Origin of the sequence: Bradyrhizobium sp. CSA207 (genome assembly GCF_029051685.1) — a bacterium.
Taxonomy (GTDB): domain Bacteria; phylum Pseudomonadota; class Alphaproteobacteria; order Rhizobiales; family Xanthobacteraceae; genus Bradyrhizobium.
The window spans coordinates 1-113937 of record NZ_JAACFT010000004.1 but is presented as its reverse complement, the minus strand read 5'-3'; the positions used below and the strand labels follow the sequence as shown (position 1 = coordinate 113937).

General features: G+C 63.6%; 109 protein-coding genes and 1 pseudogene (1 of these 110 only partly in view). 50 read left to right on the top strand and 60 right to left on the bottom strand.

Annotated features, from left to right (window positions below; genetic code table 11):
• Nucleotides 1–1848: the 5' portion of an acetate--CoA ligase family protein gene (locus GWG65_RS05490; protein WP_275194387.1), read on the bottom strand. 282 nt of this gene lie to the left of the window's left edge; only the first 1848 of its 2130 coding nucleotides appear in the window; it begins with the start codon at nucleotides 1846–1848; the stop codon falls past the left edge of the window.
• Nucleotides 1849–2197: 349 nt separating this feature from the next.
• Here GWG65_RS05490 and GWG65_RS05485 point away from each other — a divergent pair, with 349 nt between their 5' ends.
• The 4 genes from GWG65_RS05485 (at nucleotide 2198) to GWG65_RS05470 (ending at nucleotide 6936) form a co-directional block, all read left to right on the top strand.
• Nucleotides 2198–2893 (top strand): GntR family transcriptional regulator, encoded by a 696-nt coding sequence (locus GWG65_RS05485; protein ID WP_275194547.1) that lies wholly within the window; start codon nucleotides 2198–2200, stop codon nucleotides 2891–2893.
• Between the two features lie 76 nt (nucleotides 2894–2969).
• Complete coding sequence (gene oxc, locus GWG65_RS05480) at nucleotides 2970–4703, top strand: oxalyl-CoA decarboxylase (RefSeq protein ID WP_275194386.1); 1734 nt, start codon at nucleotides 2970–2972, stop codon at nucleotides 4701–4703.
• Between the two features lie 154 nt (nucleotides 4704–4857).
• The gene (frc, locus tag GWG65_RS05475) at nucleotides 4858–6135 is read left to right on the top strand and encodes a formyl-CoA transferase (protein WP_275194385.1); all 1278 of its coding nucleotides are present in this window, start codon (nucleotides 4858–4860) and stop codon (nucleotides 6133–6135) included.
• A gap of 618 nt (nucleotides 6136–6753) precedes the next feature.
• The gene (locus GWG65_RS05470; RefSeq protein ID WP_247391141.1) at nucleotides 6754–6936 is read left to right on the top strand and encodes a hypothetical protein; all 183 of its coding nucleotides are present in this window, start codon (nucleotides 6754–6756) and stop codon (nucleotides 6934–6936) included.
• 429 nt (nucleotides 6937–7365) lie between these two features.
• Here the strand turns inward: GWG65_RS05470 and GWG65_RS05465 are convergent, their stop codons facing one another.
• The 7 genes from GWG65_RS05465 to GWG65_RS05435 all read right to left on the bottom strand — a co-directional run bounded on the left by GWG65_RS05465 (nucleotide 7366) and on the right by GWG65_RS05435 (nucleotide 11455).
• Nucleotides 7366–7776, bottom strand: a complete 411-nt coding sequence (locus GWG65_RS05465; RefSeq protein WP_275194384.1) for a hypothetical protein — start codon at nucleotides 7774–7776, stop codon at nucleotides 7366–7368.
• 1198 nt (nucleotides 7777–8974) lie between these two features.
• Nucleotides 8975–9307, bottom strand: a complete 333-nt coding sequence (locus tag GWG65_RS05460; RefSeq protein WP_275194383.1) for a DUF6572 domain-containing protein — start codon at nucleotides 9305–9307, stop codon at nucleotides 8975–8977.
• Between the two features lie 53 nt (nucleotides 9308–9360).
• A complete protein-coding gene (locus GWG65_RS05455; RefSeq protein WP_275194382.1) occupies nucleotides 9361–10047 on the bottom strand; it encodes a transposase in 687 nt (228 codons plus the stop codon).
• A gap of 35 nt (nucleotides 10048–10082) precedes the next feature.
• On the bottom strand, nucleotides 10083–10487 hold the full coding sequence (locus GWG65_RS05450) for a transposase (protein ID WP_275194381.1): 405 nt from the start codon (nucleotides 10485–10487) through the stop codon (nucleotides 10083–10085).
• Nucleotides 10488–10628: 141 nt separating this feature from the next.
• Complete coding sequence (locus tag GWG65_RS05445) at nucleotides 10629–10853, bottom strand: hypothetical protein (RefSeq protein WP_275194380.1); 225 nt, start codon at nucleotides 10851–10853, stop codon at nucleotides 10629–10631.
• A gap of 55 nt (nucleotides 10854–10908) precedes the next feature.
• The gene (locus GWG65_RS05440) at nucleotides 10909–11151 is read right to left on the bottom strand and encodes a transcriptional regulator (protein ID WP_275194379.1); all 243 of its coding nucleotides are present in this window, start codon (nucleotides 11149–11151) and stop codon (nucleotides 10909–10911) included.
• A 94-nt stretch (nucleotides 11152–11245) separates the two neighbouring features.
• Nucleotides 11246–11455 carry a cold-shock protein gene (locus GWG65_RS05435; protein ID WP_247990441.1) on the bottom strand — a complete coding sequence of 70 codons (210 nt, stop codon included), beginning with the start codon at nucleotides 11453–11455 and terminating at the stop codon, nucleotides 11246–11248.
• Between the two features lie 499 nt (nucleotides 11456–11954).
• Between GWG65_RS05435 and GWG65_RS05430 the strand changes: the two genes are divergently transcribed.
• Nucleotides 11955–12644 carry a hypothetical protein gene (locus GWG65_RS05430; protein WP_275194378.1) on the top strand — a complete coding sequence of 230 codons (690 nt, stop codon included), beginning with the start codon at nucleotides 11955–11957 and terminating at the stop codon, nucleotides 12642–12644.
• Between the two features lie 159 nt (nucleotides 12645–12803).
• Nucleotides 12804–13247: an SRPBCC family protein gene (locus tag GWG65_RS05425; protein ID WP_275194377.1), complete on the top strand. Its 444-nt coding sequence runs from the start codon at nucleotides 12804–12806 to the stop codon at nucleotides 13245–13247.
• A gap of 31 nt (nucleotides 13248–13278) precedes the next feature.
• Here the strand turns inward: GWG65_RS05425 and GWG65_RS05420 are convergent, their stop codons facing one another.
• Nucleotides 13279–14610 (bottom strand): Hsp70 family protein, encoded by a 1332-nt coding sequence (locus GWG65_RS05420; protein WP_275194376.1) that lies wholly within the window; start codon nucleotides 14608–14610, stop codon nucleotides 13279–13281.
• Between the two features lie 369 nt (nucleotides 14611–14979).
• On the opposite strand from GWG65_RS05420, the gene GWG65_RS05415 reads away from it, so the two are divergent.
• The 12 genes from GWG65_RS05415 to GWG65_RS05360 all read left to right on the top strand — a co-directional run bounded on the left by GWG65_RS05415 (nucleotide 14980) and on the right by GWG65_RS05360 (nucleotide 28342).
• The gene (locus tag GWG65_RS05415) at nucleotides 14980–15117 is read left to right on the top strand and encodes a hypothetical protein (protein WP_275194375.1); all 138 of its coding nucleotides are present in this window, start codon (nucleotides 14980–14982) and stop codon (nucleotides 15115–15117) included.
• A gap of 249 nt (nucleotides 15118–15366) precedes the next feature.
• Nucleotides 15367–16653 (top strand): oxalate/formate MFS antiporter, encoded by a 1287-nt coding sequence (gene oxlT, locus GWG65_RS05410; protein WP_275194374.1) that lies wholly within the window; start codon nucleotides 15367–15369, stop codon nucleotides 16651–16653.
• Nucleotides 16654–16913: 260 nt separating this feature from the next.
• Nucleotides 16914–18236, top strand: coding sequence for an oxalate/formate MFS antiporter (gene oxlT, locus GWG65_RS05405; RefSeq protein WP_275194373.1), 1323 nt, complete (start codon nucleotides 16914–16916; stop codon nucleotides 18234–18236).
• Nucleotides 18237–18417: 181 nt separating this feature from the next.
• The gene (locus GWG65_RS05400) at nucleotides 18418–18846 is read left to right on the top strand and encodes a CBS domain-containing protein (RefSeq protein ID WP_247382830.1); all 429 of its coding nucleotides are present in this window, start codon (nucleotides 18418–18420) and stop codon (nucleotides 18844–18846) included.
• Between the two features lie 234 nt (nucleotides 18847–19080).
• The gene (locus GWG65_RS05395; protein ID WP_275194372.1) at nucleotides 19081–20100 is read left to right on the top strand and encodes a 2-dehydropantoate 2-reductase; all 1020 of its coding nucleotides are present in this window, start codon (nucleotides 19081–19083) and stop codon (nucleotides 20098–20100) included.
• The gene (locus GWG65_RS05390; RefSeq protein ID WP_275194371.1) at nucleotides 20097–20885 is read left to right on the top strand and encodes a fumarylacetoacetate hydrolase family protein; all 789 of its coding nucleotides are present in this window, start codon (nucleotides 20097–20099) and stop codon (nucleotides 20883–20885) included. Before GWG65_RS05395 ends, GWG65_RS05390 begins: the two co-directional genes overlap by 4 nt.
• A gap of 90 nt (nucleotides 20886–20975) precedes the next feature.
• Nucleotides 20976–21653 carry a hypothetical protein gene (locus GWG65_RS05385; protein ID WP_275194370.1) on the top strand — a complete coding sequence of 226 codons (678 nt, stop codon included), beginning with the start codon at nucleotides 20976–20978 and terminating at the stop codon, nucleotides 21651–21653.
• 173 nt (nucleotides 21654–21826) lie between these two features.
• On the top strand, nucleotides 21827–22024 hold the full coding sequence (locus GWG65_RS05380) for a hypothetical protein (protein ID WP_275194369.1): 198 nt from the start codon (nucleotides 21827–21829) through the stop codon (nucleotides 22022–22024).
• A 48-nt stretch (nucleotides 22025–22072) separates the two neighbouring features.
• Nucleotides 22073–22723: a hypothetical protein gene (locus GWG65_RS05375; protein ID WP_275194368.1), complete on the top strand. Its 651-nt coding sequence runs from the start codon at nucleotides 22073–22075 to the stop codon at nucleotides 22721–22723.
• A 500-nt stretch (nucleotides 22724–23223) separates the two neighbouring features.
• Nucleotides 23224–24192, top strand: coding sequence for a zinc-binding dehydrogenase (locus GWG65_RS05370; RefSeq protein WP_275194367.1), 969 nt, complete (start codon nucleotides 23224–23226; stop codon nucleotides 24190–24192).
• Between the two features lie 219 nt (nucleotides 24193–24411).
• Nucleotides 24412–25785 (top strand): cation-efflux pump, encoded by a 1374-nt coding sequence (locus GWG65_RS05365; RefSeq protein ID WP_275194366.1) that lies wholly within the window; start codon nucleotides 24412–24414, stop codon nucleotides 25783–25785.
• A 226-nt stretch (nucleotides 25786–26011) separates the two neighbouring features.
• Nucleotides 26012–28342: an ATP-binding protein gene (locus tag GWG65_RS05360; RefSeq protein ID WP_275194365.1), complete on the top strand. Its 2331-nt coding sequence runs from the start codon at nucleotides 26012–26014 to the stop codon at nucleotides 28340–28342.
• A gap of 7 nt (nucleotides 28343–28349) precedes the next feature.
• On the opposite strand, the gene GWG65_RS05355 is transcribed toward GWG65_RS05360, so the two are convergent.
• The gene (locus tag GWG65_RS05355) at nucleotides 28350–29243 is read right to left on the bottom strand and encodes a LysR family transcriptional regulator (protein ID WP_275194364.1); all 894 of its coding nucleotides are present in this window, start codon (nucleotides 29241–29243) and stop codon (nucleotides 28350–28352) included.
• 223 nt (nucleotides 29244–29466) lie between these two features.
• Here GWG65_RS05355 and GWG65_RS05350 point away from each other — a divergent pair, with 223 nt between their 5' ends.
• Genes GWG65_RS05350 through GWG65_RS05330 form a run of 5 tightly spaced genes read left to right on the top strand, consistent with a single transcriptional unit; the run spans nucleotide 29467 to nucleotide 35441 of the window.
• Nucleotides 29467–29955, top strand: coding sequence for a formate dehydrogenase subunit gamma (locus GWG65_RS05350; protein ID WP_275194363.1), 489 nt, complete (start codon nucleotides 29467–29469; stop codon nucleotides 29953–29955).
• On the top strand, nucleotides 29952–31508 hold the full coding sequence (locus tag GWG65_RS05345) for an NADH-quinone oxidoreductase subunit NuoF (protein WP_275194362.1): 1557 nt from the start codon (nucleotides 29952–29954) through the stop codon (nucleotides 31506–31508). Before GWG65_RS05350 ends, GWG65_RS05345 begins: the two co-directional genes overlap by 4 nt.
• A gap of 10 nt (nucleotides 31509–31518) precedes the next feature.
• Complete coding sequence (fdhF, locus tag GWG65_RS05340; protein WP_275194361.1) at nucleotides 31519–34392, top strand: formate dehydrogenase subunit alpha; 2874 nt, start codon at nucleotides 31519–31521, stop codon at nucleotides 34390–34392.
• 4 nt (nucleotides 34393–34396) lie between these two features.
• On the top strand, nucleotides 34397–35224 hold the full coding sequence (fdhD, locus tag GWG65_RS05335) for a formate dehydrogenase accessory sulfurtransferase FdhD (RefSeq protein ID WP_275194360.1): 828 nt from the start codon (nucleotides 34397–34399) through the stop codon (nucleotides 35222–35224).
• Nucleotides 35214–35441, top strand: a complete 228-nt coding sequence (locus GWG65_RS05330) for a formate dehydrogenase subunit delta (RefSeq protein WP_275194359.1) — start codon at nucleotides 35214–35216, stop codon at nucleotides 35439–35441. The genes fdhD and GWG65_RS05330 overlap by 11 nt, the downstream gene beginning before the upstream one ends.
• Here GWG65_RS05330 and GWG65_RS05325 read toward each other — a convergent pair.
• From GWG65_RS05325 to GWG65_RS05260, 14 genes are all read right to left on the bottom strand, one after another.
• Entirely contained in the window at nucleotides 35404–38385 is a 2982-nt protein-coding gene (locus tag GWG65_RS05325; RefSeq protein ID WP_275194358.1) for a bifunctional [glutamine synthetase] adenylyltransferase/[glutamine synthetase]-adenylyl-L-tyrosine phosphorylase, read from the bottom strand. The genes GWG65_RS05330 and GWG65_RS05325 overlap by 38 nt on opposite strands.
• Nucleotides 38382–39836 carry an ATP-binding protein gene (locus tag GWG65_RS05320; protein ID WP_275194357.1) on the bottom strand — a complete coding sequence of 485 codons (1455 nt, stop codon included), beginning with the start codon at nucleotides 39834–39836 and terminating at the stop codon, nucleotides 38382–38384. The genes GWG65_RS05325 and GWG65_RS05320 overlap by 4 nt, the downstream gene beginning before the upstream one ends.
• The gene (locus tag GWG65_RS05315) at nucleotides 39820–40500 is read right to left on the bottom strand and encodes a response regulator transcription factor (RefSeq protein WP_275194356.1); all 681 of its coding nucleotides are present in this window, start codon (nucleotides 40498–40500) and stop codon (nucleotides 39820–39822) included. The genes GWG65_RS05320 and GWG65_RS05315 overlap by 17 nt, the downstream gene beginning before the upstream one ends.
• Nucleotides 40501–40800: 300 nt before the next feature.
• Nucleotides 40801–42372, bottom strand: coding sequence for a Do family serine endopeptidase (locus GWG65_RS05310; protein WP_275194355.1), 1572 nt, complete (start codon nucleotides 42370–42372; stop codon nucleotides 40801–40803).
• A 221-nt stretch (nucleotides 42373–42593) separates the two neighbouring features.
• Nucleotides 42594–43937, bottom strand: a complete 1344-nt coding sequence (locus GWG65_RS05305; RefSeq protein ID WP_275194354.1) for a HAMP domain-containing methyl-accepting chemotaxis protein — start codon at nucleotides 43935–43937, stop codon at nucleotides 42594–42596.
• 104 nt (nucleotides 43938–44041) lie between these two features.
• Complete coding sequence (locus GWG65_RS05300) at nucleotides 44042–44524, bottom strand: cytochrome c-type biogenesis protein (RefSeq protein ID WP_275194353.1); 483 nt, start codon at nucleotides 44522–44524, stop codon at nucleotides 44042–44044.
• 4 nt (nucleotides 44525–44528) lie between these two features.
• Nucleotides 44529–46511: a heme lyase CcmF/NrfE family subunit gene (locus GWG65_RS05295; RefSeq protein ID WP_275194352.1), complete on the bottom strand. Its 1983-nt coding sequence runs from the start codon at nucleotides 46509–46511 to the stop codon at nucleotides 44529–44531.
• Nucleotides 46508–46999, bottom strand: coding sequence for a cytochrome c maturation protein CcmE (ccmE, locus tag GWG65_RS05290; protein WP_275194351.1), 492 nt, complete (start codon nucleotides 46997–46999; stop codon nucleotides 46508–46510). Before ccmE ends, GWG65_RS05295 begins: the two co-directional genes overlap by 4 nt.
• Before the next feature lie 37 nt (nucleotides 47000–47036).
• Nucleotides 47037–48212, bottom strand: coding sequence for a c-type cytochrome biogenesis protein CcmI (gene ccmI / locus GWG65_RS05285; RefSeq protein ID WP_275194350.1), 1176 nt, complete (start codon nucleotides 48210–48212; stop codon nucleotides 47037–47039).
• A 131-nt stretch (nucleotides 48213–48343) separates the two neighbouring features.
• On the bottom strand, nucleotides 48344–48613 hold the full coding sequence (locus GWG65_RS05280) for a hypothetical protein (RefSeq protein WP_275194546.1): 270 nt from the start codon (nucleotides 48611–48613) through the stop codon (nucleotides 48344–48346).
• 100 nt (nucleotides 48614–48713) lie between these two features.
• A complete protein-coding gene (locus GWG65_RS05275) occupies nucleotides 48714–50114 on the bottom strand; it encodes a hypothetical protein (RefSeq protein ID WP_275194349.1) in 1401 nt (466 codons plus the stop codon).
• A gap of 149 nt (nucleotides 50115–50263) precedes the next feature.
• On the bottom strand, nucleotides 50264–51640 hold the full coding sequence (locus GWG65_RS05270) for a sensor histidine kinase (protein WP_275194348.1): 1377 nt from the start codon (nucleotides 51638–51640) through the stop codon (nucleotides 50264–50266).
• A gap of 93 nt (nucleotides 51641–51733) precedes the next feature.
• Complete coding sequence (locus tag GWG65_RS05265) at nucleotides 51734–52408, bottom strand: response regulator transcription factor (RefSeq protein WP_275194347.1); 675 nt, start codon at nucleotides 52406–52408, stop codon at nucleotides 51734–51736.
• A gap of 275 nt (nucleotides 52409–52683) precedes the next feature.
• Nucleotides 52684–52839, bottom strand: a complete 156-nt coding sequence (locus tag GWG65_RS05260) for a hypothetical protein (protein ID WP_187435894.1) — start codon at nucleotides 52837–52839, stop codon at nucleotides 52684–52686.
• 248 nt (nucleotides 52840–53087) lie between these two features.
• Between GWG65_RS05260 and GWG65_RS05255 the strand changes: the two genes are divergently transcribed.
• The 4 genes from GWG65_RS05255 (at nucleotide 53088) to GWG65_RS05240 (ending at nucleotide 56263) form a co-directional block, all read left to right on the top strand.
• Entirely contained in the window at nucleotides 53088–54083 is a 996-nt protein-coding gene (locus GWG65_RS05255) for a Ku protein (protein WP_275194346.1), read from the top strand.
• A 58-nt stretch (nucleotides 54084–54141) separates the two neighbouring features.
• Nucleotides 54142–54378 carry a hypothetical protein gene (locus GWG65_RS05250; RefSeq protein ID WP_275194345.1) on the top strand — a complete coding sequence of 79 codons (237 nt, stop codon included), beginning with the start codon at nucleotides 54142–54144 and terminating at the stop codon, nucleotides 54376–54378.
• Between the two features lie 290 nt (nucleotides 54379–54668).
• Nucleotides 54669–54833, top strand: coding sequence for a Flp family type IVb pilin (locus tag GWG65_RS05245; RefSeq protein WP_275194344.1), 165 nt, complete (start codon nucleotides 54669–54671; stop codon nucleotides 54831–54833).
• A 449-nt stretch (nucleotides 54834–55282) separates the two neighbouring features.
• Nucleotides 55283–56263, top strand: coding sequence for an ABC transporter substrate-binding protein (locus GWG65_RS05240; protein ID WP_275194343.1), 981 nt, complete (start codon nucleotides 55283–55285; stop codon nucleotides 56261–56263).
• A 193-nt stretch (nucleotides 56264–56456) separates the two neighbouring features.
• Here the strand turns inward: GWG65_RS05240 and GWG65_RS05235 are convergent, their stop codons facing one another.
• Nucleotides 56457–56903 carry a cache domain-containing protein gene (locus GWG65_RS05235; RefSeq protein ID WP_275194342.1) on the bottom strand — a complete coding sequence of 149 codons (447 nt, stop codon included), beginning with the start codon at nucleotides 56901–56903 and terminating at the stop codon, nucleotides 56457–56459.
• A gap of 368 nt (nucleotides 56904–57271) precedes the next feature.
• Here GWG65_RS05235 and GWG65_RS05230 point away from each other — a divergent pair, with 368 nt between their 5' ends.
• The 6 genes from GWG65_RS05230 to GWG65_RS05205 all read left to right on the top strand — a co-directional run bounded on the left by GWG65_RS05230 (nucleotide 57272) and on the right by GWG65_RS05205 (nucleotide 64056).
• Nucleotides 57272–57772: an alpha/beta hydrolase gene (locus GWG65_RS05230; RefSeq protein WP_275194341.1), complete on the top strand. Its 501-nt coding sequence runs from the start codon at nucleotides 57272–57274 to the stop codon at nucleotides 57770–57772.
• 52 nt (nucleotides 57773–57824) lie between these two features.
• On the top strand, nucleotides 57825–58136 hold the full coding sequence (locus tag GWG65_RS05225) for a hypothetical protein (RefSeq protein WP_275194340.1): 312 nt from the start codon (nucleotides 57825–57827) through the stop codon (nucleotides 58134–58136).
• A 249-nt stretch (nucleotides 58137–58385) separates the two neighbouring features.
• Nucleotides 58386–58544, top strand: coding sequence for a hypothetical protein (locus GWG65_RS05220; RefSeq protein ID WP_275194339.1), 159 nt, complete (start codon nucleotides 58386–58388; stop codon nucleotides 58542–58544).
• A gap of 660 nt (nucleotides 58545–59204) precedes the next feature.
• Nucleotides 59205–59615 (top strand): hypothetical protein, encoded by a 411-nt coding sequence (locus GWG65_RS05215; protein ID WP_275194338.1) that lies wholly within the window; start codon nucleotides 59205–59207, stop codon nucleotides 59613–59615.
• 159 nt (nucleotides 59616–59774) lie between these two features.
• Nucleotides 59775–61430, top strand: a complete 1656-nt coding sequence (locus tag GWG65_RS05210; RefSeq protein WP_275194337.1) for a thiamine pyrophosphate-requiring protein — start codon at nucleotides 59775–59777, stop codon at nucleotides 61428–61430.
• Between the two features lie 109 nt (nucleotides 61431–61539).
• Nucleotides 61540–64056 (top strand): GAF domain-containing protein, encoded by a 2517-nt coding sequence (locus GWG65_RS05205; RefSeq protein ID WP_275194336.1) that lies wholly within the window; start codon nucleotides 61540–61542, stop codon nucleotides 64054–64056.
• 6 nt (nucleotides 64057–64062) lie between these two features.
• On the opposite strand, the gene GWG65_RS05200 is transcribed toward GWG65_RS05205, so the two are convergent.
• Entirely contained in the window at nucleotides 64063–65652 is a 1590-nt protein-coding gene (locus tag GWG65_RS05200; protein WP_275194335.1) for an MDR family MFS transporter, read from the bottom strand.
• Nucleotides 65653–65809: 157 nt separating this feature from the next.
• Entirely contained in the window at nucleotides 65810–66325 is a 516-nt protein-coding gene (locus GWG65_RS05195) for a YcgN family cysteine cluster protein (protein WP_275194334.1), read from the bottom strand.
• 293 nt (nucleotides 66326–66618) lie between these two features.
• Here GWG65_RS05195 and GWG65_RS05190 point away from each other — a divergent pair, with 293 nt between their 5' ends.
• From GWG65_RS05190 to GWG65_RS05180, 3 genes are read left to right on the top strand one after another with little or no spacing between them, the layout of a single operon-like run.
• Entirely contained in the window at nucleotides 66619–68907 is a 2289-nt protein-coding gene (locus GWG65_RS05190; RefSeq protein WP_275194333.1) for a PBP1A family penicillin-binding protein, read from the top strand.
• 9 nt (nucleotides 68908–68916) lie between these two features.
• Nucleotides 68917–69495 (top strand): DUF1214 domain-containing protein, encoded by a 579-nt coding sequence (locus GWG65_RS05185; RefSeq protein ID WP_275194332.1) that lies wholly within the window; start codon nucleotides 68917–68919, stop codon nucleotides 69493–69495.
• Nucleotides 69492–70076, top strand: coding sequence for a DUF1254 domain-containing protein (locus tag GWG65_RS05180; protein WP_275194331.1), 585 nt, complete (start codon nucleotides 69492–69494; stop codon nucleotides 70074–70076). The genes GWG65_RS05185 and GWG65_RS05180 overlap by 4 nt, the downstream gene beginning before the upstream one ends.
• Before the next feature lie 217 nt (nucleotides 70077–70293).
• On the opposite strand, the gene GWG65_RS05175 is transcribed toward GWG65_RS05180, so the two are convergent.
• The 5 genes from GWG65_RS05175 to GWG65_RS05155 all read right to left on the bottom strand — a co-directional run bounded on the left by GWG65_RS05175 (nucleotide 70294) and on the right by GWG65_RS05155 (nucleotide 75556).
• On the bottom strand, nucleotides 70294–72768 hold the full coding sequence (locus tag GWG65_RS05175) for a family 16 glycoside hydrolase (protein ID WP_275194330.1): 2475 nt from the start codon (nucleotides 72766–72768) through the stop codon (nucleotides 70294–70296).
• Between the two features lie 249 nt (nucleotides 72769–73017).
• Nucleotides 73018–73518 carry a heme-binding protein gene (locus GWG65_RS05170; RefSeq protein WP_275194545.1) on the bottom strand — a complete coding sequence of 167 codons (501 nt, stop codon included), beginning with the start codon at nucleotides 73516–73518 and terminating at the stop codon, nucleotides 73018–73020.
• A 29-nt stretch (nucleotides 73519–73547) separates the two neighbouring features.
• The gene (locus GWG65_RS05165) at nucleotides 73548–74141 is read right to left on the bottom strand and encodes a hypothetical protein (protein ID WP_275194329.1); all 594 of its coding nucleotides are present in this window, start codon (nucleotides 74139–74141) and stop codon (nucleotides 73548–73550) included.
• Between the two features lie 189 nt (nucleotides 74142–74330).
• On the bottom strand, nucleotides 74331–75272 hold the full coding sequence (locus GWG65_RS05160) for a DUF1259 domain-containing protein (RefSeq protein WP_275194328.1): 942 nt from the start codon (nucleotides 75270–75272) through the stop codon (nucleotides 74331–74333).
• Between the two features lie 50 nt (nucleotides 75273–75322).
• Nucleotides 75323–75556: a hypothetical protein gene (locus tag GWG65_RS05155; protein ID WP_275194327.1), complete on the bottom strand. Its 234-nt coding sequence runs from the start codon at nucleotides 75554–75556 to the stop codon at nucleotides 75323–75325.
• Between the two features lie 472 nt (nucleotides 75557–76028).
• On the opposite strand from GWG65_RS05155, the gene GWG65_RS05150 reads away from it, so the two are divergent.
• From GWG65_RS05150 to fetB, 3 genes are read left to right on the top strand one after another with little or no spacing between them, the layout of a single operon-like run.
• Entirely contained in the window at nucleotides 76029–77063 is a 1035-nt protein-coding gene (locus tag GWG65_RS05150) for a Cj0069 family protein (RefSeq protein WP_275194326.1), read from the top strand.
• Nucleotides 77064–77089: 26 nt separating this feature from the next.
• Nucleotides 77090–77686 carry an ATP-binding cassette domain-containing protein gene (locus tag GWG65_RS05145; RefSeq protein ID WP_275194544.1) on the top strand — a complete coding sequence of 199 codons (597 nt, stop codon included), beginning with the start codon at nucleotides 77090–77092 and terminating at the stop codon, nucleotides 77684–77686.
• Entirely contained in the window at nucleotides 77683–78489 is an 807-nt protein-coding gene (gene fetB, locus GWG65_RS05140) for an iron export ABC transporter permease subunit FetB (protein WP_275194325.1), read from the top strand. Before GWG65_RS05145 ends, fetB begins: the two co-directional genes overlap by 4 nt.
• 169 nt (nucleotides 78490–78658) lie before the next feature.
• Here fetB and GWG65_RS05135 read toward each other — a convergent pair whose 3' ends face one another.
• The 11 genes from GWG65_RS05135 to GWG65_RS05085 form a co-directional block, all read right to left on the bottom strand.
• Nucleotides 78659–79141 carry a DUF411 domain-containing protein gene (locus GWG65_RS05135; RefSeq protein ID WP_275194324.1) on the bottom strand — a complete coding sequence of 161 codons (483 nt, stop codon included), beginning with the start codon at nucleotides 79139–79141 and terminating at the stop codon, nucleotides 78659–78661.
• 91 nt (nucleotides 79142–79232) lie between these two features.
• A complete protein-coding gene (locus tag GWG65_RS05130) occupies nucleotides 79233–79844 on the bottom strand; it encodes a class I SAM-dependent methyltransferase (protein WP_275194323.1) in 612 nt (203 codons plus the stop codon).
• 11 nt (nucleotides 79845–79855) lie between these two features.
• Complete coding sequence (locus GWG65_RS05125; RefSeq protein ID WP_275194322.1) at nucleotides 79856–80566, bottom strand: c-type cytochrome; 711 nt, start codon at nucleotides 80564–80566, stop codon at nucleotides 79856–79858.
• Between the two features lie 130 nt (nucleotides 80567–80696).
• Nucleotides 80697–83888 (bottom strand): efflux RND transporter permease subunit, encoded by a 3192-nt coding sequence (locus GWG65_RS05120; protein ID WP_275194321.1) that lies wholly within the window; start codon nucleotides 83886–83888, stop codon nucleotides 80697–80699.
• On the bottom strand, nucleotides 83885–85309 hold the full coding sequence (locus tag GWG65_RS05115; protein WP_275194320.1) for an efflux RND transporter periplasmic adaptor subunit: 1425 nt from the start codon (nucleotides 85307–85309) through the stop codon (nucleotides 83885–83887). Before GWG65_RS05115 ends, GWG65_RS05120 begins: the two co-directional genes overlap by 4 nt.
• 82 nt (nucleotides 85310–85391) lie before the next feature.
• The gene (locus GWG65_RS05110) at nucleotides 85392–85784 is read right to left on the bottom strand and encodes a FixH family protein (RefSeq protein WP_275194319.1); all 393 of its coding nucleotides are present in this window, start codon (nucleotides 85782–85784) and stop codon (nucleotides 85392–85394) included.
• 99 nt (nucleotides 85785–85883) lie between these two features.
• On the bottom strand, nucleotides 85884–86252 hold the full coding sequence (locus GWG65_RS05105; protein WP_275194318.1) for a hypothetical protein: 369 nt from the start codon (nucleotides 86250–86252) through the stop codon (nucleotides 85884–85886).
• 126 nt (nucleotides 86253–86378) lie between these two features.
• Nucleotides 86379–87740 (bottom strand): NAD(P)-binding domain-containing protein, encoded by a 1362-nt coding sequence (locus tag GWG65_RS05100; protein ID WP_275194317.1) that lies wholly within the window; start codon nucleotides 87738–87740, stop codon nucleotides 86379–86381.
• Nucleotides 87741–87790: 50 nt separating this feature from the next.
• On the bottom strand, nucleotides 87791–88108 hold the full coding sequence (locus tag GWG65_RS05095) for a metalloregulator ArsR/SmtB family transcription factor (protein ID WP_275194316.1): 318 nt from the start codon (nucleotides 88106–88108) through the stop codon (nucleotides 87791–87793).
• Nucleotides 88109–88405: 297 nt separating this feature from the next.
• Entirely contained in the window at nucleotides 88406–88597 is a 192-nt protein-coding gene (locus GWG65_RS05090) for a hypothetical protein (protein ID WP_148740055.1), read from the bottom strand.
• A 166-nt stretch (nucleotides 88598–88763) separates the two neighbouring features.
• Complete coding sequence (locus GWG65_RS05085; protein WP_275194315.1) at nucleotides 88764–89231, bottom strand: hypothetical protein; 468 nt, start codon at nucleotides 89229–89231, stop codon at nucleotides 88764–88766.
• A gap of 310 nt (nucleotides 89232–89541) precedes the next feature.
• Between GWG65_RS05085 and GWG65_RS05080 the strand changes: the two genes are divergently transcribed.
• Entirely contained in the window at nucleotides 89542–89745 is a 204-nt protein-coding gene (locus GWG65_RS05080) for a hypothetical protein (RefSeq protein WP_275194314.1), read from the top strand.
• 562 nt (nucleotides 89746–90307) lie between these two features.
• Entirely contained in the window at nucleotides 90308–90550 is a 243-nt protein-coding gene (locus tag GWG65_RS05075) for a hypothetical protein (RefSeq protein ID WP_275194313.1), read from the top strand.
• Here GWG65_RS05075 and GWG65_RS05070 read toward each other — a convergent pair.
• Entirely contained in the window at nucleotides 90538–90750 is a 213-nt protein-coding gene (locus GWG65_RS05070) for a hypothetical protein (protein WP_275194312.1), read from the bottom strand. The genes GWG65_RS05075 and GWG65_RS05070 overlap by 13 nt on opposite strands.
• A 206-nt stretch (nucleotides 90751–90956) precedes the next feature.
• Nucleotides 90957–91409 (bottom strand): phasin family protein, encoded by a 453-nt coding sequence (locus tag GWG65_RS05065; RefSeq protein WP_275194311.1) that lies wholly within the window; start codon nucleotides 91407–91409, stop codon nucleotides 90957–90959.
• 720 nt (nucleotides 91410–92129) lie between these two features.
• On the opposite strand from GWG65_RS05065, the gene GWG65_RS05060 reads away from it, so the two are divergent.
• Complete coding sequence (locus tag GWG65_RS05060; RefSeq protein WP_275194310.1) at nucleotides 92130–92792, top strand: SOS response-associated peptidase; 663 nt, start codon at nucleotides 92130–92132, stop codon at nucleotides 92790–92792.
• Between the two features lie 129 nt (nucleotides 92793–92921).
• Here GWG65_RS05060 and GWG65_RS05055 read toward each other — a convergent pair.
• A pseudogene (locus tag GWG65_RS05055) lies at nucleotides 92922–93102 on the bottom strand (GDCCVxC domain-containing (seleno)protein); the annotation flags it as partial.
• Nucleotides 93103–93187: 85 nt separating this feature from the next.
• Here GWG65_RS05055 and GWG65_RS05050 point away from each other — a divergent pair.
• From GWG65_RS05050 to arsC, 3 genes are all read left to right on the top strand, one after another.
• Nucleotides 93188–93550 (top strand): metalloregulator ArsR/SmtB family transcription factor, encoded by a 363-nt coding sequence (locus tag GWG65_RS05050; protein WP_148739591.1) that lies wholly within the window; start codon nucleotides 93188–93190, stop codon nucleotides 93548–93550.
• A gap of 90 nt (nucleotides 93551–93640) precedes the next feature.
• The gene (locus GWG65_RS05045) at nucleotides 93641–94342 is read left to right on the top strand and encodes an MIP/aquaporin family protein (protein ID WP_275194309.1); all 702 of its coding nucleotides are present in this window, start codon (nucleotides 93641–93643) and stop codon (nucleotides 94340–94342) included.
• Nucleotides 94339–94740, top strand: a complete 402-nt coding sequence (gene arsC, locus GWG65_RS05040; protein ID WP_275194308.1) for an arsenate reductase (glutaredoxin) — start codon at nucleotides 94339–94341, stop codon at nucleotides 94738–94740. Before GWG65_RS05045 ends, arsC begins: the two co-directional genes overlap by 4 nt.
• Before the next feature lie 31 nt (nucleotides 94741–94771).
• Here arsC and GWG65_RS05035 read toward each other — a convergent pair whose 3' ends face one another.
• Complete coding sequence (locus GWG65_RS05035) at nucleotides 94772–95599, bottom strand: MBL fold metallo-hydrolase (protein ID WP_275194307.1); 828 nt, start codon at nucleotides 95597–95599, stop codon at nucleotides 94772–94774.
• Between the two features lie 91 nt (nucleotides 95600–95690).
• Between GWG65_RS05035 and GWG65_RS05030 the strand changes: the two genes are divergently transcribed.
• Entirely contained in the window at nucleotides 95691–96536 is an 846-nt protein-coding gene (locus GWG65_RS05030) for a LysR family transcriptional regulator (protein ID WP_275194306.1), read from the top strand.
• Between the two features lie 13 nt (nucleotides 96537–96549).
• Here GWG65_RS05030 and GWG65_RS05025 read toward each other — a convergent pair whose 3' ends face one another.
• From GWG65_RS05025 to GWG65_RS05000, 6 genes are all read right to left on the bottom strand, one after another.
• Entirely contained in the window at nucleotides 96550–97314 is a 765-nt protein-coding gene (locus GWG65_RS05025; RefSeq protein WP_275194305.1) for a hypothetical protein, read from the bottom strand.
• Nucleotides 97315–97316: 2 nt separating this feature from the next.
• On the bottom strand, nucleotides 97317–97514 hold the full coding sequence (locus GWG65_RS05020) for a hypothetical protein (protein ID WP_275194304.1): 198 nt from the start codon (nucleotides 97512–97514) through the stop codon (nucleotides 97317–97319).
• Nucleotides 97511–97954, bottom strand: a complete 444-nt coding sequence (locus GWG65_RS05015) for a hypothetical protein (RefSeq protein ID WP_275194303.1) — start codon at nucleotides 97952–97954, stop codon at nucleotides 97511–97513. The genes GWG65_RS05020 and GWG65_RS05015 overlap by 4 nt, the downstream gene beginning before the upstream one ends.
• 38 nt (nucleotides 97955–97992) lie before the next feature.
• Nucleotides 97993–101418 carry a CHAT domain-containing tetratricopeptide repeat protein gene (locus GWG65_RS05010; protein WP_275194302.1) on the bottom strand — a complete coding sequence of 1142 codons (3426 nt, stop codon included), beginning with the start codon at nucleotides 101416–101418 and terminating at the stop codon, nucleotides 97993–97995.
• 303 nt (nucleotides 101419–101721) lie between these two features.
• The gene (locus tag GWG65_RS05005; RefSeq protein WP_275194301.1) at nucleotides 101722–102483 is read right to left on the bottom strand and encodes a hypothetical protein; all 762 of its coding nucleotides are present in this window, start codon (nucleotides 102481–102483) and stop codon (nucleotides 101722–101724) included.
• A gap of 15 nt (nucleotides 102484–102498) precedes the next feature.
• A complete protein-coding gene (locus GWG65_RS05000) occupies nucleotides 102499–102687 on the bottom strand; it encodes a hypothetical protein (protein WP_275194300.1) in 189 nt (62 codons plus the stop codon).
• Nucleotides 102688–102940: 253 nt separating this feature from the next.
• On the opposite strand from GWG65_RS05000, the gene GWG65_RS04995 reads away from it, so the two are divergent.
• Nucleotides 102941–103921: a DUF2336 domain-containing protein gene (locus GWG65_RS04995; protein ID WP_275194299.1), complete on the top strand. Its 981-nt coding sequence runs from the start codon at nucleotides 102941–102943 to the stop codon at nucleotides 103919–103921.
• Nucleotides 103922–104085: 164 nt separating this feature from the next.
• On the opposite strand, the gene GWG65_RS04990 is transcribed toward GWG65_RS04995, so the two are convergent.
• The 4 genes from GWG65_RS04990 to GWG65_RS04970 all read right to left on the bottom strand — a co-directional run bounded on the left by GWG65_RS04990 (nucleotide 104086) and on the right by GWG65_RS04970 (nucleotide 107689).
• Entirely contained in the window at nucleotides 104086–104424 is a 339-nt protein-coding gene (locus GWG65_RS04990) for a DUF1491 family protein (protein WP_275194298.1), read from the bottom strand.
• A 27-nt stretch (nucleotides 104425–104451) separates the two neighbouring features.
• Entirely contained in the window at nucleotides 104452–104730 is a 279-nt protein-coding gene (locus tag GWG65_RS04985; RefSeq protein WP_275194297.1) for a BrnA antitoxin family protein, read from the bottom strand.
• A gap of 363 nt (nucleotides 104731–105093) precedes the next feature.
• Nucleotides 105094–105789, bottom strand: a complete 696-nt coding sequence (locus tag GWG65_RS04975) for a peptidoglycan-binding protein (RefSeq protein WP_275194296.1) — start codon at nucleotides 105787–105789, stop codon at nucleotides 105094–105096.
• Nucleotides 105782–107689, bottom strand: a complete 1908-nt coding sequence (locus GWG65_RS04970) for a PAS domain-containing sensor histidine kinase (protein WP_275194295.1) — start codon at nucleotides 107687–107689, stop codon at nucleotides 105782–105784. The genes GWG65_RS04975 and GWG65_RS04970 overlap by 8 nt, the downstream gene beginning before the upstream one ends.
• 407 nt (nucleotides 107690–108096) lie before the next feature.
• On the opposite strand from GWG65_RS04970, the gene GWG65_RS04965 reads away from it, so the two are divergent.
• Entirely contained in the window at nucleotides 108097–108531 is a 435-nt protein-coding gene (locus GWG65_RS04965) for a DUF5330 domain-containing protein (protein WP_275194294.1), read from the top strand.
• A gap of 164 nt (nucleotides 108532–108695) precedes the next feature.
• On the opposite strand, the gene GWG65_RS04960 is transcribed toward GWG65_RS04965, so the two are convergent.
• On the bottom strand, nucleotides 108696–109256 hold the full coding sequence (locus GWG65_RS04960) for an NYN domain-containing protein (protein WP_275194293.1): 561 nt from the start codon (nucleotides 109254–109256) through the stop codon (nucleotides 108696–108698).
• A 681-nt stretch (nucleotides 109257–109937) separates the two neighbouring features.
• Between GWG65_RS04960 and GWG65_RS04955 the strand changes: the two genes are divergently transcribed.
• On the top strand, nucleotides 109938–110366 hold the full coding sequence (locus GWG65_RS04955; protein ID WP_275194292.1) for a SufE family protein: 429 nt from the start codon (nucleotides 109938–109940) through the stop codon (nucleotides 110364–110366).
• 4 nt (nucleotides 110367–110370) lie between these two features.
• Here GWG65_RS04955 and GWG65_RS04950 read toward each other — a convergent pair whose 3' ends face one another.
• Both GWG65_RS04950 and GWG65_RS04945 read right to left on the bottom strand, forming a co-directional pair.
• Nucleotides 110371–110787 (bottom strand): MucR family transcriptional regulator, encoded by a 417-nt coding sequence (locus GWG65_RS04950; RefSeq protein WP_275194291.1) that lies wholly within the window; start codon nucleotides 110785–110787, stop codon nucleotides 110371–110373.
• A 159-nt stretch (nucleotides 110788–110946) separates the two neighbouring features.
• On the bottom strand, nucleotides 110947–111807 hold the full coding sequence (locus tag GWG65_RS04945) for a DUF308 domain-containing protein (protein WP_275194290.1): 861 nt from the start codon (nucleotides 111805–111807) through the stop codon (nucleotides 110947–110949).
• Nucleotides 111808–112119: 312 nt separating this feature from the next.
• On the opposite strand from GWG65_RS04945, the gene GWG65_RS04940 reads away from it, so the two are divergent.
• The gene (locus GWG65_RS04940; RefSeq protein WP_275194289.1) at nucleotides 112120–113769 is read left to right on the top strand and encodes a glycosyltransferase family 39 protein; all 1650 of its coding nucleotides are present in this window, start codon (nucleotides 112120–112122) and stop codon (nucleotides 113767–113769) included.
• Nucleotides 113770–113937 lie beyond the last annotated feature (168 nt).

Sequence of the window (113937 nt, the reverse complement as noted above, 5' to 3'; positions counted from 1 at the left end):
GCCGAGCTTCACGGTGTTGACGTAGGTGATCGGCGGCTCGCCGCCGGTGATATCCACAGGATTTCCGGCAGCTCCGAACGGCGGGATGAACTTGCGGAAGGCCGCATCGAGATCCGGCGGCATCGACATCAGCGACAGGCCGTTGTCGACGACGGAGTCCGACAGCAGCACGCCGGATCCGCCGGCGCCGGTGATGATCAGCACGTTCTCGCCCTTCGGCGTCGGCAGCACCGGCACACCGCGGGCGAACTCGAGCAGTTGCCGCAGCGAGCGAGCGCGGATCACGCCGGACTGCGCCAGGACATCCTCGTAGATCTTGTCGTTGCCGGCGAGCGCGCCGGTGTGCGACGAGGCCGCCTTCGCACCGGCCGAGGTGCGGCCGGCCTTGAGCACGATCACCGGCTTCTTCTTGGACACGCGCTTTGCGGCTTCGGCAAAGGCGCGGCCGTCCTTGAGGTCCTCGCAGTGCTGCGCGATCAGATTGGTGTTGGGATCCTGCTCGAAGAAGGCGAGCAGATCGTCCTCGTCGATATCGGACTTGTTGCCGAGGCCGACGATCGCGGAGACGCCCATCTTGGCCGAGCGCGAGAAGCCGATGATGGCCATGCCGATGCCGCCCGACTGCGACGACAGCGCCGCGTGGCCCTTGACGTCGTAAGCGGTGCAGAAGGTCGCGCAGAGATTGGCCGGCGTATAGTAGAAGCCGTAGATGTTCGGCCCCATCAGGCGGATGTCGTACTTCTTGCCGACTTCGACGATCTCGGCCTGGAGCTCCGGCGCGCCAGCTTCGGCAAAGCCCGACGGGATCAGCACCGCGCCCGGGATCTTCTTCTCGCCGCATTCGACCAGCGCAGCTGCGACGAACTTCGCAGGAATCGCGAACACCGCCGTATCGATCACGCCCGGCACGTCCTTGACGCTCTTATAGGCCTTGTAGCCGAGGATCTCGGCGGCCTTCGGATGGATCGGATAGATATCGCCCTTGTAGCCGCCGTTGATGAGATTCTTCATCACGGAGTTGCCGATCTTGCCGTCCTCGGCAGATGCGCCGACCACGGCGACCGCCTTCGGCTGCATGATGCGGTTCATGGCCGCGACGATCTCTTCGGTCGGGCGCGGCTTCGGCCGGGGCTTGTAGGCGAAGTCGACGACGATGCGCACGTCGGCGGCGGTGGCGTTCTTCGCCGTCGCGAAAACAGGGTTGAGGTCGAGCTCGACGATTTCGGGGAAATCCGTGACGAGTTGGGAGACCTTGACGATGATGTCGGCCAGCGCGGTGCGGTTGACCGGCTCGCTGCCGCGCACGCCCTTCAAAATCTCATGCGCCTGGATGCCGTCGAGCATCGAGAGCGCGTCTTCCTTGGTCGCGGGCGCCAGGCGGAAGGTGACGTCCTTCAGGACTTCGACCAGCACGCCGCCGAGCCCGAAGGCGACCAACTTGCCGAACGAGCCGTCGGTGATCGAACCGACGATCACCTCGGTGCCGCCGGCCAGCATCTGCTGCACCTGGATGCCCTCAATCTTGGCATCGGCCTTGTACTTCTTGGCGTTGGAGAGAATGGTCTCGTAGGCCTTCTCGGCATCCTGCACCGTCTTGACGCCGACGATGACGCCGCCAGCCTCGGTCTTGTGGAGAATGTCCGGCGAGACGATCTTCATGACGACGGGGAAGCCCATCGAGGAGGCGACCTTGCCGGCCTCGCCTGCCGACTTCACCACGCCCTCCTTCGGCACCGGAATGCCGTAGGCATCGCAGACCAGCTTGCCCTCAGGCGCCGTCAGGCTGGTGCGGTTGTCCGCCTTGACCTGGTCAAGGACCTTGCGGACGACGTCTTTGGAATTGGACATGTGGCTTCTCCCTTGACCTTCAGTTCTTGCTTTGCAAAGCGAGCGTGTTGCGGCTGCCCTGTCATGCTTGCCGTTTGCCGTGCTTTGTTCCGCGCAGCGGAACGGAGTGGCATAAAGCCCACATTACCCCGCCGGCTTGGATCAAAAATGGCTGGCGATGGCATTTGGTATGCCAGAAGCCAACTTGTCAAGCCGCCGCTCCACCTAGAACGCTGCAAAAAATAGGCAGCTTGACACGCTGGCATGTGGTATGCCAAAAACTTTCCAGTTAATATTCCTGTAAAAGACGACTCCCCACTGGAGGAGAATCGTCGTGTCACTGCGGAAACCAACCAAGGCGTTGCCGAACATGGCCGAGGCAGACATCGCAATCGTTCGTATTGCCCCGGAGAGCAGCTTCAAGAACAAGGCGTATGACGCCTTGAAGGAAGCCATCCTCAAGATGGACATCTACTCGACGCCCGAGCCGGTGATGCTCGACGAGCGCGCGCTGTCCGAGCGCCTCGGCGTCAGCCGCACTCCGATCCGCGAGGCGATCGCGATGCTCGAGCAGGACGGTTTCGTCAAGACTGTTCCGCGCCGCGGCATCATGGTGGTGCGCAGGACCAAGAGCGAGATCGTCGACATGATCCGCGCCTGGGCGGCGCTGGAGAGCATGGCGGCACGCCTGATCACCACCACGGCACGCAAGAAGGACATCACGGCACTGCGCGACTTCTTCAAGGACTTCGGCAAGGACCGCCTGCCCGAGGATCATGTCGAGGAATATTCGCGCGCCAACATCGCCTTTCACCAGGCGCTGATCTCGCTGTCGGAATCGCCCGTGCTGGTCGATCTCACCAACGACCTGCTGCTGCACGTGCGCGGCTACCGGCAACTGACGATCGGGCGAAAGGATCGCACCGCGACCTCCCTGCCCGAACATCTCGGCATGATCGAAGCGCTCGAAGCGCGCGACACCGAGCTTGCCGAGAAGCGCGCCCGCGACCACACCCTTGGCCTTGCGGCTTATGTCGAAGCGCATGGCCAGGAACTGTTCGGCTAACAATTTTCACCAGAAGGGCGAACCCATTCGCCCCCAAAAGCCTAAACGGCACCTTGAGACCAGGGAGACAAGGCCCATGCTGAATACCGCGACCAAGTCCGAAGCACCGGGCACCGAGCAGGAATTGACGGATGGCTTCCATCTCGTCATCGACGCGCTCAAGCTGAACGGCATCAACACGATCTATAATGTGCCGGGCATCCCGATCACGGATTTGGGCCGCATGGCGCAGGCGGCCGGTATTCGCGTGATCTCGTTCCGCCACGAGCAGAACGCCGGTTACGCGGCGGGCATCGCCGGCTATCTCACCAAGAAACCCGGCGTCTGCCTTACCGTCTCCGCACCCGGCTTCCTCAACGGTCTCACCGCGCTCGCGCATGCCACCACCAATTGCTACCCGATGATCCTGGTCTCGGGCTCCTCGGAACGCGAAATCGTCGACCTCCAGCAGGGCGACTATGAGGAGATGGACCAGCTCGCGATCGCCAAGCCGCTCTGCAAGGCGGCCTATCGCGTGCTGCACGCCCAGGATATCGGCATTGGTCTTGCCCGCGCCATCCGTGCCGCTGTCTCCGGTCGTCCCGGCGGGGTCTATCTCGACCTGCCGGCAAAGCTGTTCGGCCAGGTGATGAACGCCGAGGCCGGCCAGAAGTCGCTGGTCAAGGTGATCGATGCGGCGCCTGCGCAGATCCCCTCGCCCGCTTCGGTGAAGCGCGCGCTCGACGTGCTCAAAAGCGCGAAGCGTCCGCTCATCATCCTCGGCAAGGGCGCGGCCTACGCGCAGGCCGATGAAGAGATCAAGACTTTCGTCGAAAAGAGCGGCGTGCCGTTCCTGCCGATGAGCATGGCCAAGGGCCTCCTTGCCGACACGCATCCGCAATGCGCCGGCGCGGCCCGCTCGACGGTGCTGAAAGAGTCCGACGTCGTTCTGCTGATCGGCGCGCGGCTGAACTGGCTGCTCTCTCACGGCAAGGGCAAGAGCTGGGGCGAATCGCCCAAGAAGTTCATCCAGGTCGACATCGAGCCGAGGGAAATGGACTCCAACGTCGAGATCGTCGCGCCTGTCGTCGGCGACATCGGCTCGGTCGTCGCGGCCTTCAACCAGGCGATGGGCTCGAGCTGGACCGCGCCGCCGGCCGAATGGACCAAGGCGATCGTCTCCAAGCGCGAAGAGAACGTCGCCAAGATGGCGCCGAAGCTCATGAACAACAAGTCGCCGATGGACTATCACGGCGCGCTCGGCGTGCTGAAGAACGTCATCAAAGAACATCCCGAGGCGATCCTCGTCAACGAGGGCGCCAACACGCTCGACCTCGCCCGCGGCGTCATCGACATGTACAAGCCGCGCAAGCGTCTCGACGTCGGCACCTGGGGCGTGATGGGCATCGGCATGGGCCAGGCGATCGCGGCGGCGCTGGAGACCGGGCACCCCGTGCTCGCGGTGGAAGGCGATAGCGCCTTCGGCTTCTCCGGCATGGAGATCGAGACCATCTGCCGCTACAACTTGCCGATCTGCATCGTCATCTTCAACAATGACGGCATCTATCGCGGCACCGACGTCAACAGCGCCAACGCCGATCCGGCGACCACCGTGTTCGTCAAGGGCGCCCGCTACGACAAGATGATGGAAGCCTTCGGCGGCGTCGGCGTGAATGCCACCTCGCCCGACGAGCTCAAGCGCGCCGTCAACGAGGCGATGGCCTCGGGCAAGCCGACGCTCATCAACGCGGTGATCGATCCGGCCGCCGGCTCTGAGAGCGGCCGCATCGGCAACCTCAATCCGCAGAGCGTCTTGCAGAAGAAAAAGTAACCGACCGCCGGGTCATTCCCCGCGCAGGCGGGGAATCCAGTAATCGCCGAACCATCCTTGAGGTGAGCACTGAGGCCCAACTGAACCTTCAGCGAATACTGGATGCCCGCCTTCGCGGGCATGACAGAAACAGAAGAGTAACAGGAGCAACATGATGACCAAAGCGCTCACGGGCGTTCGCATTCTCGACTTCACCCACGTCCAGTCCGGACCGACCTGCACGCAGTTGCTCGCCTGGTTCGGCGCCGACGTGATCAAGGTGGAGCGGCCCGGTGTCGGCGACATCACCCGCGGGCAGCTGCAGGACATCCCGAACGTGGACAGCCTGTATTTCACCATGCTCAACCACAACAAGCGCTCGATCACCCTCGACACCAAGAATCCCAAGGGCAAGGAAGTCCTCACCGAGCTGATCAAGAAATGCGACGTGCTGGTGGAGAATTTCGGCCCCGGCGTGCTCGACCGCATGGGCTTCCCCTGGGAGAAGATCCAAGCGATCAACCCGAAGATGATCGTCGCCTCGATCAAGGGCTTTGGCCCCGGGCCGTACGAGGACTGCAAGGTCTATGAGAACGTCGCGCAGTGCACCGGCGGCGCCGCCTCCACCACCGGGTTCCGTGACGGCCTGCCGCTCGTCACCGGCGCGCAGATCGGCGATAGCGGCACTGGCCTGCATCTTGCGCTCGGCATCGTCACCGCGCTCTATCACCGCACCCATTCGGGCAAGGGCCAGCGCGTCACCGCCGCGATGCAGGACGGTGTCCTGAATCTGGCGCGCGTCAAGTTGCGCGACCAGCAGCGTCTCGCCCACGGTCCGCTCAGGGAATACAGCCAGTTCGGCGAAGGCATTCCGTTCGGCGACGCCGTGCCGCGCGCCGGCAACGATTCCGGCGGCGGCCAGCCCGGCCGCATCCTGAAGTGCAAGGGCTGGGAGACCGATCCGAACGCCTACATCTACTTCATCACCCAGGCCCCGGTCTGGGAGAAGATCTGCGACGTGATCGGCGAGCCGACCTGGAAGACCGATCCGAACTACGCCAAGCCGGCGGCGCGCCTGCCGCGCCTGAACGAGATCTTCGGCCGCATCGAACAGTGGACTATGACGAAGACGAAGTTCGAGGCGATGGAGATCCTCAACAAGGACGACATCCCCTGCGGCCCGATCCTGTCGATGAAGGAGATCGCCGAAGACCAGTCGCTGCGCGCCACTGGCACCGTGGTCGAGGTCGATCATCCTACTCGCGGCAAGTACATCTCGGTCGGCAACCCGATCAAGCTGTCGGACTCCCCGAGCGACGTGGAGCGCTCGCCCCTGCTCGGCGAGCACACCGACGAAATCCTGCGCAGCGTGCTCGGCTTCAGCGACCACCAGGTCGCCGAGATCCACAAGTCCGGCGCGCTCGATCCGCCGCAGAAGCAGGCCGCGGAGTAAGCAGACCCATTGAATGAGAAGAGGGCCGCCCTTCGAGGCGGCCTTTTTTTTGCGTTAGAAATGCCGCGCGGCCGGAGGCTCTGACCAAAAACGGAAAAACAACCCCATGCACAGTAGCTAACTCCTTGGCCGCAAAAGATTTTCGTATTTAACGAAACGCCTTTGACGCGTCGGGCAAAACAGGGGTATTATGCCATTACTCGAAAAAGCGAATGTCCGCCCTTTTGGAGCCAGCCTCGACGCAGCCGCGCGCTGCTGCGAGCCGTAGGCGCTCCGCTCTATCCTTGCTCTCGCTGGGATTTCTTTTCGATCGGAAGCCGCGACGGCCGGAGGTCCAATTCCCCCGCCTTGAGCTTCACGATTCCGGAATTAAAGACTGGTGCCGAGGAACCGATACCGTAGTCCCCCGTTACCCTCTCGACCGGCGCGCTCTCGGAAATGCGAGTGCGCCGCCCTCACGGCGAGTGACCAAGCGCCTCGCAGAAGACCTGCCCAAAGCTGAAGAAGTGGCTGCCTTCTCGCCCCGAGGATGACAAGTCGATCCGCGTCAGCTTGCGAGCGAGAGGCGCGCGTCCAGCATTTGCCGGGACCACGCTCGTTGATCAAATGGAGGTCGAAATGTTGAGAGATCAATCCTCTGATCGAGCCAAGCGTGAAGCCAACAAGGTGTTCAAGCCTGCCAAAACGCAGAAGCCGATGAATGACTATGCGAAGGACCAGCGCTCCTTCCACGAGAACCGCGAGCGCCTGAAAGCGGAGCGATTGGCCCGCGAGGCCAAATCGGGAAGCCGCTCCGAATAGGAAGGGCTTGCATCCGGGCGATTGAGGATCGCGCCAAATCGGCCCTCGACCTAGTACCCCTTTTTCTTAGAGGGTGAGTCGTGATTCAAGATCGGTACCCGAAGCAAGAGAAGTCGACCTTTCGCGGAAAGATCGCACCGTAATTCTAGTCGCCATCCTCGAAGAACGTGCACGCAAGTTGCCGCGCTGGGTGACGTGGTGGGGGTGGCCGGGGATGACGACACGAGCAAGACGAGCCATGCCCCATTATGCCCCGCGAAAGTGTCCGGCGTCAATTTAGTGCGCTATCACCGTAATTGCATTCGGGAGCCGCACCAGCAGGCGCCATGGGCGATGCTCGGAATTATCGCTTTCCCGACAGCCTGTCACAGGAATTATCGTGTCTCATTCCAGGGGTGCAGTCCAGTCCAGCACCGTAATGCCTAGAATTCACGCCAGCATTTCGATTCGAGGAAGACTTCGGACCTTGAGCCTTTCGGCGTTGGCATCAGCCAAATCCCGCAACGCCTTCGGATTATCAATCAGCTGCCGTAACTTACTTTCCCATGCAACATTCCCACCAAAACGCGCGGTTACGTTTTCAGGCCACCCAGCGATGGTTTCTCGATACTCTGCGATCGCCGATCTGGCTTGATCATGCTCACCCAACCATATGGCAGCCATCACGACGTCCTCGAAAGGAAAAATAGGATATCTCGAGTCCGGGCGTCCAAGCGTCTGGTACATCTGAACGGCCGAGATCAAGTTACTTAGGCCCCATGGCCTATCGAGCGGCAGCAATGAGGCTGCCGTCAATCGCCTTGCCGCATCCTCGAAATGGGTTTCATGAAATTGAACCAAGATTCTTTCTTCGCTGCCAGATCTCGGCGATAGCAAGCGTTGCCCTAAGGTCAAGCTCACAACAGGAAAGTCACGGCAGAGACAGTGAAGGTGAGAGGTTGGAATATACGAAGTGCTACCAGAGCTTCTCTCCAAGCAAACCCCCTGAAAAAAAGGTCCTACGCGCCGCCCAAGCCACATTGGCTTATAAACGCCTAAGCTCTCAAAACAGGACCTCCAGTCTTCGGTAATCGAGCGTCTTAACTGTGCTGTCAACGTCATCATGGGCCAACTGGGATTGCACTATTCACGGGTGCATTGTTGAGAATGCGTTGCACGCGGGATACACTTAGACTCGGATTCAAGGTGAATTTATAGTCCCACGCAGTTCCCGTCGCTGCCTCGAATACGTCCAAGCGCACGCTTCCCGCTGTCCCGTAGTTGACTGCGCCACCATTGAGAAGCGAAACCTCGGTTTCCAAACCACGACTCCCGTACATGCTTTGATATCGATCAAGCAGGCGTGCAGCGTAATCGTGCTTCAATGTTCCTTGGAGCGGTCCGCTACCTGCGGCCGGCAGACCCTGCCTTGTGCCCCACGCCTCGGCTCTCGTCGCAATTTCTTGAACGAGTTGGCCATTACTTGGCGGTGCGGCACTCTTTGCGGCAAACGCACCTGGTGGGTATTACGGTGACAGTGCACTTAATTGAGCGGGTCCTGCGCTCGATGAGAATTAAGTGCCCTGCCCGTCAATTTAGTGCACTGTCACCGTAATTACGTAATTACCAAATCGGGAAGCCGCTCCGAATAGGAAGGGCTTGCATCCGGGCGATTGAGGATCGCGCCAAATCGGCCCTCGAGTACCCCCTTTTCTTAGAGGGTGAGTCGTGATTCAAGATCGGTACCCGAAGCAAGAGAAGTCGACCTTTCGCGGAAAGATCGCACCGTAATTCTAGTCGCCATCCTCGAAGAACGTGCACGCCCGGCCGTTGCCGCGCTGGGTGACGTGGTGGGGGTGGCCGGGGATGACGACACGAGCAAGACGAGCCATGCCCCATTACGCCCCGCGAAAGTGTCCGGCGTCAATTTAGTGCACTGTCACCGTAATACCGGGGCAAACAGTGCGATAGACGAGTGCCTGTCACAGGAATTACCTGTGTCTCACTTAGGGGGTGCATTCCATGGGCGTCACAGTAATACAGTAATAGCGAGAGCCGCTCAATTGGGGCGCATAAGGCTAAACTGTAACCGAAAGCCCGCGCTTTCTGTGGCGGCTCGCGCCTTCCCAAAGAAGAAGTCGGCCTTTTGGCTCAGCGGGAACTTCCCGACCAAGTTTATCACAATACCGCGCCCCTTGGCATCGGGCACCTTTTTAAACACCTCACCGCTTTCGATAAAGCGAAGATACGCGTTGAGCTTGTTCTGAAGAAGGACGAGATGGTCGCCTTCGTTTTCGTCCCACGGCAGATGATCGCTGATCGTGAGCCATAGCTCACCGGAAGCCTTGTCGATGGTCGCGACGTCAATCGTATCTGCCTGATCTACTGACATATTCAGGGCCCTCGAATAATTTGGACGGCTGTCGAATTACGGTGACAGTGCACTTAACTGCCCTTTCGCTGTGCGCCTTCTGACTCTGACGGCTTGGGCCCGCGCTTGCCCGGCTTCAGAACGCGCCCGGTTTGACGCTCGATGCGGGCGAGGAAGCGGTCGTCTCCGAGCGGACGGCCGATGCTCTCCGCGGCGCGCAATGCACTGAACAGATCCGCCTCCGGTTCGGTTGCCAGCAAACCGGCGAAGTCCGGAAAACGATCGCGGATCGGCGCCAGCGCGGTCAGGCCATCGTCCTTGCCGCGCAAATGCGCGCGCGTGCTCGACCACCGCCAATCCTGCGCCCGCCGCACCAGGCGCGCCCGCACCGGGTTGAGCGAGACGTAGCGCAGCGCCGCCGCAAGATGCCGTTCGTCCATGACGGCGGCACCGAACCGGCCCTGCCAGAAATGACCGGTGCGCTTGCGGCGCGCCTGGATGGCGCCGGCATAGCCGCGGTGCACGCGGGCCAGCGCCCGGCGCAGCCCGTCGGAATCGGACGGCACCAGGATGAGGTGAAGGTGGTTCGGCATCAGACACCACGCCCACACCTCGACGCCGGCGGCCTTGCAATTTTCAGCAAGCAGGTCGCGATACAGCGCGTAGTCGCTGTCCTCGAAGAACGTGCGCGCCCGGCCGTTGCCGCGCTGGGTGACATGGTGGGGATGGCCGGGGATGACGACACGAGCAAGACGAGCCATGCCGCATCATGCCCCGCGAAATGTCCGGCGTCAATTTAGTGCACTGTCACCGTATTTGCCCGCTGCACCAGGCGCGCCCGCACCGGGTTGAGCGAGACGTAGCGCAGCGCCGCCGCGAGATGTCGCTCGTCCATGACGGCGGCACCGAACCGGCCCTGCCAGAAATGACCGGTGCCCTTGCGGCGCGCCTGGATGGCGCCGGCATAGCCGCGGTGTACGCGGGCCAGCGCCCGGCGCAGCCCGTCGGAATCGGACGGCGCCAGGATGAGGTGAACGTGGTTCGGCATCAGACACCACGCCCACACCTCGACGCCGGCGGCCTTGCAATTCGCGGCAAGCAGGTCGCGATACAGCGCGTAGTCGCTGTCCTCGAAGAACGTGCGTGCCCGGCCGTTGCCGCGCTGGGTGACGTGGTTGGGGGTGGCCGGGGATGACGACACGAGCAAGACGAGCCATGCCGCATCATGCCCCGCGAAAGTGTCCGGCGTCAATTTAATGCACTGTCACCGTAATTACGTAATTACCGGGCGATTGATGATCGCGCCGAAAGCGCGGCGCCGAAATCGACGCCTGACCCCGACCTACAGCATCGAGAGCACGACGATGCCGTCTTCGAGCTCGCCCGAAGCCAGCCGTGTCCGCGCCACGCGCTCGAGCTCCGTCCGATATTTCTGAAGATAGCTGAAGGCCTGCTTCTGCGTCTGAAACGTGGTTGCAAGGCGGCACATCTGCCGGCCGGCGCCAAGCGCGAGAAAGAAGGTGATTGTGCCACCGCCGTCCGGCTTGACCCTAGGCACGACCCGCACTCTTTGGCATGTGATCGGCCCCTCGCCAGATTGTCGTCCGCGCTATCGAAGGCAACTATTGCGGCAGCTTCTTCTTGCGCTTCGTCGGGGTGGGTGCCGGCAACGATGCCTGAAGGGTTGCGTCGGCCGCTTCCTTGGCCTGGCGCAGCACTCGAAGCCGCGCCATGTTCTTGCGAATGTCGACGGCCTGCTTTTCGGCATCCGCCATGGCCCGCGCACCTTCTTCAGACGCCAAGCGCTGGCGATTGGAACGCGCGATGCCTTCGGGCGACGGTTCTGCCGATTTCCTGGCGCTCATCGTTCACCCTCCGTAACAAACAAAACCCGCTCAATCCGGGGAATGAGCGGGCAGCGTAGCCGTTTCAGTACATCCGTGAAACGGCACAGGGAACTCAAGCCAGCGAGAGATTCTCAGCGCTGACCTTGCCCCGCATCTTGTCGGTCTTGACTTCGAAGTTGACCTTCTGGCCCTCGGCGAGACCCGCAAGACCAGCCCGCTCGACCGCGCTGATGTGAACGAACACATCATTGCCGCCGTCGTTGGGCTGAATGAATCCAAAGCCCTTCTGGCCGTTAAACCACTTCACAGTACCTGTCGTCATTTTCTTCTCCAAAGCGCACATGCGCGCATTCCGCGTGACACTCACGCAGAACTCGATTCAATTCGTCGATGTCTATGGAAAAGGAGCCCGCGGGCGCATTCAACAAGGCACAGCGGCTGAACGAACGCCATCAAGGTATACCTCATCAGCGTCATTTGCAAGGCTTGCCCGGTTTTAATTGGGCCGAGACGTCGCCGGAACGCGCCCAGAAGGCCAGGAAGCAAGGCAAACGAGCCTTCGCAAAGCGTTTGCAAGCCGCAAAGCGCCGACAAGAGAACGCCCAGCTTCGACCGGGCGCTCAACGATCACCACTGGCGAGTTGCTCGCGAAAGAACTGCACGACGGTCGCATTGAACTCGTGGTGAAAAGCTGACGGGCAGCGTTGAGACGCCATGGCCTGCGGCGCCCCGGATCGGCCGGGCTCGCGGCATTTCGCAGCCGACCTTTGGATCTCGGCGGCGCTGCTGTAAAGAATTGCCCGGAAGCGATCGAGGTCAGCATGTCATTGTTGGGTCAAGCAGCCGTCGCAATGTGGTGGAACGTCCGCGCTGAGCAACGCGCGGAGTTCGGCGATTGGCATTCGCACGAGCATTTTCCGGAACGCATGAGCATTCCCGGCTTCCGGCGCGGCTCGCGGTGGACCAGCACCGATGGTGCTGATGGCTTCTTCGTGCTCTACGAGCTCGAGCAGTGCGACGTCCTCACGTCGAGTGGATATCTCGATCGGCTCAACGCGCCGACACCATGGTCGACCAAGATGATGCCGCATCACCTCGGCATGGTCCGCAGCCAGTGCCGAGTGGTGGCGAGCTTTGGCGGCGGCGTCGCGACAGCGCTTGCCACCATCCGGCTTTCGCCGGAGGCCGGACGGGAGACGGAGTTGCACACTCACCTCTCCGACACGCTGCGCGCGCTGGCACCGCAACCGGGACTGACAGGCGCCCACCTCCTCCTGACCGACACGCCGAGGACGAGTTCGCCCACGACCGAGCAGCAGATCCGCGGGCGGGACGGCGCCGCCGACTGGATCGTCCTTCTCTCCGGCTACGATGCCGAGGCGGTCGAGCGCGCGGTTGCCGGCCAGATTTCGCCGTCAGCGCTTCGCGTCGCGGGCGCGCGGGATGATCCGACGATCAACCACTATCGGCTTGCGTTCACGATGACGCCGCAGGATCTGCCGGCAGTTTAGCCGCCCCGTCGCGGAACGACCCTTTGGCCGCGCTCTCAACAAATTCCGGCAAGAAAATCGGCGATGTCGTGTCGGCCCGGCAATGTCTCGTTCGTCCTCGGGGCATGGATCGGCCACGGACATCGACGCCGCACCATCAATACATGAGGATGAAAGAACATGCCCAGCACTGTCCGCCTGCACCGCGTTTTGACGACCAGCCCGGAGAAAGTCTATCGCGCCTTCCTCGAGGCCGACGCGCTTGCGAAATGGCTTCCGCCCAATGGCTTTACTTGCACCGTGCATCATCTGGAGGCCAAGGTCGGCGGCACATTCAGAATGTCGTTCCGCAACTTCACCACGAGCAACAGCCACGCGTTCGGCGGCGAATATGTCGAGCTCGTCCCGGGCGAACGGCTGCGCTACACCGACAAATTCGAGGACCCCAATCTGCCGGGTGAAATCCAGGTGACCGTGACGCTGAAGAAAGTATCGGTCGGCACCGAGCTGGAGGTCACGCAGGCCGGCATACCGGACGTCATTCCGCCGGAAGCCTGCTATCTCGGCTGGCAGGAATCGCTGCGGAACCTGGCGCGGCTGGTCGAGCCCGAGATCAACCAATAGGCTCAGGACGGGGCGGCCGCGTACCGCGGGGCTACGCGCCCGCCCTCGACTCGAGCCCGCCGGCCGCGGTCCAGCGGTCCGGGTCCGGGCTGTGCCCGATCAAGGCGAGGCCGTAGGCGATCGACTCGAACTGGTCGCCGGACATCAATCGCTCGTTGCCGAACCGCTCGGCGAACAGCTTTCGGACGGCAGGCACGAACGAGGTCCCGCCGGTCAGGAACACCTTCTCCACCTCGCGCGCGGTGATGCCGGCTTCGCCCAGCACCTTGTCGACGGTGGCCCCTAACCGGGCGATATCGTCGGCAATCCAGGATTCGAAGCTCTTCCGTGTGATCGACGAACGAATGTCGACCCCGCCGCCTTTGAAATGGAAGTCCACCTCATCCCGGGCCGACAGCGCAACCTTGGCGTCGGACACTGCGCGGTACAGCGAAAAGCCGAGGTCGAAGTCGACGATGGTGATGAAGTCGTGAAGCAGGGCCGGCTTCAGTGCGGTGCGCGACAGCTCCCGCAGCTCGCGCAGGTCGCCGTTGCTCTTCATCAACGCGAGCTGATGCCAGCGCGCGAGATTGGTGTAGTGGCTGTTGGGAAGCGGCAGCACCTTGTCGAACGAGCGGAAGCTGGAGCCCTTACCGAGCCGCGGCGAGACCACGTGGTCGACAATGCGGTAATCGAACGTGTCGCCGGCGATGCCGATGCCGGCATGGCCGAGCGGCTCGGCGCGCAAGCTGCCGCCCGCGCGCGAGAAACGCATCACGGAGAAATCGCTGGTGCCGCCGCCGAAATCGGCAACCAGGACGGTGGCATCGCGTTCCAGCCGGCGGGCGAAGGAGAACGCGGCTCCCACAGGCTCGTAGACATAGCGCGCGTGGCCGGCGCCGAGGCCTTCGAACGCGGCGCGATAGCGCTGCATCGCCAGCGCCTCGTCCGGATTGCCGCCGGCAAAGCGCACAGGGCGACCGACCGTGATGTTCGACGCCTCGAAGCCGAACCTGTCGCCGCCATGGCGCGTCAGCGTGCGCAGGAACGCCGCGAGAAGATCCTCGAAGCTGTAGCGCTGCCGGAACACCTGGGTGGAATTGAAGCTGGCACTTCCAGCGAAGGTCTTGAACGACTGCAGGAAGCGGTTGACGTGGCGTCCTTCGAGAAACTGCTCGATCGCCCACGGGCCGCCTTCAGCCTGGGCTCCGGCTCCCGGGCGGTCCTCCCAAAAGCACAGCGCCGACACGTAGACGCTGTGCCGCTGTCCCCCATGATCGAAGCGGACGGCCTCGACCCGGCGATCGTCCGCCGCGAGCGCGACGACCGTATTGCTGGTCCCAAAATCGATGCCGATCGAGACGGCGGGCGAGGCGCTCGACATGAACCACTCTGACGGATGATTGGAAAAAGGGGGCAGACCACTAGCGGCTTTGTGTAGCCCTGCCAATACCCGGTCCATTGCAGCGCGGTAGGAATTGGCACCCAAAGTCGCGCCGGTCCGCTTCCCAGCGGGACAACGCACCTCCCGCCTTTACGTCATTCTGCGACGGGAGAGGGCATTTTAGCCGTCAGCACCTCGGTTCGGCGGCAACCTTAAGCCCGGACGGCGCCGTTAACGCATCATTATGCTGCAATGCGGCGAGTTAAATGCTGCTATGCAATAGCGGGCATGGACATTGGCATCTGGTATACATAGATTACCCCTCGAAATGAGACAGGAATACTGACCGTCTCAAGAAAGGGAATCCCGATGTCCAAGACCGCTTCCGTCGCTCTCGCCCCCTCCACCTCGCTGTTCGCGCGTTTCATGGCCGCCGTGGACCGCTTCCTGATGGCGAGCGCCGAGATCTCGAATCATAACGGCGACCAGCCCCGCTTCGGCCTGTAACCAGCGCTTCCTGAGCCGCAAGCGCGCCGAGCCGCCGCGGTCTCAGAATCGTCCACATACGACTTTTGATGAATGGCCCCGCACGACGGGGCCATTTCTATTTGCGTTGTCCCGAGTCACAGCCGCAACCGGAGAGGACCTGCGGCATTTGCGCACGGTGACCGGACCAGCGCTTGAACCTTGGCATAATGAATACAAGAATGCCGCTCCAGCGCTCGCAGAAAAATTAGAGGCGCCACGGGAGGCTTTATGACGGACATGGTGCAGGCAACGGTCCCTACCGCCGCGCGCGTCAGCGACACTTATCGCTGGACGCAACTGGCGGTCGGTGTGGCGGCGATGGTGATGATCGCCAACTATCAGTACGGCTGGACGTTCTTCGTCCCCGACATCCAGAAGAAGTTTGGCTGGGATCGCGCCTCGATCCAGTGGGCCTTTACCTTGTTCGTGCTGTTCGAGACCTGGCTCGTGCCGGTCGAAGGATGGTTCGTCGACAAGTATGGTCCACGCATCGTCGTTCTCGTCGGCGGCCTACTCTGCGGCATCGGCTGGGCCATCAACGCCCAGGCGACTTCGCTCAACGGCTACTATCTCGGCATGATCATCGCGGGCATCGGCGCAGGTGGCGTCTACGGCACCTGCGTCGGCAACGCGCTGAAATGGTTTCCTGACAAGCGCGGCCTGGCTGCCGGCATCACGGCCGCCGGCTTCGGCGCCGGCTCGGCACTGACGGTCGCGCCGATCCAGGCGATGATCAAGGACTCCGGCTTCCAGAACACCTTCCTCTATTTCGGTCTCGGGCAGGGCATCATCATTGTGATCCTCGCCTTCTTCTTGTTCGCGCCAAAGACCGGACAAGTCCCTGCAGTGACGCAGAACGCCAACGTGATCCAAAGCCGGCGCAACTATCAGCCGACGGAGGTGATCCGTCAGCCGATCTTCTGGCTGATGTATTTCATGTTCGTGATCGTCGGCGCCGGCGGATTGATGGTGACCGCCAACCTCAAGCCGATCGCCGTCGACTGGAAGGTCGACAGCATTCCGGTGACGCTGATCGGCATGACCATGACGGCGGTGACATTCGCGGCGACGATCGACCGCGTGCTCAACGGCCTGACGCGCCCGTTCTTCGGCTGGATCTCCGACATGATCGGCCGCGAGAACACGATGTTCATCGCCTTCGGCATGGAAGGCATCGGCATCTGGATGCTCTATCTCTGGGGCCACGACCCGATCTGGTTCGTGCTGCTGTCGGGATTCGTGTTCTTCGCCTGGGGCGAGATCTACTCGTTGTTCCCCTCGACCTGCACCGACACGTTCGGCCCGAAGTTCGCGACCACCAATGCGGGCCTGCTCTACACCGCAAAGGGCACCGCCGCGCTGCTCGTTCCGGTCGCAAACCTGATGCAGCAGGGCTCGGGTCATTGGGACAACGTGTTCATGATCGCGGCCGGCGCCAACATCCTGGCTTCACTGCTCGCGATCGCGGTGCTGAAACCCTGGCGCAAAATCGTGGTCGCCAAAGCGATTGCCTGACGCGCCTCACCAGCGCTATCTCGCGCAAGACGCCCGGCCTCGCGGCCGGGCGTTTTCGTTTGCGCGAAGCTCGCTCGATTCCTTTTAACCCGAACGGAACCGAGCATTTTCCCTGCATTGAACCCGGAGATAGGGCTTGCATTCTGGAATATGGTATACCAAGCTCCCCGCTGCGCCTGCGACGATAAGCCACAAGATTTGCGACACTAGGTCATCTTGCCGACGTGTTGCGACCAGACGGGCGCCATGGGAGGTTGTTGATGATTTCCAGCACGGACGGCGCCGTGACCGCTGCGCCCCTTCGAACCGGTTTCCGCTGGCTCCAACTCGGCATGGGCATCGTCTGCATGGCGATGATTGCCAACCTGCAATATGGCTGGACGCTGTTCGTCGATCCGATCGATGCGGTTCACCATTGGGGCCGCGCCGCGATCCAGCTCGCCTTCACCATCTTCGTCGTCACCGAGACCTGGCTCGTTCCGATCGAAGCCTGGTTCGTCGACAAATATGGCCCGCGCATCGTCATCATGTTCGGCGGCGTCATGATCGCGCTGTCCTGGATCCTCAACTCCTACGCTGACTCGCTCACCCTGCTCTATGCGGCAGCGATCGTCGGCGGCATGGGCGCAGGCGCCGTGTACGGCACCTGCGTCGGCAATGCGCTGAAATGGTTTCCCGATCGCCGCGGCCTCGCCGCCGGCGCGACTGCCGCAGGCTTTGGCGCAGGCGCCGCAATCACCGTGGTGCCGATCGCGACCATGATCGCATCGAGCGGCTACCAGGGCGCGTTCTTCACCTTCGGTATCGGCCAGGGCCTGATCGTCTTCGTGCTCGCCTTCTTCATCCAGCCGCCGCGGCTCGCGATCCCGCCCAAGAAGAAGCAGCTCAACCTGCCGCAGACCAAGATCGACTTCACCCCGCCGCAGGTGCTGCGGAGCCCTATTTTCTGGGTGATGTACCTCGTCTTCGTCATGGTCGCTTCCGGCGGCCTGATGACGGCGGCGCAGATCGCGCCGATCGCGCGCGATTTCAAGATCGCCGACACGCCGGTCACGCTGGCCGGCTTTCAGATGGCGGCGCTGACCTTTGCGATCTCGCTCGACCGCATCTTCGACGGCTTCGGCCGGCCGTTCTTCGGCTGGGTCTCCGACACGATCGGCCGCGAGCACACCATGTTCATCGCCTTCGGCACGGCCGCGCTGATGCTGCTGGCGCTATCGACCTACGGTCACGTTCCGATCGTTTTCGTGCTCGCGACCGCAATTTACTTCGGCGTGTTCGGCGAGATCTACTCGCTGTTCCCCGCGACCTGCGGCGACACCTTCGGCTCGAAATACGCGACCACCAACAACGGCATGCTCTACACTGCGAAGGGTACCGCTTCGCTCCTGGTCCCGCTGGCGAGCGTGATCTCGGCCGCCTACGGCTGGAAAGCCGTGTTCGTTGTGGCGGTCGCGCTGAACGCGACGGCAGCGCTGATGGCGCTGTTCGTCATCAAGCCGCTGCGCCGCTCTTTCATCCTCGGCAAGGAAGCCGAAAGCGCCAGCCCTGCGACCGGCAACGCCAAGACCGAGACGGCGTAGCGACCACAGGCCTTTGCACAGTTGAAAAAGGGGCGCAGCAATGCGCCCCTTTTGTTTTGGGACCCGCGATAAACGTCAGTATTCCTGCCGGAAGAATTTTTCGGATCAACCAAATCCAACGCTTGACGATTGGCATTATGTATACCACACTTCCTCGCATCATTCACCCAGGGAGGTTGCAATGCTGGTCGGAGACATTCTGCGCAAGAAGACGCCGCGCGTTGTCACGGTGCGAATGAACGAAACAGTGGGTATCGCCGCCAAGCTGATGCGCGCCAACAACATCAGCGCGCTGGTGGTCAAGGACGTGGTCCGCTCGGAAGGAAACACCGCCGTCGGCATGTTCACCGAGCGCGACGTGGTGCGCGCCGTCGCCGAGCACGGCGCGGGCGCCGTCAACGTCAAGGTCTCGCAGCTCGTCTCGGTACAGCAGCTCGTCTCCTGCACCTCGAGCGACACGATCGAGCACGTCCGGCACTTGATGAACCGGAATCACATCCGCCATCTGCCGGTGATCGACGATTACAGCCTCGTCTCCGTCATCAGCATGCGCGACATCGCCGCTGCCATGGACGAAGCGATCAACGGCACGCCGCAAGCAGCAGCCTGAAGGCGTCGTCGCCCTTCCTGAACTGCAGCCATGGAAAAAGGCGCGCCCCCTCTCCCGCTTGCGGGAGAGGGTTGGGGAGAGGGTGTCTCCGCCAGGGAGACTCCCCAAGAGGATAGAGCCCTCACCCGCCGCGCTCTTCGAGCGCGTCGACCTCTCCCGCAAGCGGGAGAGGTACAGAGAGCCTGTGGCGTGAACGATCGAATAAACGACCAATTTTGGTCCCGCGAGGATTTCATGAAGATCTGCATCTACGGCGCCGGCGCGATCGGCGGATATCTCGGAGTTCAGCTCGCACGCGCGGGCGCCGATGTCAGCCTGATCGCACGCGGTGCGCACCTTGCCGCGATGCGCGGGCGCGGCCTGACGCTGCTTGCGGGCGAGGAGACGCACACCGTCTATCCGCGCTGCACCGACGATGCCGCCGAGCTCGGCGTGCAGGACTACGTCATCATCACGCTGAAGGCGCATTCGATCACCGGCGTGATCGAGAAGATACAGCCGCTGCTCGGGCCCCACACCCGCATCGTAACCGCGGTCAACGGCATCCCCTATTGGTACTTCTACAAGCACGGCGGCCCATACGAGAACACCACGCTGGAGAGCATCGATCCCGGCGGGCGGCAGTGGCGCGAGCTTGGCGCCGAACGCGCCATCGGCTGCATCGTCTATCCCGCGACCGAGATCGAGGCACCCGGCGTGATCCGTCACGTCTACGGCAACAATTTCCCGCTCGGCGAGCCCTCTGGCGAGATCACGCCGGATGTGCAGCGCCTCGCCGATCTTTTCGTCGCCGCCGGCATGAAAGCGCCTGTGCTCGACCGTATCCGCGACGAGATCTGGCTAAAACTGTGGGGCAATGTCTGCTTCAACCCGATCAGCGCGCTGACCCATGCGACCCTCGACGTGATCTGCACCGATCCTGCGACGCGGGCGCTGTCGCGGGCGATCATGGTGGAGACGCAAGGCATCGCCGAGGCCTTTGGCGTCAAATTCCGCGTCGATGTCGAGCGCCGCATCGAAGGCGCCCGCAAGGTCGGCGCGCACAAGACCTCGATGCTTCAGGATCTCGAGCGAGGCCGCCCGATGGAGATCGATCCGCTCGTCACCGTCGTGCAGGAGATGGGCCGCATGACCGGGATCGCCACGCCCGCGCTGGACTCGGTGCTGGCGATGGTGACCCAGCGCGCCCGCATCGCCGGGCTCTATGACGGCGTCTCGGCGCCGGCCGATCCGCGCGCATTGGCGGTGGCATGATGGCTGGCGAAGTGACCAAATGGCTGCGCTTCCGCCACGGCGCAACCGGCTTCGGCACGCTGACGCCATCCGGCATCAGCGTGCATGAGGGCGAGATGTTTGGCCTGAACAAGGCGAGCGGCAAGACGCTGGCGCTGGCCGAGGTCGAGCTGCTGGCACCCTGCGCGCCCAGCAAGATCGTCGCGCTCTGGAACAATTTTCACGCGCTCGCCACAAAGCTCAACCAGCCCGAGCCGCCCGAGCCGCTCTATCTGCTGAAGGCTACCACCAGCATCGCAGCGCCCGGCGCCGTGATCCGCCGCCCCACCTCCTACGATGGCAAGACCACCTATGAGGGCGAGCTCGGCATCGTCATCGGCAGGACCTGCGCCCGCGTTTCTCCCGCCGAGGCCCGCGCCTTCATCTTCGGCTACACCTGCGTCAACGACATCACCGCCAACGACATCCTCACCCGCGATCCCACCTTCGCCCAATGGGCGCGCGCCAAGGGCATCGACGATTACGGCCCGTTCGGTCCGGTGATCGCGACCGGCCTCGATCCCGCCAAGCTCACTGTCCGCACCATTCTCAACGGCGTGGAGCGGCAGAACTATCCGATCGCGGATATGATTTTCAGCGCCGAGGAACTGGTCAGTAAGATCTCGCACGACATGACGCTGCTCCCCGGCGACCTCATCGCCGTCGGCACCTCGGTCGGTGTCGGCGTGATGAAGGAGCCGGTCAATATTGTGACGGTCGCGGTCGACGGCATCGGCGAGCTGACCAACGAATTTCGGATTGGCTGACACCCGCACCGGGTTTCGAACCGCGATCCATCTCGGTGCGACCAACTACGGATGCGCTTCGTCCTTGGTCTCCTCTCCGCTCTGCTCGGAATGCTCGCCGGCTGGTCCGCGCTTGCAGCGCTGGTGATCATGCTGGCCGGGCCGGACCGCGATGGCGGGATCGCCATGGGTGCATTCTTCGACGTCGGCCCGATAGGCGGCGTGGTCGGCCTCATCGCAGGCATCTGGCTGTTCACGCGCATTGGCTTCGCTCGAAACAGTGCGGCTCCGTCCGTTGCGGACACATCCAGCGCCGCAGTTCGCACCGAGACGCGGCTGTCTTTCCCCTTTGCCGTCACGGTTATGCTTATCACAGCAGGCCTGGCCTGGTGGGCGTGGTACGAATTGATCCGCTCGCCTTATCTCAGCCACGGCTTCATGACCCTCGAGCTTGAGTTCCGGCTACCCGCCGGAATGACCCTGCCGGATAACAAGGACGACGTGCGGATCGAGGTCGAGGAAGCGCGGGGATATGCGATGGCATCGCCGGCCGCGAACTGGCGCGCTCATGATGGTGACCGTCCGGCGATCATTGGCTCCGCGTCGTTGACGTACAAGACGCGCCACCGCCTCGTCAGGCTCACGCTCCCGGGCATTCCAACGCAAACCTGGCCGATTGATCTTTCCTCCGATCCGGATCCCACGCCCGGCTATTCGCCCTGGTACGTTGCCAGCGAAGCATCGCCCACAAAGATCGAGATGCATTTCCGCCTGAGCGCCGATCGCTGACGAGCGCGCGGCGCGGCGCCGAAACACCTGGACGCACATCACATCTGCCGCACGCCCGACAGATGCCGCCAACATGTCCCGCGTCTGCCGCACTGTAGACGCATTCCGACGCGCATCTGTGGGGCGTGTCTGGGGGCACGGCACTGCCGTGTTTGGACCAAACCTTCAGGGGTATGACTGTGAAGAAGATTGTATTTGTCGTGGGTGCTACGTTTGCTCTGGTGACGGCTGCGAACGCTGCGGATCTGCCGCGCCGGCAGCCCATCTATGCCCAGGAGCAGGCGCCGATCGGCAAGATGCCGATTGGCAAGAGCCCGGTTGGAAAGACCCCGATCGGCAAGGCGCCCGGCCCGGTCGTGTCGCGCTACTGACGCGCAACTTGGCTGCGTGAACGACCGACAGTCGAGGGGCACGACGTAATGACCAAACCTGATCGACCGGGATACTGCCTGCTCGCAGGGTTCGCCCTCGCGACCATGATCGCGTGCACAACGCCATCGGCATCGGCCCACGAAGCAAACAAGCGCATTGCCGAGGCAAATGCGCTTGTCTCGACCGACACCGCCGCATCGCGACCGGCGCCGCAATCGACGCGGCGGCCGGTCGCGCGCGTGGAGAAAGGTCCCTACTACGTCGACTTCCGCGCCCGCACGGCCGCGAGTTGGGGCCATGCCTTCGTCTGGTACGGTAAGACCAGCGAGCGCGCAGTCGAGGTTGCAGGCCTGACGCCGGCTGGCGATACCTGGGCCTACGTGCTCGGTCACCTCACCTGGGTGCCATCGGAGACCGGCGCGAGCTATGGCGATCTCGATCCGGACTATTTGACGGCCAGCTACCGCGTCTACCTGAACGAGGCCGACGCAAAGCGCGTGTTCGCCTACATTAGGAAACTGCAGGCGAGCTCGCCGGTCTGGAACGCCGAGACCACCAACTGCACGGGCTTCATCGGTGACATCGCGGAATTCATGGGATTGAAGGTCCCGTACCGCTGGCAGCGTCCGGAAAACTTCGTCAACAACCTCAAAGAAATGAATGGCGGCCGCCAGATGGTGCGGCTGTCGGCGGAGTAGCAAGCGCCCGTCATTGCGAGCGCAGCGAAGCAATCCAGACTGCATCCGCGGAGGGACGCTGGATTGCTTCGCTGTGCTCGCAATGGCGACGTGGAGACAGTCGTGTCTCCTGCATTCTCGCCATCGTCCTGGCAAAGGCCAGACGGCGGCAATTGCGGAATGCATTGCGCCTTTATTGTCCGTCCTACGGAATCACCCTTCGCGTCCTGCATGATCGCCCCGCCCTCGCTGCAGATCCGGCCCCACGGCGCAGGCGGCCGAATGATCGCTGTTGTGATTTGAACGCGGCGCCTGCCACGCCGAAAGTATGCTCCCTCGCCCCGCTTGCGGGGAGAGGGTTGGGGTGAGGGGAGTCTCCACGAGGACGATGAGAATTGGACTCGCCGAGACTCCCCCTCACCCGCCGCGCGTTCCGCGCGTCGGCCTCTCCCCGCAAGCGGGGAGAGGCGAAGACCGGCATCGCTCTTCATGTACAAACTCAATTGAGTCCGAGGTAACGCATGAAAGCCTACGTCTATGGTCCTGATAGGGCTAAGATTTCCGACGTCGCTCAACCAAAACCTAAAGGCACGCAGGTGCTGGTCCGCGTCCGTGCCTGCGGACTGAACCGCGCCGACACCGGCATGCGCAAGGGCCACGCTCATGGCGTGGCCGGCGGCGCCGGCACCGTCCTCGGCATGGAATGGGCCGGCGAAGTCGCCGAGCTCGGCCCGGATGCGAAGGGCGTGACAGTCGGCGACCGCATCATGGGTTCGGGCGGCGCGGCGTTCGCGGAATATACGCTGGCCGACCACGGCCGGCTGTTCCACGCGCCCTCGAACATGAATTTCGAGGAAGCGGCCACCCTCCCCGTCGCGCTTGCGACCATGCACAACGCCGTCGTCACCGTCGGCGGCGTGCAGCCGGGACAAGCCGTGCTGATCCAGGGCGCAAGCTCCGGCGTCGGCCTGATGGCGATGCAGATCGCCAAGCTGAAAGGTGCAAGGCTCGTGATCGGCTCCTCCACTGACGCCACTCGCCGCGGCCGGCTTGCCGCGTATGGCGCCGATCTCGCAATCGACTCCTCCGATCCAAATTGGGTCGACGAGGTGCTGAAGGCGACGAACGGCGAAGGCGTCGACCTGATCGTCGATCAGGTCTCGGGCAAGGTCGCCAACCAGAACCTCGCCGCCACCAGGGTCAAGGGCCGCATCGTCAATGTCGGCCGGCTCGGCGGCACCCATGCCGACTTCAACTTCGACCTGCACGCCGCGCGCCGCATCGACTATGTCGGCGTCACCTTCCGCACCCGGACCATCGAGGAGGTCCGCGAGATCTTCGACGAGGTCAAGAAGGACATCTGGGGTGCGGTAGAGTCGCGAAAACTGCAACTGCCGATCGACAAGGTGTTCGCGTTCGACGACATCGACGAGGCGTTCGGGCACATGGAAGCGAACAGGCATCTCGGCAAGATCGTCGTGACGCTGTGAAGGGACAACAGCGGGCAAGAGCGACAGCACTGCGCTCTCTCCCCGTCATGGCCGGGCTTGACCCGGCCATCCACGTCTTTACCCCTCGCGCAGAAGAACGTGGATGCCCGGGACAAGCCCGGGCATGACGGGGTTGGTGGATACGCTCCTGCAACTCACTTGCGACTACAGCTGTGGACTGCCGCTTGATGTTCACTGCAGGGCTGCTAAATCCCCGCCATGACCTCCCAGCACAGCAAGACGTCGGTTGCGGCGATCTCGATCTTCGCCAGCGGCGGCATGGCCGCGGCCAAGTTCGCGGTCGGCATCGCGATCGGTTCGCTCGCGCTGATTTCGGAGGCCTTGCACTCCTCGATCGACCTGATCGCGACCATCATCACGTGGGCGGTGGTGCGGGTGTCCGACAAGCCCGCGGACGACGAGCATCATTACGGCCACGGCAAGCTCGAAAGCGTTTCTGCGCTCGGCGTCACCGCCCTGCTCTACGTGCTCGCGGGCGGCATCCTGGTCGAAGCCTATAGCCGCATCCGCGAGGGATCCCCGCCACCGATCATCACGGCGGTGCCGTTCGTCGTGCTCGTGATCGACATCGCCGTGAACCTGTGGCGCGCGCGCGCCCTGCACCGCGCCGCGCGGGAGACCAGGAGCCAGGCGCTGGCGGCGGATGCGCTGCATTTTGCTTCCGATGTGCTCGGCTCGCTTGCCGTGATCGTCGGCCTCGTGCTGGCAGGCCTCGGCTTCTGGTGGGGCGACGCAGCGGCCGCCGCGGCGGTCGCTGTCATGATCGCACTGCTCGGCCTGCGCATGGCGGGCTCGACCGTGCAGACGCTGGTCGACCGCGCGCCGGAAGGTGCACAGGAAAAAGCCCGCGCCGCGATCCGCAGTGTGCCGGGCGTGATCGGCGTCGAACGGCTGCGGGTGCGCATGGTCGGCGCAACCACGTTCATCGACACCATTGCCAAGGTGCCTCGGACCTACCCGATCGACCGCGTCGAAGACATCAAGCGCGACGCGCAAGCGGCCGTCGACAAGGTCTTCGGCGATGCCGACCTCACCTTCACGGCGGCGCCTGTCGCGCGCGACAACGAGACCGTGCGCGACCGGATCATGGTGATCGCGCATAATTCGGGCCTCGCCATCCACCACGTCACGGTGCACGACCTCGGCGCCAAGCTGATCGTCGGCATCGATCTCGAGGTCGATGCCGAGATGCAACTCGACGCCGCCCATGAGATCGCCAACACACTGGAGCGCAACATCCAGGAGGAGTTCGGCGCCGATGTGGAGGTCGACGTTCATATCGAGCCGCTGGAACCGGAACACCCGTTCGGCGTCGATGCAGCACCGGAACGGGTCCAGACCATTGCGGCTGCGCTCACGGAATATGCCGCCCGCGGCGAGATCCACGACATTCATAATGTTCGGGTCCGCAACACCGATGCCGGCGAGATCGTCAACTTCCACTGCCGCGCCGCGCCGTCGATGAGCGTGACCAGGGTGCACGAGCATGTCGATGCGATCGAACGCGCACTGCGACGCGCGTTTCCCAGCGTGAAGCGCGTCATCAGTCATGCCGAACCGCCGCGGGCGTGACGCAGAGCGTGCGAGGAGTCACACGTTCTCGTTTCGGACTCGCGACGCGCGTCATATTGCGGACGAGGGCCGCGCAAATTCTGCGCGGGATAAGAATAAATTCGCATTAACGATTCGTTGACTCTCGACAGCCTGCGAAAACTGGATTCAAATCGCTGTGATTCGGAAGCGACGTGGGGCTGCTTTCCGGACCTAGTCGCAAGCAGGTTTTCAGGGGGCCGAAGGCATGGCGCGTGCAGACGCCGCGAACGCGTGTGTCCAATCCGATTCGATCAAAGGATTGGCGCAATCGATCGCGAAACCTGCCTATCATCGGCTCCTGATCGCAGAGCCGGCGCTGCGCCGCGCCGTGCCGACGCTGATCATTGCCTTCCTCATCACGATCTGCCTCGGCGCCTTCGTCCAGGTCGTCGATCAGACGCGCCAGAAGCGCCTGGTGATCCGGCATGACATCTCGGCGCTGGCCGACCTGCTCGCCGAACGCATCGACCGCCTCACCTCCGCACGGCAGGAGCGGCTGAAGAACATCGAGAGCCTGCCGACGCTGCTGCCCGACCTGATCCCGTCCTGGGGCACGGCTTTGGGCCGCCACGTCATCGTCACCTCGGCCGGCGTCGACCGCCGCATCCTCGCGCGCATCCCCGTCGACGGCGATCCTGCCGGCAACGACCGCCTGCTCGATTCGATCACGACGGCGCAATTGCTGGCGGCGCCGCCGCGCGACACCGACGTCGCCGACATGACACTGCCGAACGGCAACGCCGCGATGGCGACCTCGCGCCCGATCAAGTCGCTGCCAGGCCTCGTCAACGTGATCCAGGAGCGCAACGAGCCGATCTGGGGCTCGGACGCGGCGCTCTCGGTGACGCTGTCGGCGACCACCGGCTTCGTGGTCCTGATCCTCGGCTTCGCCTTCCACTGGCAGTCGACCCGCGCCCGCGAGGGCGACCTGATCAACGACGCCGTGCGCGGCCGGATCGACACCGCGCTCAACCGCGGCCGCTGCGGCCTGTGGGACTGGGATCTGTCGCGCGGCCGAATCTTCTGGTCGCAGTCGATGTTCTCGATGCTCGGCCTCGACGGCCGCAACGAGCTCCTCACCTTCGGCGAGGTCAACGCGCTGGTGAAGTCCGACGATATCGACCTGTTCGCGATAGCCGACCAGCTCATCTCCGAGAAGATCGACCACATCGACCAGACCTTCCGCATGCAGCATGTCGATGGCCACTGGATCTGGCTGCGCGTCCGCTGCGAAAAGACGCGCGGCGCAACCGACTCCAGCGTCCACCTGATCGGCATCGCGGTCGACATCACCGAGCAGAAGAGCCTCGCCGAGAGGACTGTGGAAGCCGACCTGCGGCTGCGCGACGCGATCGAGACCATTCCCGAGGCCTTCGTGCTGTGGGACGCCAGCGACCGCCTCGTGCTCTGCAATTCTCACTTCCAGCGCCTGCACAGGCTGCCCGACAGCGCCGTCATTCCCGGCACGTCCTACGAGACCGTGCTCGAAGTCGGCCGCATGCCGGAGGTCCGCACCCGTCACAACGAGACCGCAAGCCAGAGCCCGGGCGCGCGCACCTTCGAGGCGCAGCTCGACGACGGCAGCTGGCTGCACATCAGCGAGCGCCGCACCAAGGACGGCGGCTACGTCTCGGTCGGCACCGACATCACCCGCATCAAGGAGCACGAGCAGAAGCTCGTCGACAACGATCTGCGCCTGCGTGCCACCGTCATCGACCTGAAGCGCTCTCAGGCGGCGCTCGAACGCCAGGCAGGCGAGCTCGCCGATCTCGCCGAGAAGTATCAGCGCGAGAAAACCCGGGCCGAGGAAGCCAACCAGACCAAGTCGAAATTCCTCGCCAATATGAGCCACGAGCTGCGCACGCCGCTCAACGCGATCATCGGCTTCTCCGAGATCATGGGCTCAGGCATGTTCGGCGATCTCGGCTCGGAGAAGTACCAGGAATATTGCCACGACATCCTGACCAGCGGGCATTACCTGCTTGAGGTCATCAACGACATCCTCGACATGTCCAAGATCGAGGCCGGCCGCATGAAGCTCGACATGGAAGAGCTCGACCTGGCACGGACGCTCGCCGAGTCCCTGCGCGTCGTCTCCGGCCGCGCGCAAGACAAGCACCTGACGCTCGATGCGGACATCGCAAACTCCATCTCCGTCGTCGCGGACCGGCGCGCGACCAAGCAGATCATCGTCAACCTGCTCTCGAATGCGGTGAAGTTCACGCCGGACGGCGGCCGCATCGTGGTGCGTAGCCGGCAGCTCGACGACAGGATCGTGCTGATGATCGCCGATACCGGCATCGGCATTGCGCCGCATTCGCTGGCGCGGCTGGGGCGCCCGTTCGAGCAGGTCGAGAGCCAGCTCACGAAGACTTATCACGGCTCGGGACTGGGGCTTGCGATCGCCCGCTCGCTGGCACAGCTCCATGGCGGTTCGATGCGGTTGCGCTCCAAGCTCAAGGTCGGCACCGTCGTGCGCGTGACGCTGCCGCGCGACGCCAAGAAGGTGGCAATCGGGGTTTCCGCCGCGGCGTGAAGCCGTGCTAGAGCTGCAGCGTAGGCGCCACCTCGCGCGCGACATTGACCAGCGCGGCGATCAGCGGCGTCATCGGATCGCGCTGCGGGATCACCATGCCGATGCTGTAATTGACCTCGGGATCGATGATCGGAATCGAGCGCACGGTATCGGAAAGGCCGAGCGTCTCGGCCAGCTTCGCCGGCATCACGCTCGCCCAGCGCCCCGTCTTCACATGCGTGAACAGCACGAGCAGCGAGTTCGAGGTCAGCGTCGGTGTCGCCTCCGCGCCGACCGAGCGCAGCGCGCGATCGATGATGCGGCGGTTCTGCATGTCGGGCGTCAGGAGGCATAGCGGCACCTGCCCGACCTCCTTCCACGTCACGGTCTCGCGGTCGCCAAACATCGCGTCCGGCGCGGTCAGAAGACGATAGCTCTCGTTGTAGAGCGGGATGGTGCGGACCTTGCCGATCGGCTCGTTCTCGATATAGGTCAGCCCCGCGTCGACCTCGAGATTTTCGAGCAATCCCAGCACCTCGGACGAGGTGGTGGACTGGATGCGGAAGCGCACGTCGGGATGCCTGGCGCGGAACGGCGTCGTCAGCGCGGCGACCATACCGAGCACGGTCGGGATCGCGGCGATGCGGATCTCGCCGGAGAGCTTGTCCTTCAGCGAATTGATCTCCTGGCGCATGGCGCGGGCATCGCCCACGATCCGCCGCGCCCAATCCAGCGCCCGCTCGCCCTCGGGGGTAAAGCCCTGGAAGCGCGATCCGCGCTGGACCAGCATCACGCCGAGAATCTCCTCGAGCTGCTTCAGCCCGGTCGACATGGTCGGTTGCGTCACGCCGCACACCTCGGCGGCCCGGCCGAAATGCCGCTCCTTCGCCAGCGCCAGCAACAGTTCAAGCTTGTCGAGCAACCGTACGTCCCCTCGGATTCTGCCGTGGCATGCAAGCTAGCACGGCCTCCCCCTCTCAACACGCAAAAACCGCCGGACCGAACGGCGCCAATCGCATTTTCGTATCGACCGATTGCGCTGGGAAATCGATCTGAATTCGCAATCGCAGCATGAGACAGCTTTATTGATCTTCGAACGATTCCAAATACTCATAGGGGTCAGTCACTCCGGCCGAGAATGAAGAATGACAGCGGTTTACGAAGCTCATCACGAACTTTGGGACGAAACGCGCGGCGCCGAGATCATCGCCGAACATGCCAGCCAGGAAGGCGCGACGCTGGTCGTCCTGCACGCGCTCCAGGAGGCCTTCGGCTACGTGCCGGAGGCAGCCATTCCCATGGTGGCGCGGGCGCTCAATCTGTCGCGCGCCGAGGTCCACGGTGTGTTCACGTTCTACCATGATTTCCGCCACAAGCCGGCCGGCCGCCATGTGCTGAAACTCTGCCGCGCGGAAGCCTGCCAGGCTGCGGGCGGCGAAGCGCTGGCTGCACGCGCCGAGGCCAGGCTTGGCGTGTCGCTCGGCAACACGACGGCCGATGATCGCGTTACGCTGGAGCCGATCTACTGCCTCGGCCTCTGTGCGACTGCGCCGTCGGCGATGCTCGACGGGCGCCTCGTCGGCCGGCTCGACGAGAAACGTCTCGATGCGCTGGTGGCGGAGGCGCAACGATGAGCATGCGTCTGTTCGTCTCGCGCGATGCGGGTGCGGTTGCTGTCGGCGCCGACGAGGTTGCGCTGGCGCTGCAACAGGCTGCGGCCGTGCGTGGCGTTGCCGTCGAGATCGTCAGGACCGGCTCTCGCGGCTTGTACTGGCTGGAACCGCTGGTCGAGGTCGCGACGCCGCACGGCCGGATCGCGTTCGGCCCGGTCAGCGAGAACGATGTGCCTTCGCTGCTCGATGCGCTCGCCGGCAACACCCCGCATCTGCTGCGGTTAGGGGCCACCGACGAGATCCCCTGGCTGAAGCGCCAGACCCGCCTCACCTTCGCGCGCTGCGGCGTGACCGATCCGCGCTCGCTTGGGGATTACCGCGCTCATGGCGGCTACAAGGGCCTGGAGCGCGCCCTGTCGCTCGGCTCCGATGCGACACTTGCCGAGGTCACCGCGTCCGGATTGCGCGGCCGCGGTGGCGCGGGGTTCCCGACCGGCATCAAGTGGAAGACGGTCGCGCAAGCGAAGAGCGATCGCAAGTTCATCGTCTGCAACGCCGATGAAGGCGACAGCGGCACCTTTGCCGACCGCATGATCATGGAAGGCGATCCCTTCCTCGTCATCGAGGGCATGACGACCGCCGCGATCACCGTCGGCGCGACCAAGGGCTATATCTACATCCGCAGCGAATATCCGCATGCGGTCGAAGCGATGAACGCGGCGATCACTGCGGCAAAGCGCGGCGGCTATCTCGGTGACAAGATCGACGGCTCCATGCATAGCTTCGATCTCGAAGTGCGGGTCGGCGCCGGCGCCTACGTCTGCGGCGAAGAGACCTCGCTGCTGGAAAGCCTCGAGGGCCGCCGCGGCCTCGTGCGCGCAAAGCCGCCGCTGCCGGCGCATCGCGGCCTGTTCGGCAAGCCCACGGTGATCAACAACGTGCTGTCGTTCGCAGCAATCCCCTTCATTCTCGCCGAAGGTGCCAAGGCCTATGCCGATTTCGGCATGGGCCGCTCGCGCGGCACGATGCCGATCCAGCTTGCCGGCAACGTCCGCCATGGCGGGCTGTTCGAGACCGCGTTCGGCGTGACGCTGGGCGAGCTTGTCGACGACATCGGCGGCGGCACCGCCACTGGCCGTCCGGTCCGCGCGGTGCAGGTCGGCGGACCGCTCGGCGCCTATTTCCCCCGCGGCCTGTTCGACACACCGTTCGACTACGAGGCCTTCGCTGCGCGCGACGGCCTGATCGGCCATGGCGGCATCGTCGTGTTCGACGACAGCGTCGACATGCGCAGGCAGGCGCGCTTCGCAATGGAATTTTGCGCCGTCGAATCCTGCGGCAAATGCACGCCCTGCCGGATCGGCTCGACCCGCGGCGTCGAGACCATCGAGAAGATCATGCGCGGCGAGCGCGTGAGCGAAAACCTCGCGATCGTTGAAGACCTCTGCAACACCATGAAATTCGGATCGCTCTGCGCGCTCGGCGGCTTCACGCCCTACCCGGTGCTCAGCGCACTGAAGCACTTCCGGGAGGATTTCGTCCCGGCCCCGACCACGCTTCAGGCCGCGGAATAGGAGAACGACGATGTCTCTGATCGAAGAAATCGACTTCGGCACGCCGCGTTCGAAATCGGCAACGATGGTCACGCTGACCATCGACGGCAAAGAGGTCACGGTGCCCGAAGGCACCTCGATCATGCGTGCCGCGATGGATGCAGGCCATCAGATCCCCAAGCTCTGCGCGACTGACATGGTGGATGCGTTCGGCTCCTGCCGCCTCTGCCTCGTCGAGATCGAGGGCCGTGCCGGCACGCCAGCCTCCTGCACTACACCCGTGATGTCCGGCCTCGTCGTGCACACCCAGACGGAGCGGCTGAAGACGCTGCGCAAGGGCGTGATGGAGCTCTACATCTCGGACCATCCGCTCGACTGCCTCACCTGCGGCGCCAACGGCGATTGCGAATTGCAGGACATGGCCGGCGCCGTCGGCCTGCGCGACGTGCGCTACGGCTATGAAGGCGAGAACCATGTCTTCGCAAAATCCAATGGCGAAGCGAACGACGCCTGGATGCCGAAGGACGAGTCCAATCCCTATTTCACCTACGATCCCTCCAAGTGCATCGTCTGTTCGCGTTGCGTCCGCGCCTGCGAGGAGGTGCAAGGCACCTTTGCGCTCACCATCTCCGGGCGCGGCTTCGACAGCCGCGTCTCGCCTGGCATGAGCGAGAGCTTCCTCGGCTCCGAATGCGTCTCCTGCGGCGCCTGCGTGCAGGCCTGCCCGACTGCGACGCTGACGGAAAAATCCGTGATCGAGATCGGCCAGCCCGAGCACTCCGTGGTCACCACCTGCGCCTATTGCGGCGTCGGCTGCGCCTTCAAGGCCGAGATGCGCGGCGAGGAAGTCGTCCGTATGGTGCCCTACAAGGACGGCAAGGCCAATCGCGGCCATTCCTGCGTCAAGGGCCGTTTCGCCTGGGGCTACACCAACCACAAGGAACGAATCCTCCGGCCGATGATCCGCGAAAGGATCGAGGATCCCTGGCGCGAGGTGTCGTGGGATGAAGCGTTCTCGTTTGCCGCCACGAAGATGCGCGGCATCCAGAAAAAATACGGCCGCGACGCCATCGGCGGCATCACCTCGTCGCGCTGCACCAACGAAGAAACCTATCTGGTGCAGAAGCTGATCCGCGCCGGCTTCGGCAACAACAATGTCGACACCTGCGCACGCGTCTGCCATTCGCCGACCGGCTATGGCCTGTCGCAGACCTTCGGCACGTCGGCCGGCACGCAGGACTTCGACTCGGTGGAGAATACCGACGTCGCCATGATCATCGGCGCAAATCCGGCCTCGGCTCATCCGGTCTTCGCATCGCGCCTGAAGAAGCGGCTGCGTCAGGGCGCAAAGCTGATCGTGATCGATCCGCGCCGCACCGAGATGGTGGAATCGCCTCACGTCAAGGCGCTGCATCTGCCGCTGATGCCCGGCACCAACGTCGCCGTCGTGACGGCGCTGGCCCATGTCATCGTGACCGAGGGCCTCGTCAACGAAGCCTTCGTGCGCGAGCGCTGCGACTGGAGCGAGTTCGAGGAATGGGCCGCATTCGTCGCCCAGCCGAGGAACAGCCCGGAGGCGACCGCGATCCTGACCGGCGTCGATCCGAAGGACCTGCGCGAAGCCGCACGGATCTACGCCACCGGCGGCAACGGCGCGATCTATTACGGCCTCGGCGTCACCGAGCACAGCCAGGGTTCGACCACCGTGATCGCGATCGCCAACCTCGCGATGGCGACCGGCAATATCGGCCGCCCCGGCGTCGGCGTGAACCCGCTGCGCGGCCAGAACAACGTGCAGGGCTCCTGTGACATGGGCTCGTTCCCGCACGAACTGCCCGGCTACCGCCATATCTCAGGCGATGCCGTGCGCGACCAGTTCGAGGCGCTGTGGAACGTCAAGCTCAACCCCGAGCCGGGCCTGCGCATTCCCAACATGTTCGATGCCGCGATCGAAGGCACGTTCATGGGCATCTATGTCCAGGGCGAGGACATCCTGCAATCCGACCCGAACACCAAGCATGTGGTCGCGGCGCTGTCGGCGATGGAATGCGTCATCGTTCACGACCTCTTCCTGAACGAAACCGCGAACTACGCCCACGTCTTCCTGCCCGGCTCGAGCTTCCTCGAGAAGGACGGCACCTTCACCAATGCCGAGCGCCGCATCCAGCGCGTGCGCAAGGTGATGACGCCGAAGAACGGGCTCGCCGACTGGGAGGTCACGATCGGCCTTGCCAAGGCCATGGGCTTCGACATGCACTACAGTCACCCGTCCGAGATCATGGACGAGATCGCGGCGCTGACGCCGACCTTCGCCGGCGTCTCCTACGCCAGGCTGGACGAGCTCGGCTCGGTGCAGTGGCCCTGCAACGAGAAAGCGCCGGAGGGCACGCCGGTGATGCACATCGACGGCTTCGTCCGCGGCAAGGGCAAGTTTGTCGTCACTGAATATGTTGCCACCGACGAACGCACCGGCCCCCGCTTTCCGCTGCTGCTCACCACCGGCCGTATCCTCAGCCAGTACAATGTCGGCGCGCAGACGCGCCGCACCGAGAACGTGGTCTGGCATGCCGAGGACCGGCTGGAGATCCATCCCCACGACGCCGAGCAGCGCGGCGTGCGTGACGGCGACTGGGTGCGGCTGCAGAGCCGCGCCGGCGAGACCACGCTGCGCGCGGAGATTACCGACCGCGTCGCGCCGGGCGTGGTCTACACCACCTTCCACCACCCGGACACGCAGGCGAACGTGATTACGACCGACTTTTCGGACTGGGCGACCAACTGTCCCGAATACAAGGTCACGGCGGTGCAGATCTCGCCGTCCAACGGCCCGTCCGACTGGCAGAAGAGCTATGATGCGCAGGCGCGGCACTCCCGCCGCATCGCGCCGGCCGAAGCCGCGGAGTAGCGGCATGCACGTGCCGGTCCAGGCCATCGACCGCGAGATATGGCGCAACGGTGCTGCGTCCGAAGGGGCACGGCTGGTCCCCGAGGAGACGCCGCTGGCGCTGACCTATAATGGCGGCACCTATGCCGTCATGATGGGTACGCCGCAGAACCTGGAAGATTTTGCCGTCGGCTTCAGCCTGGACGAAGGTATCGTCAAATCCGTCGATGAGATCCGGTCGCTCGAGGTGGTCCGTCTCGACGAGGGGATCGAACTGCGCATGTGGCTGACATCAGAGAACGCCGGGCGGATCAGCGAGCGCCGGCGCCACATCGCAGGCCCGACCGGCTGCGGAATCTGCGGCATCGATTCGATTGCTGAAGCCGTGCGGCCGGCAGCCGTGGTGCCGCAGGGGCAGACCTTCACCCCGGAGCAGATCATGGCGGCGATGCAGGCCATCGCGCCGCTACAGTCGATCAATCTGCAAACCCGCGCCGTCCATGCCGCGGCGTTCTGGTCGCCGCCGCGCGGCATCGTGGCGCTGCGCGAGGACGTCGGCCGCCATAACGCACTCGACAAGCTCGCCGGTTCGCTGGCGCGCAGCCGGACGGATGCGAGCGGCGGCCTGGTGCTGTTGACGAGCCGCGTCTCGGTGGAAATGGTGCAGAAGACCGCCGCAATCGGTGCGCCGGTGATGGTCGCAGTCTCCGCGCCCACTGCGCTTGCGGTGCGCGCCGCGGAAGCAGCCGGCATCACGCTGATTGCGATTGCCCGGCAGGACGGGTTCGAAGTGTTTACGCATGGCAGCCGGGTCGTGGCCCGCCATGCCACGGAGGTTGCGGATGTCGCCTGATCGCCTGATCTACATGGCCAACCAGATTGGCACCTTCTTCCGCAGCCAGGGCCACGACAAGGCCGTGCCGGGGATCACCGAGCACATCAAGAAGTTCTGGGATCCAAGGATGAAGCGCGCGATCTTCGCCCATCTCGATGCCGGCGGTGCGGGCCTGGAGCCGAATGTCCGCGAAGCCCTTACCTCGCTGAAGCAGAGCCTTCCAGCAACGCCCTGAACACGCGCCGTACCTCGGCCTGCGTTTCCTTCACGCGCGCCTCGAGCGATGAGAAATCCGGCGCATCGCCGGCCCGCGCCATCATCCGCTGAAGGTCGGTGCCCGCCGTTTCCGGCCTGAAGCGATCGCTGACGCAAAGCCGCAGGATCTGCGTGAGGTCGTAATAGAGCCGCGTTGCTGCACGCAGGATTTCGGCCTCGGATTGCGGGAGCACACCCAGCCTGGCGGCATTCTCCAGCACCTGCATCGTGCCGACATCGAGGATTTCCGGCTTTGCGTGAGCATGGACGAGCTGGAGATATTGCGCGATGAAGTCGATGTCGATCATGCCGCCGGCGGCATATTTCAGATCCCAGCAATCCGTCTCGCCCTTCTCCTGCGCGATCGCATGCCGCATGTCGGCGACGTCGGTTGCGATGATCACCGGGTCGCGGCGACGGGTCAGGACATCGCGGATCACGGCCGCAATCCGTTCGCGAAACTCGGGCGAGGCCGACACCACGCGCGCGCGCGTCAGCGCCATGTGCTCCCAGGTCCAGGCCTCGTTGGCCTGGTAGTCCGCGAAGGAGACGAGGCTTGACGCCACCGGACCGGCGCGCCCGGAGGGACGCAGCCGCATGTCGATCTCATAGAGCACGCCGTAATTGGTTCGCGTGGTGAAGGCGCTGATCAGGCGCTGGGTGAAGCGGGCAAAATAATGCGCGCCCTGCAGCGATTTCGGCCCATCGGAGTCTGGTGCCTCGCTGTCGAAATCATAGAGCAGGATCAGGTCGAGATCGGAGGACGCGGTCATTTCGCGGCTGCCGAGCCGGCCCATGGCGATGATCGCGGTTTCCTGCCCCTGGATGCGGCCGTGCTGGGCGGCGAAACGGTCGGCGACGAGGTCATGCACGGTATGGACGATGCCTTCGGCGACGTCGGCGAACGCGGTGCTCGCCTGTTGCGCCGAGACGGTGCCGGAGAGAATGCGCGTGCCGATCAGGAACAGGCTCTCCTGTCCGAACAGGCGCAGGCGATCCAGAAACTCCTCGTAGGAACTCGCGTCCTGCACCGTGGCCGCGAGCCGCGCCGACAATTCCTGTCGGTCCGGCATCGCGCCGAAGAAGCGCGGATCGATCAGACCGTCCATGAGCTGCGGCTTACGCGCCAGCATCTCGCCGAGCCGCGGTGCCGCACCGAGCACCAGCGCCACCAGCGCGACGAGATCGCGGTTCTGGCCGAGCAGCGTGATCAGCCGCCCGCCGCGCTGCAGCGCCTGAAGAAAATGATCAAACGCGACCACCGCGCGGTCCGGCTCCTCGGCATGCGCGAGACCGTCGATCAGGGCCGGCACGAACTCGACGAAGGCGCTTCGCGTCGCCTCAACGCGGAACACGCGATAGTCGCCGTCGATCCAGTCGCGCATGGTCCGCGCGACGGCAGCGGGCTTCTTGAAGCCGAGCGACGCCAGATGCTGGAGCAGGCGCGGCTCCTCGGGACCGGCGCGGTAGTCGATCGCCGGCAATCTCGCCGTGCCGGTCGGATCGTCGCCCTCGAACAGTTTTTCGTAGTGCCCCTGGACGACTTCGAGCTGGCTCAGCAGATCGCGCGCAAAAGCCTCGCGATCCGGGTAGCCGAAGAACCAGGCAAAGCGCTCGACCGCCTTCTTGTCGTCGGGCAAGGCATGGGTCTGCTCGTCGGCGATCATCTGGAGGCGGTGCTCGACCCGGCGCAGAAACGCGTATGCCATGGCCAACTCGTCGCGCGCCGTGAAAGTGATCCAGTTGCTGGCGGCGAGCACGTCGAGCGCGGCGAGCGTCGGCCGCACCCGCAACTTCGGATGGCGGCCGCCGGCGATCAACTGCTGCGTCTGCGCAAAAAATTCGATCTCGCGGATGCCGCCGCGCCCGACCTTGACGTTATGGCCTTCGACCGCGATTTCACTCTGCCCGCGATAGGTCTGCATCTGCCGCTTCATATCGTGGACGTCGGCAAGCGCGGCGAAGTCGAGATGCTTGCGCCAGACGAAGGGAGCGATCTCGGCGAGCAGTGTGTCGCCAGCCTTAAGATCGCCGGCGCAAGCACGCGCCTTGATCATCGCGGCGCGCTCCCAGGTGCGCCCTTCCCGCTCATAGTAATTGAGCGCGGCGTGCCGGGAGATCGCCACCTGCGTCGAGGACGGATCGGGACGCAGGCGCAGATCGACGCGGAAGACGTAGCCGTCATAGGTGCGCTGCTGGAGAATGCGCGCCATGGCTTGCGTCAGGCGGACGAAGAACGGCTGCGGCTCGATATCGGGCGCCAGCGTCGTGTTGTCGGGATCGAAGAACACGATGAGGTCGATGTCGCTGGAATAATTCAGCTCGCCCGCACCCATCTTGCCCATCGCGAGCACGATCAGGCCGCAGCCCTCTTCCGGCGCCTCGGGATCGGGTGGCGAGAGCTTTCCACGAGCGGATTCCTGCCGCAGCAGGTATTGGAGCGCCGCCTGCACGCTGGACACGGCAACATCGGTCAGGGCCGCTGTCACGCGCATCACCGGCCAGACCCCGCCGATATCGCACAACGCGGTCAGAAGCGCCGCCTCCGCCTTCATGCGGCGAAGCAGCCGCATCACTTCGGCCTCATCGGGTGCAGCGAGCACCGCGCTTCTCGCCTCTGCAATCAACGCCTTGAGATGCGTATCCGGATCGCATTGCAGAAGCCGGATCAGGCGCGGCGGATCGGCGCGCATCAACTCGAACAGATAAGGCGAGAATTCCGCGATGCCGGCCAGAATATCCCGCGCCAGGGGATGGACCAGAAATGCTTCAAGACGGACGGACTGTGCCGGCTCGAGCCCGGCCAGCCAATTTCCAAAACGTCGTTCGTCAATTGCGGAAGCGGCAATATGGGGAGCCTCCGCGAAACGCGCGGCCAGGCCCTCGCCATGCTTGTCCGCGTTTCCCGGCGCGGAGTGGTTCATGCCACCTTCTGTGGCACATCCTGCATCGGAGGAGCAACCCTGTCGCCTGCGCGCGCCGGCAGTACCAGCGTGGCGACGAGACCGGGCTGCGCATCGCCCAGCCGCAATTCGCCGCCATGCAATGTCGCGACCGCCGAGGCGAGGCTGAGACCGAGCCCGGAGCCCGGCAGCGTGCGGCTGGCCTCCAACCGCACGAATCGCTCGACGACATGCTTGCGGTCGGCCTCGGGGATGCCGAGGCCACGATCGGTGACGCTGAGCAGCACCTGATCGCCCTCGCGCTTCGCCTCGATCGTGATCTGCCGGCTGTCCAGGCTCACTACGGTTCCCGCCGCCTGAGCCGCCGGCTTGCCGTATTTTATCGCATTCTCGACCAGATTGGCGAGCGCCTGGCTGATCAGCTCGCGGTTAGCGTGAACCGGCGTCGGTTCGCACCTGACATTCAAGGTCATGCCATCGTCTTCGGCAAGCGGCTCATAGAGCTCGTGGATGCCATTGGCGACCTCGGCGGCGTCGAAATCATCCATGTTGCCGCGCGCCTGCCCGGATTCCGCACGCGCGATCATCAGCAGTGCGTTGAAGGTGCGGATCAGGCCATCGGATTCCTCAATGGTCCGTTCCAGCGCGGCGCGATAATCGGCCTCGCCGCCCGATTTCGCCAGTGCCTCCTCGGCGCGGTTGCGAAGTCGCGTCAGCGGCGTCTTGAGGTCGTGGGCGATGTTGTCGGAGACCTCCTTCAGCCCCGCCATCAGCGCCTCGATACGCTCCAGCATGGCATTGAGGTTTTGGGCGAGGCGGTCGAGCTCGTCGCCGCTGCGCCCCACGGGCAGGCGCTCGCTGAGATCGCCCGTCATGATGCGATGCGCCGTGCCGGACATCGCGTCGATGCGCGTCAGCACCCTGCGCGCGACGAAGACGCCGCCGCCGAGACCGAGCACTACGACGATCAGGATCGACCATTGCGCGGCCTTCGCCACGATACCGAACAGCCGTCGCCGCTCGTCGAGATCGCGGCCGATCAAGAGCCGGAAACCGTTCGACATCTCGGTGACGCGCACCAGCGCGCGATGATCGCGCTCGTCCGCATCCTCGATTCGCCGATAGGCCGTCTCCGACCAGCCCGCCGTCGCCATGACGCCGGGCGCCAGCGCGCCGACATTGCCGGCGACCGCCTGCCCCGTCGGCGTGGTCACGAGATAGAGGTTCGCGCCCGGCCGCAGCGCCCGATATTCGATCGCGCGCGAAAGACCGAGCAGGCCGCGGCGGCCGTAGATCTCGTTGATCTCCGAGGTCTCGGCATTCACCGTCTGCGTAATCTCTTCGGTGATCAGCCGCCGCGTATTCCAGGCGAAATAGCCCAGCAGCGAGGCCGCGAAAATCGCAAACAGAAACAGGTAGACCAGCGTCAGCCGGAACGCCGTGGTGCGGACGAGTTTACCGAATGCCGTCACGGATCATGTACCCGGCGCCGCGGATCGTGTGCAGCAGCGGCCGCTCGAAACCCTTGTCGATCTTGGAGCGCAGCCGCGAAATGTGCACGTCGATCACGTTGGTCTGCGGATCGAAATGATAGTCCCAGACGTTCTCCAGGAGCATGGTACGGGTCACCACCTGGCCGGCATGCTTCATGAGGTATTCGAGCAGGCGGAATTCGCGCGGCTGAAGCGTCAGCTCATCCTTGCCGCGGGCGACGCGATGGGAGAGCCGGTCGAGCTCGAGATCGCCGACCCGGTAGAGCGTGTCCTCGGCTGGGCCGCCGCGGCGGCGTGACAGCACCTCGACGCGGGCCAGCAGCTCGGCGAAGGAATATGGTTTTGGCAGATAGTCGTCGCCGCCGGCACGCAGGCCCTTGATACGGTCGTCGACCTGCCCGAGCGCGGAGAGAATCAGCACCGGCGTCGATTCGCCCTTGTCGCGAAGCGCGCCGATCAGCGACAGGCCGTCGCGTTTGGGCAGCATGCGGTCCACCACCAGCACGTCGTAATCGCCGCTCTCGGCCATAGCGAGGCCTTCCTCGCCGTCGCCGGCGTGGTCGGCAATGTGGCCGACCTCGCGAAACGCCTTCACGAGGTAGTCGGCGGATTCGCGGTCGTCTTCGATGATGAGGAGGCGCATTGTGCGGTCGGCGGCGGTCAAGGAGGTCAACCTTCTCTAAACATGGCGCGAGCGGCAATCGCATGCAAGCCGAGCGGGAGAATCTCGGGTCGAGAAAAAGGCGGGCGGTGAAGCTGGGGGGACTTCACCGCCCTAGGCCTTCCGACGGAGGGGGGCGTATTCCACCGGAAGGTAGACAGGGGAAGCAAACTTTGTGTTGCTCCCCCGAAGGGCGCCGTCGGCGGGGGCGACTGATGCCGGCGACACCCTTCATTTCGCAAGCCTCCTGAGGCCTAACCCTTGAGGCCTAACCCTTGAGGCCTAACCCTTGGCGAGGGGCACCGCGACGAAGCGCGACTGGCCGCCGCTCTTCACGCGCATCAGGACGCTGTTCTTGTTGTCCGTCCGCGCCGTGTTGATCGCGTCGCGGACGTCGCCAGCGGTGCTCACGCTCTTGCCGCCGACCTCGAGAATCACGTCGCCTTCCTTGAAGCCGCGTTCGGCCGCGGCGCTCTTGGGATCGACTTCGGTGACCACGACGCCATCCTTGCCAGCGCCGGCCACCGAATTTGCGGGCGCGACCGTCATGCCGAGCCTGGGCACGTCGGTGCCGCGGTTCACACCCTTGTTGGTGTCAGTGTCGGTGTCGGCCTTGGCCTCGACCGTGTTCGGCAACTGACCGAGGGTGAGGTTCACGACCTTGTCCTGACCCTTGTGCAGCACGTTGAGCTTCACGGTCGCGCCGGGCGCCAAGCTGCCGATGGTGCGGGCGAGTTCACGGGCGTCCTTGACGGGTTCGCCGTTGACCGACGTGATCACATCGCCGGACTCGATGCCGGCCTTGGCAGCCGGACCATTCGCCTGCGGTTCAGCAACCAAGGCGCCTTCGGCCTTCTTCATGCCGAGGCTCTCTGCGATATCGGACGTCACCGGCTGAATCTGCACACCGATCCAGCCGCGGCTGACCGAGCCCTTGTCCTTGAGCTGCGCCACCACGCTCTTGACGGTGCTGGCCGGAATCGAGAACGCGATGCCGACGCTGCCGCCGGAGGGCGAGTAGATCGCGGTGTTGACACCCATCACCTCACCCTCGGTGTTGAAGGCCGGACCGCCGGAATTGCCCTTGTTCACGGGCGCGTCGATCTGGATGAAATCGTCATACGGACCGTTGCCGATATCGCGGCCACTGGCCGATACGATGCCCGCCGTCACGGTGCCGCCGAGGCCAAAGGGATTGCCGACCGCGAGCACCCAATCGCCGATCCGCGGCTTGCCGTCGGCAAGCTTGGCGAACGGGAAGTTCGAGCTGCCCTCGACCTTGATCAGGGCAACGTCAGTGCGCTGGTCGGTGCCGATCACCTTCGCAGTATAGGTCTTGCCGTCATCGGTCGTGACCTCGACCTTGTCGGCGCCGTCGACTACATGGTTATTGGTCACGGCATAGCCGTCAGCCGAGATGAAGAAGCCGGAGCCCTGGCCCTGGACCACGCGGCCACGGCCGCCCTTCTGACCCGGGAAGCCATCCGGTCCGCCGAAGCGGCGGAAGAATCGCTCCATCGGCGAGCCCGGCTGGAACGGCGAGGAATCCTCATCGCTGTCGTTGCTCGCGGTCTTCTCCTTGATGTTGACCTTCACCGAGATCACGGATGGCTTCACGCGCTCGACGATATCGGCGAAACCGATGGGGCGCTCGACCTTGCGGACCTCGTTGTTGACCTGCGCATGCGCCGGGCTGGAGAACAGGTCGGCAGGCGAGGTCGACGTGCCAAAGCCATAGCCGGCGACGCCGAGACCGGCGACCACCGAGGCCATCAGCGCGATCTTGCGCGCGGAGAACACCGAGCGGCGGGGCTGCCGGTAGGACGGAAGGTTCGAAAGATCACGGTCGGTCATGCAGATGTCTCCAGGGCCTTGAATTCCTTTTGGTGCCGGATGGCAGCACCGTACGGACCTGAAGATGGGGGCTCGCGCCTTACCGTGCGCTGGCGGTGGGGTTAAACTTTCGTAATGAAAGCCCGAGCCGATGCGGCAGTTTATCGCAGCCCAAAAATCGTGATTCCGCAGGAACTTAACAGGGTTCCGGTGACTGGCGCCGGAGCGCCTTTCCCGCTGCTTCAGCTCGCTCTGACGCCGATGATGAATTCGTCGACTTCGCGCTTCAGAGTCTCGGCCTGCTGCGACAGATCGACGGCGGAATCGCGGGCCTCGGCCGCCATGCGCCCGGTCTCGGCGGAGGTCGAGGTGATCTGAACGATGTGATTGGAGACGTCGAGCGTGCCGCGCGCGGCATCTTGAACGCTGCGTGTGATGTCCTGGGTCGCGTTGCGCTGCTGGGCGGTGTCGACCTCGATGCCGGACATGATCGACGAGATCTCCGACAGCGTCTTCGAGATGCCATCGATCGCGCCGCGCGTCTCGGCGGTGATACCCTGGATGCTGGCGACGTGCGAGGTGATCTCCTCGGTCGCCTTGCTGGTCTGGTGAGCGAGGCTCTTCACCTCGGAGGCCACCACGGCGAAACCCTTGCCAGCCTCACCTGCCCGCGCGGCCTCGATCGTGGCGTTGAGCGCCAGAAGGTTGGTCTGCGAAGCGATGGCCTGCACGAGTTGCACCACCTCACCGATCTTGTCGGCCGCCTCCGACAGGGTGTGGATGGTGTTGCGGCTCTTCTCGGCCTGGGCCGCCGCGCCCTCGGCACGCTGGGTCGCGTCCGTGACGCGGCGGCTGATCGTTCCGATCGAGTTCGTCATCTCCTCGGCGGAGCCCGCAACCGTCTGGACGCTGGCGCTGGCCTGGCCTGCGGCGCTCGCCACCGCGTTGGCCTTGCTGCTGGTGTCGTTGGGGGCCTGCGACAGGGTCTCGGCATTGCGCTTCAGATGCACGGCCGAGGACGCCACGCGGTCGACGACGCCTGCCACGAGCTCGTTGAAACCCTTGATCCGGGCGTCGAGATATTTCGAGCGCTCGGCCTGGTGCTGCGCTTCGTGCAACTGTTGCTCGGTGAGGCGGCGCCGCTCGATCCCGTTGGTCTTGAAGACCTCCAGCGCGCCGGCGAGCAGACCAATCTCGTTGCTGCCACCGAGTCCCGGAACGGGCGTATCGAACTTCTGGTCGGCGACCTCGCGCATGGCATGCACGATCGCCGCCAGCGGGTTGAGGATCCCGTTGCGCACGGCAAACCAGGTGGTGATGCAGATCGCGATGGCGATGATGGCGATCACGCCGCAAGCGACCAGGAAATAGGAGAACGCGATCTGCGCCTGCTGATAGATCTGCATCGCATGGTCGCGCGCGGGACCGCTCAGCGCGGCGAAGTCCGACGACAGGCTGGTGATCTCGTTGTTGAGATAGAGCACCGCGATGAATCCGGTGCCGCCGCCGATGCCGAGCAGGAACAATAATGCAGCGACGACAACGCCGACCAGGAAGCGGATCGTCAGATTACTGTTGGTGAACATCGCCGCACTCAAAGTCTGGAATCGAATCTTGCGCCAAGCTTCCAGACAAAGGTCAACAGAGCATGAACCGCGCTGCGCAACGCAGCCTACGTATCATTGCGTAGCTAGCGCGATGGGGCGTCGTCGGACATCAAGGCGGCGAGCCGTGCCTCTTCGTCCGGCGTGAGCGGCGGGGCCGGTACGTCTGCACCATTCCGTGCGCGACGCCGGATTTGCAGCCACAGCGCCAGGCCGCCGCCGGCCAGCAGCAGCGGCGCGAGCAGCCACAACAGCAAGGTCTGCCGCTCGAAGCGCGGCTTCAGCAGCACGAACTCGCCGTAGCGGGCGACCAGGAAATCGAGCACCTGCGAATTGCTGTCACCGGCCGCGATGCGCTCGCGCACGAGGAGTCGCAGATCGCGCGCCAGCGGCGCATCGGAATCGTCGATCGACTGGTTTTGGCAGACCATGCAGCGCAGCTCGCGCGACAAATCGCGCGCGCGCGCCTCCGTGGCGGGATCCGACATGATCTCGTCGGGCTGCACGGCGTGCGCCGCAGGCAAAGCCAGCAGCACAAGCGTAACGATCGCAAGCATCATCCGACGCATCGGATCACTCCGCCGGCTGGAGGCGTTGCTTGGCCCGCGCCGGCTTCGGCGCGCCGACCCGCAAGCGCCGGTCGGACAGCGACAAGACGCCGCCGAATGCCATCAGGACCGGCCCCCACCAGATCAGGAGCACCAGCGGCTTGTGATAGATGCGCACGGCGATTGCGCCCTCGGCGGTGGCGTCGCCGAGCGAGACGTAGAGCTGGCTCGCGCCTCGCGTCAGCAGCGCGGCCTCGGTTGTCGAGGAGCCGCGGGTGGTGAAGCTGCGCTTGGACGGCGTCATGACACTGAGCGTCTCGCCGTCACGGCTGACGTTGAATTCGGCGATCATCTCGCGGTAGTTCGGGCCCTGACGCGAAAACAGGCCGTCGAGCTTGAGATCGTAGCCGGCGACATGGGCGACGTCGTTCTGCTTCATCGTCGCGATATATTCGCTGTTCCAGGTGGTCTCGCAGACGATGCCGATCAGCGCGACGCCGAGGCCGGCATGCGCGAACACGGCGCCCCACGCCGAGCGCGGCAGGCCGCGGGCGCGGTGCAGGGTCGTTGCGACCGGCAGGCGAAACAACCCGGTCCGTTCGGCGAGGTCCGTCGCCGCACCGGCGATGACGAAGACCCCGAGCCCGATAGCTAATGGCGCCAGCGCACTGCCACCACGCGTCCAGGCCCAGACGATGGCGATCACAACGAGCCCGGCAACGCCCGCCGCAAGCAGGCGCTGGGTGACGCCGAGCAGGTCGCCGCGCTTCCACGCCAGGAGCGGTCCGAACGGCACGGCGAGCAGCAGCAGGGTGAACAGCGGGACGAAGGTGAGATTGTAGAACGGCGCGCCGACCGACATCTTGAAATCGGCCAGCACTTCCATCGCCAGCGGATAGAGCGTGCCAAACAGCACGACCGCGCAGGCCACCGTGAGCAGCAGGTTGTTCAACACCAGCGCGCCCTCGCGCGAGATCGGCGCGAACAGGCCGCCTTGCTTCAGCGCGGTGGCGCGCCCTGCGAACAGCGACAGGCTGCCGCCGATGAATAGGCAGAGGATCAGGAGAATGAACACGCCGCGGGTCGGATCGGTGGCGAAGGCATGCACGGAGGTGATGACGCCCGAGCGCACCAGGAAGGTGCCGAGCAGCGACAGCGAGAAGGTCAGGATCGACAGCAGGAGGGTCCAGACCTTCAGCGCGTTGCGCTTCTCCATCACCAGCGCGGAATGCAGCAGCGCGGTGCCGGCGAGCCACGGCATCAGCGAGGCGTTCTCGACGGGATCCCAGAACCACCAGCCGCCCCAGCCGAGTTCGTAGTAGGCCCAGTAGGAGCCCATGGCGATGCCGAGGGTCAGGAAGATCCAGGCGACCAGCGTCCACGGCCGCACCCAGCGCGCCCAGGCCGCATCGATCCGCCCCTCGATCAGCGCCGCGATCGCAAAGGAGAACGAGATCGAGAAGCCGACATAGCCGAGATAGAGCATCGGCGGATGCACGGCGAGGCCGATGTCCTGGAGCACCGGGTTGAGATCGCGTCCCTCGATCGGCGGATTGGCGATGCGCAGGAACGGGTTCGAGGTCACCAGGATGAAGAGATAGAACGCGCTGGCGATCCAGGCCTGGACGGCGAGCACGTGCGCGCGCAGCGACAGCGGCAGATTGTTGCCGAACGCCGCCACCAGGCCGCCGAACAGCGCCAGGATCGACACCCACAACAGCATCGAGCCTTCATGGTTTCCCCACACGCCGGTGATCTTGTAGATCAGGGGCTTCATGGAATGGGAGTTCTCGTAGACGTTGGCGACGGAGAAATCCGAGTTCACATGCAGCATCACGAGGGCTGTGAACGAGGCGCCGACGAACAGGAGCTGCGCCAGCGCGGCGGAGCGCGCCACGTTCATCAGGGCAACGTCGCGCAAGCGCGCGCCGATCAGCGGCACGATCGACTGGATCAGCGCCAGTCCAAGCGCGAGCACCAGCGCATAATGTCCGGATTCCGCGATCACCGTACCGCTCCCTGCGGGTTGCCCTGCGCGGTCGTGGCCGCAGGTTTCGCTCCGTAATCGTCCTTCCAGTGCCCCTGCTTCTTCAGGGCATCGGCGACGTCCTTGGGCATGTAGGTTTCGTCGTGCTTGGCGAGCACTGTGTCGGCCTTGAACACGCCATGGGCATCGAGCGAGCCTTCGGCGACGACGCCCTGCCCTTCACGGAACAGATCGGGCAGGATGCCTTTGTAGGTCACGGGGAGCTTCGCCCCGCCGTCGGCGACTTCGAACGTCACCGCGAGATTGTCGCCGCGCTGGAGCGAGCCGGGCTGCACCAGGCCGCCGAGGCGAAACCGCTTGCCGGGCTCGACGTGCTTCTCCGCCACCATGGTCGGGGTGGAGAAGAACACAATGGAGTCGCGCAGGGCGTTGAGCACGAGCGCGGCCGCGAGCGCCAGCACGGCGAGCGAGCCGCCGATGATGGTCATACGTCGCTGCTTGCGGGTCATGGCGTATCCGTTGTTCGCGGGTCTCTTCCCGAAATCGTCATCCGTCGAGCCCGAGCGTCTTGAGACCTTCGTTGAGCTGGCGCAAGCGCTCGGCGTCGTTGGCGATCGCCTGACGGGCGTCGGTCGAGGCGCCCATTGCCTTGTCGCGATCGCCCATCACGAGATAAGCGCGCACCAGGCGCAGCCAGCCCTCGACATCATCGCCGTTCTGCTTCAACCGCGTGGCCAGACGTTCGACCATGCCGCGCACCATCGCGCCGCGATCGCCTTCGCTCATATCCCTGGAAGCCGCGATCGTCTCGTCCGACAGTGCCGGCAGCGCGCCGCCGCCGCCGACCCGCGCCAGCGCCGATTGCACCACGGGACGCCATGGCGCATCCGCCGGCGCTTTGGCAAGCAGCGCGCGCCAGATGGTGGCCGCATCGTCCTTGCGGCCGTCCTGCTCGGCGGCGAGCCCGAGGAAATAATTCGCCTTGGGATCGTCGGCGTCCAGTGCACGTGCACGCTCGAATTCGGTCTTGGCCTCGGCGGTGACCACGCCGCCGGCGGCGGCCGACAGCGCCTCGCCGAGGTTGGACCTGCGTTCCGCGCTCTCGCCGTTGTAGGTCAGCGAGTTCCGGTAGGCGCGCGCCGCATCGTCGAAACGGCCGAGTCGCTCCAGCACCGGCCCGAGCACGTTCCAGCCGCGCCCATCGGTCGGATTCTTTTCCAGATGCTGCTCGACCTGTACGACGAGAGTTTCGAGTGACCGCGCCATGCCGGACCCGCGCTGCGCCAGCGGAAAGTCCTGAAGCTTGGGCGAACCGAGCGGCATGTAGACGCCGATCGCAACGAGCGGCAGCCCGACGAGCGCCAGTACAGCCGCGGCACGGCGCCATTTGAGACTCGCCTTCGGCACTGGCGCGGGCTCATGGCCGGCGGCGGCGAGCAGCCTGCGGCTGATCTCGACGCGTGCAGCCTCGGCTTCCGGCGCCGCAATCAGGCCTGCACCGAGATCGCGCTCGATCTCGGTCAATTGGTCCTTGTAGACCGCGACCTCGCTGCCCCGATTCTCAGTGTCTTGACCTTCAGAGCCTTGACCTTCAGATTCTTGACCTTCAGAGCCTTGACCCTCAGAGCCTTGGCTCTGCGCGCGCGCGCGACGGCCGAGCGGCCAAAGCACGGCGAAGATCGCCGCGACCGTCATCAGCGCGAACACGAACCATAGCGTCATCAGGCAAACTTCCGGCAGCGCGCGAGCCGCGCCCATAGGTGGCTTTACACCACGGCTGGATGATGCGGCAATTGACAATTGTCAATCTTCCGCGACCGGATGCCGTCTTGAAGTCGTGGGAATCCAACGGCTTAGTGTATCTCGAAGTCTACACTCCGGGCGGCGTCCTCGCCATGCCCGTTGATAGCCTTCAGGAAGTACGTTCCCGGCTCGATCGCATCCGGCAACCTGATGCGCAACGCACCAACGGGAACCGGTGAAGCGATCGTTGTAGCGGTCTCCGGCAACAGCCGACCGCTCCCCTTCTCGACCAGCACCACCTTCGCCTTGACCATCAATCTCTGGTACTTCGCCAAGATGACGCGGTTCTCGATTTCAACGAAGCTGATAAGTGCTTTCATGCGCCCACAGATAGAAATTCCCCGGACTTGCACGGCGACCGTAGGGCCCGGCACCGGCACCGTCAACCAGAAATTGTGATCACAAAAATATGCGCTTGGATCAGCTTGCGCGCGACGATTTACGCTCGCCGGTCAGCGCGTTCTCGGCAGCGCGACTCATCAGCGAGGCGTAATCGTCGCCGAACAGCACCTCGCAGAAGCGGATCGCGGCCTGCACCTGCTGCTGCCGGTAGGCGCGGACCTTGTGATCGGCGGCACGAAGCGACTGCACCAGCTGCTCGGTCGAGCGTTCCACATATTGCTGGAGGTCGGAATAGGTGCGCAGTGTCACCTCGTTGATCGCAAGTTCGCTGGCGTAGTTGCGGCAGGTCGCGACGAAGTCGATCAGCGCCACGGTTTCCTCCACCTCGGTGCTGTCGATCCGCGCCCCCGGCAGAATGTCCTTCTCGGCGCGCTGACGCAGGATGCGGCGAACGCGGCCGGGAACGCTGTCGATCTCCGATTGCAGCGCATTGGAGATGTCGGCCCGGATCGCGGTCAACTGCTTGCCCCAGGTGGAATCGTTGCGCAGATCGAGCTCGGTGCGCAGGCCGCGCACGCCGTCGTGCAGCGCCTTGAGATTGCCGGCGACATTGTCGAAATGACCGCGCTTGATGTCCATGCGCAGGATTGCGGCAACGCAGGACAGATCGTGCAGGGCGATGGTGACCGCGACGCCATAGGGCGTGGCCGCGACGCGGATTTCGTCGTCGGATGCGGCAATCTTGATGGCGAGGCGGATGATCTGCCAGGGTGCGGTCATCCGCTGCACCACCATCGACAGCGCGAAGGGCAGCATCTGCGGCGTCTGGAGCACGGGAATGTTGAGCGCTGAAGTCACCGAGACAATCTGGGAATCGCCGAAGGCGCGCAGGAAGCGCGGCAGTTTTTCGTTCAGGGTGGCAATGGCCTCGCGAACCGCGAGCACGGCTCCGATCGAATAGAGATCCTCGATCACGTTGGGCGCACCGACGCGGGCGAGCGCGCGCGACTTGTCGCCGCCGCCGGGCCCGGTCAGGGCAAAGATGGCGTCCGCAGCTACGGCCTGGAGCTTCTGCGCCAGCGCTTCGACCTGCCCGGCGCTGTCCGCCGGCATCCGCGCCAGCGCGGCCTCGAATTCATTCACCTTGTCCGGGGCGCCGTCGCGGCCGAGCCATTGCCAGATCGGCTGGAGCGAGGCGCGGCGGATCTGTCCGACCCGGATCGGGGCGCCCGCCTCGACCAGGAAGGGTTCCAGCACCTGGAACAGAAGCCGCGACAGATCGTCGGTGCGCGGTGGCGGGGCCTCCTCGGTCTCCGTCTTGCGCACGATCTTGCGCAGCTGCTCGAGCACGAGGGTCGCCACAGCGGTTTCCTGGCCACGTTCCAGCGCGCGCTCGAACTCCCGCATCAGCAGCGCCTGCGACTGCGGCGGGAGCTGCGCGAGATATTCTCTCAGCCGCTCGATCGATGTCTGGCTCATACGCCCGGCTAATGCACTGTGAAGTAGCGGACGAGGGACGCGTCCGGGTGCGATTATAGGGGCGCCCGCCTTAAGAAGCCGTTGAGGAAGTTGCGCTGAATCCCACCGGTTTCGACCTGCAGGCCAAATAAGCGTGTGGAAACAGAGGATTATATTCCGGGGAGGACAAGTTCTGCCCGCAACCCGCCGATCGGGGCGCTCCCGAGCGTGAGGTTGCCGCCATAAAGTGCCGCGAGGTCGACCACGATGGACAGGCCGAGCCCGGAGCCGGGCTTCGACTCGTCAAGCCGCTGGCCGCGCCGCGAGACCTGGGCGCGCTCGGCCTCCGACAGGCCGCGACCGTCATCATCGACGATGATCCGCAAGCGCGGCCCCGCGCCGGCCTGGTGCGGCGCGTCCACCAAAACATCGATGAGGACGCGCGAGGCGGCCCATTTGCAGGCATTGTCGACGAGATTGCCGACCATCTCCTCCAGGTCCTGCCGCTCGCCGCGGAACTTTGCGGACGGATCGGCCCTGGCCTCGACGACGATGCCGCGGTCGCGATGGATCTTTTCCATCGTCCGCCGCAGCGCCTCGATGGCGGGCGCAACCTCCGTGACGGTCGCGACGACCGAGACCCTCGCCGCGATGCGTGCGCGCTCCAGATGATGGGCGACCTGATCGCGCATCACATCGGCCTGTTCCATGACCTTGGCCGCGAACGGATCGGCCGCGTGTATGCCGGCCTCGTTGACGATGACCGAGAGCGGCGTCTTGATCGCATGGGCGAGATTGCCAACATGGGTGCGGGCCCGCTCGACAATTTCGCGGTTGGCGTCGATCAGCGCGTTGGTCTCGCGCGCCAGGGGCGCGATCTCGACCGGGAATTCGCCCTCGAGCCGCTCGGCCCGCCCGGAGCGGATGTCGGCGATCGATTCGGAGATGCGCTTGAGCGGCGCAAGGCCGAAGCGGACCTGGAACACCGTGGTCAGCAGCAGCACGATGCCGAGCGCGGTGAAGGTCCCGCCGAGATAATAGTCGAAGCTGCGCGTCTCGTCGAAAATCTCGGTATCGTCACCCGCGACGCTGACGAGATATTTGCCGTCGCCGCCGAGATCGACCGGCCGCTCCACCATTCGCAGGTTCTGGCCCTCGGGCCCGTCGACATAGGCCAGCCGGATGCCGGCGGCGGTGAGCTCGGTGCCCTGCTCCTCCAGCTTCGGCAGCTTCTTGTCCCAGAGCGAGCGCGACGAGCGCACCTCCGGCTTTTCGGTGTCGGTCCGCGTGATCTGCCAGTACCAGCCGGACAGCGGCAATTCGAACAGGGGCTCGCCGAGCGACTGGAACTGGCGGTCCGGCGGCTCATCGGGGGTGGCGACTTCGGCGATCAGCGTGCGCAGATAGAGGTTGAGCCGGCGGTCGAAGGCACGCTCGGTGGCGTTCTTGTAGACCGAGGACAGCACGACGCCGGTGATGGCCAGGATCACCACGAGCCACGCGGTCGCCGACAGGAACAGCCGGTTCGCAAGCGAGCTAGCGCGCATCGGAAGGATCCCGGGGGGCGCAGGATGTCGGGTCGTCGGCCATCATCACCCGACCAAGGCCCCGTGTCCGGCCGCCCGTCAAGCCCCAACGCCTCAAGCGCCGGGCGCTGCCGGCGGGGTCAGGAGATAGCCGAGGCCGCGGACGGTCTGGATGATGTCAACGTCGAGCTTCTTGCGGATGCGGCCGACAAAGACTTCGATGGTGTTGGAGTCGCGATCGAAGTCCTGGTCGTAGAGATGCTCGACCAGCTCGGTGCGGGAGACGACGCGCCCCGAATGGTGCATCAGGTAGGCCAGAAGCCGATATTCGTGCGAGGTCATCTTCACGGGATTGCCGGAGACGCTGACCCGGCCGGTCCTGGTGTCGAGCGTGACCGGGCCGCAGCTGAGTTCGCTCTGGGCATGGCCGGTCGAGCGGCGCAGCAGGGCGCGGATGCGCGCCAGCACCTCCTCCAGATGGAACGGCTTTGCAACGTAGTCGTCGGCGCCGGCGTCGAACCCCTGGACCTTGTCGCTCCAGCGGTCGCGCGCAGTGAGGATCAGGACCGGCATGGTGCGGCCATTGCGGCGCCAAGCCTCGAGCACCGAGATGCCGTCCTTCTTCGGCAAGCCAATGTCGAGCACCACGGCGTCATACGGCTCGTTGTCGCCGAGATAATGCCCCTCCTCCCCGTCGAAGGCGCGATCGACCACATAGCCGGCGTCGGTCAGCGCCTTGGTGAGCTGGCGATTGAGATCGGGGTCATCCTCGACAACGAGCAGGCGCACGCTTCTCTCCAAAGATATTCTGCAAGAATAGGCCGCATGATGGACCGCCAGAGATGAGCAATTCTGGCGTGAACTGAATATGAACGCGGGGAACCGGCTTACGTTACTTTTTGGACATATACTATTCGCACGCCGAACCGGCTGCGCCCGCCGGGCCCCTCGACGGATCTTGGGGCACGGCGGGCGTAATGTGCCGCGTCGCGCGGCGAGTCGGAAGGTCCGAACGTCGACCTGGCCCGGGACTTAGCCGGAGACTTGGCCCGGCGACTTGGCCGTCAGGTCCGGAAGAACACGAACCAGACGACGGCGAGGATCAGGATCGCGAGGCCCGTCGAGATGGCGAGCAGCGCCGCCACCGAAGGTCCCGGTTCGCCCTGGCGCGCCTCGGTCGGCGTTTCGACGATCTGACGTTGCTCTCGCGTGGTTGCCATGGTGACCTCAATCTCAGGCTATCGCCTCCGATTGCCGCGACGTCTCGCGGCAAAATAGCTGCCGGGGCAACGCCCGATCAGGAGCGATGTTCCGGAAAGAGCCCTGCGGGGTGCGCATTGCGGAAGAGGCAACGGATGCCGCGGCCGGCGGTTAACGCAGTTGCCAGATTCCGTCCCGGCGCTTGCTATGATTCGCAGTTCCCCGATGGTATTGTCGTACGTTGTCCCTGTTGCGTTTGGAGTAGCCCATGGCCCCCCGCGCCAATTGGAAGGGTTTTCTGCGTCTCTCGCTCGTGACCTGCCCGGTCGCGCTCTATCCGGCCACTTCGGATACCGAGAAGGTCTCGTTCAACCAGATCAACCGCAAGACGGGACACCGGATCAAGTACCTCAAGGTCGACGCCGAGACCGGTGACGAGGTGACCTCCGAGGACATCGTCAAGGGCTACAAGGTCGACACCGACACCTATATCGAGGTCAGCAAGGACGAGCTCGACGAAATCGCGCTGGACTCGACCCACACGATCGAGATCGACGAGTTCGTGCCGAAAACGGATATCGACAACCGCTATCTGATCCGCCCCTATTATCTCGTGCCGGACGGCAAGGTCGGCCACGATGCCTATGCGGTGATCCGCGAGACCATCCGCAGCATGAACAAGGTGGCGATCGGACGCGTGGTGCTGACCAACCGCGAGCACATCATCGCGCTGGAGCCGCTCGAGAGCGGCCTGATGGGCACGCTGCTGCGCTACCCCTACGAGGTGCGCAGCGAGACGGAATATTTCGACGACATCCAGGACGTGAAACTGACAAAGGACATGCTCGACCTCGCCAAGCACATCGTCGAGAAGAAATCCGGCGCGTTCGCGCCCGAGCTGTTCGAGGATCACTACGAGACTGCGCTGATCGACCTCATCAACAAGAAGCGCAGCGGCGCACCGATCGCGGCCAAGTCGGCGCCGAAGACCGGCGGCAACGTCATCAATCTGATGGACGCGCTGAAGAAGAGCATCGCGAACGAGAAGGACGCAGCTCCCGCGGCCAGAAACGAGGCCAGGAACGACGCCAAGCTCGCCAAGGGCAAGAAGCCGAAGAAGCGCGTCGAAGGCCAGCGCGAGATGCTGTTGCCGATCGCCGGCAAGGGCAAGGAAGCCGCCGCAGCGAGGCAAACGCCCAAGGAAACACCGAAGAAGGCCGACAAGCCGGTGCGCGCGCCGGCACGAGCCAAGAAGGCCGGATAGCGCAACGGCTCGGAGGCGAAGCGCGTCGTGACACCGTTGACGGAACGGCGCGCCTGACATGCCCTGGTCGGCGCCATTCGACGATCCCGTCCCCCTGCGCAACGGGCGCAAGCTGCTCACGCTTCAGCAGGCGGCCGACTACATCATGCACCTGCCCGAGGACGCGCAGCACGAAGCGCACTGGCAGACCGCCATCGAGACCTTGATCAATGCAGCCGAGGCCGGCGGGGGCTGGCTGCTGTTTGCGCGCATCGCGATGTTGCGGGCGCTGAACGCGGACGGCCGGCGTGGATGAGAGCCAAGCAAGGTATCCTTGCCGACCCGTTGACGAACAGCCTCAACAATCCGTTAAGCGGCAGCTTCATGTTCAGCACGATGGATTCTCAAGCGATATGTCGCGAGGGTTTGCCGATTTAAGTCCATTTGGATCGGCTGGGGAAACATTAACTTAATGAGTGTCACCCTATGTAGCAGGCGAGTTCGACTGAACCTGTTTCTTTTTGACGCGCGCAAAATTTAATCGACCGATATACGACTTCGAAAACGACGCAATCGTACATTCGATCGGATGAAAAGGAGTTGGCAATGCGTTTGCTCAGGTCTTTCCTTGCCGATGAGAATGGTGCCACCGCTATCGAGTATGGGTTGATCGCCGCCGGCATCGCACTTGCCATCGTTACGATCGTGAACAACACCGGGAGCGCGCTCCTCAACAACAAGTTCAACTCGATCAGTACGGCGATGAAGTAGCGACAGGCCCGGGCTACCCGTCCTAGTTCGCCGATTCCGCCACGAGCCGAATAGGAGCGCGGGAAGTGAGCGCCCGCCTCTTTGGATTCGCGTTTCAACAGCAGACATACCCCCGCATTCTCGCGACTTGTTTCGCCTGAGCTTTGCACTTTTCTCTGCCCTCTTTTTGGGAAGAGAGCGAAGGCCGGGCGCCGGCTGGCACCCGAAGTCGCCGCGTGCGGGTTTGACGCGCGGGCGCTGTTTTGCCCGACGGGCCGGCTTTCCGCCAAAATGCGACGATGATCCTTGCGAGCCGCCCTCGCCGCGTCGCGATCTCGTCGAGCCGACCTCAAGCGGATTGCTTAGGCCCGGGGCAGATGCGGCTTTCATTGTAAAGCTATTTCACTCTCTGGTTTATCGGCGCAGGGTGCTGTACCAATGCCACAGGCACTCCCCGAAGGGATGATCCAATGAAGCGGCGCGAGTTCGTCTCGTTAGTCGGAAGCGCCGCTGCCGCGTGGCCGCTTGCAGCATGGGCGCAGCATCCGACGATTCCGGTTATTGGATTCATCAATGGTACGTCGCCGCAAGGATATGGCCACTTCGTCGCGGCATTTCGCCGTGGGCTGGCCGAAACCGGCTACATTGAGGGCCAGAACGTCGCGATCGAGTACCGATGGGCGGAGGGGCACTACGAGCGTTTGCAAGCATTGGCTGCTGATCTGGTTGACCGGCGCGTGGCCGTTATCGTCGCGACAAGCACTCCTGCCAACCTCGTCGCAAAGAAGGCGACCACGCGAATTCCCATCGTCTTTACGACCAGCAGCGACCCGGTCGAACTGGGTCTCGTTGCCAGCCTGGATCGACCGGGGGGCAACGTGACGGGTGCGGTCACGTTGAATGTGGAAGTGGTTTCGAAGCGGCTGGAATTGCTGCATGAGCTGGTCCCGACCGCGAGCGTCGTTGCCGCGCTCGTCAATCCCGTCAATCCCAATGCCAAGACGCAGTCCAGAGCGCTGGAAGCCGCGGCTCGCACGATGGGATTGCAACTCGAAACGGTGGGCGCATCAACCGAAAGCGAAATCGATGCAGCCCTTGCACAACTGGCTGAACGACGGACTGGCGCTCTTCTCGTCGACACGGATGCGTTTCTGTTCAGCCGACGCGCTCAACTCGTCGATCTGACGAAACGCTATGCAATTTCCACGATTTTCGACCGACGTGAGTACGCCGAGGCCGGAGGGCTGGTGAGCTATGGCGGGAGTGTTGAAGATGTGTACCGTCTGGCTGGTACTTACACCGGTCGGATCCTGAAGGGTGAGAAGCCGGCTGATCTGCCGGTGATACAATCCACCGCGCTTCAGCTGATCGTCAACCTCGAGACCGCCCATGCGCTCGGCATCACCGTGCCGACGTCACTGCTCGCGCGCGCCAATGAAGTCATCGAATAGAATGCTTATGGTCTAGTCCCGATATTTCGGGTGAGCGGTTTCAACATCCGCTTTCCGAGCGAAACGCGGAGATCTCCTTCTGGATCGGATCTGACTGCAGGCGACGCCCATGATCCGGGATCACGCTTCGCCCCAACCGGCTACGCCAGCGCAACGGCCCGCGAGCCTTGACGGCCTGCACGTTTGAACGCCATCAGGGCGCGTACCCGACCAGGCAGATGTAGCCCGAGATTTTTGTAACAAATGCGATTTTCTGGACGGGGGTTTTGTCCGCGCCCGGACGCGGCGACAAATAGCTGACTTCGGAGACGACGCCTTCCTGGGCCCTGGCCAATTCCTCGCCGTAGGGCTTGCCTGAGGCGTCCTTGCTATCCTTTTGAACGATGCCCAGGCGGGCCGGATTCGGATTTGCAACCATTCTGCCGTCCGGGCCGGCACATGTAGGGTACAGATCCCTGTCGCTGAACTTTGGGTCGCCCTTGTTGATCTGGGAGATCGTCTCGCCAGGATCTGCCTTGATGCCGGCGACAACCCTTTCCAGCATTGCGCGAGCCTCAACCGCGTTGCCGTATTGCTGCTGAGCAATCGCTGTTTGCATGGATGCGAGCGCAAGGGCGCCCACAACAAAGAACTTACTCATAATGTCCTGACTCCAAATGGTCGAATTAGCGGCAATCAATCACGACAATATCTCGTAGCGTGTCGCACAAACGGCATCGGCCCGCTCCCGAAGACGCCAACCGGACTGGAGCCATTCAATCACGCAATCAACTCGTGGCGATGCACGTTCCTGTCTTAGAACATGCCTTGCTGCATGCCTAAAGCGTAAAGTTTTTGCGGCCGGTCGCGTGATGCCGCAACCCAGGAGCGGTATCAATTGGACTCGCGATCGGTCATGATGATCGAATAAGAGGAAAATGGATTTCAGTAGTGGCATTGTCAAAGTCAGTACTTGCCGTTTGGTTTGTCGTCGCCGCGGCCCAGGCCGCGGGTGCCCAGCAAAGCCCCATGCCCGCCGAGATCGCCGCCAAGCTGCAGGACATCGGCCGCGTCATCGATCCGCCGCGAACCGGCCGGCTCTACGCGCCGCTGCAGGCGCAGGAGCCCTACCGGGACGTCAAGGTCGAGCGCGACGCCAAGTATGGCGCCGCCGACCGCAATCTGCTCGACATCTTCATGCCAGCGGCAGCTTCGTCCCCGCGGCCCGTGCTGATCTTCGTTCACGGCGGGGCCTTCGTGCGAGGCAACAGGCGCATCCCGGGCGGCCCGTTCAACGACAACATCATGCTGTGGGCGGTCAAGAATGGCTATATCGGCGTCAACACCACGTATCGCCTCGCGCCGCAGGCCGTCTGGCCGGCAGGCGCCGAAGACGTGGCCGCAGCGGTTCAGTGGGTCTCAGACCAAATCGCGACACCCGGCGGCGATCCGGCACGCATCTATCTGATGGGCCATTCGACTGGCGCCGCGCACGTCGCTGACTATGTGGCCCGCCCCCGAATTACATAAGGTGAAAGGCGGTGGCCTTGCCGGGGCGATCCTTGTGTCGGGCATATACGATATGCCGGCGACTTCGGACAGCGGCTACCAAGTCTACTACGGTGCCGATCCCGCATGCTACGCCGAGCAGTCCTCACTGCCAGGTTTGCTGACGACAACGATACCGCTGATGACGGTAGCCGCAGAACTCGACCCCGCTGGGTTCGCGCAGCAGTTCGACATGTTAAAGCGCGCAAGTTGCGCGCGGGCGAGCGGATGCATGCGCGCGGTCATGTTGCCGCAGCATAGTCATATGTCAGAGGTGTATTCGATCAACACGGCGGACGCCCGTCTTGGCAGCGAAATCGTCGATTTCGCGAAGATGGGGAAATAACGAGCATCGCTCGATGCCATAGGCAGCCCGGCATCGTCTGATCGTGAAGCGCAACAAAATCCGGGATCCAGCTCCAAGCGAAAAGTTATCCCGTGAGGGGATCGAGATCTCTGCGGTTACCCCGCCAACCACCTGATCGGGCACGCGGCTGCCGCAACATCACCTGTAATCTGCTTCACACGCAAACGCGCGCGGTCACGCTAGATGAAGTAAGGCCTCGCCTCCGCGCGGCTTGCTTTGGAGCCGGCGATGATGGCTGCATTGGCAAAGGCGATATCCCGCGCGACGAGAACCAACGTTGACGTTGAAACCGTAAAAGTACTCGTGATCTTCTCGGGAGCGGGCTTACTGCTCTCACTTGTGGCCGCAATGATCTACAGACAGGCTCTGAGCGCCGCTTTGTTTTGAACTCCTGCAAATTAGCCGCCCTCGCTGCGGTTCGGGTTGTCCGAGCCGAGCCGTCACTCCCGGGTGTCCGGAGTGCGGTGTTGACTTTTCCGCTCGCGAACCCGTGAAGAGACTTCGTCAGCGGCGCGGAACGAAACAATCGACCTTCGGATTGAAGCCGCTTTCCTGCGACCACGAAGTCGCGGGAAAACATCGCCGAGCTAGCTGTCGCTGCGGCTGTTCTGGTTGGGAGAGGCAACAATGCGGTGGCATCAGGCTTTCGTCGCTCCAGCAATCATCCTCTGTTGCTCGCTGTTGAGTATCGCCACTTTGGTGATGGTCGGGGCGTGGTGACGCCCATGCGCGAAGAATTCACATCGCTCGCTTTTCTGGCCGTAACCGTGGCCGGCGTCGCGTGCTAGGATCAGGCCTGCTCGCACTGGTCTTGGTGGGCTAGCTCGTAGGATGGGTAGAGCAAAGCGAAAACCCATCACGTGAAAAACGAACAGATTGTCCAGTCTTTGATGGGTTTCGCTTCGCTCTACCCATCCTATGGCCGCGACCATCCCGCTTAATCCGCTCCCCCATTTGATCTCCATGTGGATGCTGGATATTTTCAATCCAGCATGGCTCAGAGAGCCATGCTATAAATCGCGGAACCAACCTGTTCGAAGGATGCGGATGAAGAGCGCGACGCTCCTGGCCTTTGGCTTTGTGTTTGTTGGCGTCTGTTTGCAGGACAGCGCGAGAGGACAGGCTTCAGTCGCTCCGCCGGTTTCGCTTGCTCCGCCCAAAGCATCACCACAAGCGGGCACCAAAAATTCCCCTGCAGCGTCCGACAGAGTGCCGTCGACACCGGCCACCAGCGGACCTCCATCGTTGCCGAATCCTACCGCCGACTACGATGGCTTTAGCGTCGGCACCGTCGAAGACGATGACACGCCAGATCAGCCGAAGCGACCGATGAGGGCACGCGCAGCAAGGGGCTCAAAGCCCGATCTGGATACGAATGGCACCACCGCGCAGCAATCGATCGATCAGGAAGATGAGGCATTGAAACGTAAGCTGACGATCTGCAAAAACTGCAAGTAGGACGTTTTTCACCCGTTGGCCAAGGCCGACCTACGGCTGGCAAGTCTGAGCCGCTGAACGCTCGCGCTGCATACCTGACCTACCGCAGCCCTCACGTGCCCCTGCTTTACGCCTCTCCAATTTCCTGATCCTCTCTCCTCAATCGCCGGACCAACCGGCTTGCCCAGGGAGAGAGACGCCATGAAGCTCGGCACCGCCATTGCGGAAATCATGAAGCGCGAGGGGATCGAGATCCTCTGCGGTTATCCCGTCAACCATTTGATCGAACATGCGGCGAGCGCCGAGATCCGGCCCGTCATGGTGCGCCAGGAGCGCGTCGGAATCCACATGGCGGATGCGATCTCGCGCGTGACCTCGGGGCGCAGCATCGGCGCGTTCTGCATGCAGCATGGGCCCGGCGCCGAGAACGCGATGGGCGGGGTCGCGCAGTGCTTTGGCGAATCCGTGCCCGTGCTGGTGTTGCCGATGGGCTATCAGCGCCGGCTCTCGCATATCGAGCCGAACTTCAATTCCAGCGAGGTGATGAAGGCGTTTGCCAAATCATCCGAGCCGATCATCCTGGCCGCCGAAGTCGCCAACATCTTCCGCCGCGCCTTCACAAAACTGAAGAACGGCCGCGGCGGCCCCGTCATTGTCGAAATCCCCGCCGACATGTGGAACGAGGAGGTGCCGGAGCCGCTGACCTACAGGCCGGTGCTGCGCACCCGCTATGGCGCCGACCCCGTGCATGTGAAGGAAGCAGCTGCCTTGCTCGTCAACGCCAAGCGTCCCGTGATCTATGCCGGCCAAGGCGTGCACTACGCGCAGGCCTGGCCGCAACTGAAGCAGCTTGCGGAGCGGCTGGCCATTCCCGTCACCACCAGCTTGGGCGGCAAATCATCGTTCCCGGAAACCCATCCGCTCTCGCTCGGCTCCGGCGGGCTTGCGGTGCCGCGCGCGGTGCCCAAGTTTCTCGCCGAGGCCGACGTCATCTTCGGCATCGGCTGCTCCTTCACCGAGACCAGCTTCGGCATCGCGATGCCGAAGGGCAAGACCATCATCCACTCCACGCTCGATCCGAACCATCTCAACAAGGATGTGGAGGCTAGAATCGGCCTTGTCGGCGATGCTGGCCTCGTGCTCGACGCGCTGCTGGAGGAGATCGGCAAGACCGTGACGTCAAATCGCTATGCCTCCGCGGTTGCCGCCGAAATCGCGGCCTTGCACAAGGAGTGGCTGACAAAGTGGATGCCAAAACTCACCAGTAATGACGCGCCCTTGAGCCCCTATCGCGTGCTGTGGGACCTTCAGCACACCGTCGACATTCGCAACACCATCATCACCCATGATGCCGGCAGCCCGCGCGACCAGCTCTCGCCGTTCTGGAAGGCGGTCGAGCCGCTCTCCTATCTCGGCTGGGGCAAGACGACGCAGCTCGGCTACGGCCTCGGCCTTGCGATGGGCGCCAAGCTCGCAAAACCCGACAAGCTCTGCATCAATGTCTGGGGCGATGCGGCGATCGGCTTCACCGGGATGGATTTCGAGACCGCGGTGCGCGAGCGCATCCCAATCATGTCGATCCTGCTCAACAATTTCTCCATGGCGATCGAGCTGAAGGTGATGCCGGTCTCGACCGAGAAATATCGCTCGACCGACATTTCCGGCGATTATGCCGCGATGGCGCGTGCCTTCGGCGGCTATGGCGAACGGGTGACGAAGCCTGAGGACATCGTCCCCGCGATCAAGCGTGGCATCCAGAAGACGCAGGACGGCGTGCCGGTGCTGCTGGAGTTCATCACCAGCAAGGAGACGGAGGTGTCGCGGCCGGGCACGTGAGGCATATTTGATCCCGCTACGCCAGTGTTGTACTTGATCCTTGGCCGGGCGGGCTTTTGGCGCTAAAGGCGCGGCCGTGGGACTGGCTCCCGGCCGCACCGGATGATCGATGACCACGCTTTCCGAGGACACCGCAGCCGAGCTGATGCGCAGGATCGACGAGCTCGAACGGCAATTGCAGTTCGGCACGGCCGAGAATGCGCAGCTCAAGAGCGAGCTTGCGACTGCGCGTGACCGCCAGGGCGCGAGCGCCGAAATCCTGCGCACCATCGCCGCCTCTCCCTCCGATGCCCGCCCGGTATTCGCTGCCATTGCGTCCAGCTCGAAACGTCTGCTCGGCGGTTTCTCGGCCACCGTGCTTCAATTCATAGGCGAAGAGCTGCATTTGGTCGCGTACACGCCGACCAGCCCGGAGGCGGATGCGGGACTGAAGGCGTCGTTCCCGCGGCGGATCGCTGAGTTTCCGACCTTCGCGCTGGTTCGTGGCGGCGAGACGATCCAGTTTCCCGACAGCGAAGCCGATGACGTCCCGGAGCTGAACCGGAATCTGGCGCGACTGCGCGGCTTCCGCAGCGTCCTGTTCATGCCGCTGATGAACCGGGGCACGGCGGTCGGCATGATCAGCGTCACACGCGCCGAGCCCGGCGCGTTTGCATCCGATCACGTGCAACTGCTCCAGACCTTCGCCGACCAGGCCGTGATCGCGATCGAGAATGCGCGGCTGGTCAACGAGACGCAGGAGGCACTGGAGCGCCAGACCGCTACGGCCGATATTTTGAAGGTGATGGCGGGCTCGCCGTCCGACGTGCAGCCAGTGTTCGATGCCATCGCCGCCAATGCCAACCGGCTGATCGGCGGCTTTTCCACGGCGGTGCTTCGCTATGTCGACGGCGCCGCGCATCTGGCGGCGTTCACGCCGACGGATCCTGCCGGCGACCGCGTGCTCCAGGCTTCGTTCCCGGTGCCGTTCGCCCGGTTCCCGCCGTATGGGCTGGTGGCGAGCGGCATGGCGGCGCAACTGCCCGACACCGAGCTCGAGCCGGCCGCGCGCGACATCGCGCGCGCCCGCGGCTATCGCAGCATGCTGTTCGCGCCCTTGATGAGCGAGGGCGAAGCCATCGGAATCATCATCGCCACGCGGCGGGCGACCGGCGAATTCGGCGAGCACCATGTCCGGCTGCTCCAGACCTTCGCCGACCAGGCCGTGATCGCGATCAAGAACGTCAGCCTGTTCAACGCGACCAGGGAAGCGCTGGAGCGGCAAACCGCGACCGCCGACATCCTCAAGGTGATCGCCGCCTCGCCCTCGGATGTGACGCCGGTGTTCCAGGCGATCTCCGACAGCGCCAAGGCACTGGTCGGCGGACACTCCTCCGCCGTCACCCGCGTCATCGACGGCATGCTGCACCTGGCGGCCTTCACCACCGACAACGAGGCCGGCAACGCCGATCTGATCGGCTCATTCCCGACGCCGCTGTCCGCAGCCGGCATTCACAGCCGGGTGGCGACGACCGGAGCGTTCGCATTCCGCAGCGACATGCAGACCGAAGCCGACCTCACGGACGCGATGAAGGAGCTGGCGCGGACAAGGGGCTATCGCAGCATCCTCGTGGTTCCGATGTTGCGCGATGGCGTTGCGATCGGCACCATCGGCGTCACACGGCGGGAGCCCGGTCCTTTCCCGGACAAGGCGATCAGCCTGCTCAGGACCTTTGCCGACCAGGCCGTGATCGCCATCGAGAACACCCGGCTGTTCAACGAGGTGCAGGACCGCACCAGGGAGCTTGCCAAATCACTCGATGATCTGCGCGCCGCGCAGGACCGGTTGATCCAGACCGAGAAGCTGGCTTCGCTCGGCCAGCTCACCGCCGGCATCGCGCATGAGATCAAGAACCCGCTCAACTTCGTCAACAATTTTGCATCGCTCTCCGCCGAGCTGACGGACGAGCTGAACGAGGCGCTTGCGCCCGTCCCGCTCGCTGACGATGTGCGCGCGGAGGTCGACGAGCTGACGGGACTACTGAAGGACAATCTCGGCAAGGTCGTGCAACACGGCCGGCGCGCCGACTCGATCGTCAAGAACATGCTGTTGCATTCGCGCGAGGGCGCGGGCGAGCATCGGCTGACCGACATCAACGCCCTGGTCGAGGAGAGCCTCGACCTCGCCTATCACGGTGCGCGGGCCGAGAGGCCGCAGTTCGACGTCACGCTCGCGCGTGAGCTCGATCCGAATGCCGGCACGGCCGAACTGTTTCCGCAGGAGATCACGCGGGTGCTGTTGAACCTGATCTCGAACGGCTTCTACGCGCTGGAAAGGCGGGGCCACCGCGAAGGCGTCGCGCCGACGCTCAGCGCCGCGACGCGCGACCGCGGCGCGGAAGTCGAGATCCGCATCCGCGACAACGGCGCCGGCATTGCGCCCGACGTGAAAGAGAAGATGTTCAATCCCTTCTTCACGACGAAACCCGCCGGCGAAGGCACGGGCCTCGGCCTCTCCATCAGCCACGACATCATCGTCAAGCAGCACGGCGGCACCATCGACGTCGCTACGCGCCCCGGCGAGTTCACCGAGTTCATCATCCGCTTGCCGCGGAAGAGCAGTTTTTCAGACGGCGCCCGCGACTAGCGGTCCCTACTCCGCCATCTCGACGGATTGCGCCGTGGAGGGGCCGGCGAGCGGTCGCTCCTCCATCGCGATCAGGCAGAGTGCGGCGGTGGTCATCAGCGCGGTGGCGGCAGCGAAGACGTAGCGGAAGGCGTGCCGCATGTCGTCGGCGGGAATCGCATTGACGGCGCCAGCGGCATGATGCTCGCCGGCGAGCGGAACGTCGGCGCCGAGCGCGATCAGCAGGATGGCGGCGAAGGCTGCGACCGTGAAGGAGGACATCAGCGAGCGGAAGAAGTTCATTGCGCCGGTGATGGTGCCGACTTGCGGACGGGCGACCGAATTCTGCAGCGAGACCACGCAGACCGGGAAGGTCGTGCCAAGCCCGAGCGCGAACGCGGCCATCAAGGTCAAGAGCCCCCACAGCGGCAGCGTGGTGAGCGTGAGGCCCAGTGCGCAAATCGCGGCCCATGACGTGCCGATGATGGCGACGCGCTTGTAGTGCCTGGCGCGCGCCATGGTGCGGCCGGCGATCGCCGCGCCGCAGGTCGAGACCGCAGCGAGCGGTATCAACGCAAGCCCCGCCTCGCTGGCGCTGAGGTGATAGACCGCCTCGTAGTAAAGCGGGAGCTGCACGGTGAGACCGGTGATCGCGCCGAGCCCGCAGCCGCCGGCGGTCAACGCGAACGGCGCGACCTTGCCGCCGAGCAGCGGCAGCGGCAGGAACGGCTCGTCCGCCCGGCGCGCGTGCCAGACGAAGGTGACCGCGAGCGCGACGGCGCCGCCCACCATCGACAGAACGGTCGGCGACAGCCACGGATAACGCGTGCCGCCCCAGGTCAGCACCAGCATGAACACCACGGCCGAGGCCATCAGCAGCACACCGCCGAGCCAATCGACCTTGCGCTTGCGGTGGAACACCGGGATCTTCTTCATCTTCGGCAGCAGCATCGCGATCGCCGCGGCGGCGAGCGGCAGGTTGATCCAGAAGATCATCGACCAGTGCAGATGCTCGGCAAACACGCCGCCGATAACGGGCCCGAGGATGCCGCCGACCATCCAGACGCTGGAGAAATAAGCCTGGTACTGGCCGCGCTCGCGTGGGCTGACGACGTCGGAGATCACGGTTTGAACCACCGGCATGATGCCGCCGCCGCCGAGGCCCTGGAGCCCGCGCGCCAGGATCAGCATCGGCATGTTCGGCGCGACCGCGCACAGTACCGAGCCGGCGACGAACAGGCTGAGCGAGATGATGATCATGACGCGGCGGCCGTAGATGTCGCTCAGGGTTCCGAACACCGGCGCGACCGCGGTCGAGGCGAGCAGATAGGCCGTGATGACCCAGGAGAGATTGGATACGTCGTTGAACTGGCGCCCGATGGTCGGCAGCGCGGTCGCGACGATGGTCTGATCCAGCGCCGCCAGGAACATCGTCAGCATCAGGCTGATGACGATGGTGCGGACCTCGTCCGAGGTCAGCGGCGCCGGCGGCGCGATGGACGGCGCGTCATCGACGCTCAAGACCTCGGTCGGAAGGCGGGACAGCTCTTCGGCGATATCGTCGGGCAATGTCTGGGCGTCGGCAGATTGACGGCTCTGCCGTTCGAATTTGTTCATTTCGATCGGACGTCGGGGTTGCGGCGCAATGCCACGAAGGATTCGTTCTATTCGGACAACCTAAACAGCAAAGTCCTTCTCAGGCAGGCACCACGGCGCATGGGAGCATCCCGCCCTGGGGTCATCGCGAAGACGTGACCCGAGGAGGAATGACGCGTCACACCTTCGGACGCCGCTTCAGGCGCGCCCGCTTCGGCAGCTGCGCCGGCCATTGCACGATGTGGTTCTCGAGCTCGTCGTCCGGAATCTCCACCTCGCTGCCCTCGACCCGTCCGCGCACGGAGACGCCGGCCTCGTGCACCGTGTTGGGATCGCCGGACACCAGCGGGTGCCACCAATAGAGATCGCGCCCCTCCGCGACGAGCTTGTAGCCGCAGCTCGGCGGCAGCCAGTTCAGGGTGCGGACATTTGCCGGGGTCAGGCGAACGCAGTCCGGAACCTTGTCGGAGCGATTCGGGTAGTCCTTGCAGCCGCAGGTCGCCCCATCGAGCAGCTTGCAGCCGACATGGGTGAAATAGATCTGCCCGGTGTCCTCATCCTCTAGCTTGTTCAGGCAGCAGCGCCCGCAGCCGTCGCACAGGCTTTCCCATTCGGGCCCCGACATCTCTTCCAACGTCTTGGTTTTCCAGAAGAATCCTTCCTGGTCTGAAGGTCGTTTGCGAGCTGCGGTCATGCGCCTCAACAAGGTTCGAAAGAGCTAGTGGTAACGCCATCTAGGGCGTGCGGCCATGAAGCCGCAAGCAGCGCCCCTGTAAGGCCCGTAATGCCCCGGGGTCAATTAGGCCTGTTGTTCAAAATCCCGAGCCTGACCATTGGTTTATAGGCCCCGCTCGGCTAGAAGGAACAGCAAGTCCCCACGGACGCGAGCCGGGCGCCTTGGGTTTGCCGCAACATTCCCGCAAGACGTCTCGATGCCGCCCCGGCCGGGTGCTTGAACGCTTTCGAACCGAGCCTCAAGGGTTCTAGGTGCGCCAGATCATACCACCGCATTGGAAGGCCTGGATCCGGAATTTCTTCCTGGACCTCGATGCGCGCATCGACTCCTCGCTGTTCTCCTCGGCCAAGGGCATCCGCGAGCTCTACGAGCGCTACTCGACCTTCATGGACCGCTTCTATGTCGGGCGGTGGAAGCGCTGGGTGTTCATTGAGCCGCTGTCGGAGGCCGCCACCCTCGGGCTCGGCGGCCTGATGCTGATGCTCACTCTGGCTATTCCCGCTTTCCGCGAGACGGCGGATGAGGACTGGCTGAAGAAGTCCGACCTCGCGGTCACGTTCCTCGACCGCTACGGCAACCCGATCGGCAGCCGCGGCATCAAGCACAACGACTCGATCCCGCTGGAAGACTTTCCGGACGTGCTGATCAAGGCGACGCTGGCGACCGAAGACCGCCGCTTCTACGAGCATTTCGGCATCGACATCGCCGGCACCGCGCGCGCGCTCGTCACCAACGCCCAGGCCGGCGGCGTCCGCCAGGGCGGCTCCTCGATCACCCAGCAGCTCGCCAAGAACCTGTTCCTGAGCAACGAGCGCACCATCGAGCGCAAGGTCAACGAGGCCTTCCTTGCGGTCTGGCTGGAATGGCGCCTGACCAAGAACGAGATCCTCAAGCTGTACCTGGACCGCGCCTATATGGGCGGCGGCACCTTCGGCGTCGACGGCGCGGCGCACTTCTACTTCAACAAATCCGCGCGCGACGTGACGCTGGCGGAAGCCGCGATGCTCGCGGGCCTGTTCAAGGCGCCGACCAAATACGCGCCGCACATCAACCTGCCCGCCGCCCGCGCCCGTGCCAACGTCGTGCTCGACAACCTCGTCGATGCCGGCTTCATGACCGAGGGCCAGGTGTTTGGCGCCCGCCGCAACCCGGCCTTCGCCGTCGACCGCCGCGACGAGGCCTCGCCGAACTATTACCTCGACTACGCCTTCGACGAGATGCGCAAGCTGGTCGACACCTTCCCGAAGTCCTACACCGAACGCGTCTTCGTGGTCCGCCTCGCGATCGACACCAACGTGCAGAAGGCCGCCGAAGACGCGATCGAGAACCAGCTGCGCCAGTTCGGCCGCGACTATCATGCGACGCAGGCCGCAACCGTGGTGTCCGATCTCGACGGCGGCATCCGCGCCATGGTCGGCGGCCGCGACTATGGCGCAAGCCAGTTCAACCGCGCTGTCGACGCCTACCGCCAGCCCGGCTCGTCGTTCAAACCCTATGTCTACACCACGGCACTGCTGAACGGTTTTACGCCCAATTCGATCGTGGTCGACGGCCCGGTCTGCATCGGCAATTGGTGCCCGCAGAACTATGGCCATTCCTATTCCGGTTCAGTGACGCTGACCCAGGCGATCACGCGCTCGATCAACGTCGTGCCGGTGAAGCTGTCGATCGCGATCGGCCAGAAGGAACAGCCGAAAGCACCCAACCCGGCCAAGATTGGCCGCGCCAAGATCGTCGAGGTCGCCCGCCGCTTCGGCCTCAAGGCGCCGCTACCCGACACGCCGTCGCTGCCGATCGGCTCGGACGAAGTCACCGTGCTCGAGCACGCGGTGGCCTACGCGACCTTCCCCAACAGGGGCCGCGCGGTGACGCCGCATTCGGTGCTGGAGGTGCGCACCGGCGCCGGCGACCTCGTCTGGCGCTGGGACCGCGACGGTCCGAAGCCGCGGCAGGCAATCCCGGCCTCGGTCGCCTCCGACATGGCCGGCATGATGAGCCACGTCGTCAGCGAAGGCACAGCGCGCCGCGCCGCGCTCGACGGCATTCCGACCGCGGGCAAGACCGGCACCACCAACGCCTATCGCGACGCCTGGTTCGTCGGCTACACCGGCAACTTCACCTGCGCGGTCTGGTACGGCAACGACGACTATTCGCCGACCAACCGCATGACCGGCGGCTCGCTGCCGGCGCAGACCTGGCACGACATCATGGTCGCCGCCCATCAAGGCGTCGAGGTCAGGGAGATTCCCGGTATCGGCATGGGCCAGAAGCTGCCGCCGCAACCGATGGCAGCGCAGGCCAATGCGGCGCCGAAGGTGCTGGAGACCAAGCCCGGTCCGCCGCCGGTGCTGACCAAGCGCGGCGCCGATATCCTGGTGCGCGTCGAGAAGCTGCTCGACGATGCGGCGAGGACCGCGACCAAGGCGGCCGCCGACGACGCGACCAAGCCGGGCGGGCCCGCAGCGGCCTCGAGCGCGCTCGCCTTTCCGCAGAACTACGCGGAAGAGAACGCGAACTCCTCCGCCCCGCGCAAGAACTGACAAGATCCCGTGCGGCTGATCCTCATCACATTGACGGCGTTGCTGCTGGCCACCGTCGTCGGCGTCGGCGCCACCTGGATGACGACGACGCGCGGTACCGAGATCGGCGCGCTGACGATCGGCCCCTGGAAGGCCCGTCCGCGCACCGGCACCGCCGACGTCGATCCCTATTCGCGCGCCACCATCGTGCGCAACGGCGAGCTGCCGATCGGCACCGGCGACGGCGTCGCCTTCACCGCGACCGCCGACGACAAGAGGAAGGCGCTCGACGGCCGCTGCGATGTCCTCGTCTCCGGCGTGACGCCGCCGGCGCGGTTCTGGACGCTGACGCTCTATGACCGCAAGGGACACCTCGTCGCCAATTCGCTGCAGCGCTACGGCTTCACCAGCCAGGAGATCGTGCGCCAGTCCGACGGCTCGTTCGAGATCCGCATCGCCTCGCGCTCGCGCGCCGGCAACTGGCTGCCGACCGGCGGCATCGAGCGCTACGCCTTGATGCTTCGGCTCTACGACACGCCGGTGGGTGTTGCGACGCGCACCCAGCGCGATGCGCCGATGCCGACGATCACGACGGTGGGCTGCTCATGATCCGGCTGCTGTTCACCATCGTTGCCGGCATTGTCCTCGGCCTCGTGGTCCATCTCGTCAGCGTGCTGGCGCTGCCGCGCATCGCGACGCAGGACGCCTATTCGCGGCTGACGCCGATGACCAAGCTCAACGGCGTCACCCAGCTTCCGCTTGCCGATCCCAGCACCTCGCCGATGCCGTTCATGGATCCGGCTTTTGCGCTGGCGATCTGCCGCTACGATCTGTCGGGCGGGCCGATCAAGCTCACCGTGCCCGTCAGCCAGGCCTACACCTCGGTGTCGTTCTACACCCGCAACGAGATCGCCTATTACGCGATCAACGACCGCTCGGCGGGCCGGAAGGTGATCGAGCTCGACCTGATGACGGAGGCGCAGCACAACGAGCTGCCCGAGGACGAAGAAGTCACCGCGGCCGACCGCCTGATCATCGACTCCCCGAGCACCACGGGCCTGATCGTGATGAAAGCGCTCGCCCCCGAGCCGGGCCTGATGCAGCAGGCGCAGGGCTCGCTGGCGGCTGCCACCTGCGCGCCGCAGACCGAGCCGCCGGCCAAGGCCGAAGCTCCGCGCGGCCGGCGGTGATGCGGAACGTTTTTGCGGCCTGAAACAAAAGCTGCAAAACAACCCCATGCACAGTAGCTAAGTGCTTGGCAGCCATTCCATTTCGCTTCGTCATTTCTCGGCAAGGCTGGTTGGACGCAGCCCCGCGCCCCTGAAACGCCCCCGCAGGATTCCATCTGCGTCCTTTGACTCGTCGGGCAAAACAGGCGCAAAATGCCATCATCGAAGAATTGGCAGTTTACGCCGCGCTTCGCACGCCGAGACCGACCTCGTCAGGGACCGCGAGCCCAGCGGCGGTGAAGAGACTAAGCGACCTCGGGAGGGGCAGGTCGGTGACCCCCGGCACCACCGCCTTGATGCGAATGTTTCGAAATTGCACCTTCGAACCATCGTGATGATTTTGCAGCGCGATGTGTCCCCGAAGAGACCGGGGCTTAGGATCCGCGAAGTCGTTCACCAGGACGCCGTTGAGCGTCACCTTGATGCGGCTCCCGACCGCTTCGATCAAAAACGTGTTCCACTGCCACGGGCCTTTCGCAACATCGCTGCGGGTCGGCGCATTGATGTTGTAGATCGCACCGGTGCTTCGCAAAGGATCGTTCTCCATGTTCTTTTCGGAGTTGTATCCACGTGGATCGATCTGGATTTCGTAGCTCTGGTCGATGGCAGCCATCCAGTCGCCCGGATTCGAGCTGTTCAGATTGGGCACGCGGATGAAAACACCGGAGTTGTCCGTGCGGTTCGCGTATTGCCATTCGAATTCAAGCACGAAGTCGGAGAAGCTTTCGCGCGTGTACCAGAGCAAGCCAGGCCCGCCAACGGACTCAAGAATGTCGTACACCTGCAGGAAGCTTCCACTTCCCGACATCTGCCAGTCGGCCAAACTCCCGGCGTATAGCGGCTTGAACCGCGCCAAAGGCGTCGGCGCCAATGCCGCAACGACGGCCGCGCTGCTCCGACGCGCGAGCGTAAGGCCCGTCAAGGACGGATTCGCCGAGCCGACGGTGGGGAACAAGGCGGGGCCAGCAACGTAGGCGTTCGAGATGTGATGGAATCGCCCGCTGGAGTCCGTAATCGACGTGGCTGGATCATCGCCCATCCACAGCGTGCCCGCTTCGTGGTGCGTGTTGCCCAACTGGTCTTTCGTGGTCGCGAACGGATCGGGCGGCGGCGCGCTTTGCCAACCGCCATTGTACAGATACTGGACATCGCCTGTGCTCTTGGCGAGGCCTCCTGCCAGCTTGACCGCTGCGGCCGCGAGTTTTCTCCATGCCGCGTCGTCGTTTGACGTGGGCGTGAAATTGACCCACGCACGCGCGCTCATGCCATCGTTTTGAAGCGGATCTGCCGCATTGGTGAGGTTTACGAAACTCGTCGCGCCGCCGGGTCCGGCTTTCTTGTCGCCGTCCATCTCCCCGAGGCCGCGAAAGACGATCGCCACCCAATCCGGGTCCTCGTTTGAAAGCAGGTTCCGCAAGAGGTCGATGTCGGGCACCATGGTCCACATCGTCGCTTCCGGATTCTGTCCTTTCTCGGCGGATGCGAGTACCTGAATATGATAGCGGCGTTTGCTTCCGTCCGGATTCGTGATCTCGCCACGCACGATCGCGCCGCCCTGCTCGAGTGTTGTGGCTGCTCCAAGCCCGAGCGCGCTGCGTTTGACGCGCACCGTAAGATTCGTACGCAGATGCGCCATGAAATTAGCGCCCATGCTATACGCGCCGCGCGTCACCTGGAACGACTCGATTGCCAGCCGTGTCGATTCGATCGTGCCAGCCGCCAGGATGACCTGGCAATCGGGACTGAGGTTTGTCGGAACGGACAGCGATCGAAACTGACCATTGTAGGTGAGGTCGATGCCCGTGACCCTGCCCCCACTGTTCTGTAGCCGTATCACGTGGCACCGTGGAACGAGGAAGAAGCGCCGCCGTGAGTTGTCGTTCAAGGTCCAGCGCTTGGCGATATCATCTCGGATGCTTTCCAGTAGCACGGGTCCGCTGCTGAACTTGTCGAACGAAAACAGCCCGGACCCGGGCGAACTCGCCTGCACCGCGATCGGAGCTTCGTCAACGACGTCTAACGTCACATCAGGCATGATCGGGTTGGAGCTTGTCGCGACGGCTTGCAACTGTGCATTGATCGCCGTGTTGAGCGGACCCGACAGGTAGTCCGCCTTGTCCTGAACGCCGATTTCGAACTCGACGTCAGGGTAATTCGCCGTAAGAAAATCGCGCGCGTCTTTGGGCCACGCAGCCAGGTCAGCCGGCATGAGCCGCGGCGCCCAGCCTCCCCAGAATAGGGACCGGCCTCCCGGGCAATAGGCCAGTCCGGTGAACGGCTCGTTACTGTGCCAGGGAATGCCCCAGACACCGTTGCGCGCACGTGGATCTTGATCGTTGCGAGTCACCAGCGCGGTATCCGGCGCATTCAGGCCGAGATGCGGCATGTTCTGCACGTGCGTCGGGGCAAAATAGCCTCCCGCGTCGAGAAGAAGTACCCGCAGGTTCTGATCGGCGCCGGCGCGATAAATCTTGCTGGCGACATACGCGCCGAACATCCCCGCGCCGATGACCACGACATCGAACGGCCTGCCGCCATTGTTCACCGCTTCGTCGAAGGTGCTGCACACGTATCTGCCCAGCAGATCCCGCGTGAACTCGGTGTCTTGCATATCGACTGGAATGGAAGGATCTTGTCGCAGAAAGGCTAGCATGGGAGAGCTCCTTTCGAGGTGTTACCGCCGCAGCGCGCGAGGCGTTCGATCCGGCCGCGTCCTATTCGATCGGTACGGCGCCAGAAGACGTTCCTCAGGGGGCGAACGGACAGTCGTTCCGAATAACCCTGCCGACGTGGGCGCGATCGAAAAGATAGGAGAAACCTATGGCCGGTTGTATGAGCCGGTTCACACGCCCGCGCGATTTTAGCTCGATGGCCCCGCGGGTCCGCGATCTTGACGTCCCCCTCAGAACTCCAGCTTGTCGCGTATGGCGTCAATTCCGGCTCTTGCGCACGCTTCGTCCGCGTCACCGCCCGGAGTTCCGGACACGCCGACCGCTCCGACCAGAGAGCCGCCTGCTTCGACGATCAATCCTCCTGCGATGATGACCGCTCCGGGAAGATTGCGAATGCCCGACTGCATCATGCCCGGCTGACTGATCGCATTCAGCTCGGTCGTGCTGGTTTTGAACGACGCAGCTGTCCACGCCTTGCCGGCTGCCGTCGATGGCGTGTGGGAGCCCGCAAAGCGATCGCGCAGCATCACTTGCGTGGCGCCGAAGCGATCGACAACGGCGACTGCAACCTGGTATCCACGGGTGCGGCAGCTACCCAAGGCGGCGCGCGCAAGCTCGAGCGCCAACTCCGGACTGAGTGACTTGTAGGCGACCAAGTCTTCTTCCGCACGCAGTGGGCAGATGGACGCAATCAGCAGGGCTATCGAGACCGACAGGCATCGAACATTCATGGCAATCTCCGGCAAAGGCGGCCAAACGCCTATTTGATCTCACCATATGTCAGATCGTCGAACAGGGTCACGCTATCCGCCTTGGTCCACAGGCCGATCATGCCCGCTTGCGCAATCGTGGTGTCCTCCACCTCGAATAACAGCTTTCCGTCATAGGTCACCTTGAACCGACTTCCTGCGAAGTCGCAACGCAGCACGTGCCATTGCCCGGACGGCACCGGCGTGCTGACGCCATAGCCGCCTTTGCGTCCCACGATCGCCAGCGACGTTCGAACGCCGTTCACCATCTTGTACAGCACGACATTGTCCTCCAGCGCGTTGGCCCGGACCACGTAGTAGTTGCCGGCATCCTTCGCGCGCCAGATGACTCCCGCGGCGCGATCCTCGGAGCCGGCGACGGCCTTGAATTTCACCTCAACGAAGCCGTCGCGGATGGACGTATCGCTCTTGATGGCCACCGGAAAAGTCGCCCGTCCGGATTGCTTGAGAGCATTCGGCTTGCTTGGCGCCGTGGGCTCGGTCTCGACGGTCCATCTCGGCTCTCCCTTGCCGGTCATCGTCAAAGTCCACCCTTCAGGCGATGTTCCGGCAGCAGCGTTGTCAAAATTCAGGGTCTCGGCCACGGCATTCCCTCCCACTAACAGAACCAGCATGGACGCCAGCGCGAGGCTGGCCCATGCAGACGGTCGTGACGAAAAGCTTGCGGGGGTGCACATCATCAATTGTCCTGTCATCGACGTTCAGGCGATCGACTTGGCGCGCGGCTCGCCCCGCTCCGGCTCGACGAACACCATCGCGCGCAGCCCTTGTCGTCAGCCTTTCGTGCTGGCCGTCTTGTCGAGCGCGGTACGCAAGCCGTTGGCGAGCTTGACTGTATCGTCGATGGCCCAGAAGTGCATGAAGAAGAGGCGCGGCTGTTCGTCCAGCATGTGGCTATGGAGAGCTGTCACGCCGATGCCGTGCGACCGCAGTTCCTTGATCACGGGGTTCACCTCGCCGCTCGTCATGACGAAATCGCCGGTGATGGCCGCCTTGCCGCCGCCGGTCGGTTGAAAGTTGATGGCGGTTGCGACGCCCAGCGGACCGGCGGGGCTCAACTGCATCCCTTCCTCGATCACCGGATCGCGGCGGGGAACGTTGAACTGGTAGACGCCGCCGTTGGCCTGCCCCTTGGCGCCGATGATCTGGTCGAGTTGCGCGGTGTCGAGATCGACGTCAGGCGGAGGAGCCGCCGGAGCTGCCGCCGACAGCGGCGTTTTGCTTTCGGCAAGCCCATCCCTGATGGCGGCCGCGATCTTCACGGGATCGCCGTGCCCGGCCACGTGCATGTAGAATGTCGCCGGGCTCGCTCCGAGCAGATGATTGTGAACGGCGGTAATGTCGAGCCCGTTCGCGATCATCTTTAGCATGACCGGGTTGATTTCCGATTCAAGCAGCACCAGGTCGCCCATCGCCATGACGCCATCATGCGCGGGCTTGAATGCGACCCAGCCGCCAAGCGCGAGGGCCGGCTTGATGGTCACGCCATCGAGCGTCACCGTGAGGTCGGTGCGGGGAAAGCCGTAGCGGTGGACGTCGCCGGTGACGGCCGCCTTTCGGCCCAGCGTCTCATCGACCTTCTGCCAATCATCCTGCGCGTAAGCGGTCGCGACGAAGAGTCCGGCGAACGCTGGCCAATCCACGATCTGAACGCTTGCGCTGGTCGCGCAGAAGCACGCGCCGATGCCTATCAGCGCCGAGATTGTCTTTCGCATGGATCTAACTCCCTTGAACTTCAATTTGGGATCCTCAGGCAGCCGGCGTCTCACTTTCGCTCCTTGATCTGGCCGCTGCTGTCGACGACGAGCCGCACCTCCTTGCCGTTCTTCACGGCCTTGGCGGTCGTACCCTCGGCGGTCAACTTGATGTCGCTGACCTGCGAGTAGCCGGCCGCCGTAATCCTGGCGACGAGTTCCTCCTGTGTCAGGGCGTGTGCGCTCGACAGCCCGCCTGCGATCGCAAGCAATAGAACGGTGCGGAAGGTTGTTCGTGTTCGCATCATCGTTCTCCTGGTTGTGTCCCTGCCCCAGGTGAAGTCCGTTTCGCGATCCTGCCCCTACCTGAGGCTAACGAGGCGCAACAAAGCGCGCGCGGCGATGCGATCGGCGCGGACGCCGCGCCGAAAACTCGAGACGATCTGCCGGATGAAATCAGAGATGTATGAAGACATGCTGCGCCCTTGGTGATCAGGACGCGATGCTTGGGCATGTCGCCTCACGGGGAGATCGCACATCCCCGAACCGCAAATAAAAACCCGCGGGCGGGAGCTGTCAACCAGCGTGTGCTCCAGGCGGCCCGCCGAAATCGCCGGCAAGCGTCACGAAGAGTTCACCGCTCCGACGGAACCGCGCCAACCACCGACTTGAAACTCGCAGACGGCCTCAGTAGTGTCGTTCAGGTGGGGACAAAGCAGACTCCCCGTGAGGCCTCGGTCCAAGCTCTGCGCAGCACGCCATTCGTGGAGCTTGCGCATGGACACCGAACGACAGCCCTCTTCGCGACCTTCCGTGGCCATTCTTTCGCGAGGCGACGCTGCCGCGCGCCGGGATGCGACCGCACAGAACAGCCGCTTCGTGCACGTCTTCGAAGCCCTCGCCGCCGTCGGCATCGAAGCCCACCCGGTCATCTACGACGAAAGCTTCGCCGAGGAGGTCCGCGAACAATTGCTGTCGGTGGACGGCGTGCTCGTCTGGGTCAACCCAATTCAAGACGGGCGAAATCGCGCCGGTCTCGACGCGCTGCTGCGCGACGTCGCCGCACGGGGCGTGTGGGTCAGCGCTCATCCGGACGTCATTCACAAGATGGGCACCAAGGAGGTGCTTTATCGTACCCGCTCGATGGGGTGGGGATGCGACACGGCTTTATATCAAACCGCCGAGGCCATGCGCGCCGAGTTGCCGACACGGCTCGCCACCGGTCCGCGCGTGATCAAGCGCAACCGGGGCAACGGTGGCCAGGGCGTCTGGAAGGTCGAGAGGCTGCCGACTTCCGCGATGATAAGGGTGCTGGACGCGACCAAGGATGGCTCCGAGGAACTGACGCTGGATCATTTGCTCCGTCGCTGCGCCGAGTATTTCCAGAATGACAGCGTGGTCGATCAGCCATTCCAGCCTCGCTTGAGCGAAGGCGTCGTGCGCTGCTATATGGCGGGAGATCGCTGTGCCGGCTTCGGCCATCACAAAGTCAAAGCCCTGGTTGACTCGCCGGCCGCACGTTCCGAGGCTGGACCGCGGCTGTACACGTCGAATGCAGACCCGCGCTTCCAGCGGCTGCGCCGCCTGATGGAAGACGAGTGGACGCCCCAGCTAACGTCGTTGCTGGACATTCCGCGACATGACCTGCCAATGATCTGGGACGCCGACTTCATGCTGGGACCGGTTCAAGCCGACGGGACCGACGGCTACGTGCTTGGCGAAATCAATGTCAGCTCGGTGTTTCCTTTCCCGGATCAGGCGCCCGCAGAAATCGCCAAGCGGGTTGTCGATCGGCTGCAGCGCAGGCTTTGACTGGTCTTGAAAGGTCATTGACGACCATGCTGACGGTCAGCGGGCTCAAGCGGTTGCACATCTCCGTCTCATTCGACTTGCAGGACAGCGAATGCGTCGCCCTGCAGGGCCCGTCTGGCGTCGGGAAGACCCTGCTGCTTCGCTCCATCGCAGATCTCGATCCCAACGAAGGAACCGTCAAACTGGACGGAACGCTCAGGGAGGCGATGCCCGCGCCCGCCTGGCGAAAGCGAGTGACCTACCTCGCTGCCGAGCCGGGCTGGTGGTCAGACATCGTGCAAGATCACTTCAGCGGCTGGGATGACGCCTTACCGCTGGTCACAAGATTGGGGTTGCCGCCCAGTTGCGGACCTTGGCCGGTCCAAAGACTTTCGACCGGAGAGAGACAACGGTTGGGCCTCGTGCGGGCGCTGATGCTGCAATCGCGGGTGCTTCTGCTGGACGAGCCAACTTCGGCCCTCGATTCGGCATCTGTTGCGGCCGTGGAATCCTTGATTGCCGAACGCGTTTCGAATGGAACGAGTGTCGTTTGGAGCACTCACGATGACGCTCAGGCCAGCCGCGTCGGGTCAAGGGTCTTCGTGATGAGCGCCGATGGCAGCATCGAGGAAAACCGGCCGTGACTTACATCCAACTGGCGTACGGTGACTTGGTCCTGCCCGCGCTCCTTGTTGTCATGGACGGCGCTCTCTCGCTTGCTCTCCGCCTCAAGCTTGAAAAACAACTGGCCATCGCGACCGTGCGGATGGTGCTTCAGCTGGTGCTCGTTGGATACGTATTGACGTTCCTGTTTGCCGCAGTCTCGCTGCTCTGGACTGCCCTCGCGGCCTTCATCATGGTTCTCTTCGCATCACGGGAAATCGTCGCACGGCAAAAGCGGCGCTTACCAGGTATTTGGAGCTACGGCTTGGGCGCCGGATGCACGCTGCTCGCGGCTTGTACCGTTACGATTTTTTCGCTTCTGACGGAGCTTCGCCCAGATCCTTGGTATCATCCGCGCTACTCGCTGCCATTGTTGGGCATGATCCTGGGCAACACCATGACAGGGATAAGCCTGGGCCTGGACGTGCTGACAAATGGCTTGGTACGTGAGAGGGCCGCCGTAGAAGCTTGCCTTGCGCTTGGCGGCACCCGGTATCAGGCGCTGCTGCCGGTCCTGAGGGATGCCATGCGGAGCGGGCTGATGCCGACCATCAATGCGATGGCTGCGATCGGCCTTGTCTCTTTGCCAGGAATGATGACCGGTCAAATCCTTGCGGGCGTCGAACCTATAGATGCTGTCAAGTATCAGCTCCTAATCATGTTCTTGATCGCCGGTGGGACAGGATTGGGAACTCTCGCTGCTGTGATGGGAGGCGCTCGCCTTCTCACCGATCATCGACATCGATTACGCCTCGATCGAATTAACACGGAAACATCCACGTAAAGCATCGGTCGTCATCACGGCTCTGATCTGGCCCAGAGCCACATCATGCCCGTGTTGTTCCAACTCGACGATCAGCGCTTCCGGCGTAGACGCTCCTCCATGCACCTCACGCTGCGGCAATCTGCCCGGCGGTAGGCAGAGCCCGGGAGCGCTCCTTCATCAAGGGCTCTCAACCGATCGCCTGGGAGCCAATAAAGCGCATGAATGTCCTTTGACCGTCAGCATCGAACAGCACGACCGCGTAGGGCTGCGGCTTGCCGCCTTCCATCCCCGGCGATCCGACCGGCATTCCCGGCACGGCGAGCCCCTTTGCGATGGGACGCTCCGACAGGAGGCGCCGCACAGCCGCAGCCGGCACATGCCCTTCGACGAGATAACCTGCGACCTCCGCCGTGTGACACGCGACCAAACCCGGCGGAATGCCGAGGCGACCCCGAACGGCGTCGAGATCGGCAGTCTCCTCCACCCGTACGGTAAATCCTGCGTCTCGGAGATGCTGCACCCAGCCGGTGCAACAGCCGCAGCTCGGATCCTTGTGCACCGTGAAAGTGGCTTCTTCGGCCTGCGCCGCAACCGCAGGCCTGGCAAGGACCGCCGCGGCCACCAGCGTTACAAGCGATCGGCGGGTCATCAAATGTGCGCGTTCCTTCATCTTCGGCTTCCTTTCGTTTCGCTGTCACGTACGCGGTCGTTGCCATCGGCATTCATCGTTGGATCTCCTTGATGTCGGAGCGCCTCAGGCCTCAACTAGGGCTCGCCTGTCCCTCGTACATAAAGGTCATGGGCTTCACCCCATTCATATATCCGGTGCGCATCTCGTCGATGCGAAAGCCGTTCCGGGTCAAGATGTCAGCAATGTCCCGATTGAGATGACAACCGCCCGAGATGCGCATCCACGCGGGGGTCAGGCGATCTTGCCACCAGCGCACGCGCGGTTCGGGCGCGCGGCCGTGCTCGACGAAGACCAGCTTCCCTCCCGGTTTCAGCACACGCCGCGCCTCTGTCATTGCGCGATCGACATCCGGAATGCTGCACATCGTCCAGGTCGTCATGACCGTGTCGATGCTGCGGTCCTCGATCGGAATCGCCTCGGCCGACGCTTCGACAAACTCAATTAGAGTTTCCGGATGTGGAGCGTGTCGCGCCATCTCGAGAAGCTTTGGACTGGGTTCAAGCCCAACAACCTGCTTCACCGTGGCCCCGTAGAACGGCAGGTTGCGGCCGGACCCGATGCCGATCTCGAGCACCCGGCCCTGTGCCGCACGGGCCGCGCGCTGCCGGTAGGGCGCAAGTTCCTTGTTGCGCATCGCAAGATCGCAAAGCCGCGGAAGAATGACGTCATTGTAGAAGCCCATGCGCGCATCTCCTAGCATCGCCGCTCAATAGTCTTGCTGATCTCTTCGGGTGCGGCAAAGATCACGTCCGCGCGGTCGCCCATCATACCAGCGGGTACCAGGGCCGGTGCGCTGCTTTGTGGACCATCTTCGCCGGAATCCGTCTTCAAACGCAGATTGCGCTCCCAGAAAGCGCGCGTCTTGCCGTCGGCGGTGGTGACGCGATAGGTGTCGTGACAATAGGTGATCGCTTTGACCTGCATGGCGGCCTCAAGGCTTTTCAAATTGCGGTCGCGCCCACCGCCACCCATCATTCCGCCCATCATCCCTCCCCCTCGACCTTCGATACTGGACTGTGGCTGAGCGCCCGGCTTGGTGGCCTGCTTGAGGAACGCAAGTAAATCGGCCCGAGCCCGATCATCCTTGATACCGTTGAATGGCATGTCGTTCCCCGGCACCATGCGATCCGGGTCCATGATCCAGGCATCAAGCGAGCGTTCGTCCCAAATGATTCCGGATGACCTGAGGGCATCGGAATAGCGTTCGAAACTTTCCAGGCTGCCGGCCTTTCGGCCCCACAGCCCTGCGAGGCTCGGGCCGGTCATGTTGCGGTCTGGCTCGAGCGAGTGACACGGCATGCAGGCCCGGAAATCCCGCTGGCCGCGTGCCACAGCATCCTGCTGCGCGAGACCCGGCGAGGACGCCAGGACGGCAGCCAGCCCGATCAAATAGACGCGATGCATCTTCAATCTCCCTTGAAGAGATATTTGATCAGCGCCGCTGCCCCCAATACTAGAACGATGACGATCAGCGCGGTGATCAATCCCATCGTCCCCGACATTCCCGACATCATGTCGTGCATCATGGCTCACCTCATTCGGCAGGCTCCAGCACCCGTATTTTCGTACCGATCGGCTTTGACATTTCGGGCAATTGTCCTTTGCCCTTGCCCTCGGGAGGCAAACGAAAACCTTTGACCAGCCCGAAGATCGCCGGGATCACGATCAGGGTCAGCAGCGTCGATGACATCATCCCGCCGATCATCGGCACGGCGATGCGCTGCATGATCTCCGACCCGGTGCCAGTGCTCCACATGATCGGCAGCAGACCTGCCATGATGGCGACCACCGTCATCATCTTGGGGCGGACACGTTCGACCGCGCCTTCCATGATGGCATCGTGCAGGTCCTGGCGCGTGAGGGGCCGACCCACCGCAGTTCGTTTCGCTTTCAGCTCGGCAAGAGCTTGCTCAAGGTAGATCAGCATCACGACGCCAGTCTCGGCGGCGACGCCGGCGAGCGCAATGAAGCCGACAGCGACGGCGACGGACAGATTGAAGCCGAGCCACCACATCATCCAGATGCCCCCGACCAGGGCGAACGGCAGCGACAGCATCACGATCAGGGTCTCGGTTATCGCCCTGAAGTTCAGATAAAGCAGCAGGAAGATGATCGTGAGCGTCACCGGCACCACGATCTTCAGGCGGGCTGCCGCACGCTGCATATATTCGTATTGGCCGCTCCAGACGACGTAATATCCGGCGGGAAACTGGATGCTCTGGGTGACCGCGGCCTGCGCGTCGGCGACGTAGCTTCCGATGTCGCGATCGCGAATGTCGACGTAGATGTAGGTCGCAAGCTGACCGTTCTCCGTCCGGATCGACGTCGGTCCCCGCGCCGGCTCGACCGTGGCGAGCTCCCCGAGAGGCACGGCGCCGCCCGCCGGCATCGGCACCAGGATATCGCTGGCAATGGCCTTCGGATTGTCGCGCAGATCGCGCGGGTAGCGCATGTTCACCGTGAACCGCTGCCGGCCTTCAACCGTCGTGGTGACCGTCTGGCCGCCAAGGGCCGCTGCGATGGTGTCCTGGACGTCCTGGATCAGAACGCCATAACGCGCCAGCGCCTCGCGATCCGGTGCGATCTCCAGATAGTAGCCGCCGATCCCACGCTCGGCATAGGCCGACGAGGTGCCGGGGACGGTCTTGATCACCCGCTCGATCTGTTTGGCCAGCCGATCGATCTCGACCAAATCCGTGCCCATCACCTTGACGCCGATCGGCGTGCGGATGCCGGTCGACAGCATGTCGATGCGCGCCTTGATCGGCATGGTCCAGGCATTGGAGACACCTGGGAATTGCAGCGCCTTGTCCATCTCCGCGATAAGGCTGTCGATGGTGACGCCGGGGCGCCAATGCTCCTTTGGCTTGAGATTGACGACCGTCTCGAACATCTCCGTCGGCGCCGGGTCGGTTGCCGTGGCCGCCCGCCCCGCCTTTCCGTAGACGGATGCGACTTCAGGGAACGACTTGACGATCCGGTCCTGGATCTGCATCAGTTCGGCCGCCTTCGTTACCGAGATGCCCGGCAGGGTCGTCGGCATGTAGAGCAGCGTCCCCTCGTTCAACGACGGCATGAACTCGGTACCGAGCTGGCGGGCCGGCCAGATCGAGACGGCGAGCACGGCAACGGAGATGAGGATCACCAGCGTCTTGGCGCGCAGCACGCCCTTGATCACGGGACGGTAGATCCAGATCAGGAAGCGGTTGATGAAGTTCTTGTGCTCGGGGACAATCCTGCCGCGGACGAAGATCACCATGAGCGCCGGTACCAGGGTGACGGATAGCAGGGCCGCAGCGGCCATCGAGAAGGTCTTCGTGAACGCCAGGGGGCTGAACAGCCGCCCTTCCTGCGATTCTAGCGTGAAGATCGGCATGAACGAGACCGTGATGATCAGCAGGCTGAAGAACAGCGCCGGGCCAACCTCCGAGGCGGCGTCTATCAGGACCTGGACACGGGACTGGTCGGGCCTGGCACGCTCGAGATGCTTGTGGGCGTTCTCGATCATGACGATCGCCGCGTCCACCATGGCGCCGATGGCGATCGCGATTCCGCCGAGGCTCATGATGTTGGACCCGAGCCCGAGCAGCTTCATGGCCCCGAACGCCATCAGCACGCCCACCGGCAGCATCAGGATCGCGACCAGCGCGCTGCGGACATGCAGCAGGAAGACGATGCAGACCAGCCCGACGACGATGCTCTCTTCGACCAGCGTGTGCTTGAGCGTATCGATGGCCGCATAGATCAGGTTCGACCGGTCATAGACCGGTACGATCTCGACCGATTTTGGCAGGCTGCTCGCGATCTCCGCGAACCGCTTCTTGACGTTCTCGATCACGTCGAGCGCGTTGAGGCCGAACCGCTGCAGCACGATTCCGCTTGCGACCTCGCCCTCGCCGTTCAGTTCCGCGATGCCCCGCCGCTCGTCGGGACCGAGCTCCACCCGGGCGACGTCGCGCAGCAGCACGGGCGTGCCGTTGCTGGTCTTGAGCACGATGTTGCCGAGATCGTTGATGCCTTTGATGTAGCCCTTGCCGCGGATGACGTATTCGAACTCCGACAGCTCCACCGTTCGCCCGCCGACATCGGCGTTGCTGGCGCGGATGGCCTCGCGGATCTTTTGCATGCTGATGCCGCGGTCGCGCATCCGCTGCGGGTCGAGGATGACGTTGTACTGCTTGACGAAACCGCCGATGCTGGCGACCTCGGCAACGCCTTCGGCCTTGGCCAGCGCGAACTTGAGATTCCAGTCCTGGATCGTGCGGGTGTCGGCGAGATTCAATTCCTTGGAGACCACCGCGTATTGGTAGACCCAGCCGACCCCGGTGGCGTCCGGACCGATGGTCGGCGTCACGCCGGCGGGAAGCCGCGAAGTCGCGCCGTTGAGAAATTCCATAACGCGCGAACGCGCCCAGTAGATGTCGGTGCCGTCCTCGAAGATCACGTAGACGAACGAGACCCCGAAGAAGGAGAACCCGCGCACGACCTTGGACTTCGGCACCGTCAGCATGGCGGTGGCCAGCGGATAGGTGACCTGATCCTCGATCACCTGCGGCGCCTGGCCGGGATACTCCGTGTAGACGATCACCTGCGTGTCCGACAGGTCCGGGATCGCATCAAGCGGAAGGTGGATCAGCGCGTACAGGCCTGCCGCGGCCGCAAAACCGGTACCGAACAGCACCAGCAGCAGGTTGCGAGCCGACCAGGCGATGATGCGGGCGATCATTTGTGCTCTCCCATCGCTTGGGCGACGTCGGAAGCCTGCGGCGCCGCGCCCGCGAAACCCTTTAGCGCGGCTTTCAAATTGCTTTCCGCATCGATCAGGAAATTGGCCGAGGTGACCACCGCCTCGCCATTCGCAAGGCCCTCCCGAACCTCGATGTAGCCGCCGCCCCGCCGGCCGAGCTTCACCTCCCGCGGCTCGAAGCGCCCTTCCCCCTTGTCGACCAGCACGGCCTGGCGCGTGCCGGTGTCGAGCACCGAACTGTCGGGCACAGCCAGCACAGGCGCCGAATCGGCGGTGTCGATGTCGGCATCGACATACATGTCAGGAAGCAGCAACCCGTCCGGATTTGACAATTCGATGCGGACGCGAATGGTCCGCGTGTCACGGTTCACCTGCGGATAGACGACGGCGATCTTTCCCGTGAAGGCTCGGCCGGAAAAACTGCGCGCGCGGACCGCCACAGCCTGGCCAACCGCGATGTTGCCGAGATCGCGTTCGGCGATGTCGACCAGGGCCCAGACCACCGAAATGTCCGCGATGCGGAACAGCACGTCGCCCGGGTTGGCCCGCATGCCCTCGATCGCGTTGCGCTCGAGCACGATACCGTCGCGCGGCGCCGACCAGTGGACGGTGACCGGGGCGCTCCGCGTCTTCTCCATCTCCGCGATGATCGGCTCCGGAACGTCGAGATTGACCAGCCGTTGCCGTGAGCCCCGGCCGTAGAGTTCGACGCCGCCGACGGTCTTGGAGGTGATCGTCGCGAGATATTCGGCGGCGGCGGATGCGACGGCCGAACTGTAAATCTCCATCAGGGGCTGGCCAGCCCTGACGCGGGTCCCCGTCGTCACGTCGGCGACCTTCTGGACGAAGCTTTCGGCGCGCATGGCGATCACGGATATGCGGCGCTCGTCGAGCTGAATCGTACCGGGCGCCTTCACAGCGACGCGGATGCTGCGATGCTCGACGGGCTCGGATTTCACTCCGGTGCGCTGGATCTTGCCGGGCGAAAGCTTCACGGTGCCGTCGTCTGCATCATCGCCTTCGTACACCGGGACGTAGTCCATCCCCATCGGGTCCTTCTTCGGGACCGGCGAGGTATCGGGCAGGCCCATCGGATTGCGGTAGTACAGGATCTTGCGGGGCGAGCCGGCCTGCTGCTTCGGCTTCGCAGGCTGCGAGACCATTTGCTCGTCGTCGTCGTAGACCGGCAGGTAATCGCGGCCGCGCTCGTCCGTCTTCGGATCGGCCGACCACAGCGGCGCGCCGCTCCGATCGCGGTAGTACAGCGGCGTTCGCTCCGCGGCTGCCGCAGCCGTTGTTGCCTCGGCATGAGCCGGCCAGAGCCCACCGTTCGCATGCCAGGTGGCGCCGAGAGCCAAGGCACCGCTCAGCGTGAGAGCCGTCAGCAGACGCATTTTCATGACGTGTATCCGCGCGCCCAGGAGCGCGTCCATATGAATGAAGAAAGGGAATATCGGGCGCCGTCGGGCGGCGCCCGAACGATCACTTGGTTGCCTTGACGATCACCTTGCCGATGACGGTCTCGGCTTCGCCCTGGACCTTCGCGGACAGCGTGACCTGATAGCGGCCGGCCATCGGCAAATCGGTCTTGAATGCGTAGACGCCGGGCTCCTTCGACGGCAGCGGTGCGACCGCGGACTCCATCTCGGCCATGCCGTCCGGAGCCATGTCGACGCGCGTCTTGAAGATGACCGCGTCCGGCACCGTCTTGCCGGTCTGCTTGTTGGTCAGGCGAACGGCGAGCGTAACGTCGTCGCCCTTTTTCAGCTCCGGATTGACCGGCTCGAAGGCATAGTCACCGGCGCCCGCCATGGCAGCAGAAGCGACGAGCGAAAGGGTGGCGGCAACAGCCGCGGTGCTCAGTTTCGAAAGCATCGATTTTTCCTCATGATCTGGTCTCGGCCGTGGCGCTGTCAGCGCGCACGTCAGTCGTCGTCGCACGCAGATGTGCTGCGCGCGTCGCGTCTTGCGAGATCAGACTCGAGGAGGTCGGAAGGGAGGACTGCCGCCGCGGACGGAGACGACCTGATCGGCGGGAATGGCGACCTTGCTCGCGGGGATGGCGAGAAACACGAAATCAAGGGCCCTGACGTCGTCCAGCGCGAGCATCCCACCGGCGCAGCAAAAACCCATTCCGCATTTGTAGCTGCCGGCGAGGGAGTTCGTTCCCTTCATGTCGTCCGGGCAGCACTCGTCCATCGACATGGCGGCGTCGCCGCTCATGTGCATGCTGGTTTGCATGTCATCCGACGCCATTGCGAGGCTCGCAGCCGATGTGCCGACCGGCAGCATCGCCAGCGAGACGGCAATCGCGAATGCCAGGATGGTACGGACGAACCGCATCGTTAACTACTTACCTCTCGGACCGGGACAGAGCCTGACTAGCATATCCCGGCTCCAGATACAGTCCTTGATCCCGGTCAAGCATCCGTGAGCGCGCCCCGTTTACCAAGCCCGCGAAGACTGGTTTCATGAACAGCCACATCCCGAAGCGCCTGACGCCTTCGCCGTTTCGTCGGCGACGCAGCAGGCCGACGCGTCCTCCCTCGCCGGCCCGCCGCGACATCCTGCCTCGGCTGTCTCGACGCCACCGCGCGTGCAGACGCCGGTCTCGGGCAGCACGAGTTCAACCCTTGCCGCTGCCTGCTTGTCGCCGGCGATATCGGCTGCGATCGAGCGGACCTGCTCATAGCCGGTCATCATGAGAAAGGTCGGCGCGCGACCGTAGGACTTCATGCCGGCCAGGTAGAACCCCGGCTCATCATGCGCGAGCTCGCGCGCACCGTGCGGGCGAACCGTGCCGCAGCTGTGCTCGTTGGGATCGATGAGCGGCGCCAGGGCGACTGGCGCTTCGATCGCCGGATCAAGCCGCAGGCGCAGCTCCGACAAGAACGAAAAGTCGGGGCGAAAACCCGTCGCGACGATCAATTCGTCTACGATCACGCTTCGCCCGCAGCAGGCGCCGGCCGAAATGCTAAGGCGGCCTTCGGATTGCGAAAGGTGCGAGACGGCGAATTCGGTCTCTACCCTGATTTTTCCGGCGGCGACGAGCCCGGCGAAGGCAGTGCCCAGTTCGCCACGTGCGGCCAGCTTGTCATTGCGGCCGCCGCCGAAGGCCTGCGCGGGATCGGCGCCGCGCAACAGCCAGACCGGCTGCGTGCCCGGCACCTCATCGGCGAGATGGACGAGTTCGATAAGCGTGCCCACCGCCGAGTGGCCGGCCCCGAGCACGGCGACGATCTTCCCGGCATATCGGGCACGATCGGCACCCCTCACGTCCGGCATACCGTAGGCGATGCGGTCAGCGCGCTCTTGCTCGCCGATCGCGGGCAAACCGTTGCCGCCGGCCGGATTGGGGGAGAACCAGGTGCCGGATACATCGATGACGGCGTCCGCGCGCAGCACCTCGGGGCCCTTGCCGTTCTGATAGCGGATTTCAAACGGCGCTTGCTCGCGCCCTTTCGTCTTCGCCTTGTCGAAACCGACGCGGCTGATCGCCGTGACGCGGCTCGACGTGCGGATCGTTTCGCACAGCTGCGTCCGCGTTGCGAGCGGCGTCAGGTATCGCTCGAGCAGCTCGCCGCCGGTCGGATAGGACTGCGGGTCCGGCGAATTCCATCCCGTCGGCGCGAGCAGGCGCGCCGCGGCTTTGTCGACATTGTATTCCCATGGCGAGAACAGCTGGACGTGCTGCCACTGGCGGACCGCGTGCCCGGCTTCCGGCCCAGCCTCCAGCACGATGGGCGACATCCCGCGTTCGAGCACGTGCGCGGCAGCTGCAAGGCCGACGGGACCTGCCCCGATGATCGCAACCGTCTTTCCATCGTCCATGTTGCTTTTCCTATCGTTCTAGAATTATCGAATAATTCAGGCCGAAAAAGTCAGGCCGCCGTTCGCTTATCCCCGCATTCGGCTTCGTCCGCGCAGCACTCCGCCGCCAGGAAGTCGACCAGGCCCCGCATCGCGTCGAAGTTCGCATGGCAAACCAGGGTCGTGGATTCCCGGACCTGACTGACGAGTCCGACCGAGACCAAAGTCTTGATGTGATGCGAGAGCGTTGATGCCGGGATCTTCAGCTTGTCCTGGAGGCGACCGACGGGCATGCCCGACCGTCCGGCCCGAACCAGGGCCCGGTAAATCTGAAGCCGCGTCCGATTACCCAGGGCTTCCAGGCGTGATGCTGCGTCATCGATCTTCATGACCGACATCATGCGCCGGGTCGCTTCCGTCGTCAACTATATTTCTAGAATATTCGAAATATAGGCTAGTCTCAGGCTGTCCTAACAACACTTTCCGCTCTGCTGCCGACCCTCGGTCGCCCGGCCTGCTGAGCCGTGGCCGGAACCACGGCGGTGCGTGAAGACGATGCGGCCCCACAGGCAAGCGCGGCGGAACAGGTCGGGGCCGATCTCGCCTTGCTCGAAATCGCTGGATAGTGAAGGCCCCCAGCATCCGAGGAAGGATCGATCCTGCAGGGGGCTGCCAGCCCTCCTTATTTAGCGGATAATCTGCTTGACCTTGATGCCGCGCAAGGCATCGATGCAGTCAGCTACCAAATGCAAGAACTCCTCTCGCTTTACGCTTTTCACCTGACGACTTTCCATGTTGACGAGAATGAACCTTGCCATGTCGTAGGCGACTTCAAACTGCGATTTGCCGGTAACCTCGACGTCGATCTTTTCAGCCATTTCGCTCCCCGCTAGTTGTAACTGGAAAGCGGTAACCTATGGGAAAGCGGATGGTCAGGTCGAGTCGCCTTCCTTCGCCTTAAAGCCGGTGCTCCCTAGTCGCGTCGACCAGCATCAGAACGAATCCATCAGCCGCTCCATGGCGGGATGTTTACGGTTCTTGATTTTAGCCAATGCCTGGAGCGGCCGGCGCGATAAGGTCGATCCTTGTGTTTGGAGACCAGGCCCTCAAGGCCCATATTGCAGGCGGCGCGGAACAGGTCCGGCCCGATCTCGCCGCGCTCAAAAGGCGCAACGGTGATGCCATTCGGCTTGCCGCGCAGAAGTCGGGCCAAGTTGTTCTTGCGCATATGCAAGGGCAGGGACCGTAGGTCATCGCCGCCCATCGAATGTCGAAGACGTATAGCTGCACCTCCTCGTCGTGCTTGCGCGAGTGCAGGGCGTTGAAGTCGGAGCGGCCGTCGACCCCGAGCAGTACGGCCTCGCCATCGATCACGAAATGCTTCTGCCGGTTCTTCAGCGCAGCCTCGGCGATCCAGGGATAGCGGTTCGTCCAGTCGGTGCCATTGCGCGAAAGCAGGCGCACGCGATCGTTCTCCCGAATGACTAGCATCCGGTAGCCGTCGTGCTTCACTTCATGGATCCAATCCGGTCCTGTTGGAACCTGCTTGCCGGCAGTCGCAGGCAGAGGTCGTACGCCATACGCATGTGCGAAAAGATAGGCGTCTCGAGGTATTTTACAAATCGGCAGATCTCTCGCCCACCTCGGCGGCAAACACGCCGTGGTGATCGGTCACCTTGGTCACTAGTTCGCGCGCTCCACCGAGGAAAAAAGACAGCCAATGTCGAATACCGAACAGACCAGATTGCCGAATTTTCCTAGTCTACGAGGCTGGTCTAACGGCGGATCTTCTGGGGCATTACAATAATAAAAGGGGCTTGCAATGGATGATCGTGCGCAACTTGATGATTGTCATTTCGCTCTGCGCCAACACTTTGAGGCACTCGCTTCTCAAGTTTTCGAACTTGAGAATCTTCGAGACAAAGTAGCCGAGGCCGAGCGCAGAATCTTCGGTGCGGCACGCGAAACTAGGAAGGCGATTTATGAGGGCAGCCCAGTTGGCCCGGCCAGCAGCGCGATAATCTAAAATCGACGTACGGAATCGGGCTCCTAGCTGCTGCCCATCCCCAGCAGGGCGCGACTTTGGACATTCGTGATTACCGACAGCAGTTTGAGAACATGTCCGTCCATCAGTTGTGGACTCTGTTCACGGACGTCGATCAGATTCTGGCCGCAAGGATCATTGCCAAGAAGGAAGAACTAGATAGGCGCCTCGATCGGCTCCGCCGAACAGACGGACCAAGTTCATCAAAGATCAGCGAACGTTCATCATAGTCGGCTCACTACCGCCCCTGAGAATGGCGCCACGTTTGCCGCAAGTCAGGCAGACCGCTACGACTCCTGACGTTTGAAAGACGGCCCGGTTTAGGGCTGAATGAGGGGGACACAGAGGCCGCTCCGCCAGCTCACACGGAGCCAGCGACACAGCAAACGGCGCGGTGCCGTCACCGTTCCTAACGGAGCCTCAGCAGATCGTCAGCAGCCGGACGCAGGTGCCGCTCGCTTGCAGCTCGAGCCAGCTGCGCTCCAGTGATTGGGACCATTCGAGCAGCCGGGGGTTATTTGGTCCTAGACAGCAGCAAGCCACAATGCCTCTGACCCTGCGAAAGATTGGCCTCGATGAGTACACGGTCCATGAGGATCGACAGCTGGTCGGGCGCATCCGCTACGCTAGCGAACGCTCCCCAGCGTTCTGGTTGTGGACGTGCATCGTGACGCTTCCCGGTCCGCCGTTCGGGGAAGCTGGCTCGCTCGATGAAGCGAAAGGGCGATTCATGGTCGCATGGCAGAACTTCAAGGCGAAGATCTGTGTCGACACTTACGTCGGATAGCCCGCGTTGCGGCGGCGCATATGTATGCTCGGCTCGTCGACCCAGGCTTCCCGCGCGAACCACGCGTGATCGGTGCGGCAGATCGGACAGCGGGTGCGCGAGAAAAACACTGCGCGACGCCCAAAGCTCTCGCGATCAGTCTGGATGCCGGTGGGAATCGCGTGTCCGGTTTCCGGACATTTGACCATGACCATACCCATGTCGCCCTCCTTTGCGATCGGTCGTCACTGTAGTTGCAGAAAAACACCGGCCGGTTGGAGTGCGCCCTATGTAGGTGCGGGGTACTTGGGGGATCGCGCACCTTGTTTGACCGAGCAGGGGGCGGCAGTGGGGGCTGCATGCTCGGGGCTTATTCCAACCGGCCGGATTCCTCCTCATCCTTGGACGTGAATTGAGCGCCGTTCTTCTAGCCGGCTTGGTGGAGGACCTTGGAGAAGCGCTTCCTGATCGGCTCACCCGTTTCCGTCGCAAGCTTCTGGGTGAGCGCCCACAATTCCTTGTTCTGGTCGGTTGCGGTCTCAAACGCTTTGCGCGCTTGCGCCGCAGACAAGGCATAGACATCGGCCGCTGACTTGCTGCCGTAGAGATGGACGAAAAAATCGAGCGCAGTGGCGGCGTTGGCGTATGAGATTTCGAACACCTTGAGCCCGTAGTCGGTGGCGCTTTTGGCATTGCTCGAATAGGTCTCGCGCAGCGCTTCTGTCATCTCCTCCGATGTGGCCTTGATCTTCTCGTAGCCTTCCCGCGCGCGCGCGTAGCCCTGCTCGACAAGCTCGCTGGATACGCCAGGCAAGGCGATCTTCGGGAAGTCCAGCAACGGCATCCCGAAAATATTCGTTCCGTTCAGTGTGGCTTTCATTTCGCTTTCACTCACGCAGCATTCCCTTTCTCAAGCGAAAGCATTCCTCGCGACGGTCGCTTGCGTCACGAGAGCTCCACGCTCTGTGTTCAATCAGATTTTGGATGAGCCTTGAGTTAGCCCCCGACCCATACGACCTTGTGCTAAGAGAAGCGGGACTGTCGGTTCGGTTTGCGACTCTCGCTCAAGATCTTTTTGAGATTGTCAACACAGACGAAGGTATAACTGCGGAGCGCTGTGCATAACAGGGATATCCCTAGCCGCTGCGGGTGGGCACAGCGCGGCCTGCCGCTCCAAAGCGCCGTGCGCGAGCGATAAACCAGATAGCGGCCGCTCCAAGCACGATGGCGGTATCCCCCGGAAATTTTGATTAGTATGCTCCGACAGCGAGCACCCCCAATCCCTAGCGGCTTGCAATTTGTTCCCTTTTCGTTCACGGTGTGACGATCGTGGGTGAACGTCAGTGGATGCCAACCGAGAACGCGAAATCATCCGGCTGTGGCACCGCCTGCGCCTCCTAGAGCGTCAGGGCCGCTCCGTGGCCGCTGTCCTCCGGGTTCGGATCAGGGCGACCCGTGAGGGTTGGTGCTATCAACATGTGCAAGCGATCATTGTTGCGATCGACCAATATGCTGAGGCGGCTCTCGGTAACCGCCACTTCTTTTTGAACAGGCCTCACAGCATCGGTGGCAGTAGGAAAGACCAAGTCCCGTAAGGCCGATGTGCAATCTCTATTCAGTCACCACCAACCAAGAGGCGATCCGCGCGCTATTTCGCGTAGTCAATCGCTATGTCGGCAACCTGCCACCTATGCCCGGCGTGTTTCCGGACTATCCGGCGCCGGTCATCCGAAACACTGACGCCGGAACCGAGATGGTGCTGATGCGCTGGGGCATGCCGCCGCCACCGCTCACAGGCGGGCCGCCGGTCACCAATATCCGCAACACGTCATCGCCGCACTGGCGCGGCTGGCTCAAGCCAGAGAACCGCTGCTTGGTCGCGGCGAACAGCTTTGCCGAGTACGCACCGGAGCCGAATCCGGCGACCGGCAAAAAGGACGTTGTCTGGTTCGCGCTCAACGATGACCGACCGCTGTTCGCGTTCGGAGGCATCTGGACCGAGTTCAAAGGCGACCGGGGCACCAAGTCGAAACCGATCCCCGGTCCAAACCTCGTGTATGGGTTCCTGACGACCGAGCCGAACGCCGTGGTCGCACCGATCCATCCCAAGGCCATGCCGGTGGTCCTGACCACCGATGAAGAGCGCGACGTTTGGATGCGAGCGCCGTGGGATGAAGCTAAGGTCTTGCAGCGGCCATTGCCCGATGATGCGCTCAAGATTGTAATGCGCGGGGCGGATAAAGAAGATCGCGCGGCGGCATAAAGGGGTAGTCTTGACACTGGAAGAACTCGCAAGGATCGCGCCAATTGGGACTGTGATCATTGCGCTTAGCGCGCTGGGTGTCGCAACGTGGTCTTTGTTAGCCCAGAAAGGGGTTGCCCGTCGGCGTGCATCGAGGATCGGCGGACAAGGGATCGATCCGTATGAGCAAGACGCAGCAATCGCCGCTCTTGGCCTTGAGGCGAGTGCCGCACGCTTTGCAATCGTAAAAGAACTGACAGGCGTCAGTCGGCATGGTTTCGGCCGAAGCGTGATGACAGACCGGGCACGTAATAATCGAGTGGGTTTGCATATGAGTATAGTATTAAATCCAGGGCAAACTTGGCCACTTCGAAATTTCGATTGACGTATCCGGTTATTTCCATAAATCTGGATATATGGAAACAGAGGAAGCTGTCCTCGCCCTCGCGGCCCTGTCTCAGCCGACCCGTCTGGAAGCTTTCCGGACGCTGGTGAGACACGAGCCCGAAGGCCTCGCGGCCGGCGACCTCGCACGCCAGCTTGAGGTCCCGCCGAATACACTTTCGGCGCATCTCTCGATCTTGACGCGCGCGCGGCTCGTGACTTCGGAGCGGCACAGCCGCTCCATCGTCTATCGCGCCAACCTCGCCGAATTCCGGGACGTTGCGGTTTTCCTGCTTCGAGATTGCTGCGGCGGCCGGCCAGACGTTTGCGAGCCGGTCGTCGAAAGCCTGCAAGCCTGCTGCTCGCCAAAACGAAAGGAGCGAAGCCGTGCCTGACCAAGTGTACAATGTGCGGTTCGTATGCACAGGCAATTCGGCACGCTCGATTCTCACCGGGATACTTCATTCAACACCGAAGGCCGGCTGATGGACACGTTCGACCTTTCGCGGCGCCTGGCGGCCGAGGCGCTCGGCACGGGCATTCTCGTTGCCACCGTTGTCGGCTCCGGCATTATGGCGGAAACGCTGACCCGGGACGTCGCGCTTGCGCTGCTCTGCAATACCCTGCCGACCGGGGCCATTCTGGTCGTGCTGATTACAGTGCTCGGACCGATCTCCGGCGCGCATTTCAATCCGGCGGTCACGCTGGTCTTCACCGGCAAGCGCGAGCTGCCGGTGAACGAGGCCGCGCTTTACATGATCGCGCAGATCGCTGGCGGCATTGTGGGAACGATGGCTGCGCACCTGATGTTCGGACTGCCGCTGCTCGACCTCTCGACGAAAGTTCGGACCGGAGGGCCACAATGGTTTGCCGAGGCGGTTGCTGCCTTTGGGCTGGTTGCAACGATCCTGGCCGGCATCCGCTTTCAGAGGACCGCCGTCCCCTGGCTGGTCGGCCTTTACATCACAGCGGCCTACTGGTTTACGGCCTCGACGTCGTTTGCCAATCCTGCCGTCGCAATCGCAAGGTCCCTGACGAACACTTTTGCAGGTATTCGCCCAGGTGACTTGCCCGGATTCATTGTCGCGGAGTTTTGCGGAGCGCTGGCCGGCATGCTGTTGATGACTTGGCTGCTCGGACGTCCCCGGGCGCGCGGCCCCGTCCCAATTGCGGAGACACAAAGATGACCGTCACGATCTACCACAATCCGGCTTGCGGAACCTCGCGCAACACGCTCGCCATGATCCGGCAGAGCGGCGTCGAGCCTGTTGTTATCGAATACCTCAAGACGCCGCCGTCGCGCGAAACGCTCAAGCAACTGGTCGCTGCGATGGGAATCACGATCCGCGAACTGTTGCGCGAGAAGGGCACACCGTACAAGGAGCTCGGGCTCGACGACCCCAAGCGGACGGACGACGAGCTTCTCGACGCCATGATGGCGCATCCGATTCTGATCAACCGCCCGATCGTGGCGACGCCGAAGGGCACGCGTTTGTGCCGGCCTTCCGAGGCCGTTATCGATCTCCTGAGCGATCCCGTCGGGCGCTTCGTGAAGGAGGACGGCGAAGTGGTCGAAGGACGATAGGCTCACGTTGTCCGTGCATCGGTCCTCCGACCTAATGCTCCCCGCACCGGCAGTTCTCGTAGTCGACGGGATCATGGCTGTTGAAGATCGTCACGCGGTCGCCGTGGCCGAGCTTCAGCGCGCGCAACCGTTCCTGATTGGCGATCCGCGCCTTGCGGTCCATGTCGGCGCGACGCTGGAAATAGCCGAGCACCAGCGGCATGCGCGGCGATGCCTTGAGCTGTCCGTGATGGAAATAGCTGTCGCCGGCATGCAGCAGCCATCCGTCGTTTGAGCGCACCGCGATGCCGCAATGGCCGAGCGTGTGCCCGGCAAGCGGGATCATCAGGACGTCGGCCTGCTTGTCACCGAGCGCGCGCACGCCCTTGAAGCCGAACCAGTCTTCGCCGGCCTCGTCGTAGAACTTCCAGCCCGGTCCGTGCTGCCATTGCTCCGTGACATAGCGGCCTTGGGGCGGTGCCGGCTTGCGCAGCACCGCCATGTCGTATTCGGCGCGATGCACATGGACCGCGGCCTGTGGGAAGTCGGGCACGCCGCCGGCGTGATCGCGGTCGAGATGCGTCAACAGCACGTGGCGCACGTCGGCGGGGGAATAGCCGAGCGCCTTCACCTGCTGCACCGCCGTCTCGGATGGATCGAGCTTTGGCGCGGTCTGCCTCAGCCAGCGCCGTCCCAGCCGGTCGGGCGCTGCGATATCGCCGAGGCCGATGCCGGTATCGACCAGCGCAAGCCCCTCACCGGTTTCGATCAGCAGGCAGTGGCAGACCATGCGCGCGCGCTGGAACAGGCCGCCGGTGCCGTTCACCAGGCGGCGTCCCATGGGACACATCGTGCCGGTGTTGAGATGATGGATTTTCACGGAAGATCCTCGCGTTGTCAGCAAGGCTTCTTGCCATCGCCCTATCTATAGGTAAACTATCGAGTACTGATGTTATCTCTAGGACTGACCTATGGATATCCGCGAGCTTCGCTACTTCGCCGCCGTCTACCATGCGCGCAATCTCACCGCGGCTGCGCGGGCATGCTTCGTGTCGCAACCGTCAATCTCCACCGCGATCACCAATTTGGAGGCCGAACTCGGCACGACGCTGTTCATCCGGCACAAGAAGGGCGTCGCACCCACCGCCTCGGCCGAACAGTTTCACGCCCTTGCCCGCAGCATCATCGACCAAGCCGATGCCGCGCGCGGCATGTTCCGGAAGCCGAGCACGAAGACCACGGTGACGCTGGGCATGATGCGCACGCTCGACGTGCCCCGGACGATCGCGCTGCTGAAGCCGCTGACGGTGCGCGCGGACATCGCGCTTCGCCTCGTCGGCAGCGACGAGCGCGCCGATGCGCGGATCATCTCGAAGAGCATGCTGCGCACCGATGAGCATTTCGTCGCGCTCTGGAGCGAGCGCTACGTCGCCGCCCTGCCGCCCTCGCACCCCCTCACGCTCAAGGACAAGCTCCGCGCCGCCGATCTCGCCGACGTCCCGCTGATCGACCGCTGTCATTGCGAGAGAAGCGAATTCTTCAGCCGCACCGCGCAACGCCGCCAGCCCGCGGCGATCGCGCAATCGGAGGACTGGGCCATGGCGCTGGTCGCGGCCGGCGTCGGCATCGCCATCGTTCCGGAAGGCGTGGCGAAGGGCAATCCGGACGTCACGGTCCGCGAGATCGAGGTCAAGGTCAGGCGCGAGGTCGGACTTGCCTATCGCGCGGCGGCTCCGCTGGCGGACGTGCTGAGGGATTTTGTCGCACAACTACAGAAGCGGCGGCGCAAGCCCGACCGAAGCAGGCCCCGGCGCTGAAGGAGCCGACGAGCTATCCCAGCAAGCCCTTCAAGCCGGCGTAGATCGAGCCGACGGCGGTCGCGGCGATGCCGGCCAGCGGCCCCACCGTCTGCATGAGGTCCTGGATCAAACGTGCGCGGCGGCGCAATTGCTCTTCGCCGACATGCTGCCCGAGCAAGCGCGCCATCCTGAAGGCAAACGCGTTCGGCTTGCCTCCTTGAGCAAGCACACGCGGCAGCACCTGGAAGATCAGGACGCCTAGAATGTTTCCGGAGACGAAGGCGAGCAGGATGCTCGCTCCGTATTCGAACACCTCCCGCCATTCAATCCACACCGTCGGCAGGATCGGGACACGATCGTGGATCCCGGTGACCGTCAGCATCGCCAGGATGCTGACGCTCGCAGCCAGGAACGCCAGCAGGAACGCTCCCATCGCCGAAACCCTGTGCAGGGGATAGGCAACGAATCCGAACAGCAGGGGCACCGCAATCGAGGCAATCCGGAGCGGGATCGGAGAGAGGTTGAAGGTGATGGTCACGAGGACATGCGCGAGCGTCAGCAGGATCGATGGAATGACGACATACAGAACCGCATGCGTTGCGAAATATCGCAGCGGGTTCTTGTATCGCTCGAGCCGGACATTGGCCCGGTCAAGATCACGCCTCAGTTTGTCCAGCTCGGCAACAATGCCGTCGATCTCGACAAGCGTCGGCCGCACGACCCTCAAATCGCGCGAACAATGCTTGCACGCGATGGCTTCGTCCTTGATCGTCTCGGCGCAGAACGGACATTCCATCGTCAGTGCGACTTCCGGCGCAGCATGATGGCCTCGATCTCGCTTCTGGCCCGCTTCAGCTCGTCACGCAGCTCATCGCGCTTGCGCAGGAGATTGTCGCGCTCCGCGATCAGCGTCGCGGGGACGGCGATGTCGCCCGCGCAGGACGCGCAAACCAGCGCACCATCCGCATTCACGGATTGGCAGTACGGACACTTCACTTTGGCGCAACCTTCAGGGTGAAGATGGTCGTGCCCGGCCGGCCGTCGCTATCTTTGATATCAACCCGCACCGTGTATTCGCCGGGTGGCAACTCCGCGTCCTGCATGTTGATGCCGTCGGACTGGACAAACGGCTTCACGCGCGCAGTGAGATCGACATTCGGCGTCCGGAGAAAGATCACCTTGACCGACTCCGGATCAATCTTTGCCCCGCCATACGACTCGAACTTCAACACCAGCCGCATGGGCGAGCTGACGGAGTCGCCCGGCGCGACGAATTCCACCTTTGGACCGCGCATGATACCGCGCCGGTCCGCCGCGATCGCCCCCTTTGGCGGCGGCAACTTGGCCTCCTCCTCCGTGATCAATGGCGTCGCCCGCGATGCGCCCGAAAACAGCAGACCTGCAGCAATAAACCCAAGCAGAATGTGACGCTTCATTACGAATTCCCCCATTCCTCACCTGCCCTCACCTGCAATCAACGTACGCCGCCATCGCCGATGATGGTGTACGGCGCCCAGAACAGCGGATGCGCATAGGCAAACTCGGTCTTGCCGTCGCTGCCCAGATAACCGGGGCCATCGACAAGGGCCATCATCGCCTCGCGCAGCGCTTGGCTCCGCGACAACTTCGGATCATCCGCCTGCCGCTTGAACAGATCGGTCACCAGTTGCCGCGCCGACTGCGAATGCACCGACCAGTTCGTGACCAGCAACGCGCGCGTTCCGGCGTAGAAGAATGCGCGTCCAAGCCCCGATGCCGCCTCGGCACCAGCACCTGCACCGGCACCGGTGTTGCAGGCCGACAGGATCACCCAGTCGGCATCGAGCTTGAGGCTGAGAATCTCCTCCATGGTCAGGAGGCCGTCGCCGCTCTCTCCGGTCACCGCCGGGGATGACAAGGCGAGCGCTGGCTGCGTCAATCCGTTGAGCTCGCCGGGGACGAGACCGTGGGTCGCAAAGGCCAGGATCTTGAAGCCGGAAAGATTCATGGTCTTGACGGCGCTCTCGGTCGCGCTCCTGCCAAGAAACAACACTTTTGAGGGATCCGCCTGCAACGCCAGCGCAATCGACTTCAACTCATCCGCGGTGTCGGGAAGGCGGGGCAGCAGACCGAGCTCGGCACTGTCCACACCTTCCAACTTCGGACTGTTGCGCCGCTTCAGCGGCCCGCCGCGCATCACGCTTGCGCTTGCGTCGGCGACCTGGACCTTGGCCTCAACGGCTTCCGCCTCGGTCTGCTGATCCCTGTTGAAGTAGGGATCGCCGAACGCCACGAGATCGCCGCGGCCGGGCTTGCCCGGCGGCAGCTGGCGCAGCGTCCGCAGGGCCGCCGCCGACGGGACCGTCGACACGGCATGGGTTCGCACCAGCCATGGAACGTTGCGATAGCCGATGAACAGTGGATCCTCGTCCTCGGCCACCTCCGCCGGTGCCGTCGGCAGCAAGGACAGCGGCAACAGGCCGAGTGCGCCGTTGGTCACGACAATGAGGTTCTTGGCCGGCTTCCACCCGCTCTCGACCGGCTTGAGCAGCAACTCGTACAATTCGTAGCCGAGCTTGAGGTCGAACGACGGAATATCGGAGATCATCGCGGCCTGCGGCTCCAGCGCCTCGCGCAATTTGCGAATCTTGGTCTCGATGTCGCCGATCTTCGCCTTGACCGCGGCGAATGCCACCGGTCCAGACTTCGGCACCGCCCAGACGAAGCTGCCGTTCTGACCGAAATAGAAGGACAGCATCGCCTCGTTGTCGCCGAGGGTCGCGCGGATCTCGGCGACGCTCGGGGGGTTGGGCGAGACGAGGTCGGCGTAGGTTGGAAACTTGTGCTTGATCTCCTGGCGCGCCTTGTCGCGCTCTCCGCGCAGGGCCACGATCTGTGCCTGGATCTGCTGAACGCCCTTCTCGTCGCGTTCGGCGGAGGGTAGCGCGAGCACGTTGTTGAGCGTGCCGAGCTGGGCGTTGACCTGCTTGGTCAGGTCCTGTTCCTTGCGCACGAGCTCGGCCAGCGCCGGGTCCTTTGCGGCCGCGCGGGCGCTGGAGGCGGCAAGCGCCTGCTGCACCGACCGGCCGCGGACGGCATCGGCCAGGCCAAAGGTTTCTTCGCCGATAGCACTGGCTCCGGCTCCATCGGCACGCCCGAGCAACAGCAGATAGCTCTCGACGATCGCCTGCAGCCGCTGGCTGCGCGCGGCCACCACGCTCGTGTTCTCGTCATCGGCATTCTCGTTGGCGCTCGCCATCAGCACCGGGATGGCCGCCTTGAATTCACGGATCGCGTCGGCATCGCGCCGCGCCCGCATCAGACCGACCGCCAACGTGCCGCGTGCCGAAGCGGTATCGAAATGGTTCTCGCCGACGCGGCCAATCTGCTTCTTCACCAATTGCTCGGCGGCGGCGATGCCTGCGTCCAATTGCCCGGCGCCGTAGAGCGACATGATGCGGGACGGGTTCAGCTCGAATGCCTGGCGACGCTGCGGCTGCCAATTGGCGATCGCCTTGTCGATTTTCGCAAACATCTCGTCGGCTTCAGCGTTCTTACGCTGAAGCGTCAGAATGCCGGCGAGTTGCGAGAACAATTGCACGGTCGCCTGCGAGTCCTCGGGCACCCCAACCGACTTGTTGATCTCCAGCGCGACACGGCCGAGCTTCTCGGCTTCGTCGTAGCGGCCTTGATCGACCAGAATGCTCGCCAGCCCCATCACGAAGCGCGGCGTGACGGGATTGTATTTGCCGGTGTCCTTCAGGCGCGACAACAGCGCACGGCGCGCATCGACCTCGGCTTCGGCGAGCCTCCCCTGCCTTGCCTTCATGCGGGCCTGATTCAACACCATGCCGTCGATGGCTTGCAGCAGAATGGTTTCCGCCGGCGGGTTGTCCGCCGCCAGGATCGCCTTCGTGCTCGACCGCTTGCGAAGCTCCGCGGTGCGATAGGCCGCCTCGGCCTCTGCAAACTGGCCGCGCGCCTCGAAGATCTGGGCACGAGAAATCTCCAGCTCGCTTTCCCAGTTCTGGCCGAATTTGGCATAGGACGACCGCCAATTGGGATGGCCGCTGGTGCGCGCTTCCTGAATTGCGGTCAGGCTGCGGCGCATATACGCTTCGGCCTGCGCCACGTCGCCCATCTGGATGAGAACGGATGCGATCCCACGATTGGTATTGAACTGCAATCCCTTGGCGCCCGGCATGCTGGCCGATTCGCGCAGAAGCCTTTGCATGATCTCGAGCGAACGCTTCGGATCGCCCGCGAGGGAGTGCTGCAGCGACTGGAGCTGCATCATCCGCCCGAGCATGTTCGGGCCGACGACCCCGCGTCCCACCTCCACGGCCTTGTCCGCATCCGCGATGGATTCGGCGAGCCGGCCAAGCTGCGCGCGCGCATTGGCGCGATCGAAATAGAATTGTGCGAGATCCTGGCGCGATTCCTTCCCCGTGGGCGCGTCGTCGGCGTCCGACTTCAGCTCCGCAAGCATCTTCTCGTCAGGCTTCTCGCCGTTGAGGACAGCGGTGATGTCGGCGATGCTGCGCGGCGGCGCGACGAAGTCCTTCGGCAAAGCAGCCGCCGGATCCAGCTTGGGCGCCACTTCCTTCGGAAGCTCGACCGCAACGTTGGCCCGGCCGTTGGCAGCATTGAGGGCCGCCATCACGCAGGCCCTGACCTGCGGGGACGCCTTGGCGCGGCAGGCCTCTATGTCGGCACCGGCCTTGCGGCCTCCCTGGGCCTGCATGCACGCATGGACGATCGGCTTGCCGACCGTCATCCGGCAGTTCTCGAGCGCCGCCTCCTTAGTCAGGGCGGCGGCGGCTGAACCGGTCGTTCCGAGCAGAATGGCAAGTGCCAGCAACTTCCGCGGCAGGGTAAAATCCGGACGGATTTCAAACGGATTCGCGGCGTCAAAGCTCATCTTGAAAGACCTTTGGGCAAAATGACTTGATGCAACGAAATAATCCTATCCTTATGGCTTGGGGGAACAAGCGCCAATCAGTGCGGTACCCCAATATGCGCAGGAGGGTCAGCGGCTGCGGCAGGCACCGGTCCCCAACGCTCATGCGCTGGGTCGGCGCACACTAATCACGCTGGTTTCCGGATTGGCCGGGCTGGGGCATGGGCCATGCCAGCGCGCTGAACGGGCCGGAATGGAAGGCCAAGGTCGGGGGTGCCGAGGCCGTCTACCGCACAGCGGGACGGCAATAGCAGGCGGGCGCAATCAGCCGCGAACGCTGACCGCGCGACCGTAAGCCGGCTGCGCCGCGACCGGCGGATTGGCGGTCTGGGCGGCGAGTTCGCCGATCAGGCGATCGGCGTCGGCGGCCATGCCGTCAGGCGCCTGGATCACCAGCCGTTCCAGCGCCCAGCGATAGGACGAGACGCGCTGCTCCAGGCACTGCTGCACCCACTGCACGATCAGCGAGTTCTCCTGCATGCGCTCGACCGCGTCCGCCTTCTCCCTCGGCGAGAGTTCGGAAACGCGGGCCATGCTGGCATTGCGCTTCTTGTCGAGATCGATGACGCGGATCGCGCTGCCAAAGAACGGCTCGAAGCGGGTGATGTCATTGCGAACGTCCTCGATCAGCTGCGCATAGCGCGAGGAATGCGAGCGATGCGGCTCGTCGATCAGCGTGCGACCGTACATGGTGCGATCGAACACCACCTTCTGGCGCCAGGGCGACGGCAAGGCCTTGTAGTCGCCGAACACGCTTTTCCAGGCCGGCCGCGATAGCGGCGGCTCGATCAAGGGATAGGCAAGATCGCGAAGCTGGCGCTCTTCGTCGGTGAGCTGGAATTGCGACGGCTTCAGGCCGACGCTGGCGGTGACCTCAGTCCCCAGCCAGCGATGCATGTCGTCGCTGCGCATGTCGGCGCGGGTGCGGCCGAAATCGCCGCCGCTACAGGCAGCCAACATCGCGCCTGACAGCGCGAGCAGGATGGCCGATACGAAAGGCCGGATCTGGCGGATGGGTTCCGGCACTGCAATAGCCGGACGTCAGCGGCGACGACGACGGCGCCCCGGCGCTGTGCCCGCTGCCGGCCCGTGATCGCCGCTGGTTTCGTCCGCCTCGCGCTCGATGCGGATCGCGGGAAGGATCAGGATCGTTCCCATTCCGGCGCGCGGAGCGACGTCCCCCGACGAGCCCACCCAGCGACCGGCCGGAAATTCAATGATGGTCCCCATATAAGCTCTCTTCAATTGCCGCGCGACCAAGCGCGCTTCTGCAACATGGGCTCATTAAGATCAGTACATGGTTAACGGGGTGTAAACATGCGCACCCGAACCATAGCCGCACGGGCGCGCCCTGAAATCCCGTTGCGGCACGACAACGGCCAAAATGATGCGCCTCGTTTCACGTCTCGTTTTCCTTAACGAGGCTTTAAACGAAGCTGCGATAGGCTGCTGCAACAGTGTCTTTCAAGTTGCGTACGCCTCCATGACCAAGTCGCCGTTTCCCGGATTCGACGGGCTGATGACCCTCTCCCGTCGCGAGGGCGTCGACATCCGTCCGACCCTGCTGCGCGTGCTGACCGACCTCTATGTGCAGGCGAGCAGCCACAGCGAGGACGAGCAGCGCCAGTTCGTCGAGCTCGCCACCCGCCTGATCGACCAGGTCGACGACGCAACGCGCGCAGCCGTCAAGGCACGGCTCGCGATATACCCATCCACTCCGGCTCCGGTCATGCAGAAGCTGGGGCTGACGGCCGCGCAGGAGGGCCGCAGGATTCCGCTGGCGCGGGAGATTCCCGCACCGCCTGCATCCGCCCCCGCCCCGCTCCGCGCACCCTCAGAGGCCGAGCGGCGCATGGCCTCGAACATGGCGCTGCAGCCGAAGGACGCGGCCGAGATCCATGACATATTCTTCCGCGCCGGCCCATCCGAGCGCGCCCAGATCCTGCACAATCTGGAGCAGACGCCGCTGAAGGCAGCGCCGCGGATTCCGACCGTGCGCGCCAAACGCGCAATCCAGATCCTGGAGATGGCGGCGATCGCGGGCGATGTCGAGAATTTCGCCTTCGAGCTTGGCGACAGCCTGATCCTGCCCTCGCGTGTCGCAACGGAGATCGTCGACGATTCCGGCGGCGAAGCGCTCGCGGTCGCCGCCCGTGCGCTCGACATGCCGAGCCCGAACTTCCAGCGCATCCTGTTATTCTTCAAGCCGGAGATCGGCACGTCCGTGAACAGCGTGTACCGCCTGTCGCGGCTCTATGATCGCCTCAGCGACCGCTCTGCGCTGGTCATGCTCGCCGCCTGGCGCGGCTCGACACTGGCTGTGACACGCGCGAAATACCAGTCATCGCTGCATGACAGCGAACGCCAGCGCGCACGCGCAAGCGTGCACCAGCCGCGGCCAGGCGTGCAGCCCGGCTCTGCGCCTGCGGTGCGGACCGGAACAGACGGATCGCCGGATCGCTGATCGCTCACGCCGGCTCTATAGACTGCGACATTAGGCGTAGCGCGTGACGACGCCCAGGCCGTCATTGCGAGGAGCTCTTGCGACGAAGCAATCCAGAATCCCTCCGCAGAACGATTCTGGATTGCTTCGCTACGCTCGCAATGACGGTGGGGCGCCGATCAGGTCTACGCCAGCTCGAGGAAATGCCGTCCCGCGCGGTCTTCGGTTTCGACGATCCAGGCATCCGGATCGAAGCGGACTTCCTTTGTCAGCCGCTCTTCGACGGCAGGCTCCGGAAGCGGCTGCGGCGCGGCCGGCACGAAGAAACGATCGACCGGTCGGCCGTCGTCATAGGCGGTCTGCGGCGCCGGCACGTAGAGCATCGCATGGCCGTCGAGCAGCGAGACCTTGACGAACACCGCGCCTGCTTCCTCGGCGCCGCGACGGCGCACCGCGCCGAACACGCCCTCGGTCTGGCACCGGCGCAAGTACGCCGCGACCCATATGTTTGATTTCAGGCGCATGCACCAACCTGTTTTGCAGAACTGAAATTAGCGCTTGCGCGTCACGATCTTCACGAGAGCTTCGTCAATGCGGCTCTGCCAACCCGCGCCTTCAGCCTTGAAATAGTCGAGCACAACAGGGCTGAGGCGTAAGGTCACCTGTCGCTTTGTCGGAGCTTTGTTGGGACCGCGGCCCTTCCGCATGGCCGGGAAGGCCTCATCGAACGTCCTAGCCTTGGCGAAATCATCCTTGGTCCATTCGGGATTATCACTGACCGTGCGCATGTCCCGCGCAGTGTAGCTCTTTTTAGCGGCGGTTCTCTTCATAGAGTTTCCTTTCCTGCCTACTGGCAGGGCGCATGCTGACGATGCTGACACCCTCGGTTCCGCGGGTCGCAAAAATGACCGAGATGACACCGCGGATGTTGACACCGATCGCGCGCCACCGATTGCGATGTGCGGCCAAGACCAGAGCATTGTCAAAGAAGGTCTCGTTGAGATCGGCGAAGTCATCCCGTGCTTGTCGAGATTGGCTAAGCGCTTCGGCTCGTCCCAGACGATCTTCACAGGGTTATTTTGTAACTACAGAATAGTTGGGAGTCAATAATGGCGCGTCTCTCGCCGCAGAATAGTTTTGTGAAGCGGCAAAAGGACGTCGCGCACTTCCGACCAGGAAGCGTGCGACAGCGATTATTCGACAGGATGGCCGATCGCGGCCCCGAGCTCGCGCAGCAGGCGATCGGATACCTGACCCGTGACCTGCATCTTGTGCTCGCGCTCGAACTTCTGGATCGCGGACTGGGTCTCGCCGCTCATCGTGCCCGTGACCTTCAACTGGCCATAGCCATATTCGGACAGCGCGCGCTGCACGCCGGAGATGCGCCGCGCAGCGGGGCTTTGCTGCGCGGGGATCGGCGCCGGCGGACGCGCCACGGCGACGGAGGGCGATGTCGTGGTCTTGACCAGATTGGTCATGGGATCGCCCGATCGCGGCGTCGATGCGGTGGCCTCGACGGGTTTCTCGGCCGCTCTCTCGGCAGGTTTGGGCTCGACCCGGAACTCGGTCGCCTTCGGCTCCAGCGGTGACGTATCGGCGCCGACGGGGCGCGGGCGCGGCAAGGGATTCGGCTGCGGAACGGACGACGGCATGGGAAGATTGATCACGGTGCCGAACATCGGCGCCGGATGCCGGCCGGTCTGGAGGAACAGCGCATTGGCGACGATCGCGCTGACGGCCGCAACCGCGACGAGCCCGGCCAGCGTGTCCTTGGGGCTGTGCAGCAGGATCCGCATCACCAGATTGCGCTCGGTCTCGACATCGATGACCGCAGCCTTGGCGCCACGGCGGCGCGGAGCAGCTTCATCCTTTGCAGACTTCTTAGGCACTTTTCTTCACCAGAGCAGGTTGGTCTTGAAGTTGGTCTTGCAGTGGGTCATGAGGTTCCTGGCGCAGCACCGGCGTCAGCGTCGCGATCTTGTTCTCGGCCGCTTTTTCAGGCGTCTTGGCCTGCGGCGGCGTGTAGACGAGCGGCAGTCTGACGGTGACGGCAGTACCCTCGCCGAGCCTGCTTTGTACCGTCAATTCGCCGAGATGCAACGCCACCAAACTCTTCACAATGGAAAGTCCGAGGCCGGTGCCTTCGTGGCGGCGCTGATAGGTCTTGCCGGCCTGAAAGAACGGGGCCCCGATACGCTTGAGATCGTCCGGCGCGATGCCGACACCGGTGTCGCTGACGCGCAGCGTGAGCTGCGAACCCGACACCGCCGCATTGACGGTGACCTGACCGCCGCGCTCGGTGAACTTGATGGCATTGGCGACGAGGTTGAGCACGATCTGCTTGAAGGCGCGCGGATCGCCGGTCATCACCGGCAAATCCTGCGGCGCATCGGTGATCAGATCGATGCCGTTTTCCCGCGCCTTCAGCGCCAGCAGATTGCAGCAGTGCATGAGCGAGGCGCGCGGAGCGAACGGCTCCGACGCAATCTCGAAATTGCCCGATTCCATCTTCGACATGTCGAGAATGCCGTTGACGACGGACAGCAGATGCTGGCCGGAATCGTTGATGAGCTGGGCATATTCCTTGCGTTGAGCCGCCCCTAACATCAAGGTATGCTCCTGCGCGATCATCTCGGAGAAGCCGATGATGGCGTTGAGAGGCGTACGCAGCTCGTGGCTCATGGTGGCGAGGAACCGCGTCTTGGCGGCATCGGCCGCCTCCGCGGCACTACGTGCCTGATCGAGTGCCTGCTCGCCAAGCTTGCGATCGGTGACGTCGCGCATCACGGCGACGACATCGACCTCGCCCATGACTTTGCGGTCAAGATTCTGCCGGTCAAGATCTTGCCGGTCAAGATTCTGGCGACCCGGATCCAGCTCGAGCGGCCGGCAGCGCATCTCGACCCAGATGAAATCGACCTGACCGCGCTCAGGAGCGGCCTTCTCCTGGCGCAGCCGGAATTCGACGCTGCGGACGTCGCCGCGCGCAGCGTCCGATAGCGCAGTGAGATAAGCCGGGCGATCGGCGACGTGGACGCGGTCGAACAGACCGTGGCCGAGCAGTTGCGCGACGGGCAAGCCGAGCATGCTCTCGACGGCAGGCGAGATGAACTGCACCGCGCCGTTGCGTTGATGCCGCGAAATGACGTCGCTCATATTGCGCGCAAGCAGGCGATAGCGGTCTTCTTCGCGCGACAGCAGCGCAACGCTGGTGCGCGCAAGCGACTCCGCACCGAAGGCGAGGCCCGCCGCGTAGAGCGTCGCCGACGCGACGCCGAACGCCATCAGCACGCCGCGTTCTGCGGCGCTGGCGTCGCCGGGCAACCAGCCGAGCTGGCTGACGAGGATCAGGATCCCCGCGCAGGACAGCGCAAGCAGCGAGGCGAAGGCCGCGACGCGGCGCGAGGCCGACAGCGCGGCTTCCAATGGAACCACGACCAGCCAGACCGCGGCGAATGATTCGATCCCGCCGGTCGTCGCCGCGATCGCCATGATCAGGCCCGCGAGCGCCAACGACGACAATACATGCGCACCTTCGTAGCGGCCGGTGCGCGACAGGAACCAGGACAACAGGATCGGCGCGATCAGCCAAGCGAAGGCGGCAACCTCGATCGCGCTCGGCGCGCCGCGCATGGCAAGATAGACCGGAAATGCGGCAAACGCCGCCAGGCTTCCGAGCAGCCTCGGCGCCATGAAGGCACGATGACGCGCCCGCGTCAGCGCATCGTAACGCGCGGAGGGATGCAGCAGTGCATCGAGACAATCGCGGATGATACTCAAAACTGTCACGGGTCTCGCGCTTCGGCTCAATCGTCTGGAAGACGCGCCGGAACGCCTCCTTATCGTTGAGCCACCGTGTCAGAGCGACCTTAAACGAGTGCTAAGGCCGTCCGGCCTGCCGTCGAACCCCCGCGCCATCACGGAGCATTTTAGATAATTCGACGAGGTCTTCATCGGGGATGGTGAACACAGGGTTTCGCGCCCGGCGTCATGGTTTCGAATTGGTAGACGCGCGCAGCCGGTCGATCACGGGCGGGCGCGTCAACCGAAAATTTACGAGGCTGCCGATTGCGAGGAATTTTGCGCAAATTTTCCGTGAATTAAGCGGAAGGCAATCACTTGCGATTTATCGAGGATTGCTAGGTCGGACGCCTGCGGGGATCGCCGCGGCGGGATCTAACATTACAGGTCGCAAGATGCGCTTTCTGCTCCGCATCACATTCTGGCTCGGGCTGGTGCTGGTGCTCCTGCCGCGGGACAAGACGCCCGAATCGGACAAGCTGCCGCAGATCGGCGCCGCCGATGCGGTGCAGGCTGCGACCGCGGCCGTCTCCGACGTCAGCCAGTTCTGCAAGCGCCAGCCGGCGGCCTGCGAGGTCGGCGGTCAGGCCGCGACCATCATCGGCCAGCGTGCGCAGGACGGCGCGCGCAAGATCTATCAGATCATCAACGACAAGAAAGAGCACATCACCAACGACAAGAACGACAAGAGCGACAAGAAGGCGCCCGACCACACCGGCTCGATCGCGTTGGCCGGCGACGGCGATACCGCATCGAGCGAGACGCCGCGCGATACCCTGACCCAGGACGACCTCGCGCTGGAATGGCGCGGCCCGACGGCTGCGAATTAGGATGACCGAAACAGGCCACCCGCAGATGCGAATTAGGCCTTCTATTTTTTGGGTCGGTAGTCCCACGGATCAAGACATTTGTCGTAAAATTCCTGATCCATTTTGAACCAGTCAGTCTTGTCAATTCCGCGGCCCGATGAAGCGTTCGGACCGCCGGGGAACGCTCAGGCCACTCGTATCCAACGGTCCTGCTCTTTCGCGATGTCCGCAATTTCCTGGACGACTTCTTGCAAATCTTGGTCTTGGCTGAAAATCAGAGCGATATCGAATTGCTTTGTGCGCGCGCAACTAACCAAGTCGAGTGCAAGTCGCACATCAATACCCTTCTCCTGGGGAGTTACGGAAACCACTGGTTGACCGTCTTCTTCGAGAACGGGATCACCGTTGTGATCTACTACAGCGGCTCGTCGGTATCGTAGGGGCCGCGTGGTGACATGAACTCCAGCGCGCTTAAGGGCTAGTACACGGTTAGCCCAATATGCGGTCCACATTGGACTCTCGATGGCATTCGGAACGCCAGTGTAGAAGCGCGTAAGCGTAGCGCGCCAACCCTTCGCTTCGCAAACTGCTTTGTGCAATTTGACAGGGTCGTAGTTTGGGTGGTGATGGCCGAACGCGTCTTTGGCGTGCTGGTAAAGATTCTGGCCATCAAAAAAGGCCATAACACTCTTTATCGCCGGTTCGTCTGTAATAGCCATAAAAATGAAAACCCCGTCGGGGACCATTGCTGGCCATGTCCGACGGGGGGCTATTCACGTCCCGTATATAGGGACGTATTTAACTAACCGTCAATGGCCTCTCTCGTTCCCGAAATAAACCATTAGTGAGTGTTCCGCAATTGCCACAACTTGAACGGATAGCGGACAAATTGACCCGTACTCCCTTGAATTACAATGAATTTTCGACGTCGATCTGGAGGGGTCTCTGTAGGTCGCGCGGGGCCAGAGAGAGCACCGCGTCTAGGAGCTACGCAATAGCTTAAGCCAGCGCAGGCCTTGTCTTGCACGGTAGCGGTGCCCTGAAGTCATCTACCTTACCGGTAGCTACAACCGTCGAGCTGGGTGGCTGGCCTTGATCTGGAACACCGCTCGATCGAATTTGTTAGCTAAGACTGAGTGCAACTACATGGACTTCGGTACGAAGCCTGTTCGCCTTGACGGCGTTGGCTCCATTTCGTCTGCCGGTGCTCAGGTTGCACACCGATAACATCGACTTCTGACGTTAGAGAAGACGCTGAGTTTTTTGCTCGGCATCGACTACCGCGCTCAAAACGCTGTCGTGGCAAAGTATTGCAGCATCACTTCGTTTCATGAGCTCGCGTCCCGGCGCCTAAGATTGGTTGCCAAACCCTATCGATTTCACGTCGCCGCGTCCCTATATTGGTCTGAACGGGAACCTAGGCCAGCATGACGACGATCGACGAAATCAGGGACAATTTCGAGCTTCTGGACGAGTGGGACGACCGCTACCGGTACGTCATCGAGCTCGGCCGCACCCTGGAACCGATGCCCGAGGCCGAGCATTCCGCCGCAAACAAGGTGCAGGGCTGCGTCAGCCAGGTCTGGCTGGCCAGACATGTCGAGCGCGATGGCGGCGCGCCGGTCCTGAAATATCGCGGCGACAGTGACGCCCATATTGTGCGCGGGCTGGTCGCGATCGTGCTCGCGCTCTATTCGGGCCGAACGCCGCAGGAGATTCTCGCGACCGACGCGATTGCCGTCTTCGACGAGTTCGGCTTTCGCGATCACCTGACGCCGCAGCGCTCCAACGGCCTGCGCTCGATGGTCGAACGCATCAAGACCGACGCGAAAGAGGCGCTGGCCGAGGCTTCGTGAGAGGCTACTTCCGCTTCCGCTGCTGCTGTCCCAGCCCCATCTTCTTCGCCAATTGCGAGCGCGCCACCGCATAGTTCGGCGCGACCATGGGATAGTCGGCCGGCAGGCCCCACTTCTCGCGATATTGTTCCGGCGTCATGTTGTACTGGGTGCGCAAATGGCGCTTGAGCGACTTGAAACGCTTGCCGTCTTCCAGACAGACGAGATAGTCCGGCGCAATCGACTTCTTCAACGATACCGCCGGTTTCGCCGGCTCGAGCGGCGCCGGTTCCGTGCGACCCGACGACACCCGCACCAATGCGCCGTGCACCTGGCTGATGAGATTTGAAATCTCGGCGGCCGGCGTTGGATTGTTGCTGAGATAGGCCGACACGATGTTCGCCGTCAGCTCGATGAAACTCTTGCCCGCGGCATCCGACATGGACCCGACCTCTCCGCCTTGCGTCTGTCGCATCGGATTGACGACGCCAAAGTATTCCGTGTCAACAATACGTTCGGCTGAACTGTGACGACTGACCAATATGAGCTGATGACTGACGAAGTGAAATGAAGACGACGCTTTACTTGATCCGCCGGCTGCTCAAGACCGCTGGTCGAGATGGGCCCGCAGCTCGTCGATCGAGGCAAAGCGCATCATGCCTTCAGGCATCTGCGCCTCGATCGAGCCGTCGGAATAGAGCGAATAGGCCATGCCGTCGACGACGCCGGATTTGAGCACGGTGACCTGCGGCTGCTCGGCCGGCGGTAGCTCCGGTTCAGGCTGAGGCGGAGCGGGCTCGAAGGTCGAGGGGGTACGCGGCGGCGAGCGCCGCGACACGGCCGGGTCCGATGGCCGCGCACGGTCCTGCTTCGGCCAGGCATCATCGAAGCTCGCAGGCGGGACCTCCGGCGCTGCAGGCTCCCCGGACTCCTCAGGCAACTGCGGCGGCAGGCCGTCCGTCCCTTTCGCCTGCGCGCGCTCGCGCTCCTTGCGCGAGGTCGAGGCGAACAGCAGATTGCGCCGGCGCGGTACTTCCGCCACCGGCGGAGGCGCTTCCGGCTCTGCCGGAACCTCGCCGCGCGGCCGCTCGCGAGCGGCCGCCTCGCTCTGCCACGGCGGCGGCGCGGCGGTCGATGGCCGCGCCGGCGGTTCGACATGCAGCGTCGGAGCAGGCACGGGCTCGGTCGCAACCGACCCGGGCATCGCGAACCCCGAGGGCAGTACCGGCCGGACCCGAACGTCCGATGGCGCCGCCGAACCGGCCAGCCGGCGAGCGATACCCTTCAGCTCCAGCGCCACAATGTGGAGGCCGACCAGTAACATCCCGGAGCAGACGCCGATCGTCCCGGAGATTATGAGGGTACTGCCGAGGCTGAAATCCCTGACCGTGTAGCCGAAAACGATCGCAAGGAGGCCCGCCACAACGGCGACGATCCCCGCGATCAGCAATGCCAAGACCATCTAACCACCCCCGGCCGCGCACCCACACGCGGCACACGTTACGCCTACGATACCGTCATACTGTGTTCCTGGCCAACGTCCAATTGTCGGCAGCGTTCCTAAAGGAAAGGATATCAGTGACTTATTCACATTCCCTTCAGCTACGGCCCGCTAGCTATGGTGTGCTGTGGAGTTTCCCGGGTTTGCTGCGTCGCACAGGAATTTAGCCATAATGCCCAATTACTTGGTAATGGAACTGCGCTATAGGGAGACCGGGGTTGAGGCCCATGCGCACCAGCAGGGCCAAGAGGGGATTCCGGGTCACCAATAGCCATGACATCCATCACGACTTCGGCGATCGATACGCCTCTTCGGCGCTCGATCGAACGGACTTGCGACGATCTCGCCATGCTGGTGCTGGCCGCGGTCGCCGTCACCGCAGGCCTGACCTTCCGTGACTACGGGCTCGGCTGGGACGACTACACCCACGCCGAATATGCCGACCTGCTGCTGCGCATGTTCGGTTCCGGCTTCAAGGACACCGCCGCGCTCTCGTTTGCCAACCTCTATATGTATGGCGGCGGCTTCGACATGGTCGCGGCCCTGCTGCACAAGATCATTCCGCTCGAGCTGTTCGAGACGCGCCGCCTGGTCGGCGCCATCGTCGGCTTGATCGGACTTGCCGTGACTTGGCGGCTCGGCCGCCGCATCGGCGGTCCGCTCGCAGGTCTCGCGGCGCTGCTGCTGCTCGCGCTGTGCCCGATCTTCTATGGCCACATGTTCATGAACCCGAAGGATGCGCCCTTCGCGGTCTCGATGATCATCCTGATGCTCGGCCTCGTCCGGCTCGCCGAGGAATATCCGCAGCCTTCGCCGCGCACGATCCTGATCGTCGGCCTCGGCGCGGGCCTGGCGATCGGCTCGCGCATTCTCGGTGGGCTCGCGCTGGTCTACGCCATGATCGGCTTCATCCCGCTGTTCCTCGAGGAACTGCGCAGCGAGGGCCTGCGCGAGGCGGTCCGCCGCTTCGCCCATGTCGTCTACATCCTGCTGCCCGGCCTCGTGCTCGGCTACCTCGTGATGGGGCTGATCTGGCCGTGGTCGATCATGGAGCCCGGCAATCCGTTCGAGGCTTTGACCTATTTCTCGCACTTCTTCGAAAAGCCCTGGAAGGAGATGTTCGACGGCGCGATCGTGTCCGTGCCCGACATGCCCTGGTCCTATCTGCCGACGCTGTTCGCGCTCCAGCTTCCGGAAGTGATGCTGGTGCTGATGGTCGGCGCCGTGGTCGGCACCTTCGCGCTGCTGCCGCGACCCGAGGTCCCGGGGCGCCGCAAGACCATCCTGCTGATGCTGACGCTCGCAGCGACCCTGCCGCTCGCGATCGCAATGGTGAAGCGGCCGGCGCTCTACAACGGCATCCGCCATTTCGTCTTCGTGATCCCGCCGATGGCGGTGCTCGGCGGCGTCGCCTTCGGCTGGGTCATGGAGCGCCTGCGCGCCAACCACCGCACCTGGCAGCCGGTCGTGCTCGCCACCTTCTGCTTCGGCCTCGCGCTGTCGCTCGCCGAGATGATCCGGCTGCATCCCTATCAGTACACACATTTCAACCACATCGCCGGCACCGTGCGCGGCGCCGACGATCGCTTCATGCTGGACTATTGGGGCCTGGCGCTGAAGCAGGCTTCCGACGAACTGCGCGAGCAGCTGGTCGAGCGGCAGGAAGTGGCCCCGGGCAATCGCAAATGGAAGGTCGCGGTGTGCGGCCCGCAGCGCCCGGCGCAGGTTGCGCTCGGGCCCGACTTCACCATCGGCTGGGATTCCAATGCGGCCGATTTCGCGATGACGCTCGGCGAGTTCTACTGCAAGGGCCTCACCGCGCCGGTCTTGGTCGAGATCAAGCGCGACGACGTCGTGTTCGCCCGCGTCTACGACATCCGCGGTCGCAGCATTTCCAGCCTGCTGTCGATCCCGGCGCCGTAATATTTTTCTCCGCCGTAGTGCCGTAGCCCGGATGGAGCGAAGAGACTGGGCAAGAATTTCATCTTCATTTGAGCAAACGAGGGTACGATTCGGCATGGCGAATCGCACTTTCAAGACCGGCATCAGCCGGGATCAGCCAAGCTTCCTTCCGCCACGTGTGGACGATTA

Bases quoted from the DNA above. Each gene is read 5' to 3' on its own strand.
- GWG65_RS05060 (WP_275194310.1), top strand. From the start codon at position 92,130: ATGTGCAATCTCTATTCAGTCACCACCAACCAAGAGGCGATCCGCGCG.
- GWG65_RS05220 (WP_275194339.1), top strand. From the start codon at position 58,386: ATGATGGCTGCATTGGCAAAGGCGATATCCCGCGCGACGAGAACCAAC.
- GWG65_RS04990 (WP_275194298.1), bottom strand. From the start codon at position 104,424: ATGCGCCTGAAATCAAACATATGGGTCGCGGCGTACTTGCGCCGGTGC.
- GWG65_RS05250 (WP_275194345.1), top strand. From the start codon at position 54,142: ATGCCCTGGTCGGCGCCATTCGACGATCCCGTCCCCCTGCGCAACGGG.
- GWG65_RS05000 (WP_275194300.1), bottom strand. From the start codon at position 102,687: ATGGGGACCATCATTGAATTTCCGGCCGGTCGCTGGGTGGGCTCGTCG.
- GWG65_RS04985 (WP_275194297.1), bottom strand. From the start codon at position 104,730: ATGAAGAGAACCGCCGCTAAAAAGAGCTACACTGCGCGGGACATGCGC.
- GWG65_RS04950 (WP_275194291.1), bottom strand. From the start codon at position 110,787: ATGTCGGATGCCGCGGGCAAGAGTTTCATCGAGCTGACGGCGAACATC.
- GWG65_RS05180 (WP_275194331.1), top strand. From the start codon at position 69,492: ATGATCCGGCTGCTGTTCACCATCGTTGCCGGCATTGTCCTCGGCCTC.
- oxc (WP_275194386.1), top strand. From the start codon at position 2,970: ATGCTGAATACCGCGACCAAGTCCGAAGCACCGGGCACCGAGCAGGAA.
- GWG65_RS05215 (WP_275194338.1), top strand. From the start codon at position 59,205: ATGAAGAGCGCGACGCTCCTGGCCTTTGGCTTTGTGTTTGTTGGCGTC.
- GWG65_RS05090 (WP_148740055.1), bottom strand. From the start codon at position 88,597: ATGGCTGAAAAGATCGACGTCGAGGTTACCGGCAAATCGCAGTTTGAA.
- fdhF (WP_275194361.1), top strand. From the start codon at position 31,519: ATGTCTCTGATCGAAGAAATCGACTTCGGCACGCCGCGTTCGAAATCG.
- GWG65_RS05315 (WP_275194356.1), bottom strand. From the start codon at position 40,500: ATGCGCCTCCTCATCATCGAAGACGACCGCGAATCCGCCGACTACCTC.
- GWG65_RS05100 (WP_275194317.1), bottom strand. From the start codon at position 87,740: ATGGACGATGGAAAGACGGTTGCGATCATCGGGGCAGGTCCCGTCGGC.
- GWG65_RS05050 (WP_148739591.1), top strand. From the start codon at position 93,188: ATGGAAACAGAGGAAGCTGTCCTCGCCCTCGCGGCCCTGTCTCAGCCG.
- GWG65_RS05360 (WP_275194365.1), top strand. From the start codon at position 26,012: ATGGCGCGTGCAGACGCCGCGAACGCGTGTGTCCAATCCGATTCGATC.
- GWG65_RS05240 (WP_275194343.1), top strand. From the start codon at position 55,283: ATGAAGCGGCGCGAGTTCGTCTCGTTAGTCGGAAGCGCCGCTGCCGCG.
- GWG65_RS05370 (WP_275194367.1), top strand. From the start codon at position 23,224: ATGAAAGCCTACGTCTATGGTCCTGATAGGGCTAAGATTTCCGACGTC.
- GWG65_RS05015 (WP_275194303.1), bottom strand. From the start codon at position 97,954: ATGAAGCGTCACATTCTGCTTGGGTTTATTGCTGCAGGTCTGCTGTTT.
- GWG65_RS05195 (WP_275194334.1), bottom strand. From the start codon at position 66,325: ATGACCGCAGCTCGCAAACGACCTTCAGACCAGGAAGGATTCTTCTGG.
- GWG65_RS05135 (WP_275194324.1), bottom strand. From the start codon at position 79,141: ATGAAGGAACGCGCACATTTGATGACCCGCCGATCGCTTGTAACGCTG.
- GWG65_RS05430 (WP_275194378.1), top strand. From the start codon at position 11,955: ATGTCATTGTTGGGTCAAGCAGCCGTCGCAATGTGGTGGAACGTCCGC.
- GWG65_RS05270 (WP_275194348.1), bottom strand. From the start codon at position 51,640: ATGCGCGCTAGCTCGCTTGCGAACCGGCTGTTCCTGTCGGCGACCGCG.
- GWG65_RS05235 (WP_275194342.1), bottom strand. From the start codon at position 56,903: ATGAGTAAGTTCTTTGTTGTGGGCGCCCTTGCGCTCGCATCCATGCAA.
- GWG65_RS05275 (WP_275194349.1), bottom strand. From the start codon at position 50,114: ATGAGCCAGACATCGATCGAGCGGCTGAGAGAATATCTCGCGCAGCTC.
- GWG65_RS05255 (WP_275194346.1), top strand. From the start codon at position 53,088: ATGGCCCCCCGCGCCAATTGGAAGGGTTTTCTGCGTCTCTCGCTCGTG.
- GWG65_RS04960 (WP_275194293.1), bottom strand. From the start codon at position 109,256: ATGGTCCCCGACGGGGTTTTCATTTTTATGGCTATTACAGACGAACCG.
- GWG65_RS05375 (WP_275194368.1), top strand. From the start codon at position 22,073: ATGACCAAACCTGATCGACCGGGATACTGCCTGCTCGCAGGGTTCGCC.
- GWG65_RS05230 (WP_275194341.1), top strand. From the start codon at position 57,272: ATGCCCGCCGAGATCGCCGCCAAGCTGCAGGACATCGGCCGCGTCATC.
- GWG65_RS05030 (WP_275194306.1), top strand. From the start codon at position 95,691: ATGGATATCCGCGAGCTTCGCTACTTCGCCGCCGTCTACCATGCGCGC.
- GWG65_RS05245 (WP_275194344.1), top strand. From the start codon at position 54,669: ATGCGTTTGCTCAGGTCTTTCCTTGCCGATGAGAATGGTGCCACCGCT.
- GWG65_RS05460 (WP_275194383.1), bottom strand. From the start codon at position 9,307: ATGTCAGTAGATCAGGCAGATACGATTGACGTCGCGACCATCGACAAG.
- GWG65_RS05455 (WP_275194382.1), bottom strand. From the start codon at position 10,047: ATGGCTCGTCTTGCTCGTGTCGTCATCCCCGGCCATCCCCACCATGTC.
- GWG65_RS05095 (WP_275194316.1), bottom strand. From the start codon at position 88,108: ATGAAGATCGATGACGCAGCATCACGCCTGGAAGCCCTGGGTAATCGG.
- GWG65_RS05155 (WP_275194327.1), bottom strand. From the start codon at position 75,556: ATGCGAACACGAACAACCTTCCGCACCGTTCTATTGCTTGCGATCGCA.
- GWG65_RS05385 (WP_275194370.1), top strand. From the start codon at position 20,976: ATGCTCGCCGGCTGGTCCGCGCTTGCAGCGCTGGTGATCATGCTGGCC.
- GWG65_RS05025 (WP_275194305.1), bottom strand. From the start codon at position 97,314: ATGGAATGTCCGTTCTGCGCCGAGACGATCAAGGACGAAGCCATCGCG.
- GWG65_RS04995 (WP_275194299.1), top strand. From the start codon at position 102,941: ATGACCAAGTCGCCGTTTCCCGGATTCGACGGGCTGATGACCCTCTCC.
- GWG65_RS05435 (WP_247990441.1), bottom strand. From the start codon at position 11,455: ATGACGACAGGTACTGTGAAGTGGTTTAACGGCCAGAAGGGCTTTGGA.
- GWG65_RS05200 (WP_275194335.1), bottom strand. From the start codon at position 65,652: ATGAACAAATTCGAACGGCAGAGCCGTCAATCTGCCGACGCCCAGACA.
- ccmE (WP_275194351.1), bottom strand. From the start codon at position 46,999: ATGACCCGCAAGCAGCGACGTATGACCATCATCGGCGGCTCGCTCGCC.
- GWG65_RS04945 (WP_275194290.1), bottom strand. From the start codon at position 111,807: ATGGTCTTGGCATTGCTGATCGCGGGGATCGTCGCCGTTGTGGCGGGC.
- GWG65_RS05115 (WP_275194320.1), bottom strand. From the start codon at position 85,309: ATGAAAATGCGTCTGCTGACGGCTCTCACGCTGAGCGGTGCCTTGGCT.
- GWG65_RS05065 (WP_275194311.1), bottom strand. From the start codon at position 91,409: ATGAAAGCCACACTGAACGGAACGAATATTTTCGGGATGCCGTTGCTG.
- GWG65_RS05130 (WP_275194323.1), bottom strand. From the start codon at position 79,844: ATGGGCTTCTACAATGACGTCATTCTTCCGCGGCTTTGCGATCTTGCG.
- GWG65_RS05175 (WP_275194330.1), bottom strand. From the start codon at position 72,768: ATGCTAGCCTTTCTGCGACAAGATCCTTCCATTCCAGTCGATATGCAA.
- GWG65_RS05310 (WP_275194355.1), bottom strand. From the start codon at position 42,372: ATGACCGACCGTGATCTTTCGAACCTTCCGTCCTACCGGCAGCCCCGC.
- GWG65_RS05425 (WP_275194377.1), top strand. From the start codon at position 12,804: ATGCCCAGCACTGTCCGCCTGCACCGCGTTTTGACGACCAGCCCGGAG.
- GWG65_RS05205 (WP_275194336.1), top strand. From the start codon at position 61,540: ATGACCACGCTTTCCGAGGACACCGCAGCCGAGCTGATGCGCAGGATC.
- GWG65_RS05150 (WP_275194326.1), top strand. From the start codon at position 76,029: ATGGACACCGAACGACAGCCCTCTTCGCGACCTTCCGTGGCCATTCTT.
- GWG65_RS05170 (WP_275194545.1), bottom strand. From the start codon at position 73,518: ATGAATGTTCGATGCCTGTCGGTCTCGATAGCCCTGCTGATTGCGTCC.
- GWG65_RS04955 (WP_275194292.1), top strand. From the start codon at position 109,938: ATGACGACGATCGACGAAATCAGGGACAATTTCGAGCTTCTGGACGAG.
- GWG65_RS05080 (WP_275194314.1), top strand. From the start codon at position 89,542: ATGGATGATCGTGCGCAACTTGATGATTGTCATTTCGCTCTGCGCCAA.
- GWG65_RS04940 (WP_275194289.1), top strand. From the start codon at position 112,120: ATGACATCCATCACGACTTCGGCGATCGATACGCCTCTTCGGCGCTCG.
- GWG65_RS05125 (WP_275194322.1), bottom strand. From the start codon at position 80,566: ATGCATCGCGTCTATTTGATCGGGCTGGCTGCCGTCCTGGCGTCCTCG.
- GWG65_RS05110 (WP_275194319.1), bottom strand. From the start codon at position 85,784: ATGCTTTCGAAACTGAGCACCGCGGCTGTTGCCGCCACCCTTTCGCTC.
- GWG65_RS05470 (WP_247391141.1), top strand. From the start codon at position 6,754: ATGTTGAGAGATCAATCCTCTGATCGAGCCAAGCGTGAAGCCAACAAG.
- GWG65_RS05305 (WP_275194354.1), bottom strand. From the start codon at position 43,937: ATGTTCACCAACAGTAATCTGACGATCCGCTTCCTGGTCGGCGTTGTC.
- GWG65_RS05345 (WP_275194362.1), top strand. From the start codon at position 29,952: ATGAGCATGCGTCTGTTCGTCTCGCGCGATGCGGGTGCGGTTGCTGTC.
- oxlT (WP_275194374.1), top strand. From the start codon at position 15,367: ATGACGGACATGGTGCAGGCAACGGTCCCTACCGCCGCGCGCGTCAGC.
- GWG65_RS05350 (WP_275194363.1), top strand. From the start codon at position 29,467: ATGACAGCGGTTTACGAAGCTCATCACGAACTTTGGGACGAAACGCGC.
- GWG65_RS04965 (WP_275194294.1), top strand. From the start codon at position 108,097: ATGCGCTTTCTGCTCCGCATCACATTCTGGCTCGGGCTGGTGCTGGTG.
- GWG65_RS05380 (WP_275194369.1), top strand. From the start codon at position 21,827: ATGACTGTGAAGAAGATTGTATTTGTCGTGGGTGCTACGTTTGCTCTG.
- oxlT (WP_275194373.1), top strand. From the start codon at position 16,914: ATGATTTCCAGCACGGACGGCGCCGTGACCGCTGCGCCCCTTCGAACC.
- GWG65_RS05010 (WP_275194302.1), bottom strand. From the start codon at position 101,418: ATGAGCTTTGACGCCGCGAATCCGTTTGAAATCCGTCCGGATTTTACC.
- GWG65_RS05330 (WP_275194359.1), top strand. From the start codon at position 35,214: ATGTCGCCTGATCGCCTGATCTACATGGCCAACCAGATTGGCACCTTC.
- GWG65_RS05260 (WP_187435894.1), bottom strand. From the start codon at position 52,839: ATGGCAACCACGCGAGAGCAACGTCAGATCGTCGAAACGCCGACCGAG.
- GWG65_RS05390 (WP_275194371.1), top strand. From the start codon at position 20,097: ATGATGGCTGGCGAAGTGACCAAATGGCTGCGCTTCCGCCACGGCGCA.
- GWG65_RS05070 (WP_275194312.1), bottom strand. From the start codon at position 90,750: ATGGGTATGGTCATGGTCAAATGTCCGGAAACCGGACACGCGATTCCC.
- GWG65_RS05325 (WP_275194358.1), bottom strand. From the start codon at position 38,385: ATGAACCACTCCGCGCCGGGAAACGCGGACAAGCATGGCGAGGGCCTG.
- GWG65_RS05105 (WP_275194318.1), bottom strand. From the start codon at position 86,252: ATGCGGTTCGTCCGTACCATCCTGGCATTCGCGATTGCCGTCTCGCTG.
- GWG65_RS05300 (WP_275194353.1), bottom strand. From the start codon at position 44,524: ATGCGTCGGATGATGCTTGCGATCGTTACGCTTGTGCTGCTGGCTTTG.
- GWG65_RS05160 (WP_275194328.1), bottom strand. From the start codon at position 75,272: ATGCGAAAGACAATCTCGGCGCTGATAGGCATCGGCGCGTGCTTCTGC.
- ccmI (WP_275194350.1), bottom strand. From the start codon at position 48,212: ATGACGCTATGGTTCGTGTTCGCGCTGATGACGGTCGCGGCGATCTTC.
- GWG65_RS05225 (WP_275194340.1), top strand. From the start codon at position 57,825: ATGCCGGCGACTTCGGACAGCGGCTACCAAGTCTACTACGGTGCCGAT.
- GWG65_RS05400 (WP_247382830.1), top strand. From the start codon at position 18,418: ATGCTGGTCGGAGACATTCTGCGCAAGAAGACGCCGCGCGTTGTCACG.
- GWG65_RS05280 (WP_275194546.1), bottom strand. From the start codon at position 48,613: ATGAAAGCACTTATCAGCTTCGTTGAAATCGAGAACCGCGTCATCTTG.
- frc (WP_275194385.1), top strand. From the start codon at position 4,858: ATGACCAAAGCGCTCACGGGCGTTCGCATTCTCGACTTCACCCACGTC.
- GWG65_RS05120 (WP_275194321.1), bottom strand. From the start codon at position 83,888: ATGATCGCCCGCATCATCGCCTGGTCGGCTCGCAACCTGCTGCTGGTG.
- GWG65_RS05420 (WP_275194376.1), bottom strand. From the start codon at position 14,610: ATGTCGAGCGCCTCGCCCGCCGTCTCGATCGGCATCGATTTTGGGACC.
- GWG65_RS05365 (WP_275194366.1), top strand. From the start codon at position 24,412: ATGACCTCCCAGCACAGCAAGACGTCGGTTGCGGCGATCTCGATCTTC.
- fdhD (WP_275194360.1), top strand. From the start codon at position 34,397: ATGCACGTGCCGGTCCAGGCCATCGACCGCGAGATATGGCGCAACGGT.
- GWG65_RS05415 (WP_275194375.1), top strand. From the start codon at position 14,980: ATGTCCAAGACCGCTTCCGTCGCTCTCGCCCCCTCCACCTCGCTGTTC.
- GWG65_RS05485 (WP_275194547.1), top strand. From the start codon at position 2,198: ATGGCCGAGGCAGACATCGCAATCGTTCGTATTGCCCCGGAGAGCAGC.
- GWG65_RS05045 (WP_275194309.1), top strand. From the start codon at position 93,641: ATGGACACGTTCGACCTTTCGCGGCGCCTGGCGGCCGAGGCGCTCGGC.
- GWG65_RS05145 (WP_275194544.1), top strand. From the start codon at position 77,090: ATGCTGACGGTCAGCGGGCTCAAGCGGTTGCACATCTCCGTCTCATTC.
- arsC (WP_275194308.1), top strand. From the start codon at position 94,339: ATGACCGTCACGATCTACCACAATCCGGCTTGCGGAACCTCGCGCAAC.
- GWG65_RS05440 (WP_275194379.1), bottom strand. From the start codon at position 11,151: ATGAGCGCCAGGAAATCGGCAGAACCGTCGCCCGAAGGCATCGCGCGT.
- GWG65_RS05075 (WP_275194313.1), top strand. From the start codon at position 90,308: ATGCCTCTGACCCTGCGAAAGATTGGCCTCGATGAGTACACGGTCCAT.
- GWG65_RS05395 (WP_275194372.1), top strand. From the start codon at position 19,081: ATGAAGATCTGCATCTACGGCGCCGGCGCGATCGGCGGATATCTCGGA.